The sequence below is a fragment of the Leifsonia sp. NPDC058230 genome (assembly GCF_042882245.1).
Lineage (GTDB): Bacteria > Actinomycetota > Actinomycetes > Actinomycetales > Microbacteriaceae > Leifsonia.
In genome coordinates, this window is record NZ_JBHVWM010000005.1 from 285704 (window position 1) to 397603 (window position 111900).

Sequence of the window (111900 nt, forward strand, 5' to 3'; positions counted from 1 at the left end):
CCGCGGCTTCGGCTTCCACAGGTTCGGCGACGACCGGCTCGCGCGCGACGTCGGCCGTGGTGGAGACCGCCGGCTCAGCGGGCCGTCGTCGTTTGCCCGAGGTCGCGGGCTTTGCGGGCCGCGCGGTTCTGCCCGGGCTCGCTCGCTTGCCGGAGGGCGCGCGGGCGTCGGGAACGGCGCTCGCCGCGGAGTCCTCTTCCGCCGCCTCCCGTGCGGCCAGGCGGGCCGCCTTGCGGGTCTTCCGGCGTCGCAGGAGGGCATCGACCGAGATCGCGAGCAGCGCCGTGATCACGAGTCCGGCCGCGACGACGACGATGAGCGTGCGCACCAGCGCCGACGTGTTCGGCTCCGCGACGGTGTTGTCGGTGATCACCATCAGCCGCACCTGGCTTCCGCCGGTCGCGTTGACTTCGTCTTGAAGGGCCTTCAGCCGGGTCGTGGTCAGAGCGAGCACGCTGTCGAGCGTCGAGAACGCGCCGGCGGGCGTGCGGTCGGAGGCCGTCACGGCGAGCACGGAGCCGGAGACGGAGGGGTCGGGCTCCACGGTGTACTCCGCGTGCGAACCCTTGGGCACGATGCTCTCCACCGAGGCGGAGTCCATCAGTGACTTGGAGAGAACCCCCGCGACCACATCCAGGCCGCCGAGGTTGAGGAACGGATTGCCGCCGTCGGTGACGGGGCCGTTGGCCGACGCGGTCTGCCGTGGCGGCAGGAGCAGCACCGATGACTGCACGTCGTAGGTCAGCGGGATGATCCGCAGCACGGCCATCACCAGCCCGCCGGTCAGGATGAGACCGGCGACCAGCACGTACCAGCGGCGACCGGCCGCACGAACGATTTCGAAGAGATCCACCGGCGTCCTCCCAAGCACACGGTTAAAAGATGAGCATTATTCCAAAAGATGAGGTTTAGTCTATGTTATGTGCCGTGACAACCTTGACGCCCAAGAGGGGGGGATCGTATGACCGTGTGGGATCTGTTCACCGTGGCCTTCCAGCGCAAGCTGCTGACCATCTGCTGCGTGCTGCTCACGGGCCTCGCGGTCGCCTGGGTGAGTCACGCGCAGCCGGTCTATCTGTCGCAGGTGAACGTCGTCGTGCTGCGGCCCGCATCCGTGCCCCTCAATGCCTACACGAACACGTCGCAGTCGCTCATCGACATGGCCGGGGTCGTCGCCCGGGCCGTCGAGGGCGGTGACGGAGCGGCGCAGACGGTCTCCGACGGCGTCACGCTCGCCGGTGAGGGCGTCCGCGATGGCTACGCCGTGCAGCAGCCGAACGGCGGCGGCCAGTGGCAGTACCGCTTCGACCAGCCGTTCCTCGACATCCAGGCGGTCGGATCGACTCCCGCCGAGGCGCGCAGACAGATGGCTCTCGCGCTGGCCGACGTGCGCGCCACCCTGGATCGGGTGCAGGACGCCCAAGGCGTCGCCGCGGCGAATCGCGTGCGGGTCAACCTCAATCCGCTCGAGCCGCAGCTCACCGTCGCCGGCGGCAGCCGCGTGCGAGCCGTCGGAGCCACGGCCCTCCTCGGCATCCTGATCACGTTGGCGCTCATGGGGACGCTCGGTCCGAAGCAGCAGAGCCTCGAGGTCGGCGCCCGTTCGATCCAGCCCGAGCGGCCGCGCTCCCGGCCCCGGGTCCGGGTGCCCAGCGGGGTCTGATCAGCCGTCGATGGCGGCGAGGAACTCGCGCGCCCTGGCGTCCCAGTTCTGACTCACCGCGTAGGCGCGGCGCGCATTCTCGGCGTCCGCATCCGGAGGCTGTGCGAGCGCGTCGAGCGTGAGCCGCACGAAGGCCTCAGCGCTGTCCGCGATGTCGACGAGACCGCTCGGGATGCGCCGCGTGCTCGGCAGGTCGCTCACCACCGCGTGCTTTCCGGCCGACAGGTACTCGAGGGTCTTCAGCGGATCGCTGCCCCGGTTGAAATCGGTGTCGGTGTACGGCGTGAGTCCCACCCGGATGCGCCGCATGTACGACGGCAGGCGTTCGAAGGGTTGGGCGCCGACCCACTGCACGTTCTCGCGCGCGATCAGGGCGCTGATCCGTTCGGCATCGAAGGTCAGCTGTCGTGGTCCGACGAGCAGGAGGGATGCACCGGTCTCCGCGACCGCCTCGAGCACGGCCAGATCGATGCGATCGGAGAGGTGGCCGACGAAGCCGGCGATCGGATCGGTCAGGACCACGTCGGCGGCGGCCGGTGCCGCATCGAGGTCGGCGAAGCGGTCGGTGTCGCAACCGTTCGGAACGACGACGATGCGTTTCGCGAGCGGCGACCAGCGTTCCTTCAGACGGTCGGACACGCAGACGACCACGTCCGCCTGGCCGAACTGCCGGCGCTCGCGGCGGCGGAGCCAGCTGGTCGAGATGCCCATCAGCTCGCCACCGGCGATCCAGTCGTCCGTTCCGTAGATGACCTTCGCATCCGCTCGGCACGAACCGAAGACGTCGTCGAGCGATGCGGCGACGAGCGCTCTGGGCGTGACGCCCAGCCGGCGCACGGCGTTCGCGATCGACCGCCGGGTGACCACCTCGGCGACCGTTCGGAGAACGGGTCGGCCGATGCCCGGGGCGGTGAGGGGCGTGAGTCTCGCGAGGTTCGGTCCGACCATCCGGAGCCGCGGTCCTGTCGTCGAGCTCCGCAGAGCGGGCTTGCGCAGGGGCGTGAGCACCGAGACCGGAGGGTCGACGAACAGCACCGGAGCGAGCCGCGCGAGGTGGATCGCCAAGTGCTTCTCGGACAGCCAGGTGTCATCCCACGACGTGCTCGACGCGATCACGATGAGCCCGTGCCAGGACTGCCCTCCGAAACCGCCCCGTTCGGCGGCCGACCCCCCTCGGCTCATGCGGTCCTGCTCGTCTCGTCCCGATGCCAGGTGGAGCGGTCGCCCCGGCGCATCCTCTCGGCCGCGCGCGCGATGACCGCTGTCGCGACGAAGACGGGCAGCCGCAGGATCAGTCGCGGCTCGGCGCGGCCCAAGGCGACGAGGTCGCCGATGCCGGTCGACGCGGAATCCGAGACCAAGCCGTCCTTTCCGAGCTCGCGGTTGCCCTGCACGACCCGGATGCGCCGCTTCAGCAGCGCGCGCCAGGTGCGGGCCGGCCACACGGTCACCACCGCATCTTCGGCGATCCCCCGTTCCGACGGCTCGAACGCCTCGGAGAACGCGAGATCGTCGGAGATGTAGCGCGGCAGCGCGCGCACCCGGGTGAAACCCTGTTCGGACACCGCGATCACTCCGCGCCCGAAGAGACCGGTGCGCACCTGGGGGAGTCGCTCCCAGACGTCGTAGTACCAGCCGGCCGCGAGCGACACCCCGGCGCGGTCCTGACGTCGCACCGGGCCGGCCGCGACGATTCCCTCGTGACCGACGAACGACACGAGCGCCCTGAGGCTCGTCGCGTCGAGTGCGACGTCGGCGTCGACGTAGACCACGGGGAACGACTCGACCAGCGCTCCGCCTGCTTCGAGCGCCGCCGCTTTGGACGCCTCAGCGAGCTCGATCACCTCGACATCGTCGCCGTGCCGGGCGGCCTCGTCGGCGCTCCCGTCGGTGCATCCGTTGCACACCACGATCACCCGGAACTCGCCCGGTTCGGCCGAGCCGAGGAGGGCGGGGAGCAAACGCCGGAGCCCGGATTCCTCGTTGTGCGCCGGCACCACGACCGTCGCCGAGGGGGACTCGTATGCCATGATGGAACCCTTCCGGGAGGATCGCGTTCAGGCTACACGAAACACTGTTCGCACAGTGGGGGTACGAGCCAGTGGGGCGGCCGCCCATCCCGATCGTCGACGATGGGCCACCGTGGAATGACTCTCCGGATCCTCTACAGCTTCCCCCACGCCATCGGCGCGCCGGGCATCGGGGTCACCGCCCTCAACCAGGTCCGCGCGCTCCGTTCGGCCGGTGCGGACGTCACGGTCGTGGCGACCTCCGTGCATCCGGGGACCGACCTGCCCGGCGCGGTGGAGACGCTGGTCGTGTTCGGCCGGCGGCTGCCGCATCGTGCGTTCGGGTCCGTCGAACGCGCCTTCCGGTTCCACGATCGCCGGGTCGCCTCGATGGTGAGCCGTGGCGACTTCGACGTCGTGCACGCCTGGCCCCTCGGAGCGCTGCGCACACTGCGCGCAGCGCACGAGCAGGGGATCCTCGGCACTCGTGAGGCTCCCAACTCGCACACGGCCGCCGCCTACGCCGTCGCCGAAGCCGAGGCCGCGCGGATCGGCGTCCCCATCCCGAAGGGGCAGTCGCACCACCAGGATGCGGGCCGCCTGGACCGGGAACGTGCGGAGTACGACGCTGCCGCGCTCATCCTGGTGCCGTCCGAGCACGTCGAGCAGTCCTTCCTGGCCCAGGGGGTGCCTGCCGCCAAGCTGGCGCGCCACCAGTACGGATACGACCCGTCGGGCTTCGACGCCGTCGGCAGGGACGACAGCGGGGGCCGCCCGTTCACGGCACTCTTCCTCGGATCGGCAGAGCCGCGCAAGGGGCTGCACTACGCACTCGAGGCGTGGCGCGCATCCGGCGTCGACGGCGTCTTCCTGATCGCCGGACGGTTCGCTCCGGGCTATCGGGAGCGCCTCGGCACCGAGCTTGACGACCCGGGCGTGCGCACGCTCGGGTTCGTCTCGGACACGGCGGACCTCTTGCGATCGGCCGATGTGCTCCTCCTGCCCTCGGTCGAGGAGGGGAGCGCGCTGGTGACCTATGAGGCGCTCGCGACCGGGTGCATCCCGCTGGTGTCGCGGGCGTCGGGGTCGCACGTCACCGACGGCGTCGACGGGATGCTGCACGACGCCGGCGACGTCGACGCGCTGGCGGCCCAGCTGTCTCAGCTGCGCGGGGACGGCGCCATGCGGGACCGGATGCGCGCGGCGGGCATCGCGGCATCGGCCGACCTCACGTGGGACGCCGCCGGGCGCCGGATGATCGAGCTCTTCACGGATGCGCGCGACCGCTCGCGCGCGTGATCACTCGTCGGTCGGCGCCGAGGCTGAGGTGGGTGTCGTGGTCGAGCCTGGTGTCGGGTTCGACGTCGACAGCCGAGTGCGCCACCGTCGACGCAGCCGGGCCGCGAAGCCGGTGCTGCCGAGCAGCCGATACGCCAGCCGGTTGACCGCCGCCGTCGACGACACGAAGCCGCCGACCATCGCCGGCCGTGGTCGCCTCGCGAGGAGCACGACGTCCTGCTGCTCGACGCTGCGGGTGGAGTAGCGCCGTTTGTACTCGGCATCGCCGTGCCCGAAGTCGACGACGGTGATGGCGGGATCGGCGCACAGGTCGGCCAGCATCGCGTGCATCACGTAGGTGCCGACGCGGTCCTTCGCATACGCCGGGTCGTAGCCCGGAGTGTCGGTGGCGAAGACGTGACCCTGTGCCGTTCCCTTCCAGAACGCGACGGGCACGCCACGGAGGTAGAGCATCCACACCCGCAGCCAGCCGTTGTCCAGGCCGAGCTCGGTGAGCGCGTCGTCCAGGCCGCTCTCGCCGCCCCCGACACCGAGCGCACGCTGGTAGGTGGTCTGGGCGACGGCCTCCATGTCGGCGCGCAGGCGATCGCGGGGGCCGAGATCGAGTCGCTCCACCAGCACGTCATCCTCGTACGTGCGCAAGAGTTTGCGCTCTTCGTAGCGCGTCTCCTTGCGGGCCTTGGCGGACCGGCGCTCGAGCAGGGCCTCCATGCTGTCGGGCAGGTCGAGCAGCCAGCGCGTCGCCGACGGAAGACCGCGGAGCCTCGACCGGCGCCCGAGCCGCGCCGCCGCCTCGAACACCGGCGAATCGACCGCCACCTTCTGAAGCACGACCGCGTCGATCCCGCGGCCACGCAGTGATTCGCCGAGGGCCTCGACGCACGTCTCCAGGTCTGCGGGCGTCTCCGCGCCGAGGATCCCGTCGAACGCGACGACGATCGACCGGAGCCGCGGCCGCACGAGCTCCCGGTAGCCGACCTTGACCGGGAACCGTCTCTCTTCGAGGCGGGCGACGACGATCATGGGATCGCGACCAGCCCGTTCGACGAGCACGACATGAGGGCTCAGCGTGCCGGGCAGGTGCGTGGCGACGGTGAGGAAATAGTCGATGTTCGCGTCGAGATTGTCGACGCGCATACCCTCCCAGAGAGCACGCATCGCCTCGACGGACTCAACCGTCGAGGCGATGCGAACTGAATGGTCGGCTTCCGGAATTCCGGAGGCCGGGGGAGTCAGCGCTTCACGGGAGCGCCGACCGTCACCCCGTCGCTGGTGTACGCGTTGTTCGACCACGTGACTCCTGGAACGATTCCGAGATGGGCATTGGTTCCGTACAGTCCGACCTTACTGGAGAACTTGGTCCAGAAGAGGTTGTTCGTGATCGTGATCCCGCCGCCACCGCTCATGATGGTGTAGTTGCCACCGGCGAGCAGGTTGTGGTTCACGACGATCTTGCTCGCGGTGTCGGGGAACGACAGTGACGCGGTCATGCCGGCCGAGACCCACAGCTCGATGGTGTTGTCCTGGATCAGGCCCGGGGATGTGACCGACGGGTTGGCGGGGTAGGTCACGGCGTCGTAGTGAACGCCGTCACGGAGCACGAAGTCGTGCACCCAGTTGCCGATGATGCGGGCATCCGAACCCCAGACGCTGACGCCGTCGCCGCCGATCCAGTAGACGTTGTTCCGCTCGAAGTCGGGGTTCGCACCCTGGAGCTTCAGGCCTGAAACAGGAGTCTGCTTCCAATCGGTCGCCGAATTGCCGCGGATCTCGTTGTCCACGATCTTGACGTTCTTACCGGTGACCTGAACGGCCGCCTGGTCCCACGAGATGTCCGTCGGGCCGGCGATGATGTTGCCCTGCAGGGTCACATCGTCAGCGCTGATCACGAGTCCGGCCGGGATGACCTGGTTCGTGATGACGGTGCCGCTCTTGGTGATCGTCATCGGACCGGTGTACTTCTGCGTCGGGTTGAAGCCCGCAGCCTTGGGGCCGGTGTTGCTCGCCCCGGCGAACGCCGTGCTCCCCGAACCGTCGGACGGGCCGGTGGGCGGCGTCGTCGTCGGCGGAGTGGTGGGAGGCGTCGTCGGCGGAGTGGTCGTCGGCGGCGTCGTGGGCGGAGTGGTCGTCGGCGGCGTCGTGGGCGGAGTCGTCGTCGGCGGTGTCGTCGGCGGAGTGGTCGGACCACCCGGAGTCGACGAACCGTCGGCCGGCGCGAACAGCACGTCGGCCCAGTAGCCGGAGTGCTGCCAGGTCTTGGCCGGGAACGAACTCTTCTTGCCGTACGAATAGACGCCGCTCTCGCGCGGAGTCGAGAGGTACTTCGAAGCGGACGCCGGCGGGACGAACCCGACGGTTGCCGCGTAGTGACCGGCGGGCGCGAGGTAGGACGCGACGTAGCGCTGACCCGGCGTGACGGTCACCGGCTTCTCGAACAGCACCGACTGCCATCCGGAAGCGGACTCCGACGAGAACGTCGCGGTCGCAAGGCGCTTGCCCGTGCTGTCCCACAGGTTCCCGACATGGGTCCCCTTGTTCTCGGCGGTCTTGTAATAGCGGACGCCGACGACCTTGCCGGCGACGGACGCCGTGAAGCTCGTACCGAGCTCGACGCTGTTGCGGTCGGGATCGACCTTGGCCGAAGCGGGTGCGGAGTTCCCGAAGAGGGTCTCGGCGCTCGCCGTTGTCTGTTGGGCAGCGGCGTTGTTCACCGCTGCGGTTGCGAATGCACTGATCGGGACGGTTGCGCCGACCACGGCCGCAGCCGCGATAGCGCCGATCAACGCGATTCGACGTGGACGGATGGGCGTCTTCTGCCGGTGGGCAGCAGGCAGACTTCTCATCTATAGATCTCCAGTAACTCGGTTGTGATGGAGTACGGAAGGAACAGGGCACATGGCTCGAAACAGCCGTCCAACCCCCTTGGACAGAGCGTGGCACCCAAGTTACCGCACCTCTTGCCGGGGAGCATACATGATCAACGTGAGCAAAAGTCCCCAAAACGGGGGTCGCGACACGCGGGCGATGTACTTCGCGACGATCCATCCGTGACGTATGCCAACCCAGACCATAGGATCGAATCGGCCGGGAAGCCCCGCCCGCGAAGGGCGGGCGTCAACGCTCCTGACTCGTCAGCAATTACCCATCTGACCGGCCATTTCCTTTCAGATTAGAGAAGATCCGAGGTGTGGCTTTGCCGAAAGTACTGGTGGTATCCGGAACCCGGCCCGAAGCGATCAAGCTCGCCCCGGTCGTGCACGCGCTGGAGTCGTCGAAGAAGATCGAAACAATCGTGGTCGCGACCGGCCAGCACCGGTCGATGCTCGACCAGGTCAACCGGTTGTTCGGCATCGAACCGCGCTACGACCTCGACGTTCTGAAGGACCGGCCGGATCTCGCCGGGATCACCGCCGCCATCGTGCAGGGGCTCGGTCCGATCCTCGAAGCCGAGCGTCCGGATCTGCTCATGGTGCAGGGCGACACCACCACCGTCTTCGCGGCCGCACTCGCGGCGTTCTACGCCAAGGTTCCCGTCGCCCACGTCGAAGCGGGGCTGCGCACCGGTGACCGGTACAACCCGTTTCCGGAGGAGATCAACCGCCGGCTGACCACATCCCTGACCTCCCTCCACCTCGCGCCGACCGCCACCTCGCGCGCGAACCTGCTGGCCGAAGGAGTGGACCCCGAGTCGATCCACGTGACGGGGAACACGGTAATCGACGCACTGCTCGACGTGACGGCCCGTCACCTCCCGGCGACCGACCCCGCGCTCGCCGGTGTCGCCGAGTCGAAGAGCACGGTACTAATCACCAGCCACCGCCGGGAGAACTGGGGCGAGCCGATGGCGAACATCGGGCGCGCGATCGCCCGGCTGTCGACGGCCTTTCCCGAGACGATGTTCGTGCTCCCCGCCCACCTCAACCCGACCGTTCGGGACACCCTCCTGCCCCCGCTGGCCGGTCTCGCGAACGTGATCGTCACCGAACCGGTGGACTACGTCGACATGGCGTTCCTCCTCACCGCGTCGACGATCGTCATCACCGACAGCGGCGGAGTTCAGGAGGAGGCGCCCAGCCTCGGCAAGCCGGTGCTCGTGCTCCGCGAGACGACCGAACGGCCCGAGGCGGTCGAGGCGGGCACCGTGCGGCTGATCGGCACCGATGAGGAGGCGATCGTCGCGGAGGCGACGGAGCTGCTGACAGACCGCGCCGCATACGAGGCGATGGCGCACGCGGTGAACCCGTACGGAGACGGGCTCGCTGCCCGCCGCATCCTCGGCGCCGTCGAGTACTTCTTCGGCCTCGGTCCCCGACCGGAATCGTTCACGCCGTCGGCATAGGCGGCGCGGCCGGCGCGGCCGGTTGCTGCTGGGGTTCGAGCGCGGGAGGCAGGGTCGCCCACAGCGACCGGGTGCAGACGACGCGCGCCACGAATTGGTTCTCCCGTTTCCACGACCTGGCGAGGTACTGCAGCGCCACCGCCGAGCGGAACAGCGCCGTCGCGAGGCGCGAGTGATGCGCTGAGAAGTAGCGGATGCGATTCACCTCCAGCAGCGCCGCCAGGCGAGGCGACCGGCCTGAACCGCCTCCGATATGGATCGCCTCGGCCTCCGGAAGGTACCGGATGCGGTACCCGGCATCGCGCGTGCGTCGTGCGTAGTCCATCTCTTCCGAGTACAGGAAGTAGGTCTCGCTGTCCCACGATCCGACCTGGGCGTCGCAGTCCGGCGCCACCAACAGGGCTGCGCCGCTCGCCCACGCGACGTCACGATCCCGGGCGTAATCGTCGGCGCGACGGAGCGTGTCTCCGAGCCAGTGCGGCCGGTTCGCGAGGTGCGCTCCGAAGAGGGCCTCTCCCAGTGCGTTGATGACGGTCGGCTCGGTGTGGAGGCTCGTATAGAGGCTCCCGTCCCCGTTCCGCAGCTGCGGTACGGCGATCCCGACCGTCTGGTCGTCGAGAGCAGTCAGCAGGCGATCGAACGCGCCGGCACTCACGACGAGGTCCGGATTCAGCACGGCGAGTGCTTCGCCCGGCCGAAGCTGGCCGCGGGCCACATTGATGGCTCCCGAGTAGCCCAGGTTCTCCCCGGTCTCGATCACCGTGACACCCTCCCGCCGCGCGATCGCCACCGTCTCGTCGGACGAGCCGTTGTCGACGACGACGGTGCGGGCGGGCACAGCGATGTCCTGGGCCAGGATCGACTGCAGCAGCGCGTCGAGGTGTTCGGCGTTGTTGTACGTGACGACGACGACGAGCACGCCCGACGCTCGTGGTGGATGCTCCGTGACCGTCATGGCACTAGCGCCACGCGCCCCGCGTATCGAACACGACCCTGCCCTCGAGCCGAGTCTTGGGGATGGCCTTGAACTGCTCGTGGTCGACGAGCAGTACGAGGATGTCCGCCTCGTCGATCGCATCCGACGCCGACTGCAACCGCACGTTGGGACGGCCTTCGAGCTGGGCGGGCAGGCAGTGGGTGAACGGTTCGACGACCCGGATGTCGAGGTCGGGCTCGGCGTTCGCGATCGCCTCGACGACATCGACCGCCGGGCTCTCCCGCATGTCGTCGACGTTGGCCTTGAACGTGAGTCCCAGGCAGGCGACCGTCGGGTTGCGGAAACGTGAGGCGCGTTCGATCACCTGCTTGGCGACGTGCAGGGGCTTGGAGTCGTTGACCTCCCGGGCAGTGCGGACCAGGCGTGCGAGATCCGGTGCCGCCCCCACGATGAACCACGGGTCCACCGCGATGCAGTGACCGCCGACGCCCGGACCGGGGGAGAGGATGTTGACCCGCGGGTGGTGGTTGGCCAGCCGGATGATCTCCCACACGTCGAGGCGCAGCCGCTCGCCGATCAGGGACAGCTCGTTCGCGAAGGCGATGTTGACGTCGCGATACGCGTTCTCGACCAGCTTCGCCATCTCGGCGCTCGCCGCATCCGTCGTCAGGATGGAGCCCTGGGTGAAGACCCGGTAGAGAGCGGCGGCCCGCTCGGCGCACTGCCTGGTGATGCCCCCGATCACCCGGTCGTTGGTCACGATCTCGATCATGATCCGGCCGGGCAGCACCCGCTCGGGGCAGTGTGCGACGTGGATGTCGGGCAGGCCCTCCGATTCGTGCGGGAAGCGCAGGTCGGGCCGCAGCTCGGCGAGCCAGCGGCTCACCTGTTCGGTGGTCCCGGGCGGCGACGTGGACTCGAGCACGACCAGATCGCCGGCTCGGAGCTTGGGCGCGATCTGTCCCGCCGCGGCCTCTATATAAGAGAGGTCCGCGGTGTGGTCGTCCTGGAACGGCGTCGGCACCGCGATGATGAAGGCGTCGGCCTCGGGAACCTCTGTCGTCGCCGTCAGACGGCCGACGCTCACGGCGCCGCTGACCGCGATCGCCAGATCGGGTTCGACGAACGGAACGTGGCCCTGGGTGACCGCTTCGACCGTCGCTTCGTTGATGTCGACGCCGATGACCTCGATTCCCCGTGTCGCGAGCGCGACCGCGGTCGGCAGGCCGATGTAGCCGAGTCCGAGAATCGCGACTCTGCCGGTGAACGTGTTATCCATTGTGAGACCTCTGTGTCGGTTGTGCGAGGGTGAACGCGGCGGTCGGGCGCCAGCGCTCGCGGGCGGTCAGGGCGATGAACGCCGTGTTCGTCGGCAGGTACCGCTTCCACATGCGCCGAGGCTCCTGGAGCAGCCGATAGGCCCACTCCATCCCCGCGTTCTGCCAGGAGGCGGGGGCCCGTTTCGTCACGCCTGCCATCACGTCGAACGATCCCCCGACGCCGTGAAGCAGCGGAACGCCGAGTTCGTCGCCGAACCGGGCGAGGAAGATCTCCTTCTTCGGCGAGGTGATGCCGAGGAAGAGCATGTCGGCGCCGCTCTCCGCGATCTCACGGGCGACATCGGCCGACTCGTCGTCGGAGAAGTAGCCGTTCCGGCTTCCCACCACCGTCAGGCGGGGGTAGGTGGCCCGGATGCGCGACACCAGCGTGTCGAGCACATCCTGTTTCGCACCCAGGAGGTAGATCGACTGCCCTTCCCGGTCTGCTGACCTGAGCAGTCGTTCGAAGAGGTCGATGCCGGCGATCCGCTCGGGCAGCGGGCGGCCGAGGAGGCGACTCGCCCACACGACCGATTGGCCGTCGGCGACGAGCACGTCGGCTTCGATCAGCGAGTCGCGGAGCAGCTCGTCGTGCCGCATCTTCACGATCTTCGCCGCGTTGACGACGCCGATGAGGTACCGCTGTCTCGAGGCGACGGACACTCGTGCCCGTTCCAGCACCTCGTCCATGGTGAGCGCGTCGAGTTCGAGGCCGTAGAGCAGCTGCCCGCCGCGGGTCGTGTCGCCGGCGCCGGCGGAGGTGGAGGTCATCGTGACGTCTCCTCGATGGTGTCTTCGACGGGTCGCCACGCGTACACGAGCCAGCCGAGCTCGTACGGGCGGCACTCCCTGTCGATCTGGTTCGCGGGGAAAAGGGTGTCGATTCCCGGCAGGTGCCAGCCCGCCTTGATCGATGTCGTGACGGCGGAGAGCTTGCGCGCCGCCTTGGCGGGCTCTCGGCGGCCCACCTTCCTCCAGATCTGGGACTCGTCCTCGGAGACGAGTTCTTCGTCGACTTCCGGATGCGTCGTGAGCCACTCGAGGCCGCGAACGATGGAGTCGGAGTGGTCGTCGCCTCCTGCCTGGGCCAGGTCGAGAAGCGCCATGGGCGCCATCGCGTGCTGGTGCACGCTGTAGACGGGATAGCCCTCGACGACGGACCCGTGACGGGCGTCGTAGTGCCACCACCATTGGCCGGCGTCTCCCTGCAGCGCGCAGATGCGCTCAGCTGCGCGGTTGGCTGCGGCGAGGGCCGTCTCATCGCCGTCGTAGGCGGCGAGCCGTGCCAGAGCCTGGATGGGGTACACCTGGTCGGCGAAGCAGCCGACGTGCGCACGGAAGCGGCCGAGGGAGCCGGCGGGAAGCGCGTGCGGAAAGATGCCCTGTTCTCCCTGGGCCTCCAGGAGCCGGTTGCGGGCGACCCGCGCGATGTCCCTCGCGTGCGGCGCCGCCCCCGCCGTCGCCTGGAGCGCTGCGACCGCTGCCGTGAGCATCCACGCGGTGTCGACCGTCGGCAGTGGGTGCCCGTCGGTCAGGCGCCGGCTGAGCCGTGCGAGGAGGTCGTCGTCCGGCTCTCCGGTGACTTCGGCGGTCGCCCAGGCCACGAGTGCGATCGCACCGGGGTCGGTGGAGACGGCTGCGCGCGGTCGGGCTGCGGCGACGAGGTCGGCGGCCGTGGAACCTCGCAGGATCGACTGCTGGGCGGATCCGGTCAGCGATGCGAGGCCGAGGGCGACGATCGCGGCGTAGCGCAGGTTGCGTCCTTCTCGCCAGAGTTCGCTCGAGTCGGGTGTCGTCCGCGATCCTCGAACCGTCTGGCTGAACTCGGCGGTGTCCGCCATGTACGAGGCAGGAAGACCGCGCTGGGCGAGTGCGCTGTAGGTGCGCACACGCTCGAGGACCTCGGGTGCCTGGATTGGAGCACGGTTGCTCACGGAAACTCCCCCTGTTCGGAAACGTCGACCAGTTGTCTCTTTCGAGAACCGTGCGCGGAGACCATCGCGCCACGAGCGGTTCGCGTACTCAGTAAGTGAAGATTGCTCATATCACCGGTACTAAGCTACCGCGTCATCGGGTTCCGGCGCCCCCCAATTCGAGGGTGAAAAATCCTCACTTATACTGGATCGGGGCTAACATCAGGACTTCCATACCCATTTGGAGGGGTACACGTGCTCAGTCAGTCGGTGGTGATCATCGGCGGCGGGATCCTCGGATTGGCCGTCGCAGAGCGACTGTCGCGCGTCGGGCACGTGGTGACCCTCCTGGAGAAGGAACAGACCTGGGCCGCACATCAGACGGGCCACAACTCGGGAGTCATCCACGCCGGGCCCTACTACGCCCCGGGCTCCCTGAAGGCCAGGATGTGCGCGGCCGGCAACCGGTCGATGGTCGAGTTCGCGCAGGAGCACGGGATCGCGCACAGCGTGCCCGGCAAACTGATCGTCGCCGTCGACGACGAGGAGATCCCGCGCCTGATGATCCTCGCTGAGCGGGCTGTCGCCAACGGAGTGCCGTCACGGCTGATCGGAGCGGACGAGGCCCGCGAGTACGAGCCGCACGTGAGCGCCGTCCGTGCGCTGCGGGTCGAGTCCACCGGCATCATCGACTATCCGGCGGTCACGCGGAAGCTCGCCGAACTCGCGACCATCCACGGTGCGGACCTGCTGACCGGCGCCAAGGTCGAGCGCATCCTCGCCGACCACGAGGGCGTGCGGGTGCTCCACAGCAGGGGCGAGGTGCGAGCCGATCTCCTCATCAACTGCGCGGGGCTTCATGCCGACCGGATCGCAGCCCTGGCCGGGGTCGAGCCCGAGGTGCGCATCGTCCCCTTCCGCGGTGAGTACTACGAGCTGAAGGCGGAGCGGCGCGATCTGGTGAACGGGCTCATCTACCCGGTTCCCGATCCTGAGCTTCCGTTCCTGGGCGTGCATCTGACGCGGATGATCGACGGAACAGTGCATGCCGGCCCGAACGCCGTGCTCGCGCTCGCCCGGGAGGGGTACGACTGGGGAACGGTCAACCTCCGTGACACGATCGACGCGCTCGGTTATCCGGGATTCCTGCGCATGGCGCGGAACAACCTCGGCACCGGCGCGGCCGAGGTCGTTCGATCGCTGTCGCAGAGGGTCTTCGCCCGGAGTCTGGCGCGGCTCGTTCCCGAGCTCGGGACCGCCGACATCGTCCGAGCGGGTGCCGGAGTGCGGGCCCAGGCGATCAGGCGGGACGGTTCGCTCGCCGACGACTTCGTCATCCAGTCCGCCCCGCGACAGGTCCACGTGCTGAATGCTCCCTCGCCAGCTGCGACGAGTGCCCTGGAGATCGCGGCGTCCATCGCCACCGTCGCCGGCCTGAGCAGCCACCCGCTCGCCTACTGACCCCCGGGACGACGCTTGGCCCCCCAAGAGGGGGGTCGTCAGGCAACATTAGTGATGTATTCTCATTTTTGTAGATAGGTGAGGAACAATCACTTTTGACCCGGTCTCACCGAGAGACGCACCGATCTACTGAAATGCACCTGTCGAAACCCGATGAAGCAGGGGGATCCTTCCGTGATCAGTTGCGCAATTGCACGGCCAGCGCATGAGCGCGGAGCGTGGACCCCTCCCCAGGTGGCAGATCCCACAATCGGGGCCGGCGGCGGCGAAGCCGTTCGAGACCACGGCTTTCCCCCAGCCGTCGCCGGTTCTGCTTCTTGGGAGTCCACGCGGAGGGCGCGATCATGACCGTCCTTCGCCCCCGATCCATCGCCGGAGACGTTCCGCGTCGCAGCCGGCGACCGTTCCGCAGCTCTGAACAGGGCGCAAACAGCGTCGGCCCGCACGCGGTCGCCCGCCGGAGCGAATCGCAGACCTGGGCGCGTCACTACCGCTCGAAGCTCCGCGTGACCGACACGGTCATCATCGTCCTGTCCATCGCCACGGCCTTCGTCGTGCGGTTCGGGCCCGACGACGTCGCCACCAACATCTCCGGCTTCCCGGTCGGCTACCTCCTGATCTCCATCCTCATCGCCGGCACCTGGGTGATCGCCCTCTCGGCGGGCCACACCCGCGACCCGCGTGTGATCGGGATGGGCCCCACCGAGTACAAGCGCGTGGCGAGTGCCAGCGCTCTCACCTTCGGCATCCTCGCCATCGCCTTCCTGATCGCCAAGGTCGACATCGCGCGAGGCTACTTCGTGCTGGCACTCCCGATCGGAGCCGTCGGCCTGATCGGCAGCCGCTGGCTGTGGCGGCAGTGGCTCCTCCGCCAGCGCCGGTTCGACCACTACCTGTCCCGGGCACTCGTCGTCGGCAGCGCAGACGATGTCGAGTACGTCACCGCTCAGATCCGGCAGAAGTCGGGCGCCGCGTACAACGTGGTCGGCGCAGCTATCGACGAGGTCGGTCTCACCAACATCGCCGTGGCCGGTGGCGATCTCCCTGTAGTGGGGGACCTCAACGGGATCACAGCGGCGGCATCCGGTCTCAACGTCGACACCGTGATCGTCGCTGGTCAGCCTCGCGGGGGGAGCAGATTCATCCGCAACCTCGGCTGGGCCCTCGAGGGCACCGCCACCGAGCTCGTGCTCGCGTCGCGTCTCACGGATGTCGCGGGTCCGCGCATCCACTTCCGTCCGGTTGAGGGTCTTCCGCTCATCCACGTGGAGATCCCGCAGTTCGAGGGCGGCAAGCACGTGCTCAAGCGGATGCTCGACGTCGTGGTCTCGGCGACGGCCCTGCTCATCCTTCTCCCGTTCATGCTCGTGATCGGGCTGGCGATCCGCTTCGACAGCCCCGGTGCCGCGATCTTCAGGCAGGAGCGGGTGGGCCGCAACGGCTCCACCTTCCGCATGCTGAAGTTCCGCTCGATGGTGCAGGATGCTGAGGCCGGTCTCGCGGCCCTTCGCGCCCGCAACGAGGGCGCGGGCGTGCTCTTCAAGATGAAGGCCGACCCCCGCGTCACCAAGATCGGGAAGGTGCTGCGCAAGCTGTCGATCGACGAGCTGCCGCAGCTCTGGAATGTGCTGGTCGGCGACATGAGTCTCGTCGGCCCCCGCCCGCCGCTTCGCCGCGAGGTCGACGGCTACGAGACGCACGTCCACCGCCGCCTCTACATCAAGCCTGGTCTCACCGGGATGTGGCAGGTGAACGGACGCTCCGACCTCTCCTGGGAGGAGAGCGTGAGGCTCGACCTCTACTACGTGGAGAACTGGTCGCTCACGGGCGATCTGGTGATCCTCTGGCGCACGGCTCGCGTGCTCCTCCATCCCACGGGCGCCTACTAGGCGCCCACCGAACCACCCGACGCGACGACCTGGGGGCGACGCTCATGACTGAAACGAAGAACACGAACGGTGCACGGATTGCACCGACCGCTGATGTCGACGCCCACGCTCACGTGGGTGACGGCACCAGGGTGTGGCATCTCGCGCAGGTACGCGAGGGCGCCCGGATCGGCCGCGACTGCATCCTGGGCCGCGGCGCCTATGTCGGACCGGGCGTCATCGTCGGCGACAACTGCAAGCTGCAGAACTACGCGCTCGTGTACGAACCGGCGGTGCTCGAAGACGGCGTGTTCGTCGGGCCGGCCGTCGTGTTCACCAACGACGAGTTTCCCCGGGCCATCAACCCGGACGGTTCGCTGAAGTCAGCGGACGACTGGCACGCCGTCGGCGTGACCGTGCGCACGGGCGCTTCTATCGGCGCCCGCTCGGTGTGCATCGCTCCTGTGACGATCGGGCGGTGGGCGCTCGTGGCTGCAGGTTCCGTTGTGACCAAGGATGTGCCCGATCACGCCGTCGTCGCCGGAGTCCCGGCGCGTCGCATCGGCTGGGTCGGCGAAGCCGGCGTCCCGCTGCGACGCGCCGAGGACGGAACCTTGCGGTGCCCCCTGACAGGAGCGGCATACCGAGAGGTCGGCGACGAGCTCATCTCCGTTGTGGAGGTGGCGTCATGATGAAGTCCAAGATGCTGATCATGGGCGGCCTGACCGCCGCCCTGGTGATCGCGGTCGGCGGTTTCGTGCTCACGCAGCTTCCGGTCGGCGGCGCGACCACCGCATCCGGCCCGTCATCGTCATCGTCGACGCCGACGCAGAAGGCCTCGCCACCCCCGTCGGCGGCGACAGCCGACCCCGGCACCGGCGCGCCCCCGACGGACGCGGCCATTCCGCCCGCGGACGGCAAGCGGTTCACCACCGAGGTGCAGCCCCCGGGCGAAGCGACGCAGGGCCTGCCGGCGAGCAAGGTCCTCCCCGAGCTGGTGAGCGCGCCACTACCCGAGTCGGCCAGTGCCGTCGGCGCGCTCGCTAAGGGCTATCCCGCCAAGGCCCTCCCTGCTGCACCGGGATCGAAGATCCGCAACAGCTCGGTCGCCTCCGACAAGACGCACCTCCAGGTCACCCTCACGGCGAAGACCGACGCAGAGGTCACCGAGGTGGTGGCGTTCTACCGCACGGCGCTCGCGAACTACGGCATGTACGACACCCCGTCGCCCGCCCTCAACGGCGCGACCGCCGTGTCGTTCAGCCGCGGTGCCAACTCGGTGACGGTCACGGCGACGCCCGGATCGGGCGGAACGACCTACGTCGTGTTCGGCACGTTCACGGTCAAGGGCTGATCCCGTGTACCTCTCCTTCTCCGATCGCGGCAAGTCCGCCGAGTCCGTCGCCGATCCGGACGTCGAGTCCGACGTCGAGACGGATGCACAGGCACCCGCATCCGGGGACCGCTCCCGTACGCGAGTGGCGGTCACCCGCGTCTCGTCGGTCGTCGTGGCCCTGGGCATCGTCAGCATGCTCACCGACATCTCCTCGGAGTCGGTCGCCGCCATTCTCCCGCTCTACATCACGGGAGTCCTCGGGCTCTCGACCATCGCCTACGGCTTCATCGACGGCCTGTACCAGGGAGTCAGTGCCATCGTGCGCATCGCGGGCGGCTGGGCGGCCGACCGCGGAGACCAGCCCAAGTGGATCGCGTTCTTCGGCTACGGCGTCTCGGCCGTGGCCCGCATCGGCCTGCTCTTCGCAGGCGGCTTCGCTGCGATCACCGCCATCGTCGCGATCGACCGCATCGGCAAGGGCGTGCGCACGGCTCCGCGCGACGCGCTCATCTCGGCGTCGTCCACCCCGAAGAACCTGGGTCGTTCCTTCGGGGTGCACCGGATGCTCGACACCGTCGGCGCCGCAGTCGGACCACTCCTCGCCTTCCTCATCCTCTTCTTCATCCCCGACGGATACCACACGGTCTTCGTCGTGTCGCTCGCCTGCGCCATCCTCGGCGTGGCCGTGCTCGGCATCCTCGTCCCCAACAAGCGCCCGCGGGCCGAGCGCGCGAAGGCGGGCGGCTCGAAGGCGCCGTTCCGCTGGCGTCAGCTCACCGACCCGCGGCTGCGCCGCGTACTGCTCGTCTCCGGGCTGCTCGGTCTGCTCACGATCGGCGACGGATTCATCTACCTCGTTCTCCAGAGCCGCAGCGCCTTCGCGGCCGAGTGGTTCCCTCTGCTCTACGTCGGAACCAACATCGCCTTCCTGGCCCTGGCCATCCCGCTCGGACGTCTCTCCGACAAGATCGGCCGCGCGCGGGTGTTCGTGCTCGGTCACCTGGCGCTGCTGGCCACCTACATCTGCGCGGCCCTCCCCGTGGCGGGCGCCCCGCTCACGATCGTCTGCCTCCTCCTGCTCGGCGTGTTCTACGCGGCGACCGACGGCATCCTCGCGGCACTCGCCAGCGAGAGCACCCCGGTCGAGAGCCGCGCGAGCGGCATCGCCGCCGCCCAGACGGTGGTCGCGCTCGCCCGGCTGATCGCGTCTGTCGGCTTCGGCGTCCTCTGGTTCACCGTCGGGCGAACGGATGCGATGATCATCGCCTCCGTGGCGCTCGCCGTGGTCATCCCGATCGTCGCCTACCTGCTGCGCGGCTTCTTCCGCGTGCGCACCGCCTCATGACCGGCCGTCTGCGATTCTGGCTGATCACCGCGATCACGGTCGCATTGCTCGGCGGAGCGATGGGATACGGCGCATACGCCTTCGTCGACTACCGCAGCCGCGCGGATGCGCCGAGCCAGGTCGAAACGGACGCCCCGGCCACGGCGGCCAGCGGCCCCCGCATCGTCTTCCGCAACACCGCATCCGGTGCCGGGTACGGACTCGTCGCCTCGGTCCCCCTCGCGGACCCCTCGGGAGCGCGGTCGCTCACGAAGCTCGCCTGCGACCGGGTCTACGCGACGCAGGAGAACGAGATGTGCCTGCACATCGATCGCGGCGTCGTCACCAGCTTCGGTGCGACGCTCTACGACGCGGCCGGCAAGGAGCTCAAGTCGTGGCCGCTGCCGGGCATCCCGAGCCGCACCCGCATCTCGGCCGACTCGCGCCTGGTCGCCCAGACATCGTTCGTCACCGGCGCCTCGTACGGCACGGTCGGCTTCTCGACGCAGACCACGATCTCGCAGGTCAACGGCATCGACTACGGCAACCTCGAGGACTTCACCTTCCTGGTCGACGGTCAGCAGGTGACGGCCGTGGATCGCAACTTCTGGGGAGTCACTTTCGCCGCCGACGACAACACCTTCTATGCCACTGCGGCATCGAACAACCGCACCTGGCTGGTGCGGGGGAACCTGCGCGGTCGCACGCTCGTGGCGATCAAGGACACGGCAGAGTGCCCGTCGCTGTCGCCCGACGGCTCGAAGGTGGCGTACAAGAAGCGCGACTCGACCTCCGGCACGCCGACCTGGTCGCTCGCGGTGCTGGACTTCGCCACCGGAACCGAGACTCTGCTGCCGACGAAGGGCAACGTCGACGACCAGGCTCTCTGGCTGGACGACTCGACCCTGCTCTACGGGATGCCCGACGCCAAGACCGTCGGCGACAGCAACATCTGGTCCATCCCCGCCGACGGCAGCGCGGGGCCGACGATGTTCCTCCGGCACGCCTGGTCGCCCTCGATCGTGCAGTGACCGCGTATACGGACGTGGACACCGATGGAGTCGGTGGTCGGTCGTAGGCTGATTGCATGTGCGGGCGCTTCGCAATGGACAAAGAGACCGACGACATGATCCAGGAGTTCGTGGCCGAGGGCGGCGACTTCCGCGACTGGCGGCCGAGCTGGAACATCGCGCCGACCGACCCCATCCCGATCTTCCTCGAGAGCAAGAAGAACGACGAGCCGTCAGTGCGCAGGCTCGAGTTGGCGCGCTGGTCGCTGGTGCCGTCCTGGTCCAAGGAGCTCAAGACCAAGGTGCCGACCTTCAACGCCCGGGCCGAGACCGCCGCGGAGAAGCCGATGTTCAAAGCATCCGTCGCCTCTCGCCGGGCCATCGTGCCGGCCCGCGGCTATTACGAGTGGCAGACCGATCCGGTCACCAAGAAGAAGACGCCGTACTTCATCCACGCTGCCGACGGCGAGCTGCTCGGCCTAGCGGGCCTCTACGCCTGGTGGGCAGACCCGGCCCTCTCCCGCGACGACCCCGCTCGCTGGCACCTGACCGCCACCATCCTGACCTCGGATGCGGTGCAGACCCTCGAGGACATCCATGACCGCAATCCGGTGCCGCTTCCCCGTGAGCTGTGGGATCACTGGGTCGACCCGACCATCGTCGGCGATCAGGCCCTGGTCGACGAGGCGGTGCGCGCCGCCCTCCCGGTGGCCGGCGATCTGGTCTTCGACCGTGTCGGCCCCGTGACCGGCGACGGCCCCGAGCTCATCCAGCCGCTGGAGGACGCCCCCGAGGCCTGATCGGCTCCGCGTCCGGCGGAGTCAGCCGAGCTCGCCGCGCCGCGCCCCCGCCCACAGGTCCACGCCCACGTCCACCGCGTGCTCGTCGATCGCGGCGAGCTCCTCCGGCGTGAAGGTCAGGTTGTCGAGAGCGCCGACGTTCTGCTCCAACTGCGCAACGCTGCTCGCGCCGATCACCAGGGACGTGACCCGGTCGTCCCGCAGCGCCCACGCCAGTGCAAGCTGCGCCAGCGACTGGCCACGAGCCGAAGCGATGTCGTTCAGCGCCCGGATGTGACCCAGCGCCTCGTCGGTCAGCCAGCCCTGATCGAGCGAGCCGCCCTGGGCTGCCCGCGACCCCGCCGGAACGCCGCCCAGGTACTTGTCCGTGAGCATCCCCTGGGCCAGAGCAGTGAAGCCGATCACCCCGAAACCGAGGTCGCCGGCGGCGTCGAGAAGTCCCTCGTTCTCGATCCAGCGGTTCAGCATTGAGTACGACGGCTGGTGGATGAACAGGGGAGTCCCGAGACCGTCGAGGATCTCGGCGGCGCGCCGCGCATCCGCGGCACCGTATGAGGAGATGCCGACGTAGAGCGCCTTGCCCGACCGCACGGCCGTGTCGAGCGCCTGCATCGTCTCCTCCAGCGGCGTCGACGGGTCGGGACGGTGCGAGTAGAAGATGTCGACGTAGTCGAGTCCGAGGCGCTGGAGCGACTGGTCGAGGCTTGCGAGCATGTACTTGCGTCCGCCGCCGCCCTGCCCGTACGGTCCGGGCCACATGTCCCAGCCCGCCTTGGACGACACGACCAGTTCGTCGCGGTACGGCTTCAGCTCGTTCTGCAGCAGGCGTCCGAAGTTGATCTCCGCCGCGCCGTAGGGCGGACCGTAGTTGTTGGCGAGGTCGAAGTGGGTGATCCCGAGGTCGAACGCGCGCAGAACCGTCGCCCGCTGCGTCTCGAACGGGCGGTCGTCGCCGAAGTTCTGCCAGAGGCCCAGCGAGAGTGCGGAAAGGTCGAGCCCGCTGCGGCCCGTGCGGCGGTAGAGCATCCGGTCATAGCGGTCAGGGTTCGGTACGTAGGACATGAGACCACTTTCATCCGTGGCGCCGCGTCTGTCCAATAGTGGGGTGCGATCGATTCAGGGGCGCCGCTTATGAATGGCGCGCGCCCGACACCAGCCGACGCTTCTCCAGCAGCATGTAGATCCCGTACACCGTGGTGCCTCCCGCGGTCGCGAGCGAGACGATCGTCCAGGACTGCTCCACAGTGACGGCTCCGGTTGCGATCAGCACGATGCCGACGATCCCCGCGAGCACCACCCACCCGCCGATGTAGTAGTCGATCGTGCGGTCGAACACGGGGGCGAGCGGAAGGAAGTGCAGACCGACGATGACGGCGATCGCGCCGTTGATGTACTCGTCGTTCCCGGTGGCCCCGAGGATCGCACTCATCACACCGATCAGCACGCCCTCGATTCCGAAGATGATTCCGAAGCGGGCGCCGATGTTGCGGGTCTTCGCGCGGCGCTCATCCGTCGGCACGACGGGGAACCGCCGAGCCGCGACGAACAGCAGGATCCCGTTGACGATGAAGGCCAGCGCGAAGGCGAAGAACACGACGGAGATCGCGATGCCTGCAGCGAGTGGAACGCCCGCGGTGGCCCAGCTTCCCCAGAGCACAGTGAAGAAGCCCATGAGGAGAAGTCCGCCCGCGACCCCCTGCACTCCCGCGCGGGGGATGTCGCTCCGGATGCTCGTCGTCGCGCTCGTCATGCCTGTCAGGCTAAGCCCGCGACCGACCCCCGCGGGGATCGAAAGAGGATCCGCGACAGTTGCTTACGTCGTTTGGGAACCAGGATGAGCCAGAGCAGCGTGATGAAACCGACGGTCACCGCAAGAAGCCCGGTGGCGGAAACAAGGATGATCACCACGTCGAGCGGTGTGGGGACCAAGGGATTCATCGTGCACTCCTGAAATTCGGACCGCTCAGTCGCGTGCCCTGGAACCATGATTGTCTGAAATATCATACGGGTCAACGATGTCTACGGGTCACGCATGCGTCGCCGGCCCTTTGCGCAGCGATCAGCTGCGTGAGGGGAGCCGGATAGGATCCTGCTCAGCGCATCTGAGTTGGCGATCCGCGCGACGCCGCATTCCGCAAAGAGGGGGACTACGCAGTGAGTGCTGAGAAAAGGCCTGAAGCAAGTGCACGAAACCACCAGCGCTCAAGGCGCTTCCTACCGGTCGTCCTGCTTGCCGCAGGGCTTGCCCTGGCCGGATGCACAGCCCCGCCTCCCACGGGGCAGACTCCGCCGCCGGCACAGGCCGTCGGTGCGACGCCGGCACCGACGTCAACTCCGGCGGTCGCGGACGGGCTCCCGACCAGCTGCGACGCCCTGTACTCTCCAGCGTTGCAGGAATTCGTCTCCCCGGATGGCGCCCTCGCACTGAACCCAGCCTGGAAGTCCGGGCCGGACGCTGTCCGCTCCGTCGAGAACGGCTACGGGTCGTGGGATCCGAACCTCGCACGCACGCTCTCGACCGCACCCGGCCTCATCTGCGATTGGGCGCCGCCGGCCGGCCCGTCCGAGCTGTTCCTCACCACACAGGTGCGACACGTCGACGGCACGACGCAAGCAGCTGCGCTGGCACGCCTGGCCACGATCGGTGCCGCGTGCAACGCCTACCTGGGCGGCGACCTGTGCGTGATGAACGCGCCTGACGGCAACGGAGCGCTCGTCGGTGAGTCCCAGTACTTCCGGGACGGCGTTTGGCTGGCGTCCGACTGGTACAACGCCGGCCCAGAGGGCTACACGAACGAGATGATCAAGACCATGTTCGGATGAACGCGCCGCCGATGACGTCAACGACTGAGATGAACACGTTGCAGGCGAGAGGGGCTACGAAATGACGACGACGGGGACTTCAGCGGTCGAGGCCGGAGAGCTTTCGAAGCTTCCTGCTGGTCCCATCCTGGTCCGACTGCGCCGGGTGCTGATTACGACGGCCGTGGCCGCCGCTCTCTACACCGTTCTCAGCACGGGAAGCGTCGCCACGTGCTCCAGCGGGGAGGCGACCGACGCGGGTGACATGGTGCAGGGCACGTGTGCCAACCTCGTGCTGCGGCCGAGCTGGTGCGTGTACGCAGCGCTCGCGGTCATCCTGTTCGTCGCGATCGGAAGGGTCGCCCGCCGCGCGTCCACGGTCCACGAGGCGCTCCGCCTCCTGGACCGCGCCGCCATCGTGATCGTGGCGCTCGCTGTCGTGTCGGCGGCGATAGGCCTGGTCTGGATGTCGCTCGTGCCATTGGACGCCCTCACCGGCGGAGGCACCCTGATCTTCCCGTTCCCGTTCAGTGCGCCCGAGCTCACCATCACCCATCAGCCCTGACGGGAGAGTCGCCTATAGCCACTCGCCGTCGACCCGCCGGTGCAGGCCGAGCGGATTGTCCTCCTGCAGCTCCGGCGGCAACAGATCGTCGGGGAATCCCTGGTAGGCGACCGGACGGACGAAGCGCCGGATAGCGGCTGTGCCGACGGATGTAGTGGCCGGGGCTGTCGTGGCCGGATAGGGGCCGCCGTGATGCTGGGCGTAGCTCACGGTGACTCCCGTGGGCCAGTCGTTGAACAGGATGCGACCCGCCTTGGTCTCGAGCATGGCGACGAGTCCGGCGACATCGTCACCGGGCTCTGCCCAGATGCTGGCCGTCAGCTGACCGGTCAGCGCGGCGGCCATACGTTCGCGATCACGCGCGTCGGCGTCTCGGATCACGACGCTCGCCGGACCGAACATCTCGGCCTCGAGAAGCTCGGGGTCGGCGAGCGCCTCGTGTGCGGAGAGGGTGAGAAATACGCTCGCAGGGCCGTCGCCCTCGGGCAACCTGGCCAGTTCGGTCACGCCCGGCCGGTGCAGCAACGCCTCGACGGCGTCGGCGAATCCGTCGGTCAGTCTGCCGGAGAGCAGGCCGAAGCTCGGCGCTCGGGCGGCGGCCTCAGCGAGGGTGTCGCCGGCTCCGTCGGCAGAGGAAGGCAGCACGAGGAAGCCGGGCTTCGTGCAGAACTGTCCCATGCCCAGCGTTGCCGATGCTGCGTATCCGCGGAGGATATCCGCTCCCCGTGCCGCCCAGGCGGCTTCGGTCACGAACACGGGATTGGTACTCCCCAGTTCGCCGAAGAAGGGGATGGGAACGGGACGCGAGTTGGCTCGGTCGAAGAGCGCACGGCCTCCTGAGGTCGAGCCGGTGAAACCTACCGCCTTGACCAACGGATGCTCGACGAGGGGGAACCCTGCGTCACGTTCCGCGATGAGCGCGAAGAGACCATCCGGCGCGCCGGCATCTGCGAGCGCCCTCACGGCCAGGGTGCCGGTCTGCTCCGCGAGTTGCGGGTGGTCGGGATGCGCCTTGTGAACGACGGCGCATCCCGCAGCCAGCGCTGACGCGGTATCGCCCCCGAGAACCGAGAATGCGAAAGGGAAGTTGGAAGCGCCAAAGACAGCGACGACGCCGAGCGGCCGGTTGACGCGGCGCAGGTCGGGTCGCGCGCCCATGCCCCAGGACGGGTCGGCGTGATCGACGGTCGCGTCCAGATGCTCTCCGCGGGCGACCTCGGCGGCGAGCAGGCGCAGCTGGAACACCGTGCGGGTCAGTTCGCCCTCGAGTCGGGGGCGGGGGAGATGCGTCTCCTCATGAGCGAGTGCGACGAGCGTTTCGCGGTCCGCCTCCAGGGCCGTGCCCAGAGCTTCCAGCCACCCGGCCCGTCGCGCGGGACTCACCGCCCGTGCGAGCTCGAAAGCTTCGTCGGCCTTGGCGACTGCTTGGTCGATGGATGTTCCGGTGGTGGTCATACGGCAATCTTCCTGGGTGGCACAACCGCGCAGCGGAGGGGCTTTCCGGAGAGGGCGCGGTCGGCCTCCTCCGCGGCGAGCCGCTGCAGCGCGGCCAGGGAGGTGTCGGAGAAGAAAGCGGCATGCGGGGTGAGGAGCACGTTCGGCAGGAAACGAAGCCGCGAGTCGGAAGGGAGAGGCTCCTCCTCGAAGACGTCGAGGGCGGCAGCACCCAGCCGGCCGTCATCGAGAGCGCGGCCAAGAGCCTCCTCGTCGATCAGAGGCCCCCGCGAGGTGTTCACGACCATCGCCCCGGCGCGCATCGCCGAGAACTGCTCGTCGCCGAGCAGGTGGCGGTTGGCCTCGGTGAGCGGTGCGTGCAGCGAGACCAGGTCCGACTCGGCGAGCAGTTGATCGAGCGACACCGGCTCGATTCCGTCGGCCCGCAGTGCATCCACATCGACAAAGGGGTCGTGGGCGATCACACGGAAGCCGAAGGGCCGCAGCCGCTGCGCGACAGCGCGGCCGATCCGACCCGTGCCGACCAGCCCGATGGTGGTCTCGGCGAAGCCGCGGATGCTCCCGAGCTCAGCAGGCGCGACCCATCCGGCGGTCCTGATCGTGTCGGTGTAACGGCTGACCTTGCGCAGACTGGCGAGGATCAGGGCGACGGTGTGGTCGGCGACGGTGTCGGCACCGTAGTCGGGCACATTGCAGACCGCCACTCCCAGCTCTGCCGCTGCGACAGCATCCACGTTGTCATAGCCGATGCCGTAGCGGATGACGACTGCGCCGGACGCAAGGACCGCCAGTACCGAGCGGGTGATCGGGGCGAAGTTGACGAAGACCACGGATGCGCCGGCGACGGCCGTGAGGGTCTCTTCCTCGGTGTGCACCTGGTGATGCGCGAAGTCGACGCCGTGTGACTCGGCGACCGCGCGCTCCCTGTCGACGCCACCGAAGGCCTGGTCGGTGACCACCACGGCGGTCACGACCGCACCCCGATCAGTCCACGTGCGGCGAGTGAGCGGAACAGGTCACGGATGCCGAACGTCCAGTCCGGCGCATCCTCAGCCGTCGTGACCTCGTTGACCAGACTGCCGAGCTCCGGGGAGGAGATCCGCACCACATCACCGCGATGGTGGGTGAAGCCGAGACCGGGCGCCCCCCTGTCCTGGGTCGGAGCGAAGAGTGTCCCGGTGAACAGGGCGAAGCCGTCGGGGTAGCGGTGGTGCGGGCCGAACGCGTGGGCGACGAGGTCGGTCAGGTCGCGGCTCATTTTCGACATCGAGCTCGTCTCCGCCAGTCTGAATCCATCGGCACCTTCGACCGTGAGGGCCACGTCGATCGCCCGCACGTCGTCGAGGTCGAACCCTCCGTCGAAGATCCGGACGAACGGGCCGATTGCACAGGAGGCATTGTTGTCCTTGGCCTCGCCGAGCAGAAGTGCGCTGCGACCCTCGAAGTCGCGGAGGTTCACGTCGTTGCCCAGAGCGGCGCCGACGATCTCGCCACGAGACGTGACTGCGAGCACCACCTCAGGCTCCGGGTTGTTCCAGGTGGAGCGTTCGAGAACACCGACCTGCGCTCCCGCCCCGACCGACGAGAGCACAGGCGCTTTCGTGAAGATCTCCGGATCGGGCCCGATCCCCACCTCCAGGTACTGAGACCACAGGTCCGCCTCGACGAGCACGTGCTTCACCTGCGCGGCTTCGGGAGAACCGGGGCGCACGCCATCGAGAGCGCCGCCGATCGCGGACATCACTTTCGCGCGCACAGCATCGGCGCCGGCAGGGTCGCCCTTCGAGCGCTCCTCGATGACCCGCTCCAGCATGCTGGTCGCGAATGTCACCCCGGCAGCCTTGATGACCTGCAGGTCGAACGGCGAGAGGAGTCGCACCGAGTCCGTGTCACGGTCGATGCTCGACCGCAGGACCGTCTCCAGATCCCACTCGCGGTCCGGCTCGGCGAACCTGGCCAACTCGATGATGTCGGTGCGGTCGAGGAGATCGGCCGTGGTCGGGGCATGCGAAGTGATGTCGGCCAGTCGATCGCCGCGTACGGCGACCACGCACGGGTGGCCCGTGACGGGGTCGATCACACGGCCGACGAGTGTGGCGTCGGCCGCATCGGGCAGGAGGCTGTCGCGCAGCGGCGACGATGATGTATGTGCCATGGTCCTTCTCGATCGTGAGAGTGGCCGGGGTCCGAGCGGACCCCGGCCGTGGTGACTCGGAACTCGGCTCAGAGGTCGCCGAAGTACGCCTCGATCGCCTCGACGTCGACGGTCTCGTCCATCGTCTTGCCGAGGGCGCGGTACTTCTCGCGGCGTGCGCGCATGTCGGCGAGGAGGATCGCGCGTGCGTGCAGCGCGACCACCTCGGCCACCTCCTGCGGCACGACGACGACACCGTCGTCGTCGGCACCGACGATGTCGCCGGGGTTGACCTGCACCCCGCCGCAGGCGATCGTGCCCTGCGTCTCGATGGCCTGGATGCGGCCCGGGATGATCGTGCGGCCGCGGTGACGGGCGACGACCGGCGTGCGCTGGAGCTCGACCTCGCCGGTGTCGCGGCAGTAGCCGTCGGTGATGATGCCGACGGCGCCGTTCACGACGGCCCCCATCGCATTCTCGGAACCCCAGAAGCCGACCTCGGGACCGCCGCCGGCGTCCATCACGACGACATGGCCGGGCTTCAGGTTGTCAGGCAGTCGCGCGGGCGGGTTCTTCTCGAACCAGATGGCGTGCGCGCTGACGATGTCCTCTGTGGTGTCGAGCTTCCACATCGGCTTGTTCGACGGCACGCAACGGATGGTGACCGCCTCGCCCCAGAACTTCATGCCGCTCCACAGCGGGCGGACCTCCGGATCCATCAGACCGATGTTGAAGTATCCGATCCCGTCGAGGGCGTCGACGACATCCACGACGCGGAGGTGCTGGTAGAGGCTGGACAGGTTGGACGCATCGGCCTTCTCGAAGGTCGTCGTCGGACTCGTGATCGTCATTGTTCTCTCTTCCGTGTTCTGTTTCGGCTCAGCTTGTGAGCGCTTCGACGCCGAGGGCGTACCACCGGTCGGCGGTCCCCCCGGACACTTGTTCCTGCTGACCCGGGTCGGGCAGGTGACGGGCGACGATGCGCCCGAGGTCGCGCCAGGCAGTCCCATAGCTCGCGCGGAGCAGGATGACCGGCCAGTTGCTCGCGAGCATCAGGCGCGAGGCTCCGAACTGTTGGCAGACGTGCTCGACATAGCGGTCGAGCACCTCTGAATCCCAGCCGTTCCAGGCTGTGAGTGCATCGATGCCGACCGACACCTTCATCGCCACGCCCGGAGCGGCGGCGAGTTCGGAGACATTGCTCGCCCACGGCTCCCAGCCCTGAGTGTCGAGGGGCGGTCGGCCGAGGTGGTCGACGATCAGTCGCAGCTCGGGCACCGCGTTCGCCAGTTCGATCACGCGCCGGGTCTGTGCGGCGGTGATCGGGACGACGTCCCAGGCGAGGCCGCGCGAAGCAAGGTCCCTGAACAGTGCGAGCGAGTCCGGCGTGGTCAGCCAATCGAGCGGATCGTCGGCGATCAGGCAGCGCACGCCACGCAATTTGGGCACGGCGGCCCGTTCGAGCTCGGCCTCCACGGCCCGCGGGTCGCGAATCGGCGCCCAGCCGACGATGCCGGCCACGCGCGGGTGCTTGGCGTACTCCGCCAGGCGATCGTTCTCGGCCGGCTCGTCGACGGACTGCATGACGACGGTCAGATCCACTCCGGCGTCGTCCAATTCGGCGACCAGGTCGGCCGGCTCGAAGTCTCGCTCGAGCGCGCTGTGCGCGGCAGTCCGCCAGGGTTGTTCCTGAGCATCGGTCTTCCAAAAATGATGATGGGCGTCGATGGTCGCCATCAGTGTCCTTTCCATTCGGGCCGACGCTGCTCGAGAAAGGCGGTGACGCCTTCCTCGAAATCGGCACTTCCGTAGCACTGCTCGAGCACGTCGGCGTCGTCGGGAATCTCGACGGATGCATCCAGCCGCCGCCCGAGTTCTTTGAGCGCGCGAAGGGTGAGCGGGGCCGATCCGACGATCCGCTTCGTGACGGCCGCGACGGCCGGTTCGAGCGTCCCTGGCTCGCAGAGCGACAGGAAGCCCGAGGGCGCAAGTTCCTCTGCAGGCACCAGACGGGCGGTCAGGAGCATCGCATCCGCGTGCCCGGCGCCCATCCGGTCACGAAGTCGGCGCACGACCGGAACAGGGAGGCAATTGCCGACCGTGCGGGCGATGGGTGCGCCGAAGCGCGAGCCGCGTTCTGCGATGACGATGTCGCAGGTGGCCGCTAGCGCGAGCCCTGCCCCGACCGCCGTCAGCTCGACCGCCGCGATCGTGGGAACCGGGATGCTCGCAACTGCACCGAGCACCGAGCCGACACGCCGCTCGTAGTCGACGCCATCGGCGCCCGACCGGAAGTCGGTGAATTGACGGATGTCGGTGCCGGCCGCGAAGCCGTCCTCCGGAGTGCCCCGGAACACCACGGCCGCCACATCATCGCGCGTGCTCAACTCGCGCGCGAAACGCTCGAGCTGGTCGTACATCGTCCAGGTGAACGCGTTGCGTTTCCCCGGGTTCGACAGCCCGACCCGCGCGACGCCGTCGGCGACCGTGAGAGTGATCTCGCCTGTCATGCCGGTCGCTCCACAGGTTTGCGCAGCTCCGCGAGAACCTCGTCGGTGTGCTGACCCAGAAGGGGCGGCGGGGTGACGACTCGGGCGGGGGTGCGGGACAGCTTGATCGCCGGCCCCAGCACTGAGGTGGTTCCCTCGACGGGATGCTCGAACGACGTCACCATGTGCCGCGCCTTGACGTGCGGGTCGTCCCGGAGGACCTGCTCGTAGTTGCGGATCGGTCCCGCAGGCACACCGGCATCGAGCAACAGCGCGACCCACTCGTCGGTGGTCTTGCGCACGAATCTCCGTTCCAGCTCCGCGACGAGGTCGGCGCGGTTGTCCATCCGGTTGTTGTTGTCTACGAACCGCGGATCGTGCTCGAGCTCGGGCGCATCGATCACTGCGCACAGGATGTGCCACAGCTTCTGGTTGTTCGCGCCGATGGTCAGGTGACCGTCACTCGTGGCGAGCGCTTGGTACGGGGCCGACATGCGATTCGCCGAGCCGAGCGGCTTAGGACTCTCTCCGGTCGACCAATACTCGGTCGACTCCCAAACCGACATCGCGAGAGCCGACTCGAACAGCGACGTCTCGAGGTACTGGCCCTCGTCGCCGTCACCACGAGCGAGAAGCGCGGCGAGGATGCCGATGGCGCAGAACATCCCGGAGCCGAGATCGGCCAAGGGAATGGCCGACTTCATCGGCGCCCCGTCCGGTTCCCCCATCACACTCATCACTCCGGTCATGGCCTGCGCGATCAGGTCGTAACCGGGATAGGCGGCGTACGGACCGGTCTGGCCGAAACCGGAGATGCTCGCGTAGACGATGCTCGGGTTCACGGCGTTCACCGCCTCGTAGCCCACTCCCAGCCGCTCGGCCACGCCGGGGCGGAAGTTCTCGATGACCACATCCGCGGTTTTCGCCAGTTCCAGGAAGAGCTCGCGCCCTGTCTCCTGTTTCAGGTCCAGTACGACGCTGCGCTTGTTGCGGTTGAGCGAGAGGAAGGCTCTGCTGTCGTCACCGACGACTGAATAGCCCCACGATTTCCTGGTCTGGTCGCCGTGGTCGGGATTCTCGATCTTGATCACATCCGCGCCGAGGTCGGCGAGGATCATCGTGCAGAACGGACCGGACATCACCTGGGTGAGGTCGAGCACGCGCACCCCGTCGAGCGCTCCGCGCCCACTGCTGTCCGCGCTCTTCTGTCGGTTGTCCATCACTTGTTCCTCGCCTTCCTCGTCGCTCATCCCTTGTCCGTCACTTAGTGCCGAGGCTCGCGTTCGCCTCGGAGAAGAACGCATCGACCGCCTGCTTCACTGTCTTCCGTCCGAACGCGATGTCCTGGTAGTTCCGCAGGAACGACTGCTCGAAGACCGCGTTGTAGCCGGAGGGGATGGTCTGCGCGGGCACCTTCTCGCCGAGGATGTACTGGTACTGCTCGAGGACGGTCTTCACACCACCGGTGGCGGTTGCGATCTGGTCTTTGAGCTGCCGCGAGTTCGCGACGGCACCGTTGTCAGAGGCGAACGCGTTGGAGGCGTCGTCGTTGTTCGTCCAGAAGTCGATGTACGCGGCCGCGGTGGTCACATTCGAGCAGCTCACCGGGATGGAGTAGCCGCTGACGAAGAACATGTTGCCGAGCCCGGACTTGCCCGTGGGGAAGGCCATCGTCGTCACGTCTGCTGTGGGCGCCGCGGCCATGATGCCGGGAAGCGCGTTGCCGGCGGTCTGCTCGCTGAGCACTTTGCCCAGCGTCACATCGAACTGCTCGAGCTGGGCCGGTTCCTCCGCGTTCTGCTGCGGGGTGGTGGTGTATCCGGCCTTGGAGTACTTCTGCCACATCTCCCAGTACTGCTGGAGCACTGACTTGGAGAAGCCGATCTTGCCCTTGTCGTTGAACATGTCGTGCCCGTTGGAGATGACGTACGCGGAGAAGGTCGGCTCGTCCTGCCCCTGGTCGTCGGTGGCCTTGATCCCGTCGGGCAGCTTGGAGGCCGCATCCTTCAGCCAGGCGCCGTAGTCATCCCAGGTGTAGCCCTGCTTGAGCAGTGGGATGTCGTACTTCTTCGCGATGGCGCCGTTGATGGTGTCGGCGTTCCACGCGACACCGAAGGGGATCATGTAGAGCTTGCCGTCCGGGCCACGCCCGGTGTCGAGCACGCTCTTGGGGATGTCGCTGACGTCGATCTGACCGGACTTCACCAGAGGGTCGAGGTCTTTCATGGTCCCGTTGGTGGTGTAGTCGTTGAGCTGCCGGGTCTGCAGTGTCGTCACACAGGGAAGGGACTTGCTGGCCGCCTGCACGTTGAGCTTGTCGAAGTACGTCGCGAAGTCGCCCGCTGAGGCCTGCACGGTGGTGCCGGGGAACTTCTCCTCGAAGAGCTGGTCGATCTTGGTGTACTTGGCGACACGAGTGGATGAACCCCAGTAGCTGAGCTGGATGCTGCCGCTCGGCTTGCCCGCGGAGGCGGACGGCGCGGGCGCGGAGCTGGAGCAGCCGGCGAGCAGCAGCGCTGCTGTGACGCTGGCAACTACAGCAGGGAAGGCGTTCTTGGTGAGCTTCATTGCCGTACCTTTCATTTGATTCCGGATGTAGCGATGCCCTCGATGAGCAGCTTCTGGAAGGCGATGAAAAAGCCGACCAGGGGTGCGAGGGAGAGGGTGGCCATGGCGAACAGGGAGCCGTATGAGCTCTGGCCGCCGGTGGCGTCGAGGAACGCGTTCAGTCCGATCGGGACCGTCCAGAGTTGGCTGTTGCTGAGGTAGAGCAGCGGCCCGAGGAAGTCGTTCCAGGTGTTGATGAACGTGAACAGCGCCGTCGTGCCGATGGCCGGCAGGGCGAGCGGCAGGATGATGCGGGTGAAGATCCCCCAGTGCCCGGCCCCGTCGATTTTTGCTGCATCGTCGAGGTCGCGGGGGAGGGCGCGGATGAACTGGACCATGAGGAACACGAAGAACGCGTCGGTCGCGAGATAGTGCGGCGCGATGAGCGGTGCGAACGTGTTGATCAGATTCAGCTGGTTGAACAGGATGTACTGCGGTACGAGCGTGACGTGATACGGCAGCAGAAGGGTCCCGAGCAGCAGCGCGAAGAGGATGCGCTTGAAGGGGAACTCCATCCGAGCGAACGCGTAGGCGGTGAGCGAGCACGCGATCAGGTTTCCGACGACCGACAGAGCCGAGATGATCAGCGAGTTCAGGAAGAACTGCGAGAAGTTGAGTGCTCCGTTCCCCGTCCAGCCGTTCTTGTAGTTGTCGAGGGTGTAGTTGGTCGACAAGATGCCGAGGCTCTTGAAGATCTCGTCGTTCGGACGGAACGAGGCGGCGACCATCCAGAGCAGCGGATAGAGCATGGCGATCAGGATCACGATCAGCACGGCGTGCCGTGCGATGGTGACGGCGACGCGGTTCTTCGGCTTGCGCACGATCCGCGCCATGAGCGGGGGCTTGCCCTGTTTCGCTGCCGGCGGTCGGTCGGTTGTCAGAGTGGTCATCAGCGATCTCCGTAGTGGACCCAGTACTTGGCCGTGAAGAAGAGGAATCCGGTGAATCCGGCGAGCACGACCACGAGCACCCACGCCATGGCGCTCGCGTAGCCCATGTTCAGCTGGGTGAAGCCCTGCTGGTACAGGTAGAGCGTGTAGAACAGCGTGGAGTCCGCCGGTCCGCCGTTGCCGCCGCTGATCACGTAGGCGCCGGTGAACGCCTGGAAGGCGTGGACCGTGTCGAGAAGGAGACTGAAGAAGATCAGCGGACTCATGCTCGGTAGCGTGACGCTCCAGAACCGGCGCAACCGACCGGCGCCGTCGACCGAGGCCGCCTCGTACAACTCTCGAGGCACCTGCCGCAGCCCGGCCAGGAAGATGATCATCGTCGAGCCGAATGCCCAGGCATTCAGGCTGATGATCACCCCCAGCGCACTCGATGGGTCGCCGATCCAGCTGCCGTGGTGGATGCCGAGGGCGGCTAGAGCGTTGTTCACCAGTCCCGAGTCACCGAAGATCTGGCGCCAGAGCGTGGCGATCGCGACGCTCGCGCCGAGCAGGGACGGCAGGTAGAACAGCGCGCGATAGCCGGTGATGAACTTGATGCTCGCGTTCATCATGAGAGCCACGACCATCGAGACGATGAGCACGACCGGTACGGAGATGACGACGTAGACCAGGGTGACCCGCACCGATTCCCAGTACCTCGGGTCCTGCGTCATCTTCACGAAGTTGTCGATCCCGATCCATTGAGGCGCGCTCAGCAGGTTGTATTTCGTGAAGGACAGGTAGAGCGAGTAGATCATCGGGCCGAGGGTCAGCCCGATCAATCCGATCAGCCAGGGGAGCAGGAAGAGGAATGCCGTCCGACCCTCGCGCTTCTGCAGCAGTCCGCGCTTGACGCGGCCTGGCCGTTTGGCACCGCCTGCGATGCCGGGCAGCTCGTTGATGAGTGCGGTTGATGCTGTCATCGGAGTGCACCTTCCTTCTTCGCCCAGTCGGCTGCGTGCTGCTCGACAACACCGGGGAGCGACTCCGAGAGGAGACGCGCCAGCGGCACGTCGATGTCAGCGGACCGGGCTGCGTCCACGACTTCGAGCAGATCTTTCTGGTACGGCCGTTCTGAGCGGGGTACCCCTGCGCGTTCGTACTCCGCGGTGAGCCGGTCGAAGAAGCCCCAGTTGCGCCCGGCCCAGGTGTCGGCCAGACCGGTGTTGACTGCTTCGAGCACAGCATCATCGGCCACCCCGTATGCAGCGGTGAGGCGAAGCGCCTCGTGCACTCCGGCGAGGGATGAGAACAGGATGAGCTGGTGCGCGAGTTTCGCAGCCGACGCCGTACCGACGCCGCCGAGCACGAACCGTTGATCCCCGAGTTCGGTGAGAAGCGGGTCCGCGTCGGAGATCTCTCGCTCGTCCCCGCCGACGAAGAGTGTGAGCGCGCCGCTCTCGGCGCGCTCGGCGCCGCCGGAGACGGGCACATCCAGAAAGGCAGCGTCGCCGACCAGCTCCGCCAGTTGCCGCGCGCGCTCCGGCAACACCGTGCTGTGCACCACGATCGTGTTCTCTGACGTCAGCGCCTCTCGCAGGCCGCCGTCGAGCACATCGCGAACGGCGGCGTCGTCGGGGACCGCGAAACAGACGAACCGGCTGTCTGCGAGACCAGCAGCGTCCACGGACCGTGCGCCTCGACTCGTCAGCTCTTCGACACGTCCGAGGTCCCTGTCGAGCACGGAAACCTGCCAGCCGCGCTCCAGAAACCGCGCGGCGATCGCTCGCCCGAGATTGCCGAGGCCGACCAACGCGACCGTTCTATCCGGGTTGACTGACACAGGTCCTCCTCGACTCTGAGTGGTGGGAATGTGCGATGCCCCGTGGGGCTGACGTGATTTCCTTTTGACTAATGTCTACAAGATACAAACTACTTTCTGCAAGAGGCAATTTCTGAGATAGTGTGAGCCTCGTCGGCGCAGATCTGTCGCCGCAGAATGGCCGGGAGGGTCCATGGGCGAGATCACCGACCTGCGAGCTCAGCACGCGGGTAGCGAAAACAGGCTGGAGTCGCCGAGTTTGGTCAAGCTCGCCGTGGAGGCGATCCGCAACCGGATCCTCGCGGGCGAACTTCAGCCGGGCGAGCGCTTGCATGAAGAACGACTGACCGGAGAACTGGACATCAGCCGGCCTCCACTCCGTGAGGCGCTTCGCCTCCTGGAGAACGAGGGCCTCGTGTTCACGCGACCCCGTCGCGGGTCCTTCGTCGCAACGCTCACCGACCACGACGTCTATGAGATCCTGACGTTGCGTTCGGCACTCGAGCGGACAGCTTTCGAGCTCGGAATCCCCGTGCGCACCCCCGAGCTGCTCGAACCGGCACGCGAGGCGCTGGAGGAGATGGAGCGCTTCGCCCGTCTGGAAGACCGTGGCGCCCTCGTTCAGGCCGGCTATGCGTTCCACTCGCGACTGATCCGGATAGCCGAGCATCGTCGGCTCGAGGAGATTTACGGCTCGGTTCAGCAGCAGGTGCTGCTGTGCATGTCCCGCAACCTCATCGCCCGCGAACGCTTCCATGAGAACCTGCTCGAACACGTCAGCCGTCATCGTCGTCTGCTCGAGCTCGTAGCGGCCGGCGACCCCAAGGCTGCGCTCGAAGAACTCGCGGTGCACGGCGAGCGCTCGTTCGACGCCACCGTCGTGCGCAGGCACGGTCTTCCCCTCCCGGACGATGAAGCGGCCACGCGATGACGGCGAGCGATAGGGCCCTGATCGTCGAACTGTCCGGCGGGCGCGCGCCGCTCGTGGCCGAGGGTGCGTGGGTCGCCCCAGGCGCCATTGTCGTCGGGGACGTGTCGATCGCCGACGGCGCGAGCATCTGGTACGGCGCGGTGGTGCGCGCGGACAACACGTCGATCTCGATCGGTCGCGACTCGAACGTGCAGGACAACGTCTCCGCGCACGTCGACCCCGGTGCCGCTCTCGCGATCGGCGAGAGGGTTTCCATCGGACACAATGCTGTGCTGCACGGCTGCACGATCGAGGACGACGTGCTGGTCGGCATGAGTGCAACGATCATGAACGGTGCGGTGATCGGCACCGGCTCCCTCATAGCGGCAGGGGCGCTGATCACCCAAGGCATGGTCGTTCCAGCGGGTTCCCTGGTCGCCGGGGTGCCCGGTAAGGTCCGGCGCACGCTGACGGATGAGGAGATCGCGTCGATCGCCCGCAACGCGGCCACCTACCGCCGGCTGGCCACGGAGCACCGCACGGCGACCTCGTGAGGTCCCTCGGACCGGGCGCGCGAACGAGGGTCTGAGGCAGGAACGGACACGAAACGTACGTCCGCATCCCAAGAGTGGTGGCTCGCTCGTGCCCGAATCAGCCGTGGCCGCGCCCGCAGGGTTCGGGTGATCGATAGCTTGATTGCGGCCCCTTTGCGGGCCTGCCTACTCTAGGCGGGAACCGCTTTCCGACCAGCAGTCGCTGTGTCGTGCTGATGCGACTTCTGTGAAGGGGAACCAATGACGCGTCCGAGACTGCTCCTCGATCTCAGCCCCGAGCTCGAGCACGATCTATTCGATGTGCAGACGCTGATGAGGCTTGATCGTGTGGCCGATGTTCAGAGGGCGAGCTCGGCGAGGGTCCCCGATCTCAAACGCCTCGATGCCGACATCCTGGTCACTGGATGGGGGTCGGCGGCGCTTCCCGCGACCCTCGAGCAGGGCGCCCGGCTCAAGCTGATCGCCCACAGCGCAGGCACTGTCCGCTGGCTGGTGCCCAAGACGTTGGTCGCAGACGGCGTGCGTGTGACGCAGGCGGCGGCCGGTATGGCGACCAGCGTCGCCGAGCTGGCCCTCTTCTTCACGCAGTCCCTGCTTCGCAGGCTGTACGCCGTAGACCGGCGGATGGTTCACGGGGACTGGTCGGGCGCTCTCGGCTTCGGGCTCGGACGCACGATCGCTGGTACGCGTATCGGTGTGATCGGCGCCAGCCGCGTCGGACGCTCGTACATCGAGTTGGTGACCGCGCTCGGTGCTGAGGTCGTCGTGTCCGACCCGTACCTGCATCCCGCCGAAGCGAGAGACATGGGCGTTGACCTGGTCGAGCTCGATGCCCTGCTCGCGTCGTGTCCGGTTGTGGCGCTGCACGCCCCCGTCACCCACGAGACGAGGGGGATGCTCACGGCAGGGCGTTTCGCCCTTCTTCAGGATGGGGCGGTGTTCGTGAATACCGCCCGCTCCGCGATCATCGATTCGGCTGCGCTCGTGGCGGAGCTTCGCTCCGGCCGGATCAGTGCGGCTCTCGACGTCTTCGACGTGGAGCCCCTTCCGGCAGGCGACCCGCTCTGGTCGCTGCCGAACGTGATGCTGACGCCGCACATCGGCGCGGTCACCACGCATTCTCGACGCACTCAGGGTGCGATCGTGGTCGAGGAGATCGAGCGATTCGCCTCAGGGGTCGGCCTGCGCTTCGAGGTGAACGAAGCGAACTACGACCGCCTGGCCTGACCGTCGGCCACCGCGTCGGTCGGTCGTCCGCTGAGCGTCCAGTAGACGATCGCGGCCGGCGCCAGCCCCGCGCCGACCAGCAGTGCGGGCAGGAAGAACGCTGCGAGTGCGAGCCAGGTGACCAGGAGCACCAGACCCCACAGAACGCGACCTGAGCGCTGCACCAGGGCTGCTGCCGCTGCTGCCGCCCAGGCGCGCCAGGCCGAGCGGGAGGTGGCACGGTCGCTGTCGGCGGCCCAGAGAAACGCCAGCCAGAACGCCAAGGCGAGTCCGGCCAAGCAGATGAGCACGACCATCGCGGTCGTTCCGAGCCATGATCCGCTCGAGTACCAGAACGGGATCCCGACAGCGAACCCGACCGCGGCGAGTGGGAACAGGATTCCGATCGGCCACGCCGCTCGCCAGGCCGAGACGAACTCGAGAGCGTAGCTGCGCATCCCCGTCTTCTCGCCCTGGCACAGGTCACGGAATTGGCGCTGCAACGCGATCGCGGCCGGCGCCGCAGTGATGACGGGCAGCGAGAACGCGAGGAAGAGGAGCTGGAGGAGCAGGGCATTGCCCAGGGTGTCCAGCCAAGAAATGATTCTCATCGGGTCTCCGTCGATCGTGAGCGCAGGACTTTCCGACACTACCCAAGCACGTCGAAAACGACCTCGCGGTGAAACGGACCTGAACCGTGCACCACGTGGGCCTCACTGTCCGTTGCCCATCGGTGGGGAGCCGACTGCAATGGAGAAAGCGCTTACCCGGTGTGCGGTGAGCTGACAAGGAGGTCACACAGCATGAAGAAGAGACTCGGCTTCACGGCGATTGCCGTCGCCGCCGCGCTCGCTCTGGCCGGATGCTCGGGAAACTCGGGCACTCCGTCGGCGACCGGCGACAAGAACCAGACGGGCACCATCCGTGTTCTCGTCGCGAACTTTCCAGCGAACAATGTCGGTCAATCGGTGTTCGGCAAGATCGTCGACATCTTTCACAAGACGTACCCGAACATCAAGGTCGAATCGGACTTCGTCCCATACGACAGCCTGAACCAGAAGATCTCGACCTCTCTCGCATCCGGCCAGAACTACGACGTCATCAGCGCCGGCATCGGCTGGGTGCAGCCGCTCGCCGATCTTCACGCCATTCAGAGCCTTACGAAACTCGGTATTACCGAGAAGACGCTGGAGAAGACCGTCTACCCGAGCTTCGTCGATCCGATGCTGTACGAGAACGACGTGTACGCAGTCCCGGTGGTCGCCAACCCGCGCGTGCTCGCCTACAGCAAGAGTGCGTTCGAGAAGGCTGGACTCGACCCGAACAAGGCGCCCCAGACACTGGATGAGCTCCGCGCCGACGCGAAGAAGCTCACCATCCGCGACGGCTCGGGCACGATCACCCAGACCGGATTCGACTTCTGGGCACCGCCCAGCAACTACCGGCAGCAGTTCGTGGCGTTCATGGGTGCGCTCGGCGCTCAGGAGTTCACCAAGGGCAAGCCCACGTTCGCCGGAAACGCGGGCGTCGATGCGCTCAGCCTGATCCACGACATGATCTCGGTGGACAAGTCGTCCACCTACGGCTATCAGAACTCCGCCAAGACGGCGCTCGTCACGACGGGCGAGGCGGCGATGGGCTTCACCGGCCCATACGTCGACTGCGGCACAGGCGAGGGCGGCATCGGCGACAAGTGCAAAGACCTCGTGTACTTCAATCTGAAGGACAAGAAGGAGGTCGAGTACGTCGGCGGTCGCATCGCGGCCATCGGTGAAGGCTCCAAGTACACGGGCGCCGACCTCGCGATGCTGAAGGCATTCCAGGATCCGACGATCCAGGAGGAGATCTCCAAGATCGACGTGGGCGTCCCTGTGAACAAGGATGCGGGCGACAGCTCGTTCGTCAAATCGAACCCGGCCTCGTCGTTCGCCTTCAAGAACCTCGACAAAGGCGTGTTCGAGTACGGCGGACCGACGTTCCTCGACTTCCGTGCCAAGTTCGGCCCGTCACTCGACCAGGTCATCCTGGGCAAAGCCGAGGCGAAGTCGACGCTCGAAGCGCTCAAGAAGGTCGCTGAAGGCTAGACGTCCATCCCCGTCGCGGGCGGGCGGATCCCGTCCCGCCCGCGGCACCGTTCTCATCGGACTCGAAGGAGAGATCACGTGACGACCACGATCCCCGCGGTACCCGTGACCACGACCGGCCGGGTCGCGGAACCTCGCAGACCCTCCTCGCCCAGGCTGGCGGGTGTCTCGCGCGCGAAGGCGAAGGCGGGATGGATCCTGCTGATTCCAGCGCTCATCCACTCGGTGATCTTCATGGCCTTGCCGACGATCATCGTCGTCACGCTCGGATTCACGGACGCCCGGGTGGTCGGCCAAGGCGATTGGGTCTGGCTGGGCAATTACATCAAGCTCTTTCAGGACGACACGTTCCGCACCGCACTGCTGAACACGCTCGCGTACACGCTCGTGGTCGTTCCGGTCGGCATGGCGGTCGCCCTCCTGATCGCGCTCGGACTCAACGTTCATATCAGGGCGAGAGGACTCTTCCGCACGCTCTTCTACATCCCCGTCGTCACCTCAGCGGTCGCCGTCTCAACGGTGTGGCTCTGGATCTACAATCCGTCGAGCGGTCTCGCCAACGAGGTGCTCGCCTTCTTCGGCATCGGTCGTTCCGGGTGGCTGACAGACCCGGACATTGCGCTTCCGGCGCTCATGCTGATCGGCATCTGGCAGGGACTCGGTGCCAAGATGATCATCTACCTCGCCGCCCTCCAGGGAGTGTCGCAGGAGCTGATCGAGGCCGCCAGACTCGACGGTGCGAATCGTTGGCAGCTGTTCTGGAACGTGACCTGGCCAGCGCTTCGCCCCGTGCAGTTCTTCGTGCTGGTCACCTCCATCGCCGGATCGTTCCAGGTCTTCGATCTCGTCTACGTGATGACGCAGGGCGGCCCCGCCAATGCCACGAACGTGCTCACCTTCGACATCTTCACTAACGCCTTCTCGCGTCTGCAGATCGGCTACGCCTCGGCGGAGACCGTGATCATGTTCGTCTTCGTCGGCATCATGATCTACCTCGGACGCCTCACCCAGCGCGATCGCAAGGAGCTCTGATGACGATCACCGAAGCCACTCCCGCCCTCGTCACACCCGAAGCGCCCCGTCGAGGAGTCGAACGTCATCGGCCGAAGGCCGCAGTCACTCCGGGGAGGGTCCTCCTCTATGTCGTGCTGAGCCTCGGCGGTCTGCTGATGGTCGTGCCGTTTATCTGGATGATCCTCACTTCCCTCAAGTCTCTCGACGAGGTGAGCTCGTTCTCGTGGCTGCCGAAGGAGTTCCACTGGCAGAACTATCTGGACGCATTCAATGCAGCGCCCTTCCTCATGTACTTCCGCAACAGCCTGATCGTGGTGGTCGCTCAGACCATTCCGTTGCTGTTCATCTCCACGGCCGCGGGGTATGCGCTCGCTCAGCTCCCGGTGCGGTTCAAAGGCGGCATCCTCACCTACTTCATTCTTCTACTCGGCGTGCCGTTCCAGGTGCTGATCGTGCCCTTGTTCATCGTGGTGCGCTCGGTACCGTTCGCCGGCGGAAACGACTGGCTCGGTCAGGGAGGCACCGGCTGGATCAACACCTGGTGGGCGCTCATCATCCCGTTCATCTCGGCTCCGCTCTACGTGTTCCTGGCACGGCAGTTCTTCGTCTCCCTGCCGGCTGACCTGGCAGACGCGGCCAGAATGGACGGACTCAGCGAGATCGCGATCTTCTTCCGGATCATGGCGCCGCTGGCGCGTCCGGCCTTCGTGACCATCGCGTTGTTCAATGTCGAGTCGGCCTGGAACGGCTTCATCTGGCCCCTCGTAGCGACCAGTTCGGAAGATCTGAGACCGCTGCAGTTCGGCCTCGCGACATTCGCCCAGTCATCATCCGGGCAACCGCAATGGCCGTTCCTCATGGCCATTTCCACCCTGGCCGTGCTCCCGATGATCCTGCTCTTCGTGTTCGGGCAGCGCTACTTCATCGCTGGACTGGCGAACTCGGGGATCAAGGGATGAGCCGCCGGCTCGGATTCTCCACCCTCGGCTGCTCCGGTGCGACCGTCGCGCAGATCATCCGGTTCGCGCAGGATGGACGCGCCCCCGGAGTCGAACTGCGAAGCGCTGCCGACGAGGTCGTGAACGTCGGACTGAGCGCCGCGGCGGCAACGGAGATCGGCGGCGCGTTCCGCGACGAAGGGGTCGAAGTGCTCTGCGTCGCCTCCTACGTCGGCCTGTGCTCCGTCGATGACGTCGACGACGATCTCGACCGGAACCTCGACCTGGCTCGCAGACTCGGCGCCGGAGGGGTCCGTGTCTTCATGAAGGACGAGGACGCCGTTGCTGGAGACGCCCTGACGCCAGGTGAGGAGCGCGCCATCGAGCGTCTCTCCCGCGTGGCTGGTTCCGACATCCCCGTGCTGATCGAGACCCACGACTCGCACTCCTCCGCCCGGCGCCTGGCGCGCTTCCTGCAGGCTGCCGACGCGACCGTGACGGAGAATCCGGCTCGCGTGCTCTGGGACACTGCTCACAGCTGGTCGCACGGCGAGACCCCGGCCGAATCCCTGGCTGATCTGATGCCCTGGCTGGCGCACCTGCAGATCAAGGATGAGCGCAGCCTGGCCGACCCGGTGCCCGTGGCGCTCGGGGACGGCTCCTATCCGGTCGCCCAGCTCGCAGCCGCCCTCGACGCTGCGCACTGGTCGGGCTGGCTGGCTCTCGAGTGGGAGCGCAAATGGCATCCGACGCTGCCGCCACTCGACGCAGCACTGGTCGCGGCGCACGATTGGGCCGCACCACTTTTCACCACCGAAGGACAAGGAACACTGTGACAGACCGCTTTCTCGGTCCCATCGACCGCTTCGCCGCCGCTCTCACCCGGGTGAAGGTCCCCGCCGAGAACCGCGAACTCAGCCCGTTCACCGGACTCACCCGTGAACACTGGGTCGCCGCCGCCGATGACCTCCTGCTCTCGGCGGCTCGTTTCAGTTCGCCGCACGGGGCACGGATCGATCTGCCCGGCCTCCCATCGCAGCAGGGGATCCGCACCGATGGAATCGAGGGATTCGCCCGCACCTTCCTGCTTGCCGCCTTTCTCCATGTGGGGAATGAGGGTCGGGATCCGCACGGCCACTTGTCCCGCTACGTCGCCGGCGTCGTGGAAGGCACTCGCACAGTCGGTTCCGACGATGAAGACTCGTGGCCGGTCATCGGTCACATCGGCCGCGACGGGCAGCCGCACGTCGAGGCGGCATCCATCGCTCTGAGTCTTCACCTCACCCGCGAGGCGTCCTGGGACACGCTCACCGGCGAGGAGCAGGATCGCGTGGCCGACTGGTTGCGTCATGCCATCGATCAGGAGCCCTCGTCGAACAACTGGTACCTCTTCCCCTTCACCATCGCGAGCTTCCTCGAGGGAGTGGGTCGGGCCGATGACCAGACGGCGTATGTAATCGAGCGCGGCCTCGCCCTCATCGAAGGCTGGTACCGGGGAGAGGGCTGGTACAGCGACGGCGAAGGGGAGGCGTTCGATCACTACATCGGCTGGGCGCTCCACTTCTACCCGATCTGGCATGCCCGGCTGCGTGGTGACTCGGCGCTGCTCGACCGCCTCGGCCCGCGTCTCGAGGAGTTCCTCGGTTCGTTCGCCCGCACGTTCGACCGCAACGGAGCGCCGACCTATGTCGGTCGTTCGATGACCTACCGGATGGCCACGCTCGCCGCCGTGGCGATGGGCGAGGTCACCGGGTTCACGCCGCTGAACCCCGGGCAGTCGCGACGCATCCTATCGGCCGACCTGCGCTACTTCCTCGAGCGCGGCGCCACCACCGACGGCATCCTCAACCTCGGCTGGCACGGTCCGCACGAGCCGACCGTACAGCGGTATTCGGGCCCGGGGTCGCCATACTGGACATCCAAGGGTTTCGCAGCCTTGCTGCTTCCTGCCGATCACGCGTTGTGGACGGCGACGGAGGAATCGCTCGAGGCTGACACCACGGACTACGTGCGCTCGCTCGTTCCAGCCGGGCAACTGATCCAGGCGACCGCGGCCGACGGCCTCGTACGAGTCCACAACCACGGCAGTGATCAGATCAAGCCGTTCGAGGCCGATGCAGGCGCCCCCAACCCGCTCTACGCGCGCTTCGCCTACTCGACCCGCACCGGACCGACCGCTCTGCACAACCCGAGCGACAACGATCTTCAGCTGCTCATCCGCGGCGTATGGAGCGTGCGACGGCGCATTTACGCAGTCGGTGGTGGCGACGACTGGATCGCATCGTGGCACGCGCCGCGCTTCACCGTCTACTCGCCTTTCGACGCCAGCCCGTCCGCATCGAACGGCCCGGTGCTGCCGTCCTGCCGCATCGAGAGCGTGACGGCTGCCCGCGGCGCGGCCGAAGTGCGCATCCATCGGCTGGTCGGTGTGCCGCCGCGCACGCCCGTCCGCCTCGCAGGCTGGGCGGTCGCAGCGGAGACGCCCGAAGTGCTGTCGTCGCGGATCGAAGCAGCACACCCGGCCACCCTCGTCGCCGCCACCGCCGACAACGTCACGGACGAACCCCTGACGTCGCAGTTGCGGTCCGTGATCGGATGGACCCAGGCGCATGCGGCCCGCGCCACCTACGGAACGGCATACGGTCGGGTGGCGCTCGTGCCCGAGCTGTTCGGCCGCTCGGACGACGGTGTCTTCGAGGACACTCTGCTGGTGGCGCTCGCCTCGCTCGACGCCTCGGAGGCGCCCGCCGATCTCGCTGCGGTGCGGGTGACGATCGACAAGGCCGTCGTCACGATCGCGTGGGCAGAAGGCGAGCCGACCGTGATCGATCTCGACGCGATCGATTGGCCGCGCCGCTAGTCGGTTGTGCCGAGGAGGGCTCGGAGCGTGTCCGGCGCTGCGTTGCGGGCATCGAAGATCTCCATGCTCTTGGTCAGACTCGCAGCACCTTCGGGCCGTACTGGGAGAAGAGTTGCGCGCGATGCGGCGAAAGCTGTTCTCCGGTCACGAGTTTCTCGAACTCGCCGATCTCAGCGAAGCGAGAGAAGCTCGAGACGCCGAACTTGGTGTGCGTTCCGATGAAGATGCGCTGTCGCGACGCTGCGACCGCAGCACGCTTCACCGCCGCGACCGCGGGGTCCGGAGTCGTCAGCCCGTGCTCTGTCGAGATGCCGTTCGCGCCGATGTACGCGAGGTCGATCACGAAGGACTGGAGCATCGTCGTCGCCCAGTGGTCGACCGTGCCGAGCGTCGTCCCGCGTACGCGACCGCCCAGCAGGAACACCTCCACCTCGCGTCGCTGAGCGAGCTCGTTCGCAGCCGGGAGCGATGCGGTCACCACGGTGAGGGGGCGGTCATCCGGCAGCGCCCGGGCGACCAGCTGAGGCAGGAACCCCTCGTCGATGAAGATCGTCTGAGCATGGCCGATCTGACCGGCAGCCGCGTCGGCAATCCGTGCCTTCTCCTCCGAGTTGGCGTTTTCGCGGAAGTCGAGTGGGGTCTCGAAGCGACTGCTCTCCACCGGAAAAGCGGCACCGTAGCTGCGCCGGATGTGCCCGATGCGCTCCAGCGCTCGCAGGTCGCGACGCAGCGTCTCGGGCGTGATGCCCAGTCTGGCCGCGCCCGGAGCGACGTCGAGCCGCCCCTCCCTGCGCACGATGTCGAGGATTTCGGCGTGACGGATCTGGGCTGCGGTTGAACGGGTCTCGGGGCGCTCCGCACCGCTGTCGGTGTTGGCTGCATCCATTGTGCTCACAGGCTACAGGCCTCCTTTTCGCAGATGGTCCGCGCTGCTACCGCTACCCTGATGGGATGCCCGCCAAGCGCAGCAGCCGTCCAACGATCGCCGACGTGGCAGCGCGAGCCGGAGTCTCGAAGATGGCGGTGTCCTTCGCGCTCAACGGCCGGCCAGGAGTCTCCGAGGAGACACGCGCACGCGTCGAACGCGCAGCAGCAGACCTCGGCTGGCGACCCAACTCGGCTGCGCGCTCTCTGTCGGGTGACCGCGCGGGTGCGATCGGGCTCGTGTTGGCCCGCTCCGCCCAGCAGTTGGCCATGGACACCTTCTACATGCAGCTGATCACCGGCATCGAGCAGCACCTGGCCGAGAGCTCCACCTCGCTGCTGCTGCAGGTGCCTTCCAGCCCCGATCACGAGCTCTCCCTGTATCGCACGCTCGCCGCGGAGCGCCGCGTCGACGCCGTGGTCGTGACCGACCTCTTGACGGACGACCCGCGCATCCCTTTGCTGCGCGAACTCGGGCTGCCCGCCGTTCTGCTCGGCGGACCCGAGCCGGGTTTCGTGTCGCTGCGCAGCGACGACGAGGGGAGCGTCGCCCAGGTGGTCGAGCACCTGCACGGGCTCGGCCATCGACGCATCGGACGGATCACGGGGCCGGTGGAGTTCCGGTACACAGTGAAGCGCAGTGAGGCATTCGCCGCCGCCCTCGCCCGATCGGGGATGTCGGGGATGCTCGAGACGACCGACGGTTCGCCCGAGGCCGGACGAGCCGCGACCGAACGCATGCTGCGGTCGCCCGAACCGCCGACGGCGCTCGTCTTCGACACCGATCTGCTCGCGGTCGCCGGACTCGACGCTGTTCGGGACATCGGTCTCCGCGTGCCCGAAGATGTCTCCCTCGTCGCCTGGGACGGTTCCATCCTGTGCGATGTGGTGCGACCTCGTCTCACGTCGCTGAGGCGTGATGTCGTCGAACTGGGCCGAGTGACGGCCAGGGCGGTGCTCGATGTGGGATCGGCGCCGCGCACGGGCGACGAGGGGTTCGTCTTCGATGAACACGACCCTTCTTCGCCGCAGCTGGAGCAGCGCGAGAGTTCCGGGCGCGCACCACACTGATCGCACTCGTGCGTTCTCGGCGAACAACGACATGCTGGTACTTTACCGGTATAGTGTCGACATTCCCACCCCGTCGAAAGGTCGCCGATGATCACTCGTACGCCGCTCACCACCGGTTGGACGCTTTCCCTCGCGGACGGCCCCACGAACGCTGCAGTCCCCGAGCATGTCCGCAACTCGTTGCCCATCCCCGCCTCCGTTCCGGGCACCGTGCATACCGACCTGCTCGCGGCCGGGCTCATCCCCGACCCATATCTGGACCTGAACGAACTCACCCTCGACTGGATCGGCCGAGCCGGCTGGATCTACAGCCGAGCGATCGATCGGGAGCCGGCGGAGGGGGAGACCGTCGTCCTCGCATTCGACGGGCTCGACACGGTGGCGACCGTGAGTGTCAACGGCGCAGTCGTCGCGCACACCGAGAACATGCACCGACGCTACGAGTTCGACGTGACGGAGTTCCTCACGGGCACGGACACTCTCGAGGTGCGGTTCGACTCTGCGTGGGACGTGGCGGAGAAAGAGCGCGAGCGCATCGGCGCGCTTCCCAACGCGTATCCGGCACCCTTCAACTACCTCCGCAAGATGGCGTGCAACTTCGGCTGGGATTGGGGCCCCACCCTGGTCACGGCCGGTATCTGGCGGGATGCGACCCTCATCTCGGCAACCGGGCCGCGGTTCGCGTCCGTCAGCCCGCACGTGACTGTGGCCGGTCCCGCCGGTACCGTGCGTTTGCAGGTGGAACTGAGTGAACCGGCCGACCAGGCGCTCGAACTGGTCGCCGCAGTCGGTCACGCCAGCAGTCTCCGCAGAATCGAAGAGGGATCCCAGTCCGCAACGATGGAAGTGCTCGTCGACAACCCTGAGCTGTGGTGGCCCGTCGGGCTCGGGAGTCAGCCGCTCTACGACGTGTCGGTCGAGCTTCGCCGCGGGGACGACTGCGTCGATCGGTGGACGTCCCGTGTCGGCTTCCGGAGTCTGCGCTTGGACACCTCCGCGGACGAGATCGGCTCTGCGTTCGTGATCATGATCAATGAGGCGACAACCCCGATCCGCGGCGCGAACTGGATTCCGGACGATTGCTTCTTGCCGCGCGTCACTGAAGCGCGGCTTCGCGAGCGGCTCACGCAAGCCGTCGACGCCAACATCAACCTGCTGCGTGTGTGGGGAGGCGGCGTCTACGAGAGCGAATTGTTCTATTCCCTCTGTGACGAGTACGGCATCCTCGTGTGGCAGGACTTCCTGTTCGCCTGTGCGGCGTATCCGGAGGACGAACGGCTGGCGACGGAGGTCGAAGCCGAGGCGCGCGACAATGTGCAACGCCTGCTTCCGCACCCGAGTCTCGTGCTCTGGAACGGCAACAATGAGAACATCTGGGGCTGGTTCGACTGGGATTGGCAGGGCCTGATCGGCGACCGGACGTGGGGTCTCGGCTACTACCTGACAGACCTTCCCGCGATCGTGGCCGACGGGGATCCCAACCGCCCGTACTGGGCAGGCAGCCCGTATTCGGGAACGATGGATGTGCATCCGAACGCCGATACGCACGGCCTCAAGCACGTGTGGGACGTCTGGAACGAGGTCGACTACACCGTCTACCGCGATTACGCCCCGCGATTCGTCTCGGAGTTCGGCTGGCAGGGTCCGGCGGCGTATTCGACGATCGAGCGATCGGTGAGCGACCGTCCGCTCAGCGCGACGTCTCCCGGGATGCTGCACCACCAGAAGGCGAACGACGGCAACGGCAAGCTGGAGCGTGGACTCGCTCCGCATTTCGATGTGCCGGAGGACTTTGACGACTGGCATTTCGCAATGCAGCTCAACCAGGCACGGGCCGTCGCGTTCGGAATCGAGCACTTCAGGTCGCTTCGCCCCCGATGCTTCGGCACGATCGTGTGGCAGCTCAACGACTGCTGGCCAGTCACCTCGTGGGCGGCGGTCGACGGTGATGGTCGCAAGAAGCCGCTCTGGTACGCCCTGAGATCGGCTTATGCCCCACGCCTGCTGACGATCCAGCCGAGCGCCAACGGGCTCGATGTCGTCGGCGTGAACGATGGCGGAGACACCTGGCGCGAGCCGATCACCGTGCGGCGGATGACGTTCGCGGGAGAGGTGCTCGCCTCGTTCTCGGCCCGCCTCGTTGTGGACCGCTTCGGCAGCGCTCGGCTGGCGCTCCCTTCCTTGGTGGCGGAATCAGTGGACACCAGGTCGGAACTGCTCGTCGCAGAGACAGCATCCGGTGAGATCGCCCACTACTTCTTCGAGGAGGACCGTGAGCTCGCGCTCCCCGAAGCTCGTTTCACCGCTAGCGCAGAGCGGATCGGCGGAGACATAGCGGTAACGGTCACGGCCGAGACCCTCATTCGCGACCTGTGCTTGTTCCCCGATCGCATCTCTGCAGCCGGCGAAGTCGACAGCGCGCTGATCACAGTGCTCCCGGGTCGATCGCACACGTTCATCGTCGCCGGCGTGCACGCAAGCGATGTGGAGGCATTGAGCGCTCGTCCAGTGTTGCGCTCGGCGAACGACTTGGTGCGACTGACCGCGGCGCGATAGTGGACCAACGCAGAAAAAGGTTCCGCTCCCAATAGAAGCCTGGAAACGGGACAGTGGCCCCTAGCAGTTCACGATCGTGCTGTCACCGTGGAGACGCGCCGGCGAGCTCGTGCTGCAGTCGCGTGTACCCCTCCCGCAAGATCGCGTCATCCGTGGTCGCGGCGATCAATTGCAGGCCGTGACTCGCGAGCACGCCCGCGCGCTTCGTGGCGCCGGCGTATCCGGAAGCGATGATGTTTGCCCGGCGGCACGCCGCGACGATCCGGCTCAGAGGGGCGGATTCCGAGCGGTCGGACAGCAGCTCCTCGAGGCTGATGCCGAGCGCTAGTGAGAGGTCGAATGGCCCGACGAAGATGCCGTCGACCCCGTCTGTGGCGGCGATCGCGTCCACGTTCGCGAGCGCGTCGGCCGACTCGATCATCACGAGGCAGAGGGGTCCGGCGCCTTGGGGAGGCACGCCGTAGCCCGTGTCGATGCCGAACGCTCTTCTCCCGGGCCCGAAGCTGCGGCTGCCGGAGGGCGGGTAGTGGGTCGATCGGGCGGCGGCCTCGGCTTCGGCCGCGTCCTGGATCATGGGGACGATGACGCCACTGGCGCCCGCATCGAGTGCGCGGCCGATCAGCTCCGGGCGGTTCCACGCAACCCGGACGAGAACGTCGGTGCTGTGGGAGGCTCCCGCGGCCACCGAGGCGGCGAGATCGTCCGGCGGATAGCCGTGCTGCTCGTCGATGCAGATCCACGGAACGCCGGATGAGGCGAGCGATCCGATGACGCGGGGGTCGGCATAGTTCGACCAGATGCCCCAGAGAGGTTCGGACGCGTCTTGGGTGGCCAGTGCCGAGGTGATTCTCATAGGTTCGAGGTTTCCAGATGTTCTGTTTCTACCGTGTAAACATTTCCAATTGAGAGCGATTCGTTGTAAATACTTACCCCATGCAAAATCACAACGATTCCCTCCCGGCCGCGGAGCAGCTGTACGACGGTCCGATCATCGATGCGCATTTCCACTTGTGGGACTTGGATGGCGATCACTACCCCTGGTTGATGCCCGGCGGCAGTTTCGGTCCTAAGGGCCTGTTCGACTCGCTCAAACATGACTATGTGCTCGCCGATTACCGCAAAGACATCGCCGGCCAGAACGTCGTGGCCTCCGTGCACATCGAGGCGTTATGGGACGCTGCCGACAGTCCGGTGAACGAGACCAGGTGGCTCGAGACCCTCGACAAGTCCGACCAGCTCGCCACCCGCTATGTGGCGGGGGTGCCTTTCGAGACACCGGAGACCGAGCGGATCCTCCGGGAGCAGGCCGTGTTCGATCGTGTGGTCTCCGTGCGGCAGACGATCGCGTGGAACCCGGACCCGGAAAAGACGATGATGCCAGAGCCGGAGATCAGTCGCCGTGCGACCTGGCGAAGTGCTCTTCCCGTCATCGAGGAGCTTGGCCTCGCGCTTGATCTCCTGATCTACCCGTGGCAGGCCGACGAGGTCGTGGAGCTCGCTCATGCCTTCCCCGGGGTGACGATCGTCGTGAACCACATCGCGAGTCCGATCGATCAGAGCCCGCAGGGGCTCGCGGACTGGCGTAAGGATGTGGTGCTCCTGGCGACCGCGCCGAATGTGGTGATGAAGGTGTCATCGGTGCACGGCTATCTGCCGGAGCCGGATTTCGAGCACGCGGCGCCGTTGATCCGTCATGTGATCGACAGCTTCGGCGCGAACAGGTGCATGATCGCCAGCGATTTCCCGGTCGGTGGAATCCGCGGGATCACCTACGCCGAGGCGTTCGATCACTATCGGCGGGCAACCAGCCACATCGTCCCTGCTGAGCAGTTCGAACTCTTCTGCGGCACGGCCTCCCGCGTCTATCGCATCCCGCTCGGTGAGATCGGTGTCAGCCGCCCCGAGGCTCGGATTGAAACATCGATGGCGTAACGCGTCTGAAACAAAACGTTCGCTAAGCGAAACACGCGATCGCTTGCCGTTTGAAATGCGCACGGGCTAGTTTTCAATTCACACCCCAACCCCCAGGCACACCCCCATCCCCAAGGAGCGTCCATGATGCCTCAGTCCTCCCGACGCAGAGCAGTGCGACTCGTCACGTCCGTCGTCGCCCTCGCGGCTGCCGGCTCCCTGCTTGCCGGCTGCGCCGAAGGCGCTGGCGCGGCGAGCGATGGTGCGTCGGTCGCGACGCCGACCGACCTCGTCGTCGCCTTGAGCCAGAACCCCGACAGCCTCGACCCCGGCCAGACCGGGCTCGTCGGCTCGATCAAGGTGGATGCGCAGATCTTCGATCCCCTCATCTGGCGCTTCTCCGGCGCTACCGACTACGAACCTGGTCTGGCCACCTCATACTCGGTGAACGCCGATTCGACGGAGTACACCTTCAAGCTGCGCGAGGGTGTCACGTTCCAGGACGGCACGCCTTTCAACGCGGATGCGGTGAAGGCGACTTTCGACCACATCGCCGACCCGGCGACGAAGTCGGCGAGTGCCGTGACGTCGCTCGGTCCCTACAAAGAGACAGACGTGGTCGACGCGCAGACCGTCAAGGTCGTCTTCAAGAGCCCGTACCCGGCCTTCAACACACTGGTCGCGAGCGAGCAGTTCGGCATCGCCTCACCGACCGCGCTGAAGAAGTACGGTGCCGACTTCGGCCAGCACCCGGTGGGCACCGGCCCCTTCAGCTTCGTCAGCTTCACCAACGGCTCCGAAGTGAAACTGAAGAAGAATCCGGACTATAGCTGGGGGCCGAAGCGCTTCGGCACCGGAGCACCCAAGCTGGCCTCGCTCACCTTCCGTGTCCTCACGAGTCCCACGTCTCAGAACAACGCCCTCAAGACGGGTGAAGTCCAGGTGGCCGACGGTCTGCATCCGCAAGACGTCGTGGATGCCAAGAAGGCCGGCAAGCACATCACCACGGTCGATGCGGCGGGCATGCCGTACGGCTGGCTCATCAACGTCGACAAGGCACCGACGAACGACCCCCTCGTACGACAGGCGATCGCTCACGCCATCGACCGCAAGTCCATCATCACGACCTTGTTCGCGGGCGAGTTCGATCTGGCATCCAGCGTGGTGACCAAGGCGACCCCGGGATACGCCGAAGCGGGAGACGAGTTCACGTACGACTCGAAGAAGGCAGGCAAGCTCCTCGACCAGGCCGGCTGGAAGCTGGTCGATGGCAAGCGGGTGAAGGACGGTCAGCCTCTCACTGTGGACATGATCAACATCGCCAACTTCGGTTTCGATGACATGTCGGCGCTCGTCCAGTCGCAACTCGCCGCCGTCGGCATCACCGCGAAGCTCAGCGACCAGGCGTTCCCGACGGTCGGCCAGACCTACAACCAGGGCGGCTCGAACACCGCCAGCTGGTTCTTCTGGTCACTCGACCCCAACATGATCAAGTCGGTCTTCACCTGTGCGCAGGTCGCAAGCGGATTCAACTGGTCGCACTACTGCGACCCCGAACTCGACAAGAAGATCGACACGGCTGACGCCACTGCAGACCCGAAAGCACGGGCCGCCGCATTCGCTGACGTGTTCACGGAGATCAACAAACAGGTCGCGTTCATCCCGGTGTACGACCTCAAGGCGATCTACGTCACCAACGGGATCACAGGCCTCGCTTCGACGCCAGACGGCGACGCGTATTACGCAGGAGTCGGCAAGTGATCGAGGCACGATCGGCCAGCGGCGCGCCCGCTGCGCGAGAGGACGGAGTCTGAGATGGCGCGCTTCCTCGGAAGGCGGCTGCTCGTCGCCATCCCGGTGCTGTTCGGGGTGGTGGTGCTGGTCTTCCTCATCCTGAGGCTGATCCCGGGTGACCCGGCCCAGATCGTCCTGATGGGGACGAACGCCTCGCCCGAGCGAGTGGCGCAGGTGCGGCACCAGATGGGACTCGACCAATCGTGGTTCTCCCAATTCGTCATCTATGTGGGCGGGCTGCTGCGCGGAGACCTCGGCTATTCCTATATCTCCCACGGCACGGTCGCAGCGCAGATCGGCAGTAGGCTGCCGTCGACCATCGACCTTGCAGCGGCTGCGCTCGCCGTCGCCCTGATCGTCGGCGTCCCGACAGGCATCATCGGCGGATTCTGGCCCGGCTCGATCGGCGACAAGCTCGCGACAGGATTCTCCGTTCTGGGACTGGCGGTTCCGTACTTCTGGCTCGCGCAGTTGCTCATCCTGCTGTTCGCCGTCGACCTGCGATGGCTGCCCGCCCTGGGCGTCGGTGGGCCGACGGCGCTGATCCTGCCGGCGCTCTCGCTCGGTCTCGGCTTCGCCGCGATCATCACGCGGATCCTGCGGAGCGCACTGATCGACGTGTACCAGCAGCCGTACATCATCGTCGCCCGCAGCAAAGGGCTCTCGAACTGGCATGTGCTCACACGCCACGCTCTCCGCAATGCCACATCGTCGGTCACCACCATCATCGGCCTGCAGATCGGCAACCTCCTGGCCGGCGCGGTGGCTACCGAGGTCATCTTCGGGCGCCCAGGCATCGGGAACTACCTGGTGTCGCAGATCCAGCTGAAAGACATCCCGAGCATCCAGGGCATCGTCCTTTTCATCGCCCTTTGCTACATCGTCATCAACATCCTCGTCGATGTCAGCCACGGCATGCTCGATCCCCGCGTACGGAAGGCATGGGCATCGTGACATCCGCAGTAGAGCAAGTGGTGGAGGCTGTGAAGGCCCCCTCGAGACCGCGGCGTTCCCGCCGCCTCGACATCGGCGGACTGGTGGTGTGCACAGCCGCGGTCCTGCTGGTGCTGGCCGTACTGCTCGCGCCGGTGATCGCGCCCGATTCGCCCACCGTGGCCGTCGGCATGGCGCGCAGCGCCCCGAGCCTCGCGCATCCGTTCGGGATCGATCATCTCGGCCGCGATGTGCTGTCGAGGGTTTTGTGGGGCGGCCGGCAGACCCTCCTCATGGCCGGCCTGAGCACCCTGCTGGCGGCGGTGGTGGGCGTCCCCATCGGATTGTTCGCCGGGTACGTCGGCGGCTTGCGCGGCGGCGTGTCGATGAGGGCCATGGATGTGCTGCTCGCCTTCCCTGGTCTACTCCTCGCGCTCATCATCATCACGATCGGAGGCACCGGTGTGCCCAGTACGGTGCTGGCCGTCGGAGTGTCGTTCGTCCCTGTCTTCGCCCGCGTCGTCTACGGCTCCACACAACGGGTGCGATCGGAGGAGTACATAGCGGCGTCGATCGTGGTCGGCGCCTCGCCCCTTCGCGTCATGGTGCGAAACGTTCTCCCGGTCGTGCTGACGGAGGTCGTCGTGATGATCTCCAGCGCGATCGGCTGGACCATGCTCCTGACCGCAGCGCTCAACTTCCTGGGGTTCGGTGTCGCGCCCCCGACACCGGAGTGGGGAGCTGATCTCGGCGCGGGAACGGAATACCTCGATCAGGCGTGGTGGATCTCCGCGGCACCGGGCTTCGCGATCACGGTCACCATCCTCATCGCCAACTTCCTCGGCGACTACTTCGCGAAGCTCCTGTCAGCGCCTCGCGCCGAACTCATCCCGACCAAGTGAGGAACCCATGAAGCTCACGATCCTCCCTCTCGGAACCTGCTGGTCTGCGCACGGGGTCGTCACCCCTGGGCACTTGCACGATGAGAAGTTCAGCATCCCGGTCTCGTCGTACCTGGTAGAACTCGATCGCGGGCGCCTCCTCCTCATCGACACCGGGATGAGCCGAGCTCACATCAGCAACCCGGATGCCACATGGGCCGGTACGGACTTCGCCGAGATGCTCACCCCCGTCATGCAGCCGGAGGACGACATCGCAGCGCAACTGAACGCTCTCGGCATCGAACCACCGCAGATCGACTATGTGATCAACACCCACCTGCACTTCGATCACGCAGGCAACAACTTCCAATTCATCAACGCGACGTTCTTCGCGCAACGGGAACACTACGAGCACGCGCTCGGAAACCCCCATTTCCCGAACGAATACTGGAACGTGCCGGGACTGCGTTACGAACTGCTCGACGGGGGAGGAGAGATCCTGCCGGGCGTGGAGATCGTCGTCACACCCGGCCACGCTCCCGGACATCAATCCGTGGTCCTGCACCTGCGCAGAGACGGTGATCTGGTCATCTGCGGCGACGCGATCTACCTGCAGGACAATCTCGACCTCGAGAACTGGCAGGCGATGGCGGACCCCGAGGAGGCGCGGAAGAGCGCCAGCCGGCTCACCGAACTCGAGGCGCAAGGCGCTCGACTCGTCTATGGCCACGATCCGGCCCAGGTCGACGTCTTCCCTCGCGCGCCGCACCGCTATTACTGAATCCCGACCGCACCCACCGCAAGGAGTCTCATGTCTGAATCGCACATCCTCATCTCCGACGTCGCTGTCTTCGACTCCCGCACCGGTCGGCGGATCGAGCACCAATCCGTCGTCGTCGAGGGCGACACCATCGACTGGATCGGGCCGGCTGATCAGGCGCCGCCGGCAGGTGACGGATGGATGGTGCGCGACGGCCGCGGACGCACCCTGCTCCCCGGCCTGTTCAACGGCCACGTTCACCTGATGGGAGACGGAGTCCACGACGGTGGAGCCCTCACCGACTCGGCCACGTACGGGGCGGTGCAGGCGGTGATCAACCTCGAGCAGACCATCATGACCGGCGTCACCAGCGTCCGCGACTGCGGGTCGATCGGCGGAATCGCCATCGAGCTGCGCGATATCGTCGCCTCCGGATACCTGAAAGGCCCGAGGGTCAAAGCTGCAGGGCGTGTGATCACGATGACGGGCGGGCACGGTCATTCGATCGGACGTCAGGCCGACGGCCCATGGGGTATCGCGCAGGCGACCAGGGCCGAGCTGCACGCGGGAGCGGACTTCATCAAGATCATGGCCACGGGTGGCGTGCTCACCGCTGGTGTCAGCCCTTTGCAGACTGCGCTTCATGTGGACGAGCTGCGGGCCGCCGTCGACGAGGCGCACAACGCGGGCAAGCGCATCACCAGCCACGCGATCGGCGGCGCCGGGGTGAAGAACGCCATCCGCGCGGGGCTCGATTCGATCGAGCACGCATGCTTCTTCGACGAGGAGGCGATCGAGCTGGCGCTGGAGCGCGGAACGATCATCGTGCCGACCCTGGTTGCGGTCAATCGCATCGTCACCAACGGCGACAAAATCCCCGAGTGGGTCTACAAGAAAGCACTCATGGAGTCCGAAGCATCCGTCGCGGGATTCCGGGCGATGGTCGAGGCCGGGGTGCGAGTGGCATGTGGCACCGATGCCGGAACACCGCACAACCCGCACACCGAGTTGCCGACCGAGCTCGAGCTGATGGTCGAGTACGGGATGTCTCCGGGCCAGGCCCTTGTCGCAGCCACACTGACGGCGGCCGAGAACTTCGACGTGCTCGACACGCTGGGGAGCATCGAGGCGGGCAAGCTCGCAGACCTGCTCCTCGTGGAGGGAGACCCGACGGCGAACATCTCCGCGGTGCGTCAGGTGCTGCTCGTGGCGAAGGGCGGGGAGGTCTTCCGCGACGAGCTCACCGCGGAAGACGAGCTCTTCGCGGACGAGGTCGCAGCATGACTCCGGCAGAGCCGTTGTTGTCGGTCCGTGACCTTCGGGTGGTGTTCCCAGGGACATCCGAGTCCGCTGCCGCAGTCAAGGGCATCAGTTTCGACATGGATGCCGGGCAGACTCTCGGTCTGGTCGGCGAGTCCGGCTCGGGCAAGAGCACGGTGTGCCTTGCAGTGATGGGCCTGCTGCCGCGCGGCACGCAGGTGACCGGCCAGGTGGTCTTCCGCGGGCGGGACCTTCTGCCGTTACGGGACCGCGCCATGCGGCCGATCCGCGGCAAGGAGATCGGCCTCGTCTACCAGGACCCCCTGGGGGCGTTGAACCCGGTTCGGACCATCGGCTCGCAATTGCGTGAATCGCTCCGACTGCACCTCCGGCTGTCTCGCGCGGCCGCCGACGACCGGGCAGTCGAACTGCTCGAGCGCGTCGGCATACCGTCGGCCCGCTCGAAACTGGGTGCTTATCCACACGAGTTCTCGGGTGGGATGCGTCAGCGAGTCGTTATCGCGATGGCCATCTCGTGCGATCCAGTGCTGCTGATCGCCGACGAACCGACCACGGCGCTCGACGTGAGTGTGCAGGCGCAAGTGCTGGAGCTGCTCCATGACCTCAGTTCCGACCTCGGCTTGGCGCTCATGCTCGTCAGCCATGACCTCAGTGTCGTGGCCGGGATGTCGGACACGACCGCCGTCATGCGCTTCGGCGAGATCGTCGAGCAGGGAGACGTGGAGTCCGTGTTCACCGCGCCGCAGCATCCGTACACCCGCTCGCTGCTCGCCAGCGTGCGCGCACTGGAAAGTGAGGACGCCTGATGTCCGACGAACTACTCCGGCTCGATGACCTCGATGTGACGTTCGCCCCGCGCGGCATGTTCCGACGGGGGACCCCGGTGCACGCCGTCAGGAAGGTCTCCCTCGCGGTCGAAGCGGGTTCCACCGTTGGCATCGTGGGCCAGTCCGGCAGCGGCAAGTCGACCGTTGCGCGCACCATCGTCGGTCTGGAGAAGCCCACCGCGGGGCGCATCGTGTTCTCGGGCAGACCCGTCGACCAGAGCAAGGAGTCAGTGGCGGCGCTGCGACGCGGCGTCCAGATGGTCTTTCAGGACTCGCTGAGCTCGCTCAATCCCCGCCGCACCGTCGGCGCGATCCTCGCGGAGCCGCTGATCGTGCACCGCATCGTTCCGCGCGAGCGGATGCGTGAGCGGGTCGCCCAGCTGCTGGACGACGTCGGGCTGCCGGCGGGGTATGCGCAACGCCGCCCCATGCAGCTCTCCGGCGGTCAGCGCCAGCGAGTGAACATCGCTCGAGCACTCGCCAGCGAGCCGAAGCTGATCATCGCCGACGAGCCCACCAGCGCCCTCGACGTGTCCATCAGGGCCCAGGTCCTGGAGCTGCTGAAACGACTGCAAGCCCAGCACGGGCTCGCCTATCTCTTCATCAGCCATGACCTGCACGTCGTCCGGTACATGAGCGACACGGTCGTCGTCATGCGCCAGGGTGAGATCGTGGAGGTCGCGGACAAGAGGGCCATCTATCGCACCCCCCAGCACGAGTACACGAAGTCCCTCCTTGCAGCCGCACCAACGACAGACACCGCTTTGGCAAGCGCGCGAATCAGACGGACGGCGCGGCTCAACGGCCCAGTGTCCTGAGCGCTCCAGCAACCGACTCCTCGAAGGAAAACAGCCCGAATGCAGATCCCAGATATCACTAGAACCATGCCCAGATCCGGGATCCGCGAGATCATGGATCTCGCCCTGGCCAGGCCAGGCACCATCCGTCTCGAGCTTGGCGAGCCGGACTTCCCCACCCCGCCGAACATCGTCGATGCGGCTGCTCGGGCCGCTTCGAGCGGCTTGACCAAGTACACCCCGACGGCGGGCATCCCGCTGCTTCGTGAAGCTCTCGCCGAGAAGATCCGCACCCGCAACGGTTTCGCTGTGGATTCGAGCCGCGTGCTCGTCTCTTCGGGAGCCGTGCAGGGCATCTACGTCGCGCTCGCCGGGTTGATCGATCCCGGGCAGGCCATCCTCGTGCCGACCCCGGGCTGGCCCAACTACCTCATGATGTGCCGACTGCTGAGGGCGCAGCCCGTCGGATACCGCCTCCGCGAAGAGGATGGCTACCTGCCCACGGTCGCCGAACTGGAGTCCGTGGTGACGCCCCAGACGAGAGCGATCGTGCTCAATTCACCCTCCAACCCGCTCGGCTCCGTCTTCGAGCCGGCCCGGCTCTCGGAGGTCGTCGCCTGGGCGAACGCCCGAGGGCTCTGGATCGTCTCGGACGAGTGCTACGACGAGCTGACGTACGACCGGAAGCACGTCTCCACAGCGGTCTTCGACGAGCGCGACTCGGTGATCTCCGTCTTCAGCTTTTCCAAGACCTACGCGATGACGGGGTGGCGCATCGGCTATCTGGCACTCCCTCAGGCGTCGGTCACGACGCTATCCAACGCCCACGAGGCGATGATGTCGTGCGTGGCGATGCCGACCCAGTACGCCGCACTCGAGGCGGTCACCGGCCCACAGACAGCTGTGGCGGAGATGAGGGCTGCGTATCGCCATCGCCGGGACGTGGCGCTCGCGGACCTGGACGCGAGAGGCATTCCGGCGTACCGGCCCGATGGAGCGTTCTATCTCTGGGTGGACGTGTCGGCCTCCGGCCTGCGCAGCGACGCATTCGCCCGAGAACTCGTGGCCGAATCGGGCGTGGCGGTCGCGCCCGGCACCGCCTTCGGTCCGGGAGGCGATGGACATGTCCGCGTCTCCATAGCGAACAGCGTGGACAGCATCCGCGAGGGCGTCGACCGGATCAGCGAAGCCGTCGCCGCCCTGGCGTTCTCAGCGCGGTGAACGCAGTGACCCCTCACCGTGCCGCGACTAGGCTGCCAGGAAGCATCAGGAAGAGAGAGCGGATGAGCACTTCAGCCGACCAGCATGTCGATCCCGAGGTCGCCGGTGACCTCGCGTCAGCGTCGAAACTCGCCCAGATCATTCAGCGGCCGACGGCCAAGGCGCCGCTCGACGATGTCGATGTGGCGCTCTTGAAGGCGCTGAACGACGATTCACGACTGTCGCAGCGCGCCCTCTCCCGCGAGGTGGGACTGTCTGCGCCGGCGATCGGCGAACGGCTGGTGCGGCTCGAACGTCTGGGCGTCATCCGTGGCTACACGCTCGACCTCGACTGGGCGGCGCTCGGCTACTCGATGTCCGTGCACATACCGATGACAGCGGCTGCGGGCGCCGATCTGGGCGTCATCATCGAGCATCTCGTCGAGATGCCCGAGCTGGAGGACCTCGACATCGTCACTGGCCAATGGGATCTCATTGCAAAGTTCCGGCTGCGAGATCACGCACACCTTCAGGAAGTGCTGCTGGTTCGGATCTGGCAGATCCCCGGAGTCCAGCGGGTGGAGACCTTCCTGGGCCTCGGCAACTACCGTGGCGCCGGCGTCCTGCGCGATGTCTGAGCACGTAGACAACCGACTGGACGGACGAGCGGTGACTCTTCGAATCAATGCGGATCGCCTGCGCAGTGACGTCGAGACGCTCGGCGGGATCGGGCGTGTGGCCGCCGGCGGCATCAGCCGCACGAGCTTCTCGGCCGACGACCTCCGGGCGCGCGAATGGTACCTGGGGAGGTGTGCGGAGGCGCGGCTCTCGGTCGAGACCGACGGCCTCGGCAACATGGTGGTCCTCGCTCCGGGCGACGACGGCACGGCGCCGGCCGTGTGGTCCGGTTCCCACATCGACACTGTCCCCAACGGTGGCCGTCTGGACGGGGCGCTGGGTGCCCTCGCCGCGCTCGAGTGTCTGCGAACGATCGCGGAAGCGGGCATCGAGCTGCCACATCCCGTGCGCGCCGTCGTCTTCACCGACGAGGAGGGCAACTACGATCACCTACTCGGCTCGGTCGGTATACGCCGCGGATACACACTGGAGCAGTTGAGTGAGCTCCACGGCCGGGATGGGGACAGCCTGGTCGGCCGGCTCGCGGAAATCGGGTGGGACCTCGAAGCGGCGACCAGGACAGCGATCGACCCCGGAAGCGTACGCGCCTTCGTCGAGCTGCACATCGAGCAAGGGCCGAACCTCGAGGCCGACGGGATCGATATCGGTGTCGTCACCTCGATCGTCGGCATCGGTGGTGCCGAGGTCGACTTCGCCGGAGCCGCCGACCACGCGGGCACGACGCCGATGGCGAAGCGGAAGGACGCGCTGCTCGCGGCAGCCGATTTCCTCACGGGCTTGCCCGCGCTGGCAGCACGAATCGACGTATCGGCGGTCGTCACGTGCGGGATCGTCTCCGTCGAGCCTGGCGGCGCGAACATCGTGCCGGGCATCGCCCACCTGACCCTCGATTTCCGTTCCCCGGATGCCGCCAAGCTTCGCGAGCTCGCCGCCGCGATCGAGGCGGAAGCCCGCGCGGTCGCCGATGCACACGGAATATCGGTCAGTTGGCGACAGGACGCGTTGGTCGAGCCCGTCGTTCTCGACGACCACGTGCGGACCGTGATCGCCGACGCCGTGGACCGCTTGGGTCTGACGCGGATGGACATGCCGTCAGGCGCCGGGCACGACGCGCAGAACATGGCGTGGATAGCGCAGACGGGCATGATCTTCGTCCCCAGCATCAACGGCAAGAGCCATACTCCCGAAGAGGACACGAGCTGGCACGATATCGAGAATGGCGCGAACGCGCTGCTCCAGTCTCTGTTGTCGCTCGCAGGTGCCGCATGATCGACCGCACTCCGCAACGAGGGCACAAAAAAAGCCCTGTTGTCACACCTGGCTGACGCTACCGGCGAGGACAAAAAGAGACACTCATCGCGAAACGGCGCGAGTTCTTCGACGAATGGTCGGTAGCCCGACATTCGAACGTATGTTCTAATGTTCGTGTGGACCCGTACCCGATCCGTTACGACCGCGACACCTGGTTGGTGATGCGTGACGACAACGTGCTGCCCAAAGCGGTCATCCAACGGTTCACGGACCGTAAGGGCGTGGACAAATACCTGTTGGTGCAATGGGATCTCGACCCAGCAAAACGCCGGCTGATGGCGGTGTGCGACTCGCTTGAGAACGCAGATCGCTTAGTGCTGTACGACAACCGCATTCGGGGTGGGTACTGGCAAGGTCCGCCGAACCCGCGGTAGGGAATCGCAGTGGCGGGCACCAACCTTCGCGCCACGATCCGATACGTCAGCCACTGCTCGACGACAGCCGTCAGCGAGGGCAGGCGTTCAGGTACTTGTCGTCGTCGCCGCAGCACGAGCGCTAGCTACCGCGGGCACGGGTCTGCCTTTACGTCCTCCCCACGACCGAGGCTCACGCCGATAGGTCTGAGAAATGAGATTCTCGGCGCCCAAAACAGGACCCTTGAAGTGAGATGAGGCTGAGCATTTTGGGCGTGCAAAGCGCGAGATGTCGACCGTCTTCACAGATTGTCTTTCGGCTACGAAGTTGTCCGTTTTGAGGTTCGGGACCATCTAAGTGGCGGGATCCGCGAGGGAGTTGGCCCCGTGGCCAGTGTCCGCCGGCCGCGTGCGCCTGGCGTCGCGCCTTTGGCAGTCCTATGCTTCCGATATCGAGGGCATGGGAGCATCATGATCGAGATGCGCGAGGGCGATGACGGAATCTTCCGAGCCGACGGCCCGGATCGGCCGCTGCCGTATGGGCTGCCTGATGATCCGCAGGAGCCTTTCGTGGCGATCGTGGCCCCCAGTATCGACAAGGTCTCCGCGCTGTCGTTCGACCGCCGGACGGTGGCCGGTCGGCGGAGTCGCCGGGGCCTGCTCGCTTTCGTCGCGTCGGTGGCTGGCGGTGTTGTCGTGATCGGGATCGTCGTCGCGGCGCAGTCAGTGATGAGCTTGCTTGGCGCCGAGTAACGATCAGTCGTTCTGCTGAGGTGTGCCACGGACAACCTACGTGGCGGGGTTCTTGGCCATCCGTCGATCGTCCTCGTTCGACGTCGCGGTGGATTGCGAGATGAGCTAGCTTGAGGCGCATGGATCAGACCGATGATGGCTCAATCTTCACTCCCGGCTTTGTGACGTTGTGTGTGGGAATCGTCCTCGGCCCCATGTTCTTGCTCGGATCGACGCTGTTGGTAATAGCTTGGGTGAGGGCGGCGACCTTCGACGGCGTTGGCGAGAGCGGCGTCCACGACCTGCTTATTTGGGGTTTTTGGCTCGCGATGATCAGCCTGGCTGGATTGGTCCCGGTCTTAATCTGGCGAGTTGCTGCCTGGCGTGATCGTATGAGCCGGGTGAATCCGGAACTTGATCAGCCGGCTCGGCGAGACATGATCCAGGGACGGTCGGTGCCCTTTCCACGATGAAGTTGTCCGTCTCGACTTTCGGGACAATCTAGGCGGCGCGCGGATGTAGTCTCCAAATCGTGAACAGTATCCGCGAACGGATCATTAGCTGGTTCAGGCGCGAAAGTGACTACGCGCCGCCGCCCGGTCGGATGACCGAAGACACGACCCAGCGCCTGCCGAGCGGGGGCGGAGTTCAGCGCATGCCAGGAGACGGCGTTGACCCGGCGAGCTTCAACCCGCAAACAGGCCGGAACCCGTAGGTTCGTTTGGCGCCCCTTCACCGGGCATTTTCGTGGGACAGGTATACGGGAATCCTTTGATCGGGGAGTTGCGGGAAATCGTAGCCCTCGCTTTGCCATGCAGCGGAGTTCTGGTGGTCGACCCTCTTACGGGCGTGCAGGTTGTGCTTGGGATACATGGGTCACCAAGTGCGTCCGACGATTCCGACCGGGTCGTTGCCGACACTAAGCCACGTTCCGAGCGGGTCGCTCTCCGGCAGGATGGAGCCAGTGGCGTCTACGTACAGAAACCGCAACTCGGAGGCGCGCGATGCGCCATCAATTGATAGATCCACGACGACATGTCCCAGGCCGGCACCGCGCATATCTACGCTCACGAGTGAGTAGTTATCGAGGGTGATGCGTTCGAACCGCTCGCGGACCTGTCCGATATATGCGCCGCGAGCTGGCTTCTTGCCGAACTCGTGAAGGCACCCTGCAAGTACACCGTAGTTCCGGTTCTTCCAGGCCTCCAGAAGCCCGATCGCAGCTTGTGCTACTGGTTCGCGCTCCACCGTGGAGAGCCCATCCTCCGCGACCGAGCTTGAACGCGGTTGCCACTCATTGAGAACCTTCTTTTGAGCCTCCAGCTTTCCCACTCGTTTCAGAGAGTCGAGCAAAGTCGGCTCGACCGGCGCCGGCTTGGACGCTTCGATGCGCGCCTCTCGCCAGTCGAGAAGCGCGAAGAGCCGGTTCCAGGCTTTGGATGCAACTATTTCGTTGTCGAAATTGGAGAAGTTGCCATGGAGGATTCCATTGCGATAGAGCTCGAAGAGGGGCTCCTCATTGAGCGTGTTGAAGCTCCGGGTAAAGGACTGCTGGGTCGACGCAAGCCCCTGATGGTGAGCCACAAGCGAGTTCCAGACAATAAGCTTCTGCTCTTCCAGGGAGTGCAAGCCGCGGCGGTTATCGCTCACCGCGGCGACGAAGCCGTCCAGGACGGGTAGCAAACTGAGCACGGTGGCGTAATAGCGCCCTTCCCGATAATCACGCAGCGCATAGTCGAGGAGCTGCCGATAGGGCCGGAGTTCGGGGACCGCCTTCGCCCGCATCAATGCAAATCTCATGGTCTCGTGATCTGCGTACTGCTCCAGGATTGCTTGCTCCACCCGGTCGGGCATGCCTGACGCCAGAGGTTCTTGGAGCGTGTCGAGCTTCAGGGAGCCGTGGAAGATCCAGTTCCGATCACCAACCACTTCATAGAAGGTGTCGATCGATCTGACCATGCGATCCAACTCTGCCTCGAGATCCTTGAGTTCCTTGCGGAGGGAGGGCTTGAAGATCGCAGAGCACGAAGGCCGGCGGCCTGTTCTTTCAGTTTTTTGAACGTTGGAATGTCGGCAGCGCTGGGGTATCCGGATTCGGGTGGTGGCGCAACATCTCCCTGGCCTGGTCGTTTCATCCGTGCCATCGGTACCCCTCGTTAGATGTGTCGAACTCAGTGAGCTTCTCACAGCGCATCGCTAGATTGAGCGCATCACAGGATCGGCGAGCAAACCGTCCGCATCACAGCGTCGTCACCGAACGGCGAAATGCCGGCATTCGTGTCGGCCTAGGCGGTCGGGTCGATGCGGCGCAGGAGATTCGAGAGCATGATGACCGAATCGGCGGCCACACCGGCGGCCACCCGGTCTCCTGATGCTCTGTGCTTCACGGCTTGTGCCAGCTCGATTGAAGCTCGGGCGAGCTTGCGCAGTTCCGCGTTCTCGGATCCCGGTAGCATCGCCTCGATGTACCTGTTCAAGCGTTCTTTGGTGCTCGGTATAGGCGGCTCATCGGTGCCTTCCGGCCCGTGCAGGGCGTGGTCATACGCTGCGGCGCTCAGCGCCTCGAGGACCGCGACACAATCGTTCCCAACATTGCGGTAGTCCTGTTCTGTGCTGGCGCTCTCGAAATGCCGGCGAAGTTCAGAAATCTCCTCGTCGACCCTGGACCAACCGGTACTACCGCGTGGCGAGATGGGGTCCGCAAGGCTGGATGCAATGGAGCCAGCCTCTCGCTCGTCGAGCAACTGATGAAGAGGCTCAAAGTCTTCGTCCAAGATGTCGCGGCGAGCCTGCCATCCACCGCTGCCAGTTGCCCCCGCCCGCCGCCAGTGGCTATAGAAGGTGCCGAAATTCCTATAGGGCGGATTGAACGAGTCGATGTTCAACCTCCGCAGAACGGCTTTCAACGCACGGAGGACCAATCCGGATTGCTCGTCCGTGATGCGGTGGTCTCCACCCGTGCCGTAGCCCTGGAACTCTTCGTGAGCGAGACGCGCGAGGGCGACAGCGACCTCGATATCCGGCGCCTCCGCAATAGGTCCTTGGGCTATGCGCTCGATCAGTTCCTCGTTCAGCTGCTCAATCTCTGACGAGCTGTCCCATGAGGCCGGGTCCGGCATCAAGACAAAGAAGTCACCAACTCGCACCTAGGCCTCCTGACCAAGCCACTTCTCACGTGTATCGCCGACAGAATCGGACAAATTGGGTCACGGGAAAGGATACCGAGCCCCCCAACGCAGGGTGCGCCCGTCGCGTTCGTTTAGGGATCCGTACCGGACGGGGGTGAGTGCTGTTACTTCGCTACAGGGTGACGTGGGTCCCGAAGAAGAGTCCGAATACGACCCATACGATCACGCTGAGGACTGGCGCGGCGCCGGCAACGATGATAGCCACTACCCCGAACTTACGTCCTCGGTTCGTTGAGGTCGCGACGATTCCTTGGACGAGTGCCCAGATGCCGAACACTGAACCCAGCAGGATCTGGATTCCTGCTGCGAGCGAGTTGGGTTGAGCGTTGAAGCCCACGCGCACGTTCTGAGGTGACACGTCGTTGTATTGGTAGATCGTGGTTGCGAGAAGCCCGACGAACACGGACCAAACCACAGATACCGCCGCAACGCAGATCGCCATGACCATGGCGACACGTCCTAGCTTTGCTTGCCCCCTGTCGAACCGGCCTGCGGCGACGGCGAGGCTCTGACCGTTGACGGCTGTCGCGGCGGTTCCCAATCCGCCCATTCGGGGCCGTGAAGCTCGTCGGCATCGATGGGTCCAGAGCCATCACTCATCGTCTGCTTCTCCGGTCTCGCGTGGCGGTGAAGCCGAGTTTAGTGTCCGTACGAGGCTCGTCAACAGCGGCTCCTGAGCTTCATCCGCTCAGAGCGCATGAGGATCCTTCAGCGCGCAGTCCCTCCCGAGTCACGGTCGCGTCCGTTGCAGTCCGATGAACAGCGGGATGGGCATGAGTACAAGGCCGGCCAGCGCGAACCAGAACGCGGCCCAGGCAACGGGATTAGAGCGGCGTTCGACGGAGGAGGACACGCTCCATTATCTCGGATCTCCAGATCCGAGCTGCTCGTCCAGCTGCGGCGATCACCTGATGATCCCCGTCTGCGCTTCACGGAAACTGCTGGCCGCGGGCTGGCATGCTGTCGGCATGCTGATGGATTCGTGCGCGACGGCTCCACCGAGCGGTCAGTCGTGGTGCGACGACACGACGGCGCTTGTCGTCCTGACGTCCAAGTGGTTGGGATTGGTGATCGTTGGAGCAGTCGTGGCGACTGTGATTGTGGTGGTGCTGATTACGAGGCGACGCGGCCGCAAGCGCTACTGAGAGACTGAGGGCGTGCCCGCTCACACCGCTGCCATTCTCGGCACCCGCCCCTTGATGTCGGTAGGGCTGATCCCGGCGTTCCTCGTGTGCCTCGCGGCTCCGGCCTTCTTCGTGGTGCGGATCCCCTGGATCGGGTGGGCGCTGCTTGCGGCAGGCTTGCTCGCGGCCTGGCTCATGCGATCCCGCTCGGATGCCGAGGCCGAGACCGCCGGCGCGTCTCCCGCTTGGCAGCCCGAGAGCATACGGTCGCGCACGCCGAGTCTGGTGCGCGACCTGTCGCTGATCGCGCTCGCACTGCTGATCGTCAGCTCCATTCCGTTGGCGGCAGAGCTCGACAACGTCGCGTTCGTGCGGTTCGCAGTGGGGCTGGGAGGCGCGGTCGTGGTCCCGTACGTCGTGTCGCGGTTCGTGTTCCGTGATCACGCGATTCGCTTCCCGTGGCGGCGCGGCGGACGCTGGACCGCGTTCCAGTGGACCTGGCTGTTCGCGGTGCTGGCCATCGGCTGGCTCGTTCTGCCCTTCTACTTCATCACCTCGGGCGTCTACATGAACTGGCCGGTGGTGGACACCCCGGAAATGATCGCGCGGCTGTTCGTCGGTGTGGGCGCGGTGGGAATCTGGGATGAGCTGTTCTTCATCTGCATCGTCTTCACCCTCCTGCGACGTCACTTCCCCGACTGGCAGGCCAACCTGCTCCAGGCGACGGTTTTCGTCTCGTTCCTGTGGGAACTCGGTTACCAGGCTTGGGGTCCACTGCTCACGATCCCGTTCGCCTTGGTGCAGGCATACATCTTCAAGCGCACGCGGTCTTTGACGTACGTCGTGACCGTCCACCTGCTCTTCGACGCCGTGGTCTTCCTCGTGCTCGTGCACGCACACAACCCCGGGCTGCTCGACGGTCTGTTCCTGGTCTGACCGGCCTGCTACTTCGCGCCTCTGCCAGCGGGTGCGCAGGCTCACGTTTCGCTTGCGGCGGTTTCAACGGGTCAACGCAGGGTGTCCTGGTGGTGCACGTTCACCAGATGGCTCTCCGGCGCCGGTGAGAGCTTCGGCTTCTTGCAGGAGCGCGCCGCTAGTGTCATCGGTGTGAAGCTTGCCGCGTCTGCCATTGTCTGCATCGTGGTTCTGGCCCTTTCGGGTTGCAGTACGCTGGCCGCAAGCGCGCCAACGCCATCAAGGAATTCGAGCCCGGCGAGCGCGCCCGCGCCTGCCACAACGCCGAATGTCGTCGATGGGCTGCCATCCAGCTGCGATGTGCTCTTCTCCGGCCAGGAGACGTTCGTTTCGCCGGATGGTTCATTGGTGCTCAACCCGGCGTGGAAGTCCGGGCCGGGCACATCGCGACCTGTCGCGAGAGGTTACGGCACGTACGATCCGACGCTGGCGGGTATGTTGTCGACCGATCCGGACATGGTCTGCGATTGGGCTCCTCCCACCGGTCCCCAGCACCACGTTCCTCACCACTCAGCTGCGTCACGTCGATGACGCGACGCAGCAAGCCGCGCTCACGAGGTGCATCTGGCTCGCGTCGGACTGGAACAACGCCGGACCCGAGACCTACACGCCGAGGCTCCTGAAGATCCTGTTCGGCTGAGTATCCTGGCTCGCTTCGGGCACCTAGCGCCGCGGCTTCCTCCGGCTATCCGGAGCTGTCGACGCACTCGTTTCGCAATACCGTAGCGACGACCCGGGCCGCGGAAGTCAGGGCTTATGCGGAGTGACCGACTGTTAGAAACAAGAAACCCCCGCCATGTAGAAGCTAGGCGAGGGTTCCAGTGGCTCCGACCGGCATCGATCCGGTGACCTTTCGATTTTCAGTCGAACGCTCTACCAACTGAGCTACAGAGCCGAAGCCAGAAGGACTGGCCTCTAGACGGAAGCCCTTCGCTCGCGGAAATCCGCTCGGAAGGGCTTCGCGCCGTGGCGACCCTGACGGGACTTGAACCCGCGACCTCCGCCGTGACAGGGCGGCACGCTAACCAACTGCGCTACAGGGCCTCATAGTGAAGCTGTTCAATTATATGTTGTGCCAGTGACCCCAACGGGATTCGAACCCGTGCTACCGCCGTGAAAGGGCGGCGTCCTAGGCCACTAAACGATGGGGCCGGACAGCCTCGAAACGCTTCCGCGATCCGCATGACCACCGACGCATAAGCATACGGAATCCCCGGGACAAATGCCAATCGGTCGTGCAGCCCGGGCACGTCGCCGCCGTACAGCGACCCGGATGCGCGCTGTCGCGAGTCCGTCGACGATCCCGCGACCAGCCAGCGAATCGCCACGGAATCGAGCCTATCTCGGGATACGTTCGCATCGACGACCGCTCGGGTCGTCCGTGTTCTCACACGCCGCCCCCGTTCTCGATCGACCTCTTTTCGCCCGCCGACACTGGGCTTAAGAAAGTTGTTGTTGCTAAAGTGACAGACGTTGACAACGGGATCCGTGTGACTCATGCGACTGAAGCCGCGCACGAGCAGACGGGTTCGAGGAACGATGAAACCTACTGAGACGGTCTCCCCCCAAGCCCGGCGGACACGCCCGCGCGGGCCCTCCGTGGCGCGCCGACGTGGACTACGGGCGGCTCTCGCCGGAATCGTCATCGCGGTCGTCGCCGCCGTCGGCGTGATCGCTGCCCCCGCTTATGCCGACTATCCGAGCTGGCAGGACGTTCAGAACGCGAAGGCGAACGAGGCCGCCGCATCGGCGCAGGTCACCAACATCAACAACCTAATCAGCCAGCTCAAGAACGAGGTCGCCGCCACCCAGGCCGAGGCGGTCAAACGCGGACTCGAACTCCAGGTGGCAGAGGCCAAGTTCGACGAAGCGAACATCCGGGCCGAGCAGATCCAGAAGCAGGCCGACGACAGCCAGGCCAAGGCGGAGGCGGCGAGCCAGCAGGCCGGCAAGCTCGCAGCGCAGCTCTACCGTACGGGCGGCCGCAACCTCACGGCCAACCTGTTCCTGAGCGGCAACGGCGCCTCGGACAAGAGCCCCGACAAACTGCTCGCCGACCTCGGAAGCATGTCCAGGCTCGCCGAGCAGTCCAACAAGGTCTACGAAGACGCCAAGGCCGCCCAGAACACCGCGAAGTCGCTCGCGGAGCAGGCCAAGGTGGCGAAGGCCGAGCGTGAGAAGCTCCGCATCGCAGCAGAGGCGGCCCTCAAGGTCGCGACTGCGGCCGCCAAGGCCGCCGAGGACAAGCTGGCGGAGCAGCAGACCCAGATCGTCATCATGCAGGCGCAGCTCGCGGCCCTGCAAGACAAGACGGCGCAGACCGTCGCCGGCTACCAGGCCGGAGTGGCGGCGGCGGCAGCCGCGGCGGCGGCACGGGGCTCGGGCGGTCTCCCCGGCGGCTACGTCGGACCGCAGGGCTGGGCCGTTCCCGCACACGGACCGATCACCGACGGATTCGGGTCGCGGCCATCGCCCGGCGGCATCGGGAGCACCTACCACCAGGGCATCGACATCGGAGCGTCGTGCGGCGCCGTGATCTACGCGGCGTACGCCGGGACGGTGCAATACGCCGGCCCCTACGGCTCGTACGGCAACTTCGTGCTGCTCAACCACGGCAGCGGCGTCCAGACCGGATACGCGCACATCGTCAACGGCGGCATCATGGTCGGCAACGGCCAGCACGTCGGAGCCGGTCAGCCGATCGCGCGCGTCGGAACCACGGGCAACTCCACCGGCTGCCACCTGCACTACGAGGTGCGCATCAACGGAAACAAGATCGACGGGATCCCGTACATGAGACAAAGGCAGGCCCCTCTTGGCTGACAACGAGAAAGCATTCCGAATTCGCCCGGGCGTCGCGATCGGCGCCGGCGTCATGGGCGTCGTGACCGCATCCATCGGCGTCATCACCCCTCCGGCGTTCGCCGTCGACTACCCCTCGTGGAACGACGTCCAGCAGGCCAAGGCCAGTCAGGCCAACCAGCAGGCGATGGTGAACAACATCACGACCCTGATCACGGGCCTGCAGTCCTCGGTGGATGCGGCGCGCATCCAGCAGGCCAAGGCGGCGGAGGCCTACCTGGAGGCGAAAGCGGCGCTCGAAACCGCGTCCGCGAAGGCCGACGATCTCGGCAAGCAGGCCGACGCCGCGGCCGAGAAGGCCAAGACCTCGCAGATGCGTGCCGGCCTGCTGGCCTCCCACCTGGCGAAATCCGGAGGCGGAAACGTCGCCGGCGATCTCATGCTGAAGGGCGGCGGCTCGGGGGCCGAGGCCGACAAGCTGCTCTACCAGCTCGGCACCATGACCAAGCTGACCGACCAGTCGAAGCAGGTCTACGAGCAGGCGACGACCGACAAGAACACCGCCGCGTCGCTCACCGCCCAGGCCAAGGTCGCGAAGACCGCCCGCGAAGACCTCGCGACCAAGGCGAGCAGCGCGCTGGCGGCGGCCGAGGATGCGCAGACCAAGGTCGAGGCCGCGCTCGCGACCCAGCAGGCGAAGTCCACCGAGCTGGTGGCACAGCTGGCGACGCTCAAGAACACGACGGCTGCGACTGAGGCGGCATACCTGCAAGGCGAGAAGGTCAAGGCGGCCGCTGCTGCAGCGGCCAAAGCCAAAGCCGAGGCCGAGGCTGCCGCGGCGGCCGCCGCAGCCCACCCGAAGCCCCCGGCGAGTGGTGGCGGAGGCAACGGAGCGCCGGTGCCGCCGCCGAACGGCAACGTCGTCGAGACGGCGATCGCCTACGCGAACGCCCAGCGCGGAAAGCCGTACGCGATGGGTGGCGCTGGACCGAGCACCTTCGACTGCTCCGGCCTCACCATGAAGGCGTACGCCTACGCAGGCCTCTATATCGGCAGCCACTCGGTGAACGACCAGTGGCGCACGCTCGCCGCCCGCGGCAAGATCGTGCCGTACAGCCAGCGTCAGCGCGGCGACCTGATCTTCTGGGGCAGCGGTCCAGGCAGCTTCTACCACGTCGGCATCTACATCGGGAACGGGCAGATGATCGCCGCTCCCCAGACCGGTGACGTCGTCAAGCAGCAGGCGGTCTGGGGCTCACCCTGGCAGCAGGTCGCTCGACCCGGATAGCGAGCCCCCGAGAACGAAGAGAACGCTCCCCGATCAGCGATCGGGGAGCGTTCTTCGTGTGCTCGGTGCCGGCGACGGGGTCAGTGACCCTCTTCCGCCAGCTTCGCGAAGCCGGCCTGCACGATCTGCTCGGCTTCGGCGGCGTCGCCCCAGCCCTCGATCTTGACCCACTTGCCGGGCTCGAGGTCCTTGTAGCGGGTGAAGAAGTGCTCGATCTCGTTGCGCGTCTGCTGCGGAACGTCGTCGATGTCCTGGATGTGCTGCCAGCGCGGGTCCTTGTAGGGAACGACGACGACCTTCGCGTCGCTGCCGGCCTCGTCGCTCATGTTGAGCACGCCGACCGGGCGCACCTTGACGCCGACGCCGGGGAACACGGGGTACTCGAGCAGCACGAGCGCGTCGACGGGGTCACCGTCGAGCCCGAGGGTGTTCTCGAAGAACCCGTAGTCGGTCGGATAGACGAAGCTCGTGAAGAGCACGCGGTCGAGGTACACGCGACCGGTCTCGTGGTCGACCTCGTACTTGTTGCGGCTTCCCTTGGGGATTTCTACGACGACGTCGTATTCGGCCATGACTGTTTCTCCCTCGTGTTGAAAAGACTGGAATAACGTTACTGGATGCACGTTGACGGTTCACCGGACCATTCCCAGCCGACGCCGCCCCCGGCCGCGCCGCTCGAGACACCGTCGTCGCGCCGCCCGCGCCTCACTCCGCCGATCGCCGACGTGCGCCGCGCCGTGCGCGAATCGCTCGCCACCGCAGCTGCCCTGCCCGCACCCGACCCGCACGATGACCACGGTCCGCGCCGGCCGCATCCGTTGACCGCCGGCGCGCTGGTTCTCGTCGGCCTCAGTGGCGGCGCGGACTCGCTCGCGCTCGCCGCCGCCCTCGCGTTCGAGGCCCCTCGCGCCGGATTCCGCGCGGGCGCCGTCGTCGTCGACCACGATCTGCAGCCGGGTTCCGCCGCGGTCGCCGAGCGCGCCGCCGCGCAGGCGCGCGAGCTCGGCCTCGACCCCGTGCTCGTCGAGACGGTGAGCGTGGATGCGCACGCCTCCGGCCCCGAGGCCGCCGCGCGAGCCGCCCGCCACGCCGCGTTCGACCGTGCACTGGCCCAGACCGAGGCGGAGCGCATCCTGCTCGCCCACACGCTCGACGACCAGGCGGAGACGGTTCTGCTCGGTCTCGCCCGAGGCTCGGGACCGACCAGCCTCCAGGGGATGCTCCCCGACACCGGCCGGCTCCTGCGGCCACTGCTCGCGGTGCGTCGGGAGACCACTCGGGCATTCTGCGTCGACAGCGGGATCGCGCCGTGGGACGACCCGCACAACGAGGACCCGGCCTACGCGCGTGTGCGTGTTCGCGCCTCCGTTCTCCCCGTGCTCGAGCGCGAGCTCGGGCCCGGCGTCTCCGAGGCGCTCGCGCGCACGGCCGACCAGTTGCGCGAGGACAACGAGGCGCTCGACGGACTCGCCCTCGACTGGGCGCTCGAACTCGTCAGTCAGACCGAAGACGGCGCCGTCGCGCTCGACGTGCGAGGTCTCGCCGCCGACCCGCCGGCGCTGAGACAGCGGATCATCCGGCTGGTGGTCTCGGCCGAGTTCGGGGTGTCGCTGAGCCGGGCGCACACGCTGGCGGTCGCCGAGCTGATCACCGACTGGCACGGGCAGAAACCGCTCAGCCTGCCAGGCGTTAGAGTTGTCAGGCAGAACGGACTGCTCATCTTTTCGGACAACCTGTAAGGACAGCACCGCCCCCATGGAACTCACGGACGTTCACGACGACCTGACCGAGATTCTCATCACCGACGAGCAGATCCGCTCCCGCCTGGCCGAGCTGAGTCGCGAGATCGAGCGCGACTACGCAGGCAAGGATGTGCTCCTCATCGGCGTGCTCAAGGGCGCCGTCATGGTGATGGCCGACCTTGCCCGCGAGTTGAAGATCCCCGTGACGATGGACTGGATGGCTGTCAGCTCCTACGGATCCGGCACGGCCTCCAGCGGCGTCGTGCGCATCCTCAAAGACCTCGACACCGACCTGCAGGGCAAGACCGTGCTGATCGTCGAAGACATCATCGACTCGGGTCTGACCCTGTCATGGCTGCTCGCCAACCTGCACTCCCGCGGCCCCGAGTCCATCGAGATCGTCGCCCTCCTGCGCAAGCCCGAGGCTGCGCGCGTCGAGATCGACGTGAAATACGTCGGCTTCGACATCCCCAACCAGTTCGTCGTCGGGTACGGCCTCGACTACGCAGAGAAGTACCGCAATCTGCGCGGCGTCGGCATCCTCGCGCCTTCCGTCTACAGCTGAATAGCGCCTGCCCGGATGCTCGTGTCGCCCAAAGCGAACACGCAGCCGCCATACAGTCCCAGCGCGATACCCTTGCAGCACCATGAACGCCAAGAAGATCTTCCGCGGGCCTTTCCTCTATATCGTGCTTGCCATCGTCGCCGTGTGGATCGGCTCGAGCCTGATCACGATGTCGGGGTTCAAGGGGGTGTCGACCCAGAAGGGTCTGGAGCTCCTGCAAGACGACAAAGTCGCTAGCGCGAAGATCGTCGACGGTGAGAACCGCGTCGACCTCACGCTCAAGCAGGCCGACAAGACGCTCGGTGAGCAGGTGCAGTTCTACTACGTGACACCGCGCGGGCCAGACATCGTGAAGGCCGTCGACAGCGCCAACCTGAGCAAGGGGTTCGACGACGAGGTCCCCCAGCCGAACTGGCTGCTCTCGGCGCTCGGCTTCCTCATCCCCGTGCTGCTGATCGGCGTGTTCTTCTGGATCATGCTTTCGGGCATGCAGGGCGGCGGCAACAAGGTCATGCAGTTCGGCAAGTCGAAGGCGAAACTCGTCACCAAGGAGTCGCCGAAGGTCACCTTCGACGACGTCGCCGGGTCCGACGAGGCCATCGAAGAGCTGCAGGAGATCAAAGACTTCCTCAAGGAGCCGGCCAAGTTCCAGGCTGTCGGCGCGCGCATCCCCAAGGGCGTGCTGCTCTACGGCCCTCCCGGAACCGGCAAGACCCTCCTCGCCCGCGCGGTCGCAGGTGAGGCCGGTGTTCCGTTCTACTCGATCTCCGGTTCCGACTTCGTCGAGATGTTCGTCGGCGTCGGCGCGAGCCGTGTTCGCGACCTGTTCCAGCAGGCCAAGGAGAACTCGCCGGCCATCATCTTCGTCGACGAGATCGACGCGGTCGGCCGTCACCGCGGTGCCGGTCTCGGCGGCGGTCACGACGAGCGCGAGCAGACACTCAACCAGCTCCTCGTCGAGATGGACGGGTTCGACCCGAAGACCAACGTCATCCTGATCGCGGCCACCAACCGTCCCGACATCCTCGACCCTGCGCTGCTGCGCCCCGGTCGCTTCGATCGTCAGATCGGCGTGGATGCGCCCGACATGCTCGGCCGTAAGAAGATCCTCGAGGTGCACGGGCGGGGCAAGCCGCTCGCCGCATCCGTCGACCTCGAAGTGCTCGCCCGCAAGACGCCGGGCTTCACCGGCGCCGACCTGGCGAACGTGCTCAACGAGGCCGCGCTGCTCACCGCGCGCTCGAACGCCCAGCTCATCGACAACCGCGCTCTCGATGAGGCCGTCGACCGTGTGATCGCCGGCCCGCAGAAGCGCACCCGGGTGATGAAAGACCAGGAGAAGCTGATGACGGCGTACCACGAGGGCGGTCACGCCCTCGCCGCCGCGGCGATGCGCCACACCGACCCGGTCACCAAGATCACGATCCTCCCGCGTGGCCGTGCCCTCGGCTACACGATGGTCATGCCGCTGGAAGACAAGTACTCCGTGACGCGCAACGAGCTGCTCGACCAGCTCGCCTACGCGATGGGCGGCCGCGTCGCCGAGGAGATCGTGTTCCACGACCCGACCACCGGCGCCTCGAACGACATCGAGAAGGCCACGTCAATCGCTCGCAAGATGGTGACCGAATACGGCATGAGCGCCGACATCGGCTCCGTCAAGCTCGGCCAGGCCAACGGCGAGATGTTCCTCGGCCGCGACATGGGCCACCAGCGCGACTACTCGGAGACGATCGCCGAGCGCGTCGACGCCGAGGTGCGTGCGCTCATCGAGAAGGCTCACGACGAGGCCTGGCAGGTCATCAACGCGAACCGTGCCATCCTCGACCGGCTCGCCGCCGAACTGCTCGAGCACGAGACGCTCGACCACAACGAGATCGCTGAGATCTTCAAGGATGTGGAGAAGCTGCCCGAGCGCCCCCTGTGGCTCTCGAGTGACAAGCGTCCGCTCTCCGACGTGCCGCCGATCGACTACCCCCGCACCAAGGCCCCGATCGACTCGGGCGCCGTGGACGGCGGCGTCGACTCCGAGCCGCCGGTCAAGCCGAAGCGCGCCCCGGTGCGCAAACCGCGCCCGGCCACCGCGTAGAGCCGCAGCGCGCATGACCGGATTCGATCGTCCGCGCATCGAGGCAGCCGTCGCCGAGATCCTCGCCGCCATCGGCGAGGATCCGTCGCGTCCCGGGCTCGAGACGACTCCGTCCCGGGTGGCCGACGCGTACGAGGAGTTCTTCGCGGGGGTCGGCAGGGATCCGGTCGCCGAACTGGGCGATCCGGTCCCCCTCGAGGGCCACGAGGCCGAGACGATACTGCTGCGCGACATCCACTTCCGGTCGGTGTGCGAGCACCACCTCCTTCCATTCCTCGGGGTGGCGCATGTTGCCTACGTGCCGGGGGAGCGCGTGATCGGGCTGGGCCGCATCCCGCGCCTGATCGAGACCCTCGCCGCACGACCGCAGGTGCAGGAGCGGCTCACCGAGCAGATCGCCGAGACCATCGAGCAGGGCACCGACGCCCGCGGAGTCCTGGTCGTCCTGGATGCGCAGCACGAGTGCGTGACCACCCGTGGCGCCCGTCAGACCGACAGCAGCACTGTGACGATCGCCTCGCGCGGCACTCTGGCCGAGCCGTCCGCGCGCGCCGAGATCGTCGCCCTGATCGGGCGTGACGTCGCGTGACGCTCATCATGGGCGTCCTCAATGTGACGCCGGACTCGTTCAGCGACGGCGGTCTCTGGCTGGAGCCCGAGGCGGCCATCGCGCACGCCCTCGACCTGGTCGAGGAGGGCGCCGAGATCATCGACGTCGGCGGCGAGTCCACCCGTCCGGGAGCGCGCAGCGTCGACCCCGTCGAGGAACAGCAGCGCGTCGTGCCGGTCATCAGGGCGCTCGCTGCGCGGGGGATCACCGTGAGCGTCGACACGATGCACGCGTCGACCGCGCGAGCGGCAGCCGATGTGGGCGCCGCCATCATCAACGACGTCTCCGGCGGCCTCGCCGATGAGGGGATGCCCCAGGCCGTGCTCGACACCGGCCTCCAGTACGTCGTCATGCACTGGCGCGGCCAGAGCGACACGATGGACTCCCTCGCGACGTACACGGACACGGTCGCCGAGGTGCGGTCCGAGCTCTCGGCCCGGCTCACGGATCTCGTCGGCCGCGGCATCGATCCCGCCAAGCTGATCGTGGATCCCGGCCTGGGCTTCTCCAAGAACGCCCACCACAACTGGCAGGTGCTCGGCAACCTGGCCGCTTTCGAGACGCTGGGCTACCCCGTGCTCATCGGCGCATCCCGCAAGCGTTTTCTGGGCGCACTCCTTCCCGACGATGCATCCGCGGTCGATCGGGACGCGCCCACCGCCGTGATCAGCGCCCTCGCGGCCCAAGCCGGTGTCTGGGCCGTGCGGGTGCACGATGTCGCATCCACCCGCCTCGCCCTCGACGTCGCCCGGGCATGGCAAGCTGGAACCGATGACTAGGCCAGCTTCGACCCACCGAACCGACTCGATCATCCTCACCGGGCTGCGAGTGCGGGCCCACCACGGCGTCTACGACTTCGAACGCGAGAACGGGCAGGACTTCGTGATCGACGTCACCGCGTGGCTCGACCTCGCCACGCCTGCCGCCAGCGACGACGTCGAGACCACCCTGCATTACGGCGAGCTCGCGGTCGAGGTGGCGGATGCGGTGCGCCGCGATCCCGTCAACCTGATCGAGGTCGTCGCCGAGCGCATCGCAGGCGTAGTGCTGGCCCACCCGCAGGTCACCGCCGTCGAGGTCACCGTGCACAAGCCGGACGCGCCCATCGAGGTGCCCTTCGACGACGTCGCGGTCCGCATCCTCAGGGAGCGCTCATGACCGGCGGCGTACGTCCCAAGCCTCAGCGGCTTCGGGTGGGCGTGCCCGGGGTACTCGCGCTCGGTTCGAACCTGGGGGACCGGGAGGCGACCATCCGCGCGGCGCTCGAGGCGCTCGACGCGGTGGCGGGCATCCGGGTCGAGGTGGTGTCGGCTCTCTACGAGACCCCGGCGCTCAAGCCGGCCGGGGTGGATCACGACGCTCCCGCCTACCTCAACGCCGTCGCACGCATCCACACGGTGCTCCCACCGCTCGCCCTGCTCGACGCCGTCAACGCCGTCGAGAACGACTTCGGGCGGGTGCGTGACGAGCGCTGGGGCGACCGCACGCTCGACATCGACATCGTCGACCTCGACGGCCTGGTGACCTCCGACGACCGGCTGATCCTTCCGCATCCGAGAGCCGCCGAACGCGCCTTCGTTCTCGTGCCGTGGCTCGACGTCGACCCGGATGCGGTGCTCGCGGGGCACGGCCCCGTCGCGGCGCTCGCCGCCCGCGCAACAGACGTCGTGACCCGGTATCCGGCATCGCAGGCTGACGGGGGTGCCTCGTGAAACGCACCAGGGCCACGACCCTGATCGCACTCGCCGTCGGTGGAGCCGTCGTCGGCTTCCTCGTCGAGCTGGCCGCGGCCGGAGGCGGGATCGCCGTCTTCATCCCTCCGCTGACCCTGCCGATCACCCTCGTCGCCATCGCGGTGATCGTGGTCGCGTTCGCGGTGCCGATCCGGCGAGCCACTCATCCCCGCGCAGGGAGAACGGCGCGGCCCATCGACCCGTTCCAGGCCATGCGCGTCGTCGTTCTCGCCAAGGCGTGCAGCTTGAGCGGCGCCCTGCTCACCGGAGGCGGGATCGGGTTCCTGGTCTACCTGCTGAGCCGTGCGGTCATCCCGGCAAGCACCTCGATCGTGTTCACGGTCACGGCGACGGTCGGCGCGGCCATTTTGCTCGCCGCCGGACTCGTGGCAGAGCACATGTGCCGGCTCCCCCCGGAAGACAAAGACGACGATCCGGAGAACGCTCATGCCCACTCGACTTGACCTCTCCGTCGGCGACTGGAAGCGCGTGTCGCCGAAGTATGTCGTGGTCGTGATCGTCGGCGCGCTCATCACCGGCCTGATCGCGGCCGCCGCGGCGACCTTCCTCTGGCTGGTCGCCCGCTGGGACTGGGGCTGGGTGCTTCTCGTCGCCGTCGTCGTGATCACCGTGATCGGCCTCATCGTCGCGCCGCGCCGCGCCAGGTCCATCGGCTACCGGATGCGCGACGACGACCTCCTGTTCCGTCGCGGCATCATGTTCCAGCGCTTCGTCTCCGTGCCGTACGGCCGCATGCAGCTCATCGACATCAACCGCGGGCCGGTCGGCCGGATGCTCGGACTCGCCGACCTCAAGTTCGTCACCGCCGCCGCGGCGACCGGGGTGCTCATCCCCGGCCTGCCCGAAGCGGAGGCGTCGGAGCTGCGCGACCGGCTCGTCGAGCTGGCGGAGAGCAGGCGGGCGGGATTGTGAACGGCCTGCCGGGGGGCCCGCTGAGCGCATCGGAGAAGGCCGCCGAGCGGTTCACCGACGGCGAGTGGCACCGGCTGCATCCGGCCACACCGCTGCTGCGCGGCGGGATCTTCTTCGTGGCCGTGCTCGGTTTCGTGCTCTCCAATCTGCGTGAGCGCATCGTCAACTTCTTCATCGGCGCCCCGACCTCCTACAGCGGAGACCCGATCGACCAGATCTACGACCGGGGCTGGGAGTGGTGGGCTCTCCTCGCCGTCGCGGTGGTGCTCCTCGCGGCCATCGGCGCGTTCTACCTGTCGTGGCGGATGCACACCTTCCGCATCACGGGTGACGCGGTCGAGGTGCGCAGCGGCATCTTCTTCCGCACCCAGCGCAAGGCGCGGCTCGACCGCATCCAGGGCATCAACGTGGTGCGCCCGCTGCTCGCCCGCATCTTCGGGGCCGCGAAACTCGACATCACAGTCGCCGGCCACGATGCCAACGTTCAGCTGAGCTATCTCGGCTCGGTGCTCGCCGACGGGCTGCGGGCGGATGTGCTGCGGCTGGCCTCAGGGGTGAAGGCAGCCGAGCAGGAGGCGGCCGACGTCGCGCAGGGTGCGGCGGGGGTGGATGACGCGAGCGGCGGAGTTGCGGGAGCGGTCTCCGGGCTGGTGAACCGTCGCGTCAACGAATTCCTCGCGCCTGAGCTCGATCCGAACGCCGCCCCGCCGCAGTCGGTCGTCAAGATCCCGCCGCTGCGACTGCTCGGGTCGCTCATCCTGAGCGGTTTCACCATCTTCATCATCATCGTCATCATCGTGCTCATCGTCGGCGCCTCGACCGGCCGATACTGGCTGCTGTTCGTCGTTCTCCCGGGTCTCATCGGCTCGGCCAGCTTCTACGTCAACAGGTTCACGAAGTCGCTCCGCTACTCGATCGCTGGAACCCCCGATGGAGTGCGGGTCGGCTTCGGTCTGCTCAGCACGAGCAATGAGACGCTGCCTCCCGGCCGCATCCACGCCGTCGAGGTGATGCAGCCGCTGCTGTGGAGGCCGTTCGGCTGGTGGCAGATCCGCATCGACACCGCCGGACATTCCAAGGAGAAGGGCGCCGCCGGGCAGGCCAACACGACGATCCTTCCGGTCGGCGACGCCGACGACGTCGCGCGCGTGCTCTCGCTGGTGCTCCCGGGCTTCGCCACCGAACAGCATCGCGCGGTCATCTCCGCCGGCATGATCTCGCGGGGACGCGACGACTTCGTCGGAAGCCCGAGCCGCGCCCGGTGGATCCGCCCCTTCTCCTGGCAGCGCACCGGCTACAGCATCCTCGACGGCGTCATCCTGCTGCGCCGAGGGGTCGTCTGGCGCAGCCTCGCCATCGTTCCCCTCGCCCGCCTGCAGAGCCTCGAGATCGAGCAGGGACCCATCGACCGGATGCTGCGCCTCGCCTCCACCCGCCTGCACACGGTGTCGGGGCCCGTGCGTCCGCGGCTGCCCGGGGTCGACCGCGACCAGAGCGTCGCTCTCTTCGACACGGTCTCGGCGGGAGCGATCGTCTCGGCGGAGTCGGACAGGAGTCATCGCTGGGCGTCGCTCGACGCGACCGCCGTGCCGAACGTTCGTCCCGAGCTGCCTGTCGCACCGTCGGCTCCGGCGGCCACGGCGAGCACAGCGGCCACGGCGGCGCCTGCGCCCGCCGCCTCCGACAGCGAACGAGAGGGATCGTGATGCAGCGTTCGGGACGACTCGGACTCGGGATCGTCGGCGCCGGCAAGGTCGGCCCGACGCTCGGAGCCGCACTGGCCGGCGCGGGGCACGCGATCGTCGGCATCTCCGCCGTGTCCGACGCGAGCCGGGAACGTGCCGAGGCGATGCTGCCGGGTGTTCCGATCCTCGATGTCCCGGTTCTCGTCGAGCGCAGTGAGCTGGTGATCCTGGCCGTTCCCGACGACGAACTCCCGGGGCTGGTCGCCGGGCTCGCGGCCACCGGAACCTGGCAGCCGGGGCAGATCGTGCTCCACACCGCGCCCGGGTACGGTGTCGGGGTGCTGGCGCCTGCGATGGCGGCCGGCGCGATTCCGCTCGCCGTGCATCCGGCACTCGAGTTCACCGGGACGAGCCTCGACCTCGCCCGTCTCGCCGAGAGCTACTTCGCGGTGACCGCACCCGCACCCGTGCTCCCGATCGCCCAGGCGCTCGTGGTCGAGATGGGCGGGGAGCCCGTCGTCGTCGCCGAAGCGGATCGTGCCGCCTACGCCGAGGCGATCGCGACGGCCACCTCGTTCTCGCGGGCGATCGTCGACCAGGCCACGGGCATCCTGCGCGACATCGGCGTCGAGAACGCAGGCCCGTTCCTCAGTTCGCTGGTGAGATCGGCCGTGGACAACGCCCTCACCCGGTCGTCGGCCCCCTCACTGCTCGACACCGGTGCCGTGCTCGGCGAGTTCGGGCCTCTCGGCGTCGACGTCGGCGATGATGACGACGCTGATGACGATGGACCAGGCGCTCCGCGCGAGTAGCCTGGATGTCCGGCTGTTTTCGTGAGCGCCCCGCCGGGGTGCCGGCCGTAGGGGAGCAGATGCCTGAGGTCGTGACCACCATCGCCGAGCTGCGCGGGCGCATCGCTTCGGCGCGCGAGAAAGCATTGCGGGAGGGCAGCTCCGACGCCCCGGATGCCCGGGTGGTGTTCGTTCCGACGTTGGGCGCCCTGCACGACGGGCACCTGCAGCTCGTCAACCGGGCCAAGGATCTCGGCGGCATCGTGGTCGTCTCGATCTTCGTGAACCCGCTTCAGTTCGGCCCGGGCGAAGATTTCGATCGCTACCCGCGCACCCTCGAGGCCGACGTCGCGAAGCTCGAGGGGCTCGCCGACTTCGTGTTCGCGCCGAGCGGCGCCGAGATGTATCCCGAAGGCACGCCCGACACGCGGGTCGTCGCCGGTCCGGTGGCCGCACTGTACGAGGGCGCGATCCGTCCTGGGCACTTCGACGGGATGCTCACGGTCGTCGCCAAGCTGCTCAACATCGTCGGCCCCGACCTGGCGGTGTTCGGCCAAAAGGACGCCCAGCAGGTTCACCTCGTCGGTCGCATGGTGCAAGACCTGAATCTTCCCGTGACCATCGCCGTCGTCGACACCGTGCGCGAGAGCGACGGATTGGCCCTCTCGAGCCGCAACCGCTTTCTCGACGACGCCCAGCGCACGGCTGCCGTCGCCCTCTCACGCTCGCTCGCTGCGGCTGCCTCGGCAACTGCCGGCGGTGTGGATGCGGTGCTCGCGGCCGCCCGCGACTCCCTCGACGCCGAACCAGCCGTTAAGCTGGATTATCTCGTGGTCGTCGACCCGGACACCTTCCAGAGCGTCGACGCCGAGTACCGCGGCCCGGCCGTCGTGCTCGTCGCCGCCCAGCTCGGAACGACCAGGCTCATCGACAACGAGCGCATCAGCATCCCCTGATCGCCGCCCCGCCCCGCCTCCCGCCCCGACGGACTCCCGCCACCGAACGAAAGACTCACATGACGGACGCGCAGACCACCGAGCCCGAACTCACTGATGACGAGATCAGCGAGCAGAAGGCGGTCCGCCTGGCCAAGCGCGAGCGTCTGATCGCCGAGGCGAAGACACCCGGCGGCGGCGCCTACCCGGTCGCCCTTCCGCTCACCACGACGATTCCCGCGGTGCGGGCCGAGTACGGCCACTTGCAGGCCGACGAGACCACCGGTGTGATCGTCGGCGTCGCCGGTCGGGTCGTGCACCTGCGGAACACCGGAAAGCTCTGCTTCGCCGTTCTGCAGTCCGGTGACCGGACGCGCATCCAGGTCATGGTGTCGCTCGCCTCGGTCGGCGAGGAGTCGCTGGCGGCGTGGAAGGAACTCGTCGATCTCGGCGACCACCTCTTCGTCTCCGGAGAGGTGATCTCCAGCCGCCGCGGTGAGCTGTCGATCATGGTCGCCGAGTGGGAGATCGCAGCCAAGGCCATCCAGCCGCTGCCGAACCTGCACAACGAGCTGAGCGAAGAGACCCGGGTGCGCAGCCGCTACCTCGACCTGATCGCGCGCGATCAGGCTCGTACCAACGTCATCAACCGCGCCAAGACCGTCGCCAGCCTGCGCCAGACCTTTGCGGAGCGTGAGTTCATCGAGGTGGAGACCCCGATGCTGCAGGTGATGCAGGGTGGCGCATCCGCCCGCCCGTTCGTCACGCACTCGAACGCCTTCGACACCGAGCTGTATCTGCGTATCGCCCCGGAGTTGTACCTCAAGCGTGCGGTGGTCGGCGGCATCGACCGTGTCTTCGAGATCAATCGCAACTTCCGCAACGAGGGCGCCGACTCGACCCACTCGCCCGAGTTCGCCATGCTCGAGGCCTACCAGGCTTACGGCGACTACAACTCCATCGCCGAACTCACCCAGACGCTCATCCAGAATGCGGCGCAGGCCATCTCGGGTTCGCACGTGGTGACCTGGGATGACGGCACCGAGTACGACCTCGGCGGCGAATGGGACCGGATCCGCATGTACGACAGCCTGTCGGATGCGGTCGGCGAAGCGATCACTCCGGCCACACCTGTGGAGAGGTTGCGTGAGATCGCGGCTGCGGAGGGAATCGAGATCGAGCACCCGCTCCCCGGCAAGTACGTCGAAGAGCTGTGGGAGCACTTCGTGAAGGGCGACCTGGTGCGCCCGACCTTCGTCATGGACTTCCCTGTCGACACGAGCCCGCTCGTGCGCGCCCACCGCTCACGCGAGGGCGTCGTCGAGAAGTGGGACCTGTACATCCGGGGCTTCGAGCTGGCGACCGGATACTCGGAGCTCGTCGATCCCGTGGTGCAGCGCGAACGTTTCGTCGAGCAGGCCAAGCTGGCTGCGGCCGGGGACGGCGAGGCGATGCGCCTCGACGAGGAGTTCCTGCGCGCGCTCGAGTTCGGCATGCCGCCGTCCGGCGGAATGGGGATGGGGATCGACCGGCTGCTCATGGCGCTCACCGGCTTGGGCATCCGCGAGACGATCCTGTTCCCGCTCGTCAAGTAGCGGTCGCGGCCCTCATCGCCGTGCGCGCAGGTGCGCCTGCGTGAGCTCTTCCATCTGCTCGTCGGTGAGCTCGTCGAGCTTCTTGCCTTCGCGGCGATCGCTCTGCGTCCACCGCACGAACAGGAAGATCAGCACCGGGATGTCGGCGATCTCCGCGATGAACCAGAGCAGATCGCCCGACAGGTGCTGGTCGTGCAGCGCATTCGGGAACCAGAGCGGAAGCCGTCCGAGGATGGCCGGAGCATGGTCGAGCACGCCGTCGTTGAGGCGAAGGAGCAGGCCGGGGACCGCATCCAGGAGCATCTCGACGAAGGCCAGCAGGAACTCGATCGTGATGAAGAAGCTCGTTCGCACCACCGCGTGAGTCGCGATCGGCAGCACCATCAGCAAGCCGGCCAGCGGGGTGATCCCGGTGATGATCCACTCCGAGGCGGGACTGTCCCTCAGCACGGCCGCGACCGGGCTGAGGAACACCAGGAAGGCTGCGCAGGCGAAGAGCGGAGCGAAGATGGCGTTTCCGAACAGGCGGACGATCCGCGAGTTCACGACGGCATCGGTGACCCGGCGGGACCTCCCGTGCAGCGCGGCTCTGGCGAGACCGATCGGCTTGCCCAGGCTGAGGAATGCGGGAACCACGAAGAGCAGCAACGCGATGCGGGTCGTGAACGCCCAGCGGAGCTCCGAGCTGTATGCGCCGAGGAACCCGAACGAGATCCAGGCGTACGAGCCCAGCCCGAGGGCGAAATAGTAGACCGCCAGCCGGCGCGGCCATCGGTGACCACGTCGTCGCAACGAGAGGATTCCGGCCAGGTAGAGCGCGGCGGCGCCGAGGATGACGATGAACGCGACAGGGTCGAAATGCCAGGTCGTGAGGAACGTGGTGAGTGGTGGCGTGATGAACTCCGTTCACAGCTGGGGGCGTTACCATTATCGGGTTATGAATGATGTCGTCGCAGGTATCGTCTGGTCGCTGGCCCCGACCGTTCTCGTCGGGTTGCTCTTCTGGATGATCATGCGCGCGATCCTTCGCGCCGACCGCACCGAGCGCAAGGTGTACTCGCGCATGGAGGCTGAGGAGCGCGCCCGCCGCGGGCTCCCGAACAAGCCGTAACGCGCGTTCGCAGCCGTGCTTCGGTACGGTAGCGATAGCGGCGCGCACCGGGCGTGCCGCTTCCGTCGTCGGAGGGACTCACGCCTGTGGATGCTGCCGTCTTGACGACGATCATCGTAGGGCTGGCTCTTCTCGTCGATTTCGTGATCCGTGTGATCGCCGTCATCGTGGTGCCGCGCAACCGCAAGCCAAGCTCTGCGACCGCCTGGCTGCTCGCGATCTTTCTGATCCCGTACATCGGCGTGCTGTTCTTCCTGCTCATCGGCAGCTACAAGCTGCCGAAACGCCGGCGTGAGAAGCAGGCCGAGATCAACAACTTCATCATCGAGAGCACCGAGGGCATCGAACGGGTGAGCCGCGACCATCCCTGGCCGCCGTGGCTGGAATCCGTCGTCGAGCTGAACCGGAACCTGGGCGCCATGCCCCTCGTCGGCGGCAACCGCGCAAGCCTCAACGGCGACTACGACGCATCGCTGGCGGCCATGGCCGCCGAGATCGAAAAGGCTCAGCGCTACGTGCACGTCGAGTTCTACATCCTCTCCTGCGATCAGACGACGAAGCCGTTCTTCGACGCGCTCGAAGCTGCCGTGAAGCGCGGCGTGGTCGTGCGGGTGCTGCTCGACCACATCGCGTCGTACCGGACTCGCGACTACAAGCGTACGATCAGACGCCTGACCGACATGGGCGCCAAGTGGCAGCTGATGCTGCCCGTTCAGCCGTTCAAGGGCAAGTACCAGCGGCCGGATCTGCGCAACCACCGCAAACTCCTCATCGTCGACGGCAAGGTCGGCTTCATGGGTTCGCAGAATGTGATCGACCGCAGCTACAACAAGCGGTCGAACATCCGGCGCGGACTCAAGTGGAAAGAGCTGATCGTGCGTCTCGAGGGTCCGATCGTGGCCGGTCTGAACGCCATCTTCATCACCGACTGGTACAGCGAGACCGATGAGCTCCTGCGCCGCGAGACCGAGCCGATCATCGCCGAGCTGACGGAGGACGCGCTCGACGCGCAGGTGGTGCCGAGCGGGCCCGGGTTCGAGGGCGAGAACAACCTCCGCCTCTTTCTCGCCCTGCTGTACTACGCCCAGAAGCGCATCGTCATCACGTCTCCGTACTTCGTGCCCGACGAGTCGATGCTCACCGCCATCACGACCGCCACGCAGCGCGGTATCGCTGTCGAGCTGTTCGTGTCCGAGATCGGCGATCAGGCGCTCGTGTACCACGCACAGCGGTCGTACTACGAGGCGCTCCTCCGCGCGGGCGTGCGCATCTGGATGTACAAGCAGCCCTACATCCTGCACGCCAAGCACTTCACGATCGACGACGATGTCGCGGTGATCGGGTCGAGCAACATGGACATGCGCTCGTTCCAGCTCAACATGGAGGTCTCGCTCATGGTGCGCGGCCGCTCCTTCGTCGATCAGATGCGCGAGGTCGAGGACGGCTACCGCCAGCAGAGCCGAGAACTCACCCTGGAGGAGTGGATGCGCCAGCCCCTTCGGTCGACCGTGCTCGACAACCTCGCCCGGCTGACGTCCGCCCTGCAGTAGGCGATCACGCGGTCGCGCGACCGCGCGCTCAGCCGCGGGGCTTGAGCCTGACCGTGGGGAGTTCGGGGGCGGGGAGGGCGGAGCCGTCGTATCCGGAGATGTGACCGAATCGCCCGTCCGGGTCGGCTCCGCCGATCACCTCCTGCTGCCACTGCGCACGGGAACCGACGATGTCGTCGTGGCTGCGGCCGATGAAGTTCCACCACATGACGATCTGCTCTCTGAGCGGTTCGCCGCCGAGCAGGATGAGCCGCGCATCCGTCTCGCCCACGGTCACCTCGAGCGTCGACCGGCCGGGGCAGGCGTACGCGAGATGCGCGACGGGCACCGGGGTTTCATCGACGGCCACCTCGCCGGCGTCGACGAGCACGCCGTGCTCGAACGCCGGGTCGAGCGGCACCACGATCGTCGAGCCGGCCGGCACGGTCAGCTGCGCGCCGACGAGCGGACTGAATACGGTCGCATCCGTGCCGCTGCCCGCAAGGGAACCGACGAAGGTGCGCACGTCGGCGTCGCCGATCCGGCCGACGACCGGGACCTTGTGCTCGAAGAACGGCGCCGCATCCCGGAAGGCCGACGGCAGTGCCACCCAGAGCTGAACCCCGTGCAGCATCGTGGTCTGCTCGGTGGACACCTCGGAATGGCTGATGCCGTGCCCGGCCGTCATCAGGTTGAGCTCGCCCGGCCGGACCAGGGCGTGACTTCCGACGCTGTCGCGGTGCTCGATCTCACCGGCGAACAGCCAGCTCACCGTCTGCAGCCCGGTGTGCGGATGCGGTGGCACGTGCATCCCGCCGCTCACCGAGACGTCGTCGGGGCCGTAGTGGTCGATGAAGCACCAGCCGCCGATGAGCGAACGCTTGCGCTGGGGGAGGGTGCGCCGCACGTTCATGGCGCGCGGCCCGCCCAGCGGCACGTCGCGCGGCTCGAGGATCTCGATCGTGCCCGTCTCGATCACGGCCGTGTCCCCGGCGACGAGTTCGGCGGGGTCGCGCTCCAGATTGCTCACACGAGCATCCTAGAACTCGTTCAGCCGGCCGACGAGGTGCCTTCCTAGAATGGTCGCGTGCCCCAGATCACACGCCCCGCCGTCCGCGCCCGTCTCCCGTTCGCAGCCGCCGGCGTGATGCTGGTGGTCCTCGCGCTCGCCGGATGCTCCACCACCTCGCACAAGCCCGTCGACGAGTACAGCGGCGAGCCGAAAGGGGTGGAAGCGCCCGCATCCAGTGCCGGCGGGGCCGCGTTCGCGGTCTGGCTGAAAGACGGCGGCCAGTTCGCAATCGCTCTCTACGGCAGCTCGAGCTGTCCGCCCAAGGTCGCATCGGTGTCGGTCGCGGCGAGCAACCAGCTCGTAGCGACGCTCGCTCCGGCGCCCGGCGGGATGTGCACCCGCGACTACGTGCCGCACACCACCGTGTTCGCCACGCCGAGCGGCATCACCACGACATCGGATGTGTCCATCAAGCTCCCCGACACGACCCTCACCTTGCCGGGCCTGCCCGGCTGATCCTGGGAAGAAGGTCCATCCGTCACGCCCACGGCGAACAGGGGCAGTTTCGGGGGGCACGGGTGGTTACTCTCTTTGTATCGACGCGACCCCTGCAAGCGCGTCTGAGGAGTAGACATGTTCGAGAGATTCACCGACCGAGCCCGCCGGGTCGTCGTCTTGGCGCAAGAAGAAGCCAAGATGCTGAACCACAACTACATCGGCACCGAGCACATCCTGCTCGGCCTGATCCATGAGGGCGAGGGTGTCGCTGCCAAAGCGCTCGAGTCCCTCGGCATCTCCCTGGATGCCGTGCGCGAGCAGGTGCAAGACATCATCGGCCAGGGTCAGCAGCAGCCGACCGGCCACATCCCCTTCACTCCGCGCGCCAAGAAGGTGCTGGAGCTCTCGCTTCGCGAGGCCCTGCAGCTCGGCCACAACTACATCGGCACCGAGCACATCCTGCTCGGCCTGATCCGCGAGGGCGAGGGCGTCGCCGCTCAGGTGCTCGTCAAGCTCGGTGCAGACCTCAACCGCGTTCGCCAGCAGGTCATCCAGCTCCTCAGCGGATACCAGGGCAAGGAGCAGGTTCAGGTCGGCGGCAACGATCAGGCGACCGCGCAGGCCGGAAGCCAGATCCTCGACCAGTTCGGCCGCAACCTCACCCAGGCTGCACGTGACAACAAGCTCGACCCCGTGATCGGCCGCGAGAAGGAGATCGAGCGGGTCATGCAGATCCTGTCTCGCCGCTCCAAGAACAACCCCGTGCTCATCGGTGAGCCCGGCGTCGGCAAGACCGCCGTCGTCGAGGGTCTCGCCCAGGCGATCGTCCGTGGTGACGTTCCGGAGACGCTGAAGGACAAGCAGCTCTACACGCTCGACCTCGGCTCGCTCATCGCCGGCTCCCGCTACCGCGGAGACTTCGAGGAGCGCCTGAAGAAGGTCACCAAGGAGATCCGCACCCGCGGCGACATCATCACGTTCATCGACGAGATCCACACCCTGGTCGGTGCGGGTGCTGCCGAGGGCGCGATCGACGCTGCGAGCATCCTGAAGCCGCTGCTCGCCCGTGGCGAGCTGCAGACCATCGGCGCGACCACGCTCGACGAGTACCGCAAGCACTTCGAGAAGGACGCCGCGCTCGAGCGCCGGTTCCAGCCCATCCAGGTGGCCGAGCCGTCGCTTCCCCACGCGATCAACATCCTCAAGGGGCTGCGCGACCGCTACGAGGCGCACCACAAGGTCTCCATCACCGACGGCGCGATCGTCGCGGCGGCGAACCTCGCCGACCGCTACATCCAGGATCGCTTCCTCCCCGACAAGGCCATCGACCTGATCGACGAGGCCGGCGCCCGTCTGCGCCTGTCGATCCTCTCGGCCCCGCCGGAGCTGCGCGAATTCGACGAGAAGATCTCGGCGGTGCGCTCCAAGAAGGAAGCCGCGATCGAAGACCAGGACTTCGAGAAGGCCGCCAGCCTGCGCGACGAGGAGAAGAACCTCCTCGGCGAGCGTCTGCGCCTCGAGAAGCAGTGGCGTTCGGGCGACGTGAAGACCACGGCCGAGGTGGATGAGGGACTCATCGCCGAGGTGCTGGCGCAGGCCACGGGCATCCCCGTCTTCAAGCTCACCGAGGAGGAGTCCGCTCGCCTTGTGTTCATGGAGAAGGCGCTCCACCAGCGCGTCATCGGCCAGGAGGAGGCCATCGCTGCCCTCTCCAAGACCATCCGCCGCACCCGCGCCGGCCTGAAGGACCCGAAGCGTCCCTCCGGCTCGTTCATCTTCGCCGGCCCCACCGGTGTCGGTAAGACCGAGCTGGCCAAGGCGCTCGCCGAGTTCCTGTTCGACGACGAGTCGGCCATGATCTCCCTCGACATGTCGGAGTACGGCGAGAAGCACACGGTCTCGCGACTGTTCGGTGCCCCTCCCGGATTCGTCGGCTTCGAAGAGGGCGGGCAGCTGACCGAGAAGGTTCGCCGCAAGCCGTTCAGCGTCGTGCTGTTCGACGAGATCGAGAAGGCGCACCCCGACATCTTCAACTCGCTGCTCCAGATTCTGGAGGAGGGACGTCTGACGGATGGCCAGGGCCGCGTCGTCGACTTCAAGAACACCGTGATCATCATGACCACCAACCTCGGCACCAAGGACATCACCGGCGGCCCCGTCGGGTTCCAGGTCGAGGGTGACTCGCAGACCGGCTACGACCGGATGAGCGGCAAGGTGAAGGAGGAGCTGAAGAAGAACTTCAAGCCCGAGTTCCTGAACCGTGTCGACGAGATCATCGTGTTCCCGCAGCTGAACAAGAGCGAACTCCTGCAGATCGTCGACCTGTTCATCAAGCGCCTGTCGACCCGCCTGCTCGACCGCGACATGACCATCGAGCTGACCGTTCCGGCCAAGGAGCACCTCATCGAGGTCGGGTTCGACCCCTCCCTCGGTGCTCGCCCCCTGCGCCGCGCCGTGCAGCACGAGATCGAGGACCGACTGAGCGAGCGCATCCTGCAGGGTGAGCTGAACGCCGGAGACCACGTGCACGTCGACTTCAAGGACGGCGAGTTCGTGTTCACCACCGAGTCCCGCAAGGAGCCCGTCGGCGCCGGAATCAACGCCACGGCCGCGATCGGTGCAGGGCCGGTCACGCCCGACCTCGCCGCCTCCGGCGAGTAAGCGCCTCCACGAAAGCGGGGCCGTCCCTTCGGGGGCGGCCCCGCTTTCGCGTGCGGGCCGGGCGGGCGCGCCCGGCCCGCCCCGGCCTTGAGTCACGGCAGATCGACTTTCCCCCGCCGCCGAAAGGTCGATCTGCCGCGACTCGGTAGGCTTAGGAGAGTGAGTGGTGAGAACGCGGTGTACAGCATCCGTCGGGCGCGCACGAGCGACGTGGCGCGCATCCGGGAACTCGTGGAGCCGCTCGTGCAGCGACGAATCCTGCTGGGCAAGGATGCGGTGGTCTTCTACGAGTCGGTGCAGGAGTTCCGGGTCGCTCAGACGGCCGACGGCGAACTGATCGGCGTTGGCGCGCTGCACGTGATGTGGCGCGACCTGGCCGAGGTGCGCACTCTCGCCGTCGCAGACGCCTGGCTCGGCAGGGGTGTCGGCCGGGCGCTGCTCGCCAGGATCGAAGCGGATGCGCGCGAGCTCGAACTGAGTCGCCTCTTCTGCCTCACGTTCGAGGTCGGCTTCTTCGAGCGCAACGGATTCGTGGACATGGGCGACGAGACGGTCGATCCTGAGGTGTACGCGGAACTGGTGCGCTCGCACGACGAAGGTGTCGCGGAGTTCCTCGATCTGGCACGGGTCAAGCCGAACACCCTTGGAAATACACGTATGTTGAAGCATCTCTAGCGCGTTGCCACGGCTTACCGCGCCCGCGCGGCTATCCTGCAGGCATGTCGACGTTCAAGCACCCTGTCGGCCCTCAGCCGAGCAAAGTCTATTGGCGACGCCGGCTCATCGTCGGCCTCGGCCTCCTGGCCGTGATCGTCATCGTCGTGCTCATCTTCGTGCGCCCCGGATCCTCGAGCGGAACGCCGACGAGCACCGGCACCCCGAAGTCGACGACGACGCCCGCTGCTGACAGCACGAGCATCCCCACCACTCCCACGACCGCGAGTGGCGACCCGTGCAAGCCGGCGGATGTGACGGTCGAGGCGACCACGGACGCCACGAGCTATGCGGCCGACCAGATGCCGAAGCTCTCCCTGTCGGTCACCAACAAGGGCACCGTCCCGTGCAAGCTCAACGCCGGCACGTCGCAGCAGGTCTTCACGATCACCAGCGGCACGGAGGTCTACTGGAAGTCGACGGACTGCCAGGCCGAGAAGGTCGACGCCGAAGTTCTGTTGGAGCCAGGCAAGACCATTTCATCGCAGACCCCGATCGACTGGGACCGCACCCGCTCCGATCCTTCGACCTGTCAGGCCACGCGCGAGCCGGTTCCCGCGGGCGGCGCCTCGTACCACCTGTCGGTCTCGGTGGCGGGCATCGAGTCGGCGGAGACCAAGCAGTTCATCCTGAACTGACCTGGCGGCGTGGGCGCGCGGCTGACGCTCGGCAGGAGAATTCGCTGAGCGGGTCGGCGGGTCGTCCGTCCCGACGGAGATTCAGAGCCGAATCGGCCGATTCTTCCTGCTGGCGGCGAGCGGCGGGCTAGAACGCGGCGTCGAGTTCGCGGTCGCGGGGGCTCGACGCGGCCGGGAAGGCGAGGCGTAGCGCTTCCCGGATGCTCTGGCTGCTCGAGTCGATGCGCGTCGTGAACCCGAGTCGGGTGGCTTCGGCGATGCGCTGCTTGCCGTTGCTGACTGGCCGGATCTCGCCGGCGAGACTGATCTCGCCGAATGCGCTGAGGGTGTGCGGGATCGGCTTCTCGTTGGCGGCCGACGCAATCGCGAGGGCGATGGCGAGGTCGGCGCCCGGTTCGGTGAGGCGCACGCCGCCGACCGTGGAGACGTAGACGTCTTTGTCGCCCAGCTGGATCAGTGCCCGGCGCTCCAGCACGGCGAGCAGCATGGCCACGCGCGACGAGTCGACGCCGTTGGTGACCCGCCGCGGGTTGGGTGCGGTGCTCTTGACGACGAGGGCCTGCACTTCGACCGGGAGCGGCCGACGGCCCTCCATCGCGACGGTCACGCACGTGCCGGAGACCGGGGTCGTGGTGCGGCTGAGGAACAGGCCGCTGGGATCGGTGACCTCCGCGATGCCGTCACCTGTCATCTCGAAGCAGCCGACCTCGTCCGTCGGCCCGAAGCGGTTCTTGAGTGCGCGCACGAAGCGGAGCGAGGTCTGTCGGTCGCCCTCGAACTGGCAGACCACATCCACCAGGTGCTCCAGCAGCCTGGGGCCGGCGATCGAGCCGTCCTTCGTGACGTGACCGACCAGCAGCACCGGCAGGTTGCGGTCTTTGGCGACCCGGATGAGGGTGCTCGCGACTTCGCGCACCTGACTCGGACCGCCGGCGAGCCCGTCGCCGTTGGAGCTGGAGACCGTCTGCACGGAGTCGACGATGACGAGCTGGGGGTCGAGCGCGTCGATCTGGCCGACGATGGTCGCGAGGTCGGTCTCCGACGCGAGGAAGAGCTGGTCGTGCATGGCGCCGGTTCGTTCGGCGCGCAGCTTGACCTGGCTCACCGACTCCTCGGCGCTCACGTAGAGCACGCGAGAGCGGGCACGGGCGGCTCGGGATGCGACCTCGAGCAGCAGTGTCGACTTGCCGACGCCCGGCTCTCCGCTCAGAAGGATGGCGGCGCCCGGAACGATGCCGCCGCCGAGCACCCGGTCGAATTCGGCGATGCCGCTCGGCCAGTGCCTCACGGTCTCCGCCTGCACATCCGTGATCGCACGTGCGACTCGGTCGACGCCGATGGTCACTGGCTTCAGCGCCCGGAGCACCCCGGTCGGCGCAGCGGCCTCGGTGACCGTGCCCCATTCCTGGCATTCGCCGCAGCGCCCCGCCCACTTGGCTGTCGTCCAGCCGCATTCCGTGCAGCGGTAGTTCAGCTGCGCTTTGGCCACGCTTCCTCCTCGGTACGGGTCTCACTGTATGGCCGACCACCGTCATCCGGCGCCAGGTCGCACGGCCTGTGGACAAGTCCTAGCCAGGGTCGGTGGCCGAGAGCACAATGGGCGGCATGGCGAATCTGACCTTCACCCTGGAGTCCGGCCGCACTGTCGGCGTCACCACGTTCGGCGATTCGGCCGCCGAGCGTCTCGTCGTCTTCTGTCACTCGGCGCCCGGCTCGTCGATGTTCGATCCCGAGCCCACGGTGTCGTCGACCCGCAATGTGCACATCGTCGCCCTCGACCGGCCGGGATACGGCTCCTCCGAACCGCTGCCACCGGGAACCTGGCCGAGCATCACGAGGTATGCCGATGACATCGCGGAATACCTGCGGGTGGTGACGAAGGAGGAGATCGAGCTCGGCATCACGCGACCCCGAACGGTCGGCATCGCCGGCTGGTCGGCCGGTGGCCGGGTCGCCCTCGCTTTCGCGGCCCGCTACCCCGATCTCGTCGACCGGGTGGCCCTCATCGCCACCCCGGCGCCCAACGAGAAGGTGCGGTGGATCGATCCGCCGCTGCAAGCGGAGTCCGATCGCCTCGCCACGCTGCCACCCGACGCGGCGATCGCCCAGCTGACCGCGATGGTCCAGCCTCAGGCCCTCGCCGTGCTGGCGGCCGAGGACGACGACGCGGTTCCGCTCGACCTGATCGGCGATACGCAGGTGGACGCCGACGTGCTGCGGCTGCCCGGTGCGCGCGACCGGCTGGCCCGCATGCTGCGCGACGCCTATCGGCAGGGGGCGCACGGAGTGGCGGCGGACATCCTGAGTTACACCGCGCACCCGTGGGGCTTCGCGCTGGGTGATGTCGCCGCCAAGACCCTCATCGTCAGCGGCAGGGGAGATCCGATCGCAGGAAGCGCGCACGCGGCCTGGTATCAGAAGGCTTTGCCGGATGCGCGGGTCGAGATGTTCCCGGGCGCCGGCCACCTCGTTGTGATCCCTGCGTGGGAGAGGGTGTTGTCGCACCTCGCACCGGGCACACTGCGCCAGTAGCGGTCAGGCGCTCGTAGCGGTCGCTTCCGGGGCAGGGGATGCGGTGGGCTCGTCATCCGCTGCGGGTGTGCTCTCGAGCGTGTGCGGTCGTCGCGGGAATCTCTCGGCCACGCGGGCCGTGACCTCGGGAAGGAACGCCGATGCCCACACCCGGTAGCCGTGGTCGTTGGGATGGAAGAGGTCCTCGGCGAACTGGGTGACCATCCCGCGGACCCCCTCGCGCTTCATCGTGTCGTGCAACGGCACCACCGTGAGTCCGCGTTCTGCGGCGACTTTGCGCAGGATGCGATTGCCCACCGCCACCTTCTTCTCGTTCCACGGCAGGTAGAAGCAAGGCAGGTCGGCGACGACGGCATCCTTCGGTAGTGCCTCGAAGACCTTGCGGATGCCGGCCTCGAACAGGTCGGGCTCGAACGCGGCGATGTCGTTGGCTCCGATGGCGACGGTCACAATGTCGGGTTGGAAGGTCGCGAAGCGCGGCAGCTGGTCGGCGACCGCGAGTGCGACGGTCGCTCCCGAGACGCTGAGGTTGACCACCCGAACCGTCCGGCCGGTGGTGGCGCGGATGTGGTCGGCGATCACCCCGACGTAGCTGTTCTTGGGTGCTGAGGCGCCGATCCCTTGCGCGGCACTGTCGCCGAGTGCGACGTAGAGCAGCTCGCCTTCGGTGTTGGCCGTGTCCCGCCACCATTTCGAGTGAACCGGAAGTGTCTCGTTGATGGTCGTCCGACCGCGCGCGACTCGCGCCTGCGCCCTGCGGATGCCGGCCCACGCCCCGATGCCGACGGCCGCGGTCGAGACACCCGCCGTGAACAGAGCCAACTTCTTCTTCGGGACCATTCGCCAGATATTACTCCGCACCCGCGACAGGCTGATTGGCGCGGGACGATCGCATCACGTAATGTAGTCGCCGGTACCGTGTCCGAGCGGCCGAAGGTGCAACTCTCGAAAAGTTGTGTGGGTGAAAGCCCACCGTGGGTTCAAATCCCACCGGTACCGCCATGTGCAAGCCCCCGCGATCCCTGTGTCCAAAAGGGATGCGGGGGTTTTCGCTTGCTCGAGAATGGTCCATTTGCCCACGATTTGCCCACGCCTCGAACTGCACGAAGCCTCGCGTCGCGGCGAGCATCCGGCGCCCGACAGCTGGTGGCTGTACGCTCTCGGCATGACGGAGACCTGGGAGGGGATGCATGTCGAACGCTGACGAATCCGTCTGGCCGGCACTCCTCCGAGGGATCGAAGAGGCCCAGGTGGATGTTGAGGTTCTTCCTGTGGACCCAGTTCGAGGTCGGGCGGCATTGGAAGGGCTTCAGCTAACGGAACGGTCCGCGCTGGGGTCGATTGCCGCGCATGCGGGCGGCCTCGCGCTCGACACTAGGTGGTTGCGAATCTTCGGTAGCGGCTCGCCTGGGCTGCCGGGCTTGGCAGAACAGAGCAGCGGAGCAACCAGTCAGTCGCATCTGGTGGTCGCGTTCGATGCGCTAGGTGGTCGATTCGCCATTGATGGTGGTGGCCTCGGGGTCGCCGCTGGTGAGGTTTGCTATTGGGGGCCTGACACGCTCGCGTGGTCCGGCATCGGCGGGGGCTATTCAGAATTCATCGCGTGGGCGCTCGGCGGAGGGCTGCCGGAGTTCTATGGCACGTTGCGCTGGGACGACTGGCAAGACGAAACCCGATCATTGGGACTGGATCAAGGCTGGTCCCTCTACCCTCCACCGTTTTCGGAACAAGGGCAGGATGCGAACTCAGTGTCCCGCGCAGTCGTTCCGCTCGTCGAACTACACAGCTTCTATGCGGACGTTGCGCGTCAATTCGACGCCGGCGGCACCGAGGCGCAGCTCTGAGACTCCCGGTCCGCTATGCGAGTTCGGCGCGCGGAGGCACCGGCAGTTTCGGGCTGTTTTGATCGAGAACCGCCTGGACGATAGAAGCCGTCCGCTCGGTCAGCTCGTCGCCCGGGTAGAACGACTCATAGAGGTCTTCGACCTCGTCGACCGTTGTTAGACCGACTGCTGGGATGAGTACTTCCAGGTCTTCCAGTTCTCGACGGCCGCGCTTCTGTGCCGCGTAAACCTTCATCGCGAGCAGCGTCTCCGCATCCGCGACCTGAACGGTCACGCCGTCGGCGTCGTAGATGGTCACCCAACTTGCCGGACGGCCGTAGCCGCTCGGTAGGAACTGTGTGGCAGCGTCGTTCAGCCAGTCGCCGCGCCAGTTCCGTTCGGCTGCGATCGTGCTGGCCACAGCAAGGACAACATCGGGCGGAGTGACAGGTCCGTCGATGTCGACGGTTGCCGATCGGTACTCGTTGAGAGTGAGAGCGATGGCCGCGCCTCCGACGATTTGGATCCGTGACGGCTGTCCGATTCCGCGCAGGCGGCTGACAAGATCGCGGAGGCCGTCGATTATCTCTGCTCGCGTGAATTCAGCCCTTGCGGGACCGCGTGAAGCGTTCGTCATACGCTGGCCAGCTCGTCGGCTTCGATGAGCACGCCACGCTCGCGAAGGGGCTCAGGGACATTTTCGAGGTTGACCGGGATAGAGGCGGCGGCAGCGGACAGAGGAGGTGTCCAGTCCCAGCCCCGGTTGCCGCGCTCTTGGGCAACCCAGCTCGGAAGCGGAAGGCGGGCTTCGTTGAGCCGCCATTCGGTTACGCCCGCAAGGGCCGCGTCCCATTCGGGACTGATGCGAGCCGGCGGCTCGATGGCGAGGACGAAACGATCTGCCGGGTCGGGTGTGGTGAGGTCATCGGCGACCTGCACCAGCACGCGATAAGCGCGCCTAACGTTGTTCTGACGAACGGCATCGGCCAGTACGGTGGAGGCCTCTGCAACAGAAGTGCGGCCGTCGGTTTTGACGGGGATAAGACGCACGCGGGATGCGCGCGCGATCTTCTCGATCGTGGAGGCGGTGGGGTCGCGGCGGCCGTTCTCGATCGCGGCGATGTTCGAACGCTGGATGCCACTCTGCTTGGCTGCGTCGGTGAGGCTAAGACCGGCGCGAACGCGCGCCTGTTTGAGAGAAGTTTGGATGCTCATGGCTCACCTCCAACTAGTGTCGAATTCGATACTACCACTCAAAGCGATCGTGCCCTGGCGTCGTGGAGAGCTAGCGAAACGGAATCCAGGTCGTCGTCGAAGAGATCGGCGTACACGTCGAGTGTCATCGCCGCTGAGGCGTGTCCGAGCATCCGCTGGACTGCTTTGACGTTTGCCCCGGATGCGATCGCAAGGCTGGCAGCGGTGTGGCGAAGGTCGTGGATTGTGAGGTCCTCTGGGACTCCGGAGCGTCTCTTGGCGTAGACGAACCAGCCCTTGCGTTGGTCGGGTCGGCGCTGGTGTGTGAAGCCGTCGCCGAACACGAGTGCCCGGCTGGGTTTGCCGGCGCACAACTCTTCGAGCGGCCGGACGAGGAACTCGGGGAAGGGAACGCTTCGGCGCTTGTGGGACTTGGGTGTTCCGACAACGAGGTCGCCACCGACCATGACCGCGTTCTCGTCGACCTGGAGCCGGCGACGTTCGACGTCGACGCTATCGACTCGCAGAGCGACGGCTTCGCCCCAGCGGAGCCCTGTGTAGGCGAGCAGCCGAACCAGTGTGCCGTGGCTCCGTGACTCGATCGCGAGAGCTTCGACCTCCTTGTGTGAGAGGTACACGTGGCGCTTCTTGTTCTTGCGGGGGAGTACGACCCCTCGTGCGGGGTTGCTGGGCAGTCGCCGGTCTCGGACAGCAACGTCGAGGATGCCGGCGAGTACGCCGTAGGCGCGGAGCGTGACCGTGGCGCTGCGCTTCTCCGCGAGGGCGGTCAGCCAGTCTTGAACATCGCTGTAGGCGACGTCGGTTAGTCGGACGGTCTCCCATCGAGGTGCGACGTGAAGACGCCATGTGATCTCGAGCGGGCGGTACGCGGAGGGTTTCATGGCGGCTTTGCGAGCCTTGAGCCACGATTCCTGCCTCTCGCCGACCGTTGCGCGAGACAGGGCCGGGTCGATGTACTCGCCGGTCGCGATCTTCGTCTGCACGGTTGCTAGGTAGATCTCTGCGGCATGCTTGGTCCGCAGGCCTCGCTTTTCCTTCTGCGCGTGGTCTGGGGCGCGCCAGCGGACGCGGTAGCGGCGGCCCGCCGCCGTGTTGTAGGGAGTGATGCTTCCCATGGCTGAACCCTAGATCCGACCACCGGCATCGGCGCGCCGTTTGATGAGCGCCTGGCGGCTGAGACCGGTCCGGGATGCAAGAGAGTTCCAGCTCTCGCCGGTTGAGCGGAGCGCCTCGATGAGTTCGTCGCGCTGGGTCCGCAGCTGGTCCTCCTCGCTGCGGAGGAGACCGATGGCCCGTCCGACCTTGCTCAACAGTTTGAGGGCGTCGGCGCGGCTGCTCCATCGTTTCTCCAGGGCAGCGACCGCGTCGGCGGCGCGCCGCTCTGCGGCTAGTACCTCGTTGCGCGCGGCGATAGCTGCAGACGTGCGCGCCCGCTGGATACGCTGCCGATCGTAGGCGGCCAGTTTGCGTAAGTCTCGGTCTGATCGCGAAAAGTGTCCCCATACTCATGAATTGCGATTTCGCACAGCGATTGGCGCGCTGGCGGCGCGCAGGTGAGACAGCCTGGAGGCTCTTCGAGAGGCGACGAGCCTGAGATGGGGGTGTAACTGGGTTTACACGCGACGCCTTTTGTGACGGCGATTTTAGAAGCCACTTTTCAAAGTGCCTACGTGCATCCGCTCTATCGTCTATGCGATGGTTCTTCGCTCGTCTCCGTTGTTCGTGATTCCCATGTGCTAGGTCTGGGGTTCGTTTATCTTTGTTTTGCTCTGTCTGTGGAGTCGGCTCTGCGTCGTGCGATGGAATCGCGGCCGCCACAGACGTGAGTCAGTCCACTCTTTTTGAGTTCTCGTCGGCTGGAAGGGCTGCGGGGGTGTAGCGTTCGCTCGGGACAGCGCTCGACTATGTAGCGGATGTATCCGCTCTTGCGGCGGCGGTAAGCACGCTTCTGGCGGCCCTGCCGGAGCTCGCGCCACCGCAAACCGTTGGAATGCATCTGTTCGAGGTGCACGTACGGTCAGCACGGATTCGTGAGACGACGGCAGCTCAGCAAGCGCTTAAGCTTGCATTCGACGCAGCCACGATTGCACTTCTGTATCCAGGTATGGTGGACCATCCAGAGCGCATTGCGGCGGTACTGAAATCAGCCCGACGTCGTCCTAAACCTGACGTGGGCAGGGTCGGGATCTGTGCGCCAGGTCTTCATGGTCGATCCGTTCACCGAGGACGGTCGGGCCAATATCGCCAGAGCGCGCAGACCCGGAAGTGCATGCACTTGCTGGTCGCGAGACTAGGTAGGGAGTCCCGTCGCGATAGCGGCGGGCCAATCAGCTGATCCGCGTTGTGTCGTGCACACCGGCGAGGCGCGTTTGCTCTCTGTGCCCTCATTGGAGCCGCCCACTTTTCCAGCGGCGCCACCACCAGCACAGCGCCGACAACGGCACCAATGGCGACAAGCAGCCGGGCGACCCAGACAACCCAGGCCAGCGAGTGCGCTCCCACAACCAACACGACGACGACCAGCGCGACAACGCCGACCAGCGCAGGCGCGAGTAGCCGGGCGCCCGGACAACCCAGGCCAGCCATCCGCCCCCACGAGGGTCGGTGCCGTGGCCCTGACGACCTCGCCCTGGTCGTCACCCCGAGAACTGTAGCGAGACTAGTCGGCCGGTCGCCAAGGCTCGTCTGCGTGTGCAAGCCCCACTTCTCGGGGGTGGAGGGACAGGATGAGCCGCTGCCCGTCGGTGCTGGGTTCGTCGAGCTCCCCGAACCACACCGCGGTGTCGCCGGCGATCACGATCGGCTCCTCGCCCGTCTTGATCACGACGATCTGGGAGCCGCGGGTGTGGCCGGGAGCAGGTAGCAGCCGGACGCCCGTCAGCAGCTCGTACTCGCCGTCCACGGCCGTGTACTGCACGCCGGGGGCGTCGACCCAGTCCGGTATCGTGTAATCGTCCAACGTGCGGGCATCCTCAAGCTCCTGCCGCTGCACGTAGATCGGTCGACCGGCGAACAGGTGGTTGCCGCCGCAGTGGTCGAAGTGCAGGTGAGTGTTGACCACCGCGGTGATGCTATCGAGGTCCAGCTCGTCGTGCCGGTCGAGGGGATCGAGGTCCGGGTCCATGTCGGCCACCGCAGGCTGGAGGTGCGTCAGCCCGGTATCGACCAGGATCCGCCCCTCCGGATGGTCGATGAGGTGGACGTACACCGGCAGCCTCTCGTCCTCCCCAACGAGGAGACTAGCGACGCGGATGGGCGTGACGGCGACCGATTCATGAGACATGCGGACACTGTACACAGCGCTGGAGGGCGGACATGGACGATCCGAATACCGGGGTGCCGTGCGTGCGACGGAGATCATCGACCTCCCGCGGCCAGTTGACCACCCGATCGCGATGCTCAGCGCGACGGCATCAAGCAACCAGGTGAATCACACCACGACAACAATCGACCGCCGACCCCGTCCCGCAGTGAGACGCGTCCTAGGCGTCGGAGACGTGGATGCTGTAAGCACTAGTGTCCGTAGGGTTTACGCGTCTGCGTCGTTGATGTTGTTAGCCAGGTGAGTGGAGTCGGGATCCCGCTTGGGCAGAGCACGCAATTTCACAACAAGCTTTCCCACTACCCATCCGCCGGCGACCGCAAAAATCACGATAAGAAACGCTAGATTCGGACCTCCCGTCGATACGACTATCAGCACTAACGTGACGACCACTGCCAAGAACGCAGCAATTGTCCAAATCAAGAGGGTGTAGGTGCGTCGCTGTCGCAACAATGGGTCAGTGTGGGTAGTAGCCACTAGGAGCTCCAGACGTAAGCGAATTTACCCAAAAGAACGGGTTATGGAGGGAAGCTTTCGCACCATCGATGACGTCGCCACCGTTCATGTAGGCGGCCAAACCTCCTGAAAGAGTCCCGGAGAGCGCAGACCCAAAGAGGAGCAGAGGAGCGCACCAAGAAATATCGAAGCGACGCATCCCGTAGCGACAATATAGCCCACGGCAAAATCCAGGGCGGAACTGAAAACTGCGACGATCGTATTGCGGATCCATTGGGGTTGCTGAAGCAGAACCACTCGCTCGGGATCTGCGCCGAGCCAGGCGGCGGCGTCGACCCCGAGGCTGCGCCGGTCAGACATGCGTCTCCCTGCACCGTCCAGGCCGGGTCCGGGACCGTGGCGCCGGTGAACGTCTCGGTCACGACCGTCGACCCGCCCGTCGGCGGATCAGCATGTGCCGCCAGAGCCGGGGCGAGCACGCCCGCTGTGACGAGGCACGCCGCCACGCCACCTGCGAGGATCGAACGCCTTCCCATACGGCTGCCCTTCGCTGGGAAACCCGGTATCCAATCAGTCAAGCACAGGGTGCACCGGAGAAACAGATGCAAGTGCTGATCAGGTCTTCCCGAGGAGGGTTGATAGAGAGCGGACACTACACCCCGCTACTGGTTCGCCTTCACGTTCGTGCCAGGGCGGTGACCGGCGGGACGCGGTGCTGTTCAGTGCCAAACCAATGCGCGTCGGGGTCAAAACCAGGGGGCTGAGCAATCAGATCCTATTGACGCTCGTGCGGGGGCGATGCGACCGGCCCGGTCACTGCGGGCTTCGAACGTAGTGACCGGGCCTTCAGTGTGCGGTGGCGACAGCCGACCCGAACGACGCCACCGCCGCAGCCCGGGAATGTATGGACGAACTGTAGAGCGCAGCGAAGGGTCCGTGGCTGCGGGCATCGCTGAGGACCTCGCCGGCCGTTCGCATGAAGACGACGGCGTCAGAGAGGGTCGAGAAGACGGACCACGTGAATCCGTGGCCGATCAGCATTACTTCCACCTTCGATTCGCGCAGCTCGATGAAGCCGACGAGCGATTGGGCGTCGTCTTCTGCAAAACGGGTGTCGGATACACGCCACACACCCGCGCTGAGAGGGGTCACGACGATTGTGTCGGCCGTGTCGAGGGTGGGCAGCGGGCCACCGGCTGCGCGTGTCGAAGGTTGTTCTCCCATTGGTGCCTCCCGGGATCTGCAGATGCGCCGGGGTCTGGGGCGAACGGCACCAACGTATGGCCATGCCGGTACCCGTGTCAACGCCTCCGCATGCAGCAACTCCATCGTTGACGGCAGGTTGTCTGCTTCGCCTGGGGTCGTTGGGTCGGCAGTGCACATATCGCCGCTTGTGCCGGTGGGATGGTCAGGGCGTAGCGGTTGCGGTGTTTGCCACGGTGTAGTTGGACGCTGCGAGCGTCGCATCCAGAGATGCCGCGATGGTGACGGTGGCCAGCTGTTCGTCGGCTGCGCGCTCTGCTTCGCGGTAGACCTCGCCGAGGGTGGCCCGGATGCTGCGGCCGATCGGGCAGTTCTCGGACGGTGGCGAGGTGTGCAGGCCGAACAACGGCCCGTCGTCGAGGGCGCGCCGCACGTCGGCCAGGGTGATCTCGTCGGCGGGCCGGGCGAGTGCCCAGCCTGCATTCCCTCCGCGCTGTGAGACGACGAGGCCGGCCTCTCTGAGGCGGCCCAGCAGCCGCCGGATGACGACCGGGTTCGTCTTGACGCTGCCTGCGATGCCGTCTGAAGTCGCTGCGCCGTCGTTGAGCCTCGCGTGGAGTTCGACCCATTCGAGCGAATGGATGGCGAGCGTCAGTCGGGAGTTCGCGCTCATGCGCTTTGCCCGCCGACCGGCGCCCCTTTGATGAGCTTCGCCGTCGCCCACGCGGAGCCGACGTTCGTTCGTCCCGGCTGCTTGACGAGCAACTGCCTGTAGAAGTCGAGGGCGTCTGCCGAGGTCCCTGCTATCTCGTCCACGTCCTGAAGATACTGGATGGTCGCGTCGATATCGGCCGGGGAGTCGCCGTTCTGCGGCTGCTTGTGTCCGCTGACCACGAAGCTCGGGTGGAGCGCCTTCAGCCGTTCCAGGGCAGCGATCCAGTTCTGCCGAGTCTCCGGGGTCGTCTCGGCAAGGTAGGGGTACGTCGCGTTGTAGACCACGTCGCCGCCGACGATCAAGCCGAGGTTCGGCACCCAGAGGGAGGTGGTTCCCTCTGTGTCGGTATGGCCCGCCTCGATCACGCTCAGCTCGTTTCCCTCGAGGTCGAAGTGGTCGACGTCGAGAGCTTGCGGGAACTCGACCGTAGGGATCTGGCCGGGGAACAGCTTTTCCCAGAACCCGGCGAGGTACGCCGGTTCGGCCTGGATGCGCAATTCGGCGATCGTTCCCTCTGTGGCCAGAATGCGGGCATCCGGGAACGCTGTGCGCAGCGCCCCGACACCGAACGCGTGGTCGCCGTGGCCGTGCGTGAGATACACCGCTGTGAGCGTCCTCCCGTGTGCGCGGATCCACTCGATCAGGCGCTCGTTCTGCTCGGCGGTGGTGAACGTGTCGACCAGGACAGCGTCGCGCTCGCCCCAGATGAGGGTGGAGGTGTTCGCCACCCAGCGCAGGTCGGCGTCGCCTTCCGGCAGATCTCGGGTGACGCCTTCTCGGCGTTCAGTCTTCACTTCGTAGTGCAATTCGTTCGACATCAGGTCGTCCCCTTTCGCAGGCGGGACCCAATGTAACCGAAATGATTACATTAAACAAGACCGGCGACCCGCCCTCGTCGCGTTGCCTAGATCGTGATTTTCGCCTGCCGCGGTGTGTAGCACCACGCTGCCGTCACGGTTGCCCGGGTCTAGCGGTGGCCGCGATCTTACGGAGTGACCCCTCAGCGGGGAGCGGCGCGGCCCACCAGTCAGACGCCGTTCCCGAAGCGCTGGGAATTGCGGAGGCAGCAAGCTTCACGCTGCGACCTATTCAACAAACGCGACGGCGCCCGTCGCGACCCGCTCTGATCCGCCGAGGTTCTTGCGCCATCGCGCGGAGAAACAGGTCGCGGCGAAGCCGATCGCCTCGTTGACCTCGAGCATGGGGCGGTTCTCCTCGGCGTTGACCGTCTCCACGCGTTCGCAGGCGGGGAACCGGGCGGCCAGTTCGCGGAGGTTGGTGAGCTTCAGCAGCATCCCGAGTCGGCGTCCGCGGTGCTCGCGCAGAACCAGGGTGTCCATCTGCTCGGCAGGCCGATCGGACTCGGCCGACACGTCGAGTTCGGTGAACCCGACAGCCTGTCCTGTCGCCTCGTCGACCACGATCGACGTCAATGCGACGCGGGGGCTTTCGGCCCAGAGGTCGTCGACGGATCGGACGCGCTCCGCCGTCCAGACGTCGGTCAGTTGAATGCCGGCGTTGGGAGCGTCGGTGCTCATCCTGGTGCGCAGGAGCGCGATGGATTCGACCCACTCCTCGGGTGTCCGCCCCTGCCAGGTGATCGTCCGGTAGCCGGCGGCTGCGGTGACCGCCTCGCCGAGGCGAGCGGAAAACGCGTCCGCGTCGAGGGGCAGCGGCAGAGCGCTGACACTCCCCACCTGTTCGAGTGAGAACCCCTGACGTCGCAGGAACCGGGTCGAGGGGAGATCGAGCGGCACCGACCCGAAGCCGGTTGGTGCGGGGACGGCCTCGCCCTCGACGCCTGCCGGGTAGGTCGTCTGATTCTGGATGGTCGTGCGACCGGCCTCCTGAGCCATCTGCTCCAGCTCGCCGTAAAGCGCCGAGCCGATGCCGCGGCCACGGAACTCGGGAAGGACGGAGATTGCGCCCCAGCATTCCTCCGCACCGTCCGGCAATGCCAGATTCCCTCGCGCGACGACGCGGCCGCCGACCTTGGCGACGAGTCCGGCCATGGGCTTCGACTCGTCCTTCCAGTCCGGCAACAGTTCGGCCGCGGTCATGACCTCGCCGGCGTGGCCGCGCTGCTCCGCCTCGACGGCGCTCCGCACCGCGGCCATGGCGATGAAGTCCGCCGCATCCGCTGCGTCGATGCTGACCGGGACGACGAGCGGTTCGATGGTGAAGCCCGAGAGCGTGATGGTGGGATCTGAAGAAGACATGAAACCTCTTTGTTCGCAGGATCGATCGACTCACCCACGGTCGTGGGGAGGAAGGGAATCGCTGCTAGAGAATCACGAGGTTCAGCATTCCACAGCAGCGCCCCGGGTGACAAGGCCCGGGCGCTCAGCCAGGAGACCCGGACTTCCGTCCGGCGGGCCCTCGGGTTCAGCCGACCGTGAGGAGTTGTGCGGTCAGCGTCGCGGCCAGCCACTCCTCGAACCGCGCAGGGGTCCATCCTGCGCCTATCACGAGTTCGCCGTAGACGCCCGTCGCTGCGAGCGCCCGGTAGATCGCCTGAGCCTCTGGCAACGGCAGGGTCAGATCTCCTTCGACCGATGCGACGAGTCCATCCATCACCCGGTTGCGACCCCGCAACTTCGACCGCAGCATCACCTGTGTCTCTGCGTCTTCATCGATTGCCGCGTCGAGGATGCGGACGACGTCGAAGTCGGTCGAGTAGAGCACCGTGAGCCACCGCGCGGCTCCGCGAACGCGCTGTGCCGCATCCGGCAACTCGAGGATCTCCCGTGCCAGCGCCCTGGCGTCGGCCCGCTCGAGCCAGCCCTCGCAGATGAGGTTGAGGATCTCCCTCTTCGCACCGAACGCGGCGTAGACCGTGCGCGTGCCGACACCCGCTTCTCTTGCGATCGCATCGATGCTCGTGACGGCATAGCCGTCCCGTGCGAACAGCCGTTTTGCAGCGTCCGCTATACGGACCCTCGTCGCCTGTGCCTGCTCCTGTCGATAGGACGACGGAGGGGTCTTGACGTGGGCATCCATGAGATCGATACTAGTGCTGCATCGACTGCAGTATAACTGCAGCGAATGCACCACAACTGCGGTCCGCCGCTACGAGGAGTCATCATGCAAATCGAACAGACGCCAACGACCGCCCTTCGCGTTATGGAGCGGATGCTGCACGAGGGTTTCGGAGAAGGGAGGCTAGAAGTAGTGGACGAACTCTGCTCGCCTGATCTCATCGAGCATCAGTTCGGTCTCTCCGGAGAAGGGGCCGCCGCGATCGCCAAGGTCAAGCAGGGGATTACACAGGTCCACACCGGGCTGCCCGACCTTCAGTTCTCGATCGAGGACTGGGCCGAGCACGACGATGTGATCTGGGTGCGCGCCGAAGGCGCCGGTACCAATACCGGCCCATTCTTCGGGCCGCCCACCGGTCTGTCCGTGCGCTTCACGGTCATCGATATCGCCAGAATCGAGGGCGGCCGTATCGCCGAGCACTGGGGCGTACCGGATCGATTCGCGATCATGATGCGGCTAGGTCTGCTGACCCCGCCCAGTCAGTAGCATCGTCGCTCAGGCTGCGACTCCGCGTCGTGCAATGATCGCAGCCTGCGAACGCTGGCCGGAAGTCTTCCTCACGTGCGATTCGACCACGTCGAAACCGGCCGCGGTCAGCTCGCCGCTGAGGTCGTCCACGGACCACCGGTATGCCGGAGCGACCGCATGAGCGAACTCCTCGACCACCGGGCCCTCGAAGAATCCGATGAGCAGAGTGCCATCGGACTTGAGCGCGCGGTTGAACTCGAGGAGGGGGCCGGCGATCGCGCTGGGCTCGTGGTGAATGAGTGAGTACCAGGCGAGAATCCCGCCAACCGAACCGTCTACGGCATCGAGGGCGTCGAGGCTGCCGATCGTGAATTGCACCTCGGGATAGGTGGCGCGGCCGCGTTCAATGAACTCGGGCACCAAATCCGTGCCGCGGGCAGGAAGCCCCAGTTCGGCGAGGAAGTTCGTCCACTGGCCGGGACCGCAACCAGCATCGATGACGCTTCCCTTGATCCCGCTGGCCCATGTCGTCACAAGCTGACGATCTGACGGATGCACTGCGCTCATCGAGCCGAAGAGTTCGATGTATTCCGCCGCTCGGCGCGAGTAGGCGTCGCTGAGCTTGTCGACCATGTGATCGAGTTTAGAGATCGTCACCTGGGCTCGAACGCACCTGACTTCTGATTCATCGCCCGCGATTAGACCGCAAGAGGTATCCCGCGCGGCGTGGCCGGAGTACGTTGACAGCGTTGTGCCTTCCCACGGGTTATTCAGGCACATCAGGAGCACTGACACATGGAACTTTTCGGTATCGCCAAGTTCGAACGCTTTTTCCGCCAGGCCGCCAGTCTCGACATCGATAAGAACGATGTGCGGCGCTTCGACGAGTTCGTCAACGACAAGATCTACGACCTGCTGCTGCGGGGCGTGGCGAACGCGAAGGCCAACGCCCGCGACATCATCGAACCGCAGGACCTGCCGATCACGAAAGGTCTGCAGGAATCCATCCACGCGTTCGAGGCGATCGATGAGGACGTGTCGTTGGACGCGATCCTCGAACAGCTGACCAGGCGGCCTCCACTCGACCTCGCCTACAGCGATGAGACCGAGGAGAGGCTTCCGCAGATAGCCGGCGGTCTCGGTGTGGCGCTGGCTCGGACGTTTCGAATCCTCGACGAAAAGCTGAAGAACCCGCAGACCGAGCATTGGGACAAGGCCACCCGCGTCTTCGACTTGCTCCTCTAGCCGGCACCCGCGGGCAGCGACCGCGTCGCGCTAATTCACACAACGTGTGTGCGCGATCATGACGTTCGCCGTCGGCTCATTCGTCCGAGCGGAAGATCGGCACGGTCCGTGCCTGCCTCGAGCCGTACGCGAGAACGACGGCGAGGACGCCGAGGAAGAGGACGGCGGCGATGTTGATGAGACCGCCGAGGGTGCTGAGCCAGAACACGAACGAAAGGTCGCCGCCAGACGATGCCTTCGCGAAGATCAGCTGGCCGACCACCCACACGGCGGTGACGGCCGCGAGGGCCCACCCGGGTGCCCAGTTCCACGGTCGGCGAATCGTTTCGGAGCGGGCGATCTGCACGGCGGCGACCAGCGCGGCAGCGAACGTGACGAGCGAGCCGGTGTACCCGATCGTGAGCGTGAGCCAGGTCGCTCCGTCGATTACGAGCGGGGCGACGAGAGCCTGTTCCGCGAACGGCCACAAGAAGGTCCAGGTGGCGAGAACGACGAGGGCCGTCGTTCCGAGAGGGCGTCGCCCCGTCACGCTGCCGGAGCCGCGAAGGCCGAACGCGAAGATCAGCACCGCGGCCGAGAAGCAGGCTGAAGGAATGAGACCGCCTCCCGGAAGGGAGAACTCCGACGCCGGAACCGCGAGGGGGAGCACGGACGACACGATGAGCAGGATCCCGCCCGTCGTCCACGCACGCCGGGCATCTTTCGCCGCGCGATCCCGCGCCTTTGGGGTGGTCACAGCCGCAGTGTATCGAAGGCCACGGCGTACGGGGTCGCGGCGGGCTGCCATGCTGTCTGCATGATGATGTCGTCTCCGCTTCTCGTGTGGGCCTCGTGCGCGACAGCTCCGCCGAGCGGCCAGTCGTGCGACGACACGACGGCGCTTACCGTCCTGACGCCTGGGTGGTTGGGATTGGTGATCGTGGGAGCCGTTGTAGCGATCGTGATCGTGGTGGTCCTGATCAGGAGGCGACGCAGCCGAGCATAACCACGAGCTCACGCGTTCTCGAGCGGGTCCCGTTCCAGGCCGGCGAGCACCTACGGGTCGAGCTTGCGGTCAAGTCCCCGCCGTAGAAAGTATCTAGCCGATCGAGGTACTTGCGATTACGCCGCTGCCCGGTAGGTTCGAAGGCGTACAAGCATTTTCTTCGGCTGACCCCGTCTCCTCCTAGGAAAGGCAAACGCATGCGCATCCACCCTCGTCTCTGGATGGGTTTCGTGATCTGGATCGGCTACGTCTTCGTGGTCTTCCTCGTCACGAAACTGATGGGCGTTCCGTATACCAGAATCGGTGCCACGGCAGAGGAGACCTGGAAGGGTGCGGTGGTCGATCTCGCCGTCGCCGCTGTGCTGCTGGTGATCACGACGTCGGCGCTGGGATGGTGGCGGCCCGCGCTGTTCGAGCGGAAGCGCTCGCACCACAAATGGCCGATCTTCGTGCCGATCATCATGGCCGTGGTGGCTCTGGTGAACATCTTCAGCACAGATTGGTCGAAGTTCGATGCGTCGTTCATCTTCGCGCTGGTTTCGCTCGGCATCCTGGTCGGCTTCAACGAGGAGATCATGACGCGCGGTCTGGTGCTGACCGCGTTCCGGTCGCGGCTGCACGAAGGATGGGCATGGTTCCTCTCCAGCGTCCTCTTCGGCCTGATGCACCTCGTCAATGCCGCCCTCGGGGCACCGCTCAGCAGCACACTCCCGCAGGTGCTCCTCGCATTCGCATCCGGCACCGCGTTCTACATCGTGCGTCGGGTGACCGGGTCGTTGATCTGGGCGATGCTGCTGCACGGACTGTGGGACGTCTCAGTGTTCTCGGTCGGGCACGCCTCTCTCGGCGTGCCGTACGCCAGCTTCCTGGCGCCTGTGGTCGGTGTGCTCGCGCTGGTGGTCGTGTATTGGGTGATCAAAGGCGCCGACGAGAAGACTGCGGATGCACCGGCTGTCGCGGCCACGACGGTCGCCTAGAAGCATCGACTCGCAACTCGCTAATATGGGGCCCCAAAGCAAAGGAGAGCCCCGTGGGCACGGTGGTCATGTACGGCTCGGTGTCGGTGGACGGCTTCGTCGCGGACGAGAACGACCAGCCCGGACCGCTGTTCGACTGGTTGCT

At 66.5% G+C, this 111900-nt stretch carries 114 protein-coding genes and 4 tRNA genes (2 of these 118 only partly in view); 67 read left to right on the top strand and 51 right to left on the bottom strand.

What is annotated here, in order from left to right:
* A protein-coding gene (locus ACFVV0_RS17340; RefSeq protein ID WP_387065866.1) for a hypothetical protein crosses the window boundary here: on the bottom strand, positions 1-853 show its 5' portion. Its footprint begins 119 nt before the window's first position; the window shows 853 of its 972 coding nt (coding positions 1-853); its start codon is at positions 851-853; its stop codon lies beyond the left edge, outside the window.
* A gap of 108 nt (positions 854-961) precedes the next feature.
* Between ACFVV0_RS17340 and ACFVV0_RS17345 the strand changes: the two genes are divergently transcribed.
* Positions 962-1663 (top strand): hypothetical protein, encoded by a 702-nt coding sequence (locus ACFVV0_RS17345; protein WP_387065869.1) that lies wholly within the window; start codon positions 962-964, stop codon positions 1661-1663.
* Here ACFVV0_RS17345 and ACFVV0_RS17350 read toward each other — a convergent pair whose 3' ends face one another.
* Together ACFVV0_RS17350 and ACFVV0_RS17355 are read right to left on the bottom strand one after the other, a co-directional pair.
* Positions 1664-2845, bottom strand: coding sequence for a glycosyltransferase (locus ACFVV0_RS17350; protein ID WP_387065872.1), 1182 nt, complete (start codon positions 2843-2845; stop codon positions 1664-1666). It lies immediately after the preceding gene.
* Positions 2842-3693, bottom strand: a complete 852-nt coding sequence (locus tag ACFVV0_RS17355) for a glycosyltransferase (protein ID WP_387065874.1) — start codon at positions 3691-3693, stop codon at positions 2842-2844. Before ACFVV0_RS17355 ends, ACFVV0_RS17350 begins: the two co-directional genes overlap by 4 nt.
* 117 nt (positions 3694-3810) lie before the next feature.
* On the opposite strand from ACFVV0_RS17355, the gene ACFVV0_RS17360 reads away from it, so the two are divergent.
* Positions 3811-4971, top strand: a complete 1161-nt coding sequence (locus ACFVV0_RS17360; RefSeq protein ID WP_387065877.1) for a glycosyltransferase family 4 protein — start codon at positions 3811-3813, stop codon at positions 4969-4971.
* On the opposite strand, the gene ACFVV0_RS17365 is transcribed toward ACFVV0_RS17360, so the two are convergent.
* Positions 4972-6108 (bottom strand): GNAT family N-acetyltransferase, encoded by a 1137-nt coding sequence (locus ACFVV0_RS17365; protein WP_387065880.1) that lies wholly within the window; start codon positions 6106-6108, stop codon positions 4972-4974.
* A 95-nt stretch (positions 6109-6203) separates the two neighbouring features.
* Positions 6204-7814 carry a DUF4082 domain-containing protein gene (locus ACFVV0_RS17370; RefSeq protein WP_387065883.1) on the bottom strand — a complete coding sequence of 537 codons (1611 nt, stop codon included), beginning with the start codon at positions 7812-7814 and terminating at the stop codon, positions 6204-6206.
* 344 nt (positions 7815-8158) lie between these two features.
* Here ACFVV0_RS17370 and wecB point away from each other — a divergent pair, with 344 nt between their 5' ends.
* On the top strand, positions 8159-9310 hold the full coding sequence (gene wecB, locus ACFVV0_RS17375; protein ID WP_387065886.1) for a non-hydrolyzing UDP-N-acetylglucosamine 2-epimerase: 1152 nt from the start codon (positions 8159-8161) through the stop codon (positions 9308-9310).
* On the opposite strand, the gene ACFVV0_RS17380 is transcribed toward wecB, so the two are convergent.
* Genes ACFVV0_RS17380 through ACFVV0_RS17395 form a run of 4 tightly spaced genes read right to left on the bottom strand, consistent with a single transcriptional unit; the run spans position 9294 to position 13500 of the window.
* The gene (locus ACFVV0_RS17380; protein ID WP_387065889.1) at positions 9294-10265 is read right to left on the bottom strand and encodes a glycosyltransferase family 2 protein; all 972 of its coding nucleotides are present in this window, start codon (positions 10263-10265) and stop codon (positions 9294-9296) included. The two genes, wecB and ACFVV0_RS17380, sit on opposite strands and share 17 nt — an antisense overlap.
* 4 nt (positions 10266-10269) lie before the next feature.
* Positions 10270-11526, bottom strand: coding sequence for a UDP-N-acetyl-D-mannosamine dehydrogenase (wecC, locus tag ACFVV0_RS17385; protein ID WP_387065891.1), 1257 nt, complete (start codon positions 11524-11526; stop codon positions 10270-10272).
* Positions 11519-12337 (bottom strand): WecB/TagA/CpsF family glycosyltransferase, encoded by an 819-nt coding sequence (locus ACFVV0_RS17390; protein ID WP_387065894.1) that lies wholly within the window; start codon positions 12335-12337, stop codon positions 11519-11521. The genes wecC and ACFVV0_RS17390 overlap by 8 nt, the downstream gene beginning before the upstream one ends.
* A complete protein-coding gene (locus ACFVV0_RS17395; protein WP_387065897.1) occupies positions 12334-13500 on the bottom strand; it encodes a hypothetical protein in 1167 nt (388 codons plus the stop codon). Before ACFVV0_RS17395 ends, ACFVV0_RS17390 begins: the two co-directional genes overlap by 4 nt.
* A 234-nt stretch (positions 13501-13734) precedes the next feature.
* Here ACFVV0_RS17395 and lhgO point away from each other — a divergent pair, with 234 nt between their 5' ends.
* From lhgO to ACFVV0_RS17430, 7 genes are all read left to right on the top strand, one after another.
* Positions 13735-14940, top strand: coding sequence for an L-2-hydroxyglutarate oxidase (gene lhgO, locus ACFVV0_RS17400; protein ID WP_387065899.1), 1206 nt, complete (start codon positions 13735-13737; stop codon positions 14938-14940).
* Positions 14941-15284: 344 nt separating this feature from the next.
* Complete coding sequence (locus ACFVV0_RS17405) at positions 15285-16829, top strand: sugar transferase (protein WP_387065902.1); 1545 nt, start codon at positions 15285-15287, stop codon at positions 16827-16829.
* A gap of 44 nt (positions 16830-16873) precedes the next feature.
* Positions 16874-17500, top strand: a complete 627-nt coding sequence (locus ACFVV0_RS17410; protein WP_387065905.1) for an acyltransferase — start codon at positions 16874-16876, stop codon at positions 17498-17500.
* Positions 17497-18162, top strand: coding sequence for a hypothetical protein (locus ACFVV0_RS17415; RefSeq protein WP_387065907.1), 666 nt, complete (start codon positions 17497-17499; stop codon positions 18160-18162). Before ACFVV0_RS17410 ends, ACFVV0_RS17415 begins: the two co-directional genes overlap by 4 nt.
* Positions 18163-18166: 4 nt before the next feature.
* Positions 18167-19489 (top strand): MFS transporter, encoded by a 1323-nt coding sequence (locus tag ACFVV0_RS17420; protein WP_387065910.1) that lies wholly within the window; start codon positions 18167-18169, stop codon positions 19487-19489.
* Positions 19486-20499: a hypothetical protein gene (locus ACFVV0_RS17425; RefSeq protein WP_387065912.1), complete on the top strand. Its 1014-nt coding sequence runs from the start codon at positions 19486-19488 to the stop codon at positions 20497-20499. The genes ACFVV0_RS17420 and ACFVV0_RS17425 overlap by 4 nt, the downstream gene beginning before the upstream one ends.
* A gap of 56 nt (positions 20500-20555) precedes the next feature.
* Positions 20556-21278, top strand: a complete 723-nt coding sequence (locus ACFVV0_RS17430) for an SOS response-associated peptidase (protein WP_387065915.1) — start codon at positions 20556-20558, stop codon at positions 21276-21278.
* 21 nt (positions 21279-21299) lie between these two features.
* On the opposite strand, the gene mgrA is transcribed toward ACFVV0_RS17430, so the two are convergent.
* From mgrA to ACFVV0_RS17445, 3 genes are all read right to left on the bottom strand, one after another.
* Positions 21300-22340: an L-glyceraldehyde 3-phosphate reductase gene (mgrA, locus tag ACFVV0_RS17435; RefSeq protein ID WP_387065917.1), complete on the bottom strand. Its 1041-nt coding sequence runs from the start codon at positions 22338-22340 to the stop codon at positions 21300-21302.
* Between the two features lie 67 nt (positions 22341-22407).
* Entirely contained in the window at positions 22408-23028 is a 621-nt protein-coding gene (locus ACFVV0_RS17440) for a hypothetical protein (protein WP_387065920.1), read from the bottom strand.
* 5 nt (positions 23029-23033) lie between these two features.
* Positions 23034-23216, bottom strand: a complete 183-nt coding sequence (locus ACFVV0_RS17445) for a hypothetical protein (RefSeq protein ID WP_387065922.1) — start codon at positions 23214-23216, stop codon at positions 23034-23036.
* Positions 23217-23666: 450 nt separating this feature from the next.
* On the opposite strand from ACFVV0_RS17445, the gene ACFVV0_RS17450 reads away from it, so the two are divergent.
* Together ACFVV0_RS17450 and ACFVV0_RS17455 are read left to right on the top strand one after the other, a co-directional pair.
* Positions 23667-24101, top strand: a complete 435-nt coding sequence (locus tag ACFVV0_RS17450; protein WP_387065925.1) for a hypothetical protein — start codon at positions 23667-23669, stop codon at positions 24099-24101.
* 61 nt (positions 24102-24162) lie between these two features.
* Positions 24163-24645, top strand: a complete 483-nt coding sequence (locus tag ACFVV0_RS17455; protein ID WP_387065928.1) for a hypothetical protein — start codon at positions 24163-24165, stop codon at positions 24643-24645.
* Between the two features lie 12 nt (positions 24646-24657).
* On the opposite strand, the gene ACFVV0_RS17460 is transcribed toward ACFVV0_RS17455, so the two are convergent.
* The 11 genes from ACFVV0_RS17460 to ACFVV0_RS17510 form a co-directional block, all read right to left on the bottom strand.
* Positions 24658-26100, bottom strand: a complete 1443-nt coding sequence (locus tag ACFVV0_RS17460; RefSeq protein WP_387065931.1) for an aldehyde dehydrogenase (NADP(+)) — start codon at positions 26098-26100, stop codon at positions 24658-24660.
* The gene (locus ACFVV0_RS17465) at positions 26097-27071 is read right to left on the bottom strand and encodes a C-terminal binding protein (RefSeq protein ID WP_387065934.1); all 975 of its coding nucleotides are present in this window, start codon (positions 27069-27071) and stop codon (positions 26097-26099) included. The genes ACFVV0_RS17460 and ACFVV0_RS17465 overlap by 4 nt, the downstream gene beginning before the upstream one ends.
* Entirely contained in the window at positions 27068-28255 is a 1188-nt protein-coding gene (locus ACFVV0_RS17470; protein ID WP_387065937.1) for a fumarylacetoacetate hydrolase family protein, read from the bottom strand. The genes ACFVV0_RS17465 and ACFVV0_RS17470 overlap by 4 nt, the downstream gene beginning before the upstream one ends.
* 68 nt (positions 28256-28323) lie before the next feature.
* Positions 28324-29085, bottom strand: a complete 762-nt coding sequence (locus tag ACFVV0_RS17475) for an RraA family protein (RefSeq protein ID WP_387065940.1) — start codon at positions 29083-29085, stop codon at positions 28324-28326.
* Between the two features lie 28 nt (positions 29086-29113).
* Complete coding sequence (locus ACFVV0_RS17480; protein WP_387065943.1) at positions 29114-29971, bottom strand: amidohydrolase family protein; 858 nt, start codon at positions 29969-29971, stop codon at positions 29114-29116.
* The gene (locus ACFVV0_RS17485; RefSeq protein ID WP_387065946.1) at positions 29971-30744 is read right to left on the bottom strand and encodes an enoyl-CoA hydratase; all 774 of its coding nucleotides are present in this window, start codon (positions 30742-30744) and stop codon (positions 29971-29973) included. Before ACFVV0_RS17485 ends, ACFVV0_RS17480 begins: the two co-directional genes overlap by 1 nt.
* A complete protein-coding gene (locus ACFVV0_RS17490; protein ID WP_387065948.1) occupies positions 30741-31943 on the bottom strand; it encodes a CaiB/BaiF CoA transferase family protein in 1203 nt (400 codons plus the stop codon). The genes ACFVV0_RS17485 and ACFVV0_RS17490 overlap by 4 nt, the downstream gene beginning before the upstream one ends.
* Positions 31944-31983: 40 nt before the next feature.
* Positions 31984-33291: an ABC transporter substrate-binding protein gene (locus ACFVV0_RS17495; protein WP_387065951.1), complete on the bottom strand. Its 1308-nt coding sequence runs from the start codon at positions 33289-33291 to the stop codon at positions 31984-31986.
* Positions 33292-33302: 11 nt separating this feature from the next.
* Complete coding sequence (locus ACFVV0_RS17500) at positions 33303-34220, bottom strand: carbohydrate ABC transporter permease (RefSeq protein ID WP_387065954.1); 918 nt, start codon at positions 34218-34220, stop codon at positions 33303-33305.
* Positions 34220-35182 carry a carbohydrate ABC transporter permease gene (locus ACFVV0_RS17505; protein WP_387065956.1) on the bottom strand — a complete coding sequence of 321 codons (963 nt, stop codon included), beginning with the start codon at positions 35180-35182 and terminating at the stop codon, positions 34220-34222. The genes ACFVV0_RS17500 and ACFVV0_RS17505 overlap by 1 nt, the downstream gene beginning before the upstream one ends.
* Positions 35179-36042 carry an NAD(P)-dependent oxidoreductase gene (locus tag ACFVV0_RS17510; RefSeq protein WP_387065958.1) on the bottom strand — a complete coding sequence of 288 codons (864 nt, stop codon included), beginning with the start codon at positions 36040-36042 and terminating at the stop codon, positions 35179-35181. Before ACFVV0_RS17510 ends, ACFVV0_RS17505 begins: the two co-directional genes overlap by 4 nt.
* Positions 36043-36214: 172 nt before the next feature.
* Between ACFVV0_RS17510 and ACFVV0_RS17515 the strand changes: the two genes are divergently transcribed.
* The 3 genes from ACFVV0_RS17515 to ACFVV0_RS17525 all read left to right on the top strand — a co-directional run bounded on the left by ACFVV0_RS17515 (position 36215) and on the right by ACFVV0_RS17525 (position 38712).
* The gene (locus ACFVV0_RS17515; protein WP_387065961.1) at positions 36215-36952 is read left to right on the top strand and encodes a GntR family transcriptional regulator; all 738 of its coding nucleotides are present in this window, start codon (positions 36215-36217) and stop codon (positions 36950-36952) included.
* A complete protein-coding gene (locus tag ACFVV0_RS17520) occupies positions 36949-37485 on the top strand; it encodes a gamma carbonic anhydrase family protein (protein WP_387065963.1) in 537 nt (178 codons plus the stop codon). The genes ACFVV0_RS17515 and ACFVV0_RS17520 overlap by 4 nt, the downstream gene beginning before the upstream one ends.
* Before the next feature lie 240 nt (positions 37486-37725).
* Positions 37726-38712, top strand: coding sequence for a hydroxyacid dehydrogenase (locus tag ACFVV0_RS17525; RefSeq protein WP_387065965.1), 987 nt, complete (start codon positions 37726-37728; stop codon positions 38710-38712).
* On the opposite strand, the gene ACFVV0_RS17530 is transcribed toward ACFVV0_RS17525, so the two are convergent.
* The gene (locus tag ACFVV0_RS17530; RefSeq protein WP_387065968.1) at positions 38694-39302 is read right to left on the bottom strand and encodes a hypothetical protein; all 609 of its coding nucleotides are present in this window, start codon (positions 39300-39302) and stop codon (positions 38694-38696) included. The genes ACFVV0_RS17525 and ACFVV0_RS17530 overlap by 19 nt on opposite strands.
* 192 nt (positions 39303-39494) lie before the next feature.
* On the opposite strand from ACFVV0_RS17530, the gene ACFVV0_RS17535 reads away from it, so the two are divergent.
* The 5 genes from ACFVV0_RS17535 (at position 39495) to ACFVV0_RS17555 (ending at position 45587) form a co-directional block, all read left to right on the top strand.
* Entirely contained in the window at positions 39495-40775 is a 1281-nt protein-coding gene (locus tag ACFVV0_RS17535; RefSeq protein ID WP_387065971.1) for an extracellular solute-binding protein, read from the top strand.
* Positions 40776-40853: 78 nt separating this feature from the next.
* Positions 40854-41807 (top strand): carbohydrate ABC transporter permease, encoded by a 954-nt coding sequence (locus ACFVV0_RS17540; RefSeq protein ID WP_387065974.1) that lies wholly within the window; start codon positions 40854-40856, stop codon positions 41805-41807.
* A complete protein-coding gene (locus tag ACFVV0_RS17545; protein WP_387065976.1) occupies positions 41807-42748 on the top strand; it encodes a carbohydrate ABC transporter permease in 942 nt (313 codons plus the stop codon). The genes ACFVV0_RS17540 and ACFVV0_RS17545 overlap by 1 nt, the downstream gene beginning before the upstream one ends.
* On the top strand, positions 42745-43563 hold the full coding sequence (locus ACFVV0_RS17550) for a sugar phosphate isomerase/epimerase family protein (RefSeq protein ID WP_387065980.1): 819 nt from the start codon (positions 42745-42747) through the stop codon (positions 43561-43563). The genes ACFVV0_RS17545 and ACFVV0_RS17550 overlap by 4 nt, the downstream gene beginning before the upstream one ends.
* On the top strand, positions 43560-45587 hold the full coding sequence (locus tag ACFVV0_RS17555; RefSeq protein WP_387065983.1) for a DUF2264 domain-containing protein: 2028 nt from the start codon (positions 43560-43562) through the stop codon (positions 45585-45587). The genes ACFVV0_RS17550 and ACFVV0_RS17555 overlap by 4 nt, the downstream gene beginning before the upstream one ends.
* Before the next feature lie 73 nt (positions 45588-45660).
* Here ACFVV0_RS17555 and ACFVV0_RS17560 read toward each other — a convergent pair whose 3' ends face one another.
* Entirely contained in the window at positions 45661-46473 is an 813-nt protein-coding gene (locus ACFVV0_RS17560) for a DeoR/GlpR family DNA-binding transcription regulator (protein ID WP_387065986.1), read from the bottom strand.
* Between the two features lie 65 nt (positions 46474-46538).
* On the opposite strand from ACFVV0_RS17560, the gene ACFVV0_RS17565 reads away from it, so the two are divergent.
* Entirely contained in the window at positions 46539-47582 is a 1044-nt protein-coding gene (locus ACFVV0_RS17565) for a LacI family DNA-binding transcriptional regulator (protein ID WP_387065989.1), read from the top strand.
* 87 nt (positions 47583-47669) lie between these two features.
* Positions 47670-50138 (top strand): glycoside hydrolase family 2 protein, encoded by a 2469-nt coding sequence (locus ACFVV0_RS17570; RefSeq protein ID WP_387065992.1) that lies wholly within the window; start codon positions 47670-47672, stop codon positions 50136-50138.
* A gap of 82 nt (positions 50139-50220) precedes the next feature.
* Here the strand turns inward: ACFVV0_RS17570 and ACFVV0_RS17575 are convergent, their stop codons facing one another.
* Positions 50221-50991 (bottom strand): HpcH/HpaI aldolase/citrate lyase family protein, encoded by a 771-nt coding sequence (locus ACFVV0_RS17575; protein ID WP_387065995.1) that lies wholly within the window; start codon positions 50989-50991, stop codon positions 50221-50223.
* A gap of 80 nt (positions 50992-51071) precedes the next feature.
* Here ACFVV0_RS17575 and ACFVV0_RS17580 point away from each other — a divergent pair, with 80 nt between their 5' ends.
* From ACFVV0_RS17580 to ACFVV0_RS17645, 14 genes are all read left to right on the top strand, one after another.
* A complete protein-coding gene (locus ACFVV0_RS17580) occupies positions 51072-52070 on the top strand; it encodes an amidohydrolase family protein (protein ID WP_387065998.1) in 999 nt (332 codons plus the stop codon).
* A 123-nt stretch (positions 52071-52193) separates the two neighbouring features.
* A complete protein-coding gene (locus ACFVV0_RS17585; protein WP_387066001.1) occupies positions 52194-53810 on the top strand; it encodes an ABC transporter substrate-binding protein in 1617 nt (538 codons plus the stop codon).
* Between the two features lie 54 nt (positions 53811-53864).
* The gene (locus tag ACFVV0_RS17590) at positions 53865-54797 is read left to right on the top strand and encodes an ABC transporter permease (RefSeq protein WP_387066003.1); all 933 of its coding nucleotides are present in this window, start codon (positions 53865-53867) and stop codon (positions 54795-54797) included.
* On the top strand, positions 54794-55678 hold the full coding sequence (locus ACFVV0_RS17595) for an ABC transporter permease (RefSeq protein WP_387066006.1): 885 nt from the start codon (positions 54794-54796) through the stop codon (positions 55676-55678). The genes ACFVV0_RS17590 and ACFVV0_RS17595 overlap by 4 nt, the downstream gene beginning before the upstream one ends.
* Before the next feature lie 7 nt (positions 55679-55685).
* Positions 55686-56438 (top strand): N-acyl homoserine lactonase family protein, encoded by a 753-nt coding sequence (locus ACFVV0_RS17600; RefSeq protein ID WP_387066009.1) that lies wholly within the window; start codon positions 55686-55688, stop codon positions 56436-56438.
* A 30-nt stretch (positions 56439-56468) separates the two neighbouring features.
* On the top strand, positions 56469-57701 hold the full coding sequence (locus tag ACFVV0_RS17605; protein ID WP_387066012.1) for an amidohydrolase family protein: 1233 nt from the start codon (positions 56469-56471) through the stop codon (positions 57699-57701).
* Positions 57698-58504, top strand: a complete 807-nt coding sequence (locus ACFVV0_RS17610; protein ID WP_387066015.1) for an ABC transporter ATP-binding protein — start codon at positions 57698-57700, stop codon at positions 58502-58504. The genes ACFVV0_RS17605 and ACFVV0_RS17610 overlap by 4 nt, the downstream gene beginning before the upstream one ends.
* Entirely contained in the window at positions 58504-59343 is an 840-nt protein-coding gene (locus tag ACFVV0_RS17615) for an ATP-binding cassette domain-containing protein (protein WP_387066017.1), read from the top strand. Before ACFVV0_RS17610 ends, ACFVV0_RS17615 begins: the two co-directional genes overlap by 1 nt.
* Positions 59344-59409: 66 nt before the next feature.
* A complete protein-coding gene (locus tag ACFVV0_RS17620) occupies positions 59410-60543 on the top strand; it encodes a pyridoxal phosphate-dependent aminotransferase (protein WP_387066020.1) in 1134 nt (377 codons plus the stop codon).
* A gap of 62 nt (positions 60544-60605) precedes the next feature.
* Complete coding sequence (locus ACFVV0_RS17625) at positions 60606-61160, top strand: Lrp/AsnC family transcriptional regulator (protein ID WP_387066022.1); 555 nt, start codon at positions 60606-60608, stop codon at positions 61158-61160.
* Between the two features lie 31 nt (positions 61161-61191).
* Positions 61192-62430, top strand: coding sequence for a Zn-dependent hydrolase (locus tag ACFVV0_RS17630; RefSeq protein ID WP_387066025.1), 1239 nt, complete (start codon positions 61192-61194; stop codon positions 62428-62430).
* Positions 62431-62588: 158 nt separating this feature from the next.
* Positions 62589-62846 (top strand): hypothetical protein, encoded by a 258-nt coding sequence (locus ACFVV0_RS17635; RefSeq protein WP_387066027.1) that lies wholly within the window; start codon positions 62589-62591, stop codon positions 62844-62846.
* 450 nt (positions 62847-63296) lie between these two features.
* Positions 63297-63578: a hypothetical protein gene (locus ACFVV0_RS17640; RefSeq protein ID WP_387066030.1), complete on the top strand. Its 282-nt coding sequence runs from the start codon at positions 63297-63299 to the stop codon at positions 63576-63578.
* 119 nt (positions 63579-63697) lie between these two features.
* A complete protein-coding gene (locus tag ACFVV0_RS17645; RefSeq protein ID WP_387066033.1) occupies positions 63698-64030 on the top strand; it encodes a hypothetical protein in 333 nt (110 codons plus the stop codon).
* A 403-nt stretch (positions 64031-64433) separates the two neighbouring features.
* On the opposite strand, the gene ACFVV0_RS17650 is transcribed toward ACFVV0_RS17645, so the two are convergent.
* The 3 genes from ACFVV0_RS17650 to ACFVV0_RS17660 all read right to left on the bottom strand — a co-directional run bounded on the left by ACFVV0_RS17650 (position 64434) and on the right by ACFVV0_RS17660 (position 67193).
* Positions 64434-65516, bottom strand: coding sequence for a hypothetical protein (locus ACFVV0_RS17650; protein WP_387066036.1), 1083 nt, complete (start codon positions 65514-65516; stop codon positions 64434-64436).
* Positions 65517-65842: 326 nt separating this feature from the next.
* Positions 65843-66703 (bottom strand): hypothetical protein, encoded by an 861-nt coding sequence (locus ACFVV0_RS17655; protein ID WP_387066039.1) that lies wholly within the window; start codon positions 66701-66703, stop codon positions 65843-65845.
* 154 nt (positions 66704-66857) lie between these two features.
* On the bottom strand, positions 66858-67193 hold the full coding sequence (locus tag ACFVV0_RS17660) for a hypothetical protein (RefSeq protein ID WP_387066042.1): 336 nt from the start codon (positions 67191-67193) through the stop codon (positions 66858-66860).
* A gap of 319 nt (positions 67194-67512) precedes the next feature.
* Between ACFVV0_RS17660 and ACFVV0_RS17665 the strand changes: the two genes are divergently transcribed.
* A complete protein-coding gene (locus ACFVV0_RS17665; RefSeq protein WP_387066044.1) occupies positions 67513-67890 on the top strand; it encodes a hypothetical protein in 378 nt (125 codons plus the stop codon).
* Positions 67891-67944: 54 nt separating this feature from the next.
* On the top strand, positions 67945-68805 hold the full coding sequence (locus ACFVV0_RS17670) for a type II CAAX prenyl endopeptidase Rce1 family protein (RefSeq protein ID WP_387066364.1): 861 nt from the start codon (positions 67945-67947) through the stop codon (positions 68803-68805).
* A 71-nt stretch (positions 68806-68876) separates the two neighbouring features.
* On the opposite strand, the gene ACFVV0_RS17675 is transcribed toward ACFVV0_RS17670, so the two are convergent.
* From ACFVV0_RS17675 to ACFVV0_RS17690, 4 genes are all read right to left on the bottom strand, one after another.
* The gene (locus ACFVV0_RS17675) at positions 68877-69227 is read right to left on the bottom strand and encodes a hypothetical protein (RefSeq protein WP_387066047.1); all 351 of its coding nucleotides are present in this window, start codon (positions 69225-69227) and stop codon (positions 68877-68879) included.
* Between the two features lie 439 nt (positions 69228-69666).
* A tRNA-Phe gene (locus ACFVV0_RS17680) sits at positions 69667-69739 on the bottom strand.
* A 72-nt stretch (positions 69740-69811) separates the two neighbouring features.
* Positions 69812-69888, bottom strand: a tRNA-Asp gene (locus ACFVV0_RS17685).
* Positions 69889-69923: 35 nt separating this feature from the next.
* Positions 69924-69996 (bottom strand) — tRNA-Glu (locus tag ACFVV0_RS17690).
* A 447-nt stretch (positions 69997-70443) separates the two neighbouring features.
* On the opposite strand from ACFVV0_RS17690, the gene ACFVV0_RS17695 reads away from it, so the two are divergent.
* A complete protein-coding gene (locus tag ACFVV0_RS17695; RefSeq protein WP_387066049.1) occupies positions 70444-71667 on the top strand; it encodes a peptidoglycan DD-metalloendopeptidase family protein in 1224 nt (407 codons plus the stop codon).
* Positions 71660-72934 carry an NlpC/P60 family protein gene (locus ACFVV0_RS17700; protein WP_387066051.1) on the top strand — a complete coding sequence of 425 codons (1275 nt, stop codon included), beginning with the start codon at positions 71660-71662 and terminating at the stop codon, positions 72932-72934. The genes ACFVV0_RS17695 and ACFVV0_RS17700 overlap by 8 nt, the downstream gene beginning before the upstream one ends.
* An 80-nt stretch (positions 72935-73014) precedes the next feature.
* Here ACFVV0_RS17700 and ppa read toward each other — a convergent pair whose 3' ends face one another.
* Positions 73015-73506 (bottom strand): inorganic diphosphatase, encoded by a 492-nt coding sequence (gene ppa / locus ACFVV0_RS17705; RefSeq protein WP_387066053.1) that lies wholly within the window; start codon positions 73504-73506, stop codon positions 73015-73017.
* A 45-nt stretch (positions 73507-73551) separates the two neighbouring features.
* Between ppa and tilS the strand changes: the two genes are divergently transcribed.
* The 13 genes from tilS (at position 73552) to lysS (ending at position 85612) form a co-directional block, all read left to right on the top strand.
* The gene (tilS, locus tag ACFVV0_RS17710) at positions 73552-74673 is read left to right on the top strand and encodes a tRNA lysidine(34) synthetase TilS (protein WP_387066056.1); all 1122 of its coding nucleotides are present in this window, start codon (positions 73552-73554) and stop codon (positions 74671-74673) included.
* A 16-nt stretch (positions 74674-74689) separates the two neighbouring features.
* The gene (gene hpt / locus ACFVV0_RS17715) at positions 74690-75241 is read left to right on the top strand and encodes a hypoxanthine phosphoribosyltransferase (RefSeq protein ID WP_387066059.1); all 552 of its coding nucleotides are present in this window, start codon (positions 74690-74692) and stop codon (positions 75239-75241) included.
* 82 nt (positions 75242-75323) lie between these two features.
* On the top strand, positions 75324-77330 hold the full coding sequence (ftsH, locus tag ACFVV0_RS17720) for an ATP-dependent zinc metalloprotease FtsH (RefSeq protein WP_387066062.1): 2007 nt from the start codon (positions 75324-75326) through the stop codon (positions 77328-77330).
* 13 nt (positions 77331-77343) lie between these two features.
* Positions 77344-77919: a GTP cyclohydrolase I FolE gene (gene folE, locus ACFVV0_RS17725; RefSeq protein WP_387066065.1), complete on the top strand. Its 576-nt coding sequence runs from the start codon at positions 77344-77346 to the stop codon at positions 77917-77919.
* Between the two features lie 8 nt (positions 77920-77927).
* A complete protein-coding gene (folP, locus tag ACFVV0_RS17730) occupies positions 77928-78719 on the top strand; it encodes a dihydropteroate synthase (RefSeq protein ID WP_387066067.1) in 792 nt (263 codons plus the stop codon).
* Positions 78712-79098, top strand: a complete 387-nt coding sequence (folB, locus tag ACFVV0_RS17735; protein WP_387066070.1) for a dihydroneopterin aldolase — start codon at positions 78712-78714, stop codon at positions 79096-79098. Before folP ends, folB begins: the two co-directional genes overlap by 8 nt.
* Positions 79095-79652, top strand: coding sequence for a 2-amino-4-hydroxy-6-hydroxymethyldihydropteridine diphosphokinase (gene folK / locus ACFVV0_RS17740; protein ID WP_387066073.1), 558 nt, complete (start codon positions 79095-79097; stop codon positions 79650-79652). Before folB ends, folK begins: the two co-directional genes overlap by 4 nt.
* The gene (locus ACFVV0_RS17745; protein ID WP_387066076.1) at positions 79649-80137 is read left to right on the top strand and encodes a DUF3180 domain-containing protein; all 489 of its coding nucleotides are present in this window, start codon (positions 79649-79651) and stop codon (positions 80135-80137) included. The genes folK and ACFVV0_RS17745 overlap by 4 nt, the downstream gene beginning before the upstream one ends.
* Positions 80121-80606 carry a PH domain-containing protein gene (locus tag ACFVV0_RS17750; protein ID WP_387066078.1) on the top strand — a complete coding sequence of 162 codons (486 nt, stop codon included), beginning with the start codon at positions 80121-80123 and terminating at the stop codon, positions 80604-80606. Before ACFVV0_RS17745 ends, ACFVV0_RS17750 begins: the two co-directional genes overlap by 17 nt.
* Positions 80603-82312: a PH domain-containing protein gene (locus ACFVV0_RS17755; RefSeq protein ID WP_387066081.1), complete on the top strand. Its 1710-nt coding sequence runs from the start codon at positions 80603-80605 to the stop codon at positions 82310-82312. Before ACFVV0_RS17750 ends, ACFVV0_RS17755 begins: the two co-directional genes overlap by 4 nt.
* The gene (locus tag ACFVV0_RS17760) at positions 82312-83103 is read left to right on the top strand and encodes a Rossmann-like and DUF2520 domain-containing protein (RefSeq protein WP_387066366.1); all 792 of its coding nucleotides are present in this window, start codon (positions 82312-82314) and stop codon (positions 83101-83103) included. Before ACFVV0_RS17755 ends, ACFVV0_RS17760 begins: the two co-directional genes overlap by 1 nt.
* 59 nt (positions 83104-83162) lie before the next feature.
* Complete coding sequence (gene panC, locus ACFVV0_RS17765; RefSeq protein WP_387066084.1) at positions 83163-84038, top strand: pantoate--beta-alanine ligase; 876 nt, start codon at positions 83163-83165, stop codon at positions 84036-84038.
* Positions 84039-84097: 59 nt separating this feature from the next.
* Positions 84098-85612: a lysine--tRNA ligase gene (lysS, locus tag ACFVV0_RS17770; protein ID WP_387066086.1), complete on the top strand. Its 1515-nt coding sequence runs from the start codon at positions 84098-84100 to the stop codon at positions 85610-85612.
* A 12-nt stretch (positions 85613-85624) separates the two neighbouring features.
* Here lysS and ACFVV0_RS17775 read toward each other — a convergent pair whose 3' ends face one another.
* On the bottom strand, positions 85625-86509 hold the full coding sequence (locus ACFVV0_RS17775; RefSeq protein WP_387066368.1) for a cytochrome c oxidase assembly protein: 885 nt from the start codon (positions 86507-86509) through the stop codon (positions 85625-85627).
* 40 nt (positions 86510-86549) lie between these two features.
* Between ACFVV0_RS17775 and ACFVV0_RS17780 the strand changes: the two genes are divergently transcribed.
* Positions 86550-86723 (top strand): hypothetical protein, encoded by a 174-nt coding sequence (locus ACFVV0_RS17780; protein WP_387066089.1) that lies wholly within the window; start codon positions 86550-86552, stop codon positions 86721-86723.
* Positions 86724-86824: 101 nt separating this feature from the next.
* Positions 86825-88273, top strand: a complete 1449-nt coding sequence (gene cls / locus ACFVV0_RS17785) for a cardiolipin synthase (protein WP_387066091.1) — start codon at positions 86825-86827, stop codon at positions 88271-88273.
* Positions 88274-88301: 28 nt separating this feature from the next.
* Here cls and ACFVV0_RS17790 read toward each other — a convergent pair whose 3' ends face one another.
* Entirely contained in the window at positions 88302-89282 is a 981-nt protein-coding gene (locus ACFVV0_RS17790; protein WP_387066094.1) for a pirin family protein, read from the bottom strand.
* A 57-nt stretch (positions 89283-89339) separates the two neighbouring features.
* Here ACFVV0_RS17790 and ACFVV0_RS17795 point away from each other — a divergent pair, with 57 nt between their 5' ends.
* The 4 genes from ACFVV0_RS17795 (at position 89340) to ACFVV0_RS17810 (ending at position 93775) form a co-directional block, all read left to right on the top strand.
* Positions 89340-89780: a hypothetical protein gene (locus tag ACFVV0_RS17795; protein ID WP_387066097.1), complete on the top strand. Its 441-nt coding sequence runs from the start codon at positions 89340-89342 to the stop codon at positions 89778-89780.
* Between the two features lie 117 nt (positions 89781-89897).
* Entirely contained in the window at positions 89898-92423 is a 2526-nt protein-coding gene (locus ACFVV0_RS17800; RefSeq protein WP_387066100.1) for an ATP-dependent Clp protease ATP-binding subunit, read from the top strand.
* Between the two features lie 159 nt (positions 92424-92582).
* On the top strand, positions 92583-93098 hold the full coding sequence (locus ACFVV0_RS17805) for an amino-acid N-acetyltransferase (RefSeq protein WP_387066103.1): 516 nt from the start codon (positions 92583-92585) through the stop codon (positions 93096-93098).
* Positions 93099-93142: 44 nt separating this feature from the next.
* Positions 93143-93775: a hypothetical protein gene (locus tag ACFVV0_RS17810; protein ID WP_387066106.1), complete on the top strand. Its 633-nt coding sequence runs from the start codon at positions 93143-93145 to the stop codon at positions 93773-93775.
* A 127-nt stretch (positions 93776-93902) separates the two neighbouring features.
* Here the strand turns inward: ACFVV0_RS17810 and radA are convergent, their stop codons facing one another.
* Positions 93903-95264, bottom strand: a complete 1362-nt coding sequence (gene radA / locus ACFVV0_RS17815; protein ID WP_387066109.1) for a DNA repair protein RadA — start codon at positions 95262-95264, stop codon at positions 93903-93905.
* 92 nt (positions 95265-95356) lie between these two features.
* Between radA and ACFVV0_RS17820 the strand changes: the two genes are divergently transcribed.
* Positions 95357-96307, top strand: a complete 951-nt coding sequence (locus tag ACFVV0_RS17820) for an alpha/beta fold hydrolase (protein WP_387066111.1) — start codon at positions 95357-95359, stop codon at positions 96305-96307.
* A gap of 3 nt (positions 96308-96310) precedes the next feature.
* Here ACFVV0_RS17820 and ACFVV0_RS17825 read toward each other — a convergent pair whose 3' ends face one another.
* Positions 96311-97147: an SGNH/GDSL hydrolase family protein gene (locus tag ACFVV0_RS17825; protein ID WP_387066114.1), complete on the bottom strand. Its 837-nt coding sequence runs from the start codon at positions 97145-97147 to the stop codon at positions 96311-96313.
* 72 nt (positions 97148-97219) lie between these two features.
* Between ACFVV0_RS17825 and ACFVV0_RS17830 the strand changes: the two genes are divergently transcribed.
* From ACFVV0_RS17830 to ACFVV0_RS17840, 3 genes are all read left to right on the top strand, one after another.
* A tRNA-Ser gene (locus ACFVV0_RS17830) sits at positions 97220-97309 on the top strand.
* A 70-nt stretch (positions 97310-97379) separates the two neighbouring features.
* A complete protein-coding gene (locus ACFVV0_RS17835) occupies positions 97380-97511 on the top strand; it encodes a hypothetical protein (protein WP_387066117.1) in 132 nt (43 codons plus the stop codon).
* The gene (locus tag ACFVV0_RS17840) at positions 97498-98151 is read left to right on the top strand and encodes a DUF2625 family protein (protein ID WP_387066120.1); all 654 of its coding nucleotides are present in this window, start codon (positions 97498-97500) and stop codon (positions 98149-98151) included. Before ACFVV0_RS17835 ends, ACFVV0_RS17840 begins: the two co-directional genes overlap by 14 nt.
* Before the next feature lie 13 nt (positions 98152-98164).
* Here ACFVV0_RS17840 and ACFVV0_RS17845 read toward each other — a convergent pair whose 3' ends face one another.
* From ACFVV0_RS17845 to ACFVV0_RS17890, 10 genes are all read right to left on the bottom strand, one after another.
* Complete coding sequence (locus ACFVV0_RS17845; RefSeq protein WP_387066122.1) at positions 98165-98551, bottom strand: hypothetical protein; 387 nt, start codon at positions 98549-98551, stop codon at positions 98165-98167.
* Positions 98552-98763: 212 nt separating this feature from the next.
* Positions 98764-99345, bottom strand: a complete 582-nt coding sequence (locus tag ACFVV0_RS17850) for a helix-turn-helix transcriptional regulator (protein WP_387066124.1) — start codon at positions 99343-99345, stop codon at positions 98764-98766.
* 38 nt (positions 99346-99383) lie between these two features.
* A complete protein-coding gene (locus ACFVV0_RS17855) occupies positions 99384-100460 on the bottom strand; it encodes a tyrosine-type recombinase/integrase (protein ID WP_387066127.1) in 1077 nt (358 codons plus the stop codon).
* A 9-nt stretch (positions 100461-100469) separates the two neighbouring features.
* The gene (locus tag ACFVV0_RS17860) at positions 100470-100655 is read right to left on the bottom strand and encodes a hypothetical protein (protein WP_387066129.1); all 186 of its coding nucleotides are present in this window, start codon (positions 100653-100655) and stop codon (positions 100470-100472) included.
* Between the two features lie 1349 nt (positions 100656-102004).
* Positions 102005-102628 (bottom strand): MBL fold metallo-hydrolase, encoded by a 624-nt coding sequence (locus tag ACFVV0_RS17865; RefSeq protein ID WP_387066132.1) that lies wholly within the window; start codon positions 102626-102628, stop codon positions 102005-102007.
* A gap of 1341 nt (positions 102629-103969) precedes the next feature.
* Entirely contained in the window at positions 103970-104347 is a 378-nt protein-coding gene (locus ACFVV0_RS17870) for a hypothetical protein (RefSeq protein WP_387066135.1), read from the bottom strand.
* A 184-nt stretch (positions 104348-104531) separates the two neighbouring features.
* Positions 104532-104999 carry an Rrf2 family transcriptional regulator gene (locus ACFVV0_RS17875; protein WP_387066137.1) on the bottom strand — a complete coding sequence of 156 codons (468 nt, stop codon included), beginning with the start codon at positions 104997-104999 and terminating at the stop codon, positions 104532-104534.
* Positions 104996-105859, bottom strand: a complete 864-nt coding sequence (locus ACFVV0_RS17880) for an MBL fold metallo-hydrolase (protein WP_387066140.1) — start codon at positions 105857-105859, stop codon at positions 104996-104998. Before ACFVV0_RS17880 ends, ACFVV0_RS17875 begins: the two co-directional genes overlap by 4 nt.
* 267 nt (positions 105860-106126) lie before the next feature.
* A complete protein-coding gene (locus ACFVV0_RS17885; protein WP_387066142.1) occupies positions 106127-107260 on the bottom strand; it encodes a GNAT family N-acetyltransferase in 1134 nt (377 codons plus the stop codon).
* 166 nt (positions 107261-107426) lie between these two features.
* On the bottom strand, positions 107427-108041 hold the full coding sequence (locus ACFVV0_RS17890; RefSeq protein WP_387066145.1) for a TetR/AcrR family transcriptional regulator: 615 nt from the start codon (positions 108039-108041) through the stop codon (positions 107427-107429).
* 84 nt (positions 108042-108125) lie between these two features.
* Here ACFVV0_RS17890 and ACFVV0_RS17895 point away from each other — a divergent pair, with 84 nt between their 5' ends.
* Positions 108126-108566 (top strand): ester cyclase, encoded by a 441-nt coding sequence (locus ACFVV0_RS17895; protein WP_387066147.1) that lies wholly within the window; start codon positions 108126-108128, stop codon positions 108564-108566.
* Positions 108567-108575: 9 nt separating this feature from the next.
* On the opposite strand, the gene ACFVV0_RS17900 is transcribed toward ACFVV0_RS17895, so the two are convergent.
* Positions 108576-109343: a class I SAM-dependent methyltransferase gene (locus ACFVV0_RS17900; protein ID WP_387066150.1), complete on the bottom strand. Its 768-nt coding sequence runs from the start codon at positions 109341-109343 to the stop codon at positions 108576-108578.
* Between ACFVV0_RS17900 and ACFVV0_RS17905 the strand changes: the two genes are divergently transcribed.
* Positions 109344-109793, top strand: coding sequence for a DUF1931 family protein (locus tag ACFVV0_RS17905; protein ID WP_387066153.1), 450 nt, complete (start codon positions 109344-109346; stop codon positions 109791-109793).
* Positions 109794-109869: 76 nt separating this feature from the next.
* Here ACFVV0_RS17905 and ACFVV0_RS17910 read toward each other — a convergent pair whose 3' ends face one another.
* A complete protein-coding gene (locus ACFVV0_RS17910; protein ID WP_387066156.1) occupies positions 109870-110529 on the bottom strand; it encodes a hypothetical protein in 660 nt (219 codons plus the stop codon).
* Entirely contained in the window at positions 110526-110666 is a 141-nt protein-coding gene (locus tag ACFVV0_RS17915) for a hypothetical protein (RefSeq protein ID WP_387066158.1), read from the bottom strand. The genes ACFVV0_RS17910 and ACFVV0_RS17915 overlap by 4 nt, the downstream gene beginning before the upstream one ends.
* A 309-nt stretch (positions 110667-110975) precedes the next feature.
* Here ACFVV0_RS17915 and ACFVV0_RS17920 point away from each other — a divergent pair, with 309 nt between their 5' ends.
* A complete protein-coding gene (locus ACFVV0_RS17920; protein WP_387066161.1) occupies positions 110976-111755 on the top strand; it encodes a CPBP family intramembrane glutamic endopeptidase in 780 nt (259 codons plus the stop codon).
* Positions 111756-111808: 53 nt separating this feature from the next.
* Positions 111809-111900 carry the 5' end (the start) of a dihydrofolate reductase family protein gene (locus ACFVV0_RS17925; RefSeq protein WP_387066164.1) on the top strand. It continues 499 nt past the right edge of the window, so only the first 92 of its 591 coding nucleotides appear in the window; its start codon is at positions 111809-111811; its stop codon lies beyond the right edge, outside the window.

Excerpts from the sequence above, each read along its gene's own strand:
- ACFVV0_RS17490 (WP_387065948.1), bottom strand. The coding sequence starts at position 31,943 with ATGGACAACCGACAGAAGAGCGCGGACAGCAGTGGGCGCGGAGCGCTC.
- folP (WP_387066067.1), top strand. The coding sequence starts at position 77,928 with ATGGGCGTCCTCAATGTGACGCCGGACTCGTTCAGCGACGGCGGTCTC.
- panC (WP_387066084.1), top strand. The coding sequence starts at position 83,163 with ATGCCTGAGGTCGTGACCACCATCGCCGAGCTGCGCGGGCGCATCGCT.
- ACFVV0_RS17665 (WP_387066044.1), top strand. The coding sequence starts at position 67,513 with ATGGGCATGAGTACAAGGCCGGCCAGCGCGAACCAGAACGCGGCCCAG.
- ACFVV0_RS17885 (WP_387066142.1), bottom strand. The coding sequence starts at position 107,260 with ATGTCTTCTTCAGATCCCACCATCACGCTCTCGGGCTTCACCATCGAA.
- ACFVV0_RS17575 (WP_387065995.1), bottom strand. The coding sequence starts at position 50,991 with ATGAGAATCACCTCGGCACTGGCCACCCAAGACGCGTCCGAACCTCTC.
- ACFVV0_RS17370 (WP_387065883.1), bottom strand. The coding sequence starts at position 7,814 with ATGAGAAGTCTGCCTGCTGCCCACCGGCAGAAGACGCCCATCCGTCCA.
- ACFVV0_RS17505 (WP_387065956.1), bottom strand. The coding sequence starts at position 35,182 with ATGACAGCATCAACCGCACTCATCAACGAGCTGCCCGGCATCGCAGGC.
- ACFVV0_RS17615 (WP_387066017.1), top strand. The coding sequence starts at position 58,504 with ATGTCCGACGAACTACTCCGGCTCGATGACCTCGATGTGACGTTCGCC.
- lysS (WP_387066086.1), top strand. The coding sequence starts at position 84,098 with ATGACGGACGCGCAGACCACCGAGCCCGAACTCACTGATGACGAGATC.
- ACFVV0_RS17650 (WP_387066036.1), bottom strand. The coding sequence starts at position 65,516 with ATGGTCAGATCGATCGACACCTTCTATGAAGTGGTTGGTGATCGGAAC.
- ACFVV0_RS17455 (WP_387065928.1), top strand. The coding sequence starts at position 24,163 with ATGACGACGACGGGGACTTCAGCGGTCGAGGCCGGAGAGCTTTCGAAG.
- ACFVV0_RS17515 (WP_387065961.1), top strand. The coding sequence starts at position 36,215 with ATGGGCGAGATCACCGACCTGCGAGCTCAGCACGCGGGTAGCGAAAAC.
- ACFVV0_RS17645 (WP_387066033.1), top strand. The coding sequence starts at position 63,698 with ATGGATCAGACCGATGATGGCTCAATCTTCACTCCCGGCTTTGTGACG.
- folE (WP_387066065.1), top strand. The coding sequence starts at position 77,344 with ATGACCGGATTCGATCGTCCGCGCATCGAGGCAGCCGTCGCCGAGATC.
- ACFVV0_RS17640 (WP_387066030.1), top strand. The coding sequence starts at position 63,297 with ATGATCGAGATGCGCGAGGGCGATGACGGAATCTTCCGAGCCGACGGC.
- ACFVV0_RS17480 (WP_387065943.1), bottom strand. The coding sequence starts at position 29,971 with ATGGCGACCATCGACGCCCATCATCATTTTTGGAAGACCGATGCTCAG.
- ACFVV0_RS17610 (WP_387066015.1), top strand. The coding sequence starts at position 57,698 with ATGACTCCGGCAGAGCCGTTGTTGTCGGTCCGTGACCTTCGGGTGGTG.
- ACFVV0_RS17890 (WP_387066145.1), bottom strand. The coding sequence starts at position 108,041 with ATGGATGCCCACGTCAAGACCCCTCCGTCGTCCTATCGACAGGAGCAG.
- ACFVV0_RS17905 (WP_387066153.1), top strand. The coding sequence starts at position 109,344 with ATGGAACTTTTCGGTATCGCCAAGTTCGAACGCTTTTTCCGCCAGGCC.
- ACFVV0_RS17825 (WP_387066114.1), bottom strand. The coding sequence starts at position 97,147 with ATGGTCCCGAAGAAGAAGTTGGCTCTGTTCACGGCGGGTGTCTCGACC.
- ACFVV0_RS17780 (WP_387066089.1), top strand. The coding sequence starts at position 86,550 with ATGAATGATGTCGTCGCAGGTATCGTCTGGTCGCTGGCCCCGACCGTT.
- ACFVV0_RS17440 (WP_387065920.1), bottom strand. The coding sequence starts at position 23,028 with ATGACGAGCGCGACGACGAGCATCCGGAGCGACATCCCCCGCGCGGGA.
- hpt (WP_387066059.1), top strand. The coding sequence starts at position 74,690 with ATGGAACTCACGGACGTTCACGACGACCTGACCGAGATTCTCATCACC.
- ACFVV0_RS17570 (WP_387065992.1), top strand. The coding sequence starts at position 47,670 with ATGATCACTCGTACGCCGCTCACCACCGGTTGGACGCTTTCCCTCGCG.
- ACFVV0_RS17565 (WP_387065989.1), top strand. The coding sequence starts at position 46,539 with ATGCCCGCCAAGCGCAGCAGCCGTCCAACGATCGCCGACGTGGCAGCG.
- ACFVV0_RS17840 (WP_387066120.1), top strand. The coding sequence starts at position 97,498 with ATGTCGAACGCTGACGAATCCGTCTGGCCGGCACTCCTCCGAGGGATC.
- ACFVV0_RS17550 (WP_387065980.1), top strand. The coding sequence starts at position 42,745 with ATGAGCCGCCGGCTCGGATTCTCCACCCTCGGCTGCTCCGGTGCGACC.
- ACFVV0_RS17600 (WP_387066009.1), top strand. The coding sequence starts at position 55,686 with ATGAAGCTCACGATCCTCCCTCTCGGAACCTGCTGGTCTGCGCACGGG.
- ACFVV0_RS17520 (WP_387065963.1), top strand. The coding sequence starts at position 36,949 with ATGACGGCGAGCGATAGGGCCCTGATCGTCGAACTGTCCGGCGGGCGC.
- ACFVV0_RS17405 (WP_387065902.1), top strand. The coding sequence starts at position 15,285 with ATGACCGTCCTTCGCCCCCGATCCATCGCCGGAGACGTTCCGCGTCGC.
- ACFVV0_RS17605 (WP_387066012.1), top strand. The coding sequence starts at position 56,469 with ATGTCTGAATCGCACATCCTCATCTCCGACGTCGCTGTCTTCGACTCC.
- mgrA (WP_387065917.1), bottom strand. The coding sequence starts at position 22,340 with ATGTCCTACGTACCGAACCCTGACCGCTATGACCGGATGCTCTACCGC.
- ACFVV0_RS17365 (WP_387065880.1), bottom strand. The coding sequence starts at position 6,108 with ATGCGCGTCGACAATCTCGACGCGAACATCGACTATTTCCTCACCGTC.
- folB (WP_387066070.1), top strand. The coding sequence starts at position 78,712 with ATGACTAGGCCAGCTTCGACCCACCGAACCGACTCGATCATCCTCACC.
- ACFVV0_RS17590 (WP_387066003.1), top strand. The coding sequence starts at position 53,865 with ATGGCGCGCTTCCTCGGAAGGCGGCTGCTCGTCGCCATCCCGGTGCTG.
- ACFVV0_RS17430 (WP_387065915.1), top strand. The coding sequence starts at position 20,556 with ATGTGCGGGCGCTTCGCAATGGACAAAGAGACCGACGACATGATCCAG.
- ACFVV0_RS17380 (WP_387065889.1), bottom strand. The coding sequence starts at position 10,265 with ATGACGGTCACGGAGCATCCACCACGAGCGTCGGGCGTGCTCGTCGTC.
- ACFVV0_RS17345 (WP_387065869.1), top strand. The coding sequence starts at position 962 with ATGACCGTGTGGGATCTGTTCACCGTGGCCTTCCAGCGCAAGCTGCTG.
- ACFVV0_RS17585 (WP_387066001.1), top strand. The coding sequence starts at position 52,194 with ATGATGCCTCAGTCCTCCCGACGCAGAGCAGTGCGACTCGTCACGTCC.
- ACFVV0_RS17870 (WP_387066135.1), bottom strand. The coding sequence starts at position 104,347 with ATGGGAGAACAACCTTCGACACGCGCAGCCGGTGGCCCGCTGCCCACC.
- ACFVV0_RS17445 (WP_387065922.1), bottom strand. The coding sequence starts at position 23,216 with ATGAATCCCTTGGTCCCCACACCGCTCGACGTGGTGATCATCCTTGTT.
- ACFVV0_RS17660 (WP_387066042.1), bottom strand. The coding sequence starts at position 67,193 with ATGGTCATGGCGATCTGCGTTGCGGCGGTATCTGTGGTTTGGTCCGTG.
- ACFVV0_RS17920 (WP_387066161.1), top strand. The coding sequence starts at position 110,976 with ATGCGCATCCACCCTCGTCTCTGGATGGGTTTCGTGATCTGGATCGGC.
- ACFVV0_RS17625 (WP_387066022.1), top strand. The coding sequence starts at position 60,606 with ATGAGCACTTCAGCCGACCAGCATGTCGATCCCGAGGTCGCCGGTGAC.
- ACFVV0_RS17410 (WP_387065905.1), top strand. The coding sequence starts at position 16,874 with ATGACTGAAACGAAGAACACGAACGGTGCACGGATTGCACCGACCGCT.
- ACFVV0_RS17580 (WP_387065998.1), top strand. The coding sequence starts at position 51,072 with ATGCAAAATCACAACGATTCCCTCCCGGCCGCGGAGCAGCTGTACGAC.
- ACFVV0_RS17525 (WP_387065965.1), top strand. The coding sequence starts at position 37,726 with ATGACGCGTCCGAGACTGCTCCTCGATCTCAGCCCCGAGCTCGAGCAC.
- ppa (WP_387066053.1), bottom strand. The coding sequence starts at position 73,506 with ATGGCCGAATACGACGTCGTCGTAGAAATCCCCAAGGGAAGCCGCAAC.
- ACFVV0_RS17850 (WP_387066124.1), bottom strand. The coding sequence starts at position 99,345 with ATGAGCATCCAAACTTCTCTCAAACAGGCGCGCGTTCGCGCCGGTCTT.
- ACFVV0_RS17390 (WP_387065894.1), bottom strand. The coding sequence starts at position 12,337 with ATGACCTCCACCTCCGCCGGCGCCGGCGACACGACCCGCGGCGGGCAG.
- ACFVV0_RS17670 (WP_387066364.1), top strand. The coding sequence starts at position 67,945 with ATGTCGGTAGGGCTGATCCCGGCGTTCCTCGTGTGCCTCGCGGCTCCG.
- tilS (WP_387066056.1), top strand. The coding sequence starts at position 73,552 with ATGCACGTTGACGGTTCACCGGACCATTCCCAGCCGACGCCGCCCCCG.
- ACFVV0_RS17560 (WP_387065986.1), bottom strand. The coding sequence starts at position 46,473 with ATGGATGCAGCCAACACCGACAGCGGTGCGGAGCGCCCCGAGACCCGT.
- ACFVV0_RS17360 (WP_387065877.1), top strand. The coding sequence starts at position 3,811 with ATGACTCTCCGGATCCTCTACAGCTTCCCCCACGCCATCGGCGCGCCG.
- folK (WP_387066073.1), top strand. The coding sequence starts at position 79,095 with ATGACCGGCGGCGTACGTCCCAAGCCTCAGCGGCTTCGGGTGGGCGTG.
- ACFVV0_RS17535 (WP_387065971.1), top strand. The coding sequence starts at position 39,495 with ATGAAGAAGAGACTCGGCTTCACGGCGATTGCCGTCGCCGCCGCGCTC.
- ACFVV0_RS17460 (WP_387065931.1), bottom strand. The coding sequence starts at position 26,100 with ATGACCACCACCGGAACATCCATCGACCAAGCAGTCGCCAAGGCCGAC.
- ACFVV0_RS17485 (WP_387065946.1), bottom strand. The coding sequence starts at position 30,744 with ATGACAGGCGAGATCACTCTCACGGTCGCCGACGGCGTCGCGCGGGTC.
- ACFVV0_RS17530 (WP_387065968.1), bottom strand. The coding sequence starts at position 39,302 with ATGAGAATCATTTCTTGGCTGGACACCCTGGGCAATGCCCTGCTCCTC.
- ACFVV0_RS17750 (WP_387066078.1), top strand. The coding sequence starts at position 80,121 with ATGCCCACTCGACTTGACCTCTCCGTCGGCGACTGGAAGCGCGTGTCG.
- wecC (WP_387065891.1), bottom strand. The coding sequence starts at position 11,526 with ATGGATAACACGTTCACCGGCAGAGTCGCGATTCTCGGACTCGGCTAC.
- ACFVV0_RS17865 (WP_387066132.1), bottom strand. The coding sequence starts at position 102,628 with ATGTCTCATGAATCGGTCGCCGTCACGCCCATCCGCGTCGCTAGTCTC.
- ACFVV0_RS17425 (WP_387065912.1), top strand. The coding sequence starts at position 19,486 with ATGACCGGCCGTCTGCGATTCTGGCTGATCACCGCGATCACGGTCGCA.
- ACFVV0_RS17415 (WP_387065907.1), top strand. The coding sequence starts at position 17,497 with ATGATGAAGTCCAAGATGCTGATCATGGGCGGCCTGACCGCCGCCCTG.
- ACFVV0_RS17800 (WP_387066100.1), top strand. The coding sequence starts at position 89,898 with ATGTTCGAGAGATTCACCGACCGAGCCCGCCGGGTCGTCGTCTTGGCG.
- ACFVV0_RS17620 (WP_387066020.1), top strand. The coding sequence starts at position 59,410 with ATGCCCAGATCCGGGATCCGCGAGATCATGGATCTCGCCCTGGCCAGG.
- ACFVV0_RS17760 (WP_387066366.1), top strand. The coding sequence starts at position 82,312 with ATGCAGCGTTCGGGACGACTCGGACTCGGGATCGTCGGCGCCGGCAAG.
- ACFVV0_RS17895 (WP_387066147.1), top strand. The coding sequence starts at position 108,126 with ATGCAAATCGAACAGACGCCAACGACCGCCCTTCGCGTTATGGAGCGG.
- ACFVV0_RS17495 (WP_387065951.1), bottom strand. The coding sequence starts at position 33,291 with ATGAAGCTCACCAAGAACGCCTTCCCTGCTGTAGTTGCCAGCGTCACA.
- ACFVV0_RS17350 (WP_387065872.1), bottom strand. The coding sequence starts at position 2,845 with ATGAGCCGAGGGGGGTCGGCCGCCGAACGGGGCGGTTTCGGAGGGCAG.
- ACFVV0_RS17545 (WP_387065976.1), top strand. The coding sequence starts at position 41,807 with ATGACGATCACCGAAGCCACTCCCGCCCTCGTCACACCCGAAGCGCCC.
- ACFVV0_RS17355 (WP_387065874.1), bottom strand. The coding sequence starts at position 3,693 with ATGGCATACGAGTCCCCCTCGGCGACGGTCGTGGTGCCGGCGCACAAC.
- ACFVV0_RS17475 (WP_387065940.1), bottom strand. The coding sequence starts at position 29,085 with ATGACGATCACGAGTCCGACGACGACCTTCGAGAAGGCCGATGCGTCC.
- ftsH (WP_387066062.1), top strand. The coding sequence starts at position 75,324 with ATGAACGCCAAGAAGATCTTCCGCGGGCCTTTCCTCTATATCGTGCTT.
- ACFVV0_RS17810 (WP_387066106.1), top strand. The coding sequence starts at position 93,143 with ATGTCGACGTTCAAGCACCCTGTCGGCCCTCAGCCGAGCAAAGTCTAT.
- ACFVV0_RS17880 (WP_387066140.1), bottom strand. The coding sequence starts at position 105,859 with ATGTCGAACGAATTGCACTACGAAGTGAAGACTGAACGCCGAGAAGGC.
- ACFVV0_RS17855 (WP_387066127.1), bottom strand. The coding sequence starts at position 100,460 with ATGGGAAGCATCACTCCCTACAACACGGCGGCGGGCCGCCGCTACCGC.
- ACFVV0_RS17470 (WP_387065937.1), bottom strand. The coding sequence starts at position 28,255 with ATGGCACATACATCATCGTCGCCGCTGCGCGACAGCCTCCTGCCCGAT.
- ACFVV0_RS17875 (WP_387066137.1), bottom strand. The coding sequence starts at position 104,999 with ATGAGCGCGAACTCCCGACTGACGCTCGCCATCCATTCGCTCGAATGG.
- ACFVV0_RS17500 (WP_387065954.1), bottom strand. The coding sequence starts at position 34,220 with ATGACCACTCTGACAACCGACCGACCGCCGGCAGCGAAACAGGGCAAG.